This is a genomic window from Dorea sp. OM07-5 (assembly GCF_003481355.1).
Classification (GTDB): Bacteria; Bacillota; Clostridia; order Lachnospirales; family Lachnospiraceae; genus Dorea_D; species Dorea_D hominis.
The window spans coordinates 230,687-346,029 of the sequence record NZ_QUKZ01000001.1 but is presented as its reverse complement, the minus strand read 5'-3'; the positions used below and the strand labels follow the sequence as shown (position 1 = coordinate 346,029).

The 115,343-nt window shown below is 43.0% G+C and carries 107 protein-coding genes and 1 tRNA gene (1 of these 108 cut by a window edge); 14 read left to right on the top strand and 94 right to left on the bottom strand.

Features of this window, described 5'->3' with window-relative positions; all coding sequences use genetic code 11:
• From DXC04_RS01695 to DXC04_RS01670, 6 genes are all read right to left on the bottom strand, one after another.
• Positions 1-127, bottom strand: the 5' end (the start) of a protein-coding gene (locus DXC04_RS01695) for an Ig-like domain-containing protein (protein WP_118659655.1). It extends 1,793 nt beyond the left edge of the window; only the first 127 of its 1,920 coding nucleotides appear in the window; the start codon lies at positions 125-127; its stop codon lies beyond the left edge, outside the window.
• 313 nt (positions 128-440) lie between these two features.
• Complete coding sequence (locus DXC04_RS01690) at positions 441-1,373, bottom strand: AEC family transporter (RefSeq protein ID WP_118659653.1); 933 nt, start codon at positions 1,371-1,373, stop codon at positions 441-443.
• Positions 1,374-1,391: 18 nt separating this feature from the next.
• A complete protein-coding gene (locus DXC04_RS01685; RefSeq protein ID WP_118659651.1) occupies positions 1,392-3,044 on the bottom strand; it encodes a CvpA family protein in 1,653 nt (550 codons plus the stop codon).
• A gap of 14 nt (positions 3,045-3,058) precedes the next feature.
• Positions 3,059-4,504 carry a TrkH family potassium uptake protein gene (locus DXC04_RS01680; protein WP_021859540.1) on the bottom strand — a complete coding sequence of 482 codons (1,446 nt, stop codon included), beginning with the start codon at positions 4,502-4,504 and terminating at the stop codon, positions 3,059-3,061.
• A 14-nt stretch (positions 4,505-4,518) separates the two neighbouring features.
• Positions 4,519-5,877, bottom strand: coding sequence for a Trk system potassium transporter TrkA (gene trkA / locus DXC04_RS01675; protein ID WP_021859539.1), 1,359 nt, complete (start codon positions 5,875-5,877; stop codon positions 4,519-4,521).
• A 142-nt stretch (positions 5,878-6,019) separates the two neighbouring features.
• Positions 6,020-8,095, bottom strand: a complete 2,076-nt coding sequence (locus tag DXC04_RS01670) for an elongation factor G (RefSeq protein ID WP_021859538.1) — start codon at positions 8,093-8,095, stop codon at positions 6,020-6,022.
• 227 nt (positions 8,096-8,322) lie between these two features.
• Between DXC04_RS01670 and DXC04_RS01665 the strand changes: the two genes are divergently transcribed.
• From DXC04_RS01665 to DXC04_RS01645, 5 genes are all read left to right on the top strand, one after another.
• Positions 8,323-9,420 carry a prephenate dehydrogenase gene (locus DXC04_RS01665; protein ID WP_118659649.1) on the top strand — a complete coding sequence of 366 codons (1,098 nt, stop codon included), beginning with the start codon at positions 8,323-8,325 and terminating at the stop codon, positions 9,418-9,420.
• Positions 9,410-10,729, top strand: coding sequence for a 3-phosphoshikimate 1-carboxyvinyltransferase (gene aroA / locus DXC04_RS01660; RefSeq protein WP_118659647.1), 1,320 nt, complete (start codon positions 9,410-9,412; stop codon positions 10,727-10,729). Before DXC04_RS01665 ends, aroA begins: the two co-directional genes overlap by 11 nt.
• Before the next feature lie 246 nt (positions 10,730-10,975).
• Positions 10,976-12,799: an indolepyruvate ferredoxin oxidoreductase subunit alpha gene (gene iorA / locus DXC04_RS01655; RefSeq protein WP_118659645.1), complete on the top strand. Its 1,824-nt coding sequence runs from the start codon at positions 10,976-10,978 to the stop codon at positions 12,797-12,799.
• Positions 12,792-13,364: an indolepyruvate oxidoreductase subunit beta gene (locus tag DXC04_RS01650; protein ID WP_021860777.1), complete on the top strand. Its 573-nt coding sequence runs from the start codon at positions 12,792-12,794 to the stop codon at positions 13,362-13,364. Before iorA (DXC04_RS01655) ends, DXC04_RS01650 begins: the two co-directional genes overlap by 8 nt.
• A 44-nt stretch (positions 13,365-13,408) precedes the next feature.
• Complete coding sequence (locus DXC04_RS01645; RefSeq protein ID WP_118659643.1) at positions 13,409-14,644, top strand: phenylacetate--CoA ligase family protein; 1,236 nt, start codon at positions 13,409-13,411, stop codon at positions 14,642-14,644.
• 134 nt (positions 14,645-14,778) lie between these two features.
• Here DXC04_RS01645 and DXC04_RS01640 read toward each other — a convergent pair.
• From DXC04_RS01640 to DXC04_RS01545, 20 genes are all read right to left on the bottom strand, one after another.
• A tRNA-Gly gene (locus tag DXC04_RS01640) sits at positions 14,779-14,849 on the bottom strand.
• Positions 14,850-14,972: 123 nt separating this feature from the next.
• Positions 14,973-15,569: a histidine phosphatase family protein gene (locus tag DXC04_RS01635; protein WP_118520854.1), complete on the bottom strand. Its 597-nt coding sequence runs from the start codon at positions 15,567-15,569 to the stop codon at positions 14,973-14,975.
• Complete coding sequence (locus DXC04_RS01630; RefSeq protein WP_021860780.1) at positions 15,566-15,952, bottom strand: bifunctional adenosylcobinamide kinase/adenosylcobinamide-phosphate guanylyltransferase; 387 nt, start codon at positions 15,950-15,952, stop codon at positions 15,566-15,568. The genes DXC04_RS01635 and DXC04_RS01630 overlap by 4 nt, the downstream gene beginning before the upstream one ends.
• A gap of 101 nt (positions 15,953-16,053) precedes the next feature.
• Positions 16,054-16,830 (bottom strand): adenosylcobinamide-GDP ribazoletransferase, encoded by a 777-nt coding sequence (locus DXC04_RS01625; protein WP_118520856.1) that lies wholly within the window; start codon positions 16,828-16,830, stop codon positions 16,054-16,056.
• Positions 16,831-17,391 carry a bifunctional adenosylcobinamide kinase/adenosylcobinamide-phosphate guanylyltransferase gene (locus DXC04_RS01620; protein WP_118520858.1) on the bottom strand — a complete coding sequence of 187 codons (561 nt, stop codon included), beginning with the start codon at positions 17,389-17,391 and terminating at the stop codon, positions 16,831-16,833. It abuts the gene before it with no gap.
• Entirely contained in the window at positions 17,379-18,542 is a 1,164-nt protein-coding gene (gene cobT, locus DXC04_RS01615) for a nicotinate-nucleotide--dimethylbenzimidazole phosphoribosyltransferase (protein WP_199671995.1), read from the bottom strand. The genes DXC04_RS01620 and cobT overlap by 13 nt, the downstream gene beginning before the upstream one ends.
• A gap of 71 nt (positions 18,543-18,613) precedes the next feature.
• Positions 18,614-18,850 carry a putative signal transducing protein gene (locus DXC04_RS01610; protein ID WP_021860784.1) on the bottom strand — a complete coding sequence of 79 codons (237 nt, stop codon included), beginning with the start codon at positions 18,848-18,850 and terminating at the stop codon, positions 18,614-18,616.
• Positions 18,851-18,863: 13 nt separating this feature from the next.
• On the bottom strand, positions 18,864-19,310 hold the full coding sequence (locus DXC04_RS01605; protein ID WP_021860785.1) for a hypothetical protein: 447 nt from the start codon (positions 19,308-19,310) through the stop codon (positions 18,864-18,866).
• 14 nt (positions 19,311-19,324) lie between these two features.
• Entirely contained in the window at positions 19,325-20,656 is a 1,332-nt protein-coding gene (locus DXC04_RS01600) for a phenylacetate--CoA ligase family protein (protein WP_117536738.1), read from the bottom strand.
• Between the two features lie 44 nt (positions 20,657-20,700).
• Positions 20,701-21,120 carry an ACT domain-containing protein gene (locus DXC04_RS01595; protein ID WP_021860787.1) on the bottom strand — a complete coding sequence of 140 codons (420 nt, stop codon included), beginning with the start codon at positions 21,118-21,120 and terminating at the stop codon, positions 20,701-20,703.
• A gap of 10 nt (positions 21,121-21,130) precedes the next feature.
• A complete protein-coding gene (locus DXC04_RS01590; protein ID WP_117536739.1) occupies positions 21,131-21,700 on the bottom strand; it encodes an indolepyruvate oxidoreductase subunit beta in 570 nt (189 codons plus the stop codon).
• Positions 21,700-23,454 (bottom strand): indolepyruvate ferredoxin oxidoreductase subunit alpha, encoded by a 1,755-nt coding sequence (gene iorA / locus DXC04_RS01585; RefSeq protein WP_118659641.1) that lies wholly within the window; start codon positions 23,452-23,454, stop codon positions 21,700-21,702. The genes DXC04_RS01590 and iorA (DXC04_RS01585) overlap by 1 nt, the downstream gene beginning before the upstream one ends.
• 1 nt (position 23,455) lies before the next feature.
• Positions 23,456-24,766, bottom strand: a complete 1,311-nt coding sequence (locus DXC04_RS01580; RefSeq protein ID WP_021860790.1) for a phenylacetate--CoA ligase family protein — start codon at positions 24,764-24,766, stop codon at positions 23,456-23,458.
• Positions 24,767-24,917: 151 nt separating this feature from the next.
• Positions 24,918-25,394, bottom strand: a complete 477-nt coding sequence (locus DXC04_RS01575; protein WP_117536740.1) for a pyridoxamine 5'-phosphate oxidase family protein — start codon at positions 25,392-25,394, stop codon at positions 24,918-24,920.
• Positions 25,395-25,476: 82 nt separating this feature from the next.
• Positions 25,477-26,040: a tRNA (mnm(5)s(2)U34)-methyltransferase gene (locus tag DXC04_RS01570; RefSeq protein ID WP_021860792.1), complete on the bottom strand. Its 564-nt coding sequence runs from the start codon at positions 26,038-26,040 to the stop codon at positions 25,477-25,479.
• Positions 26,041-26,045: 5 nt separating this feature from the next.
• Positions 26,046-26,912 carry a DMT family transporter gene (locus tag DXC04_RS01565; protein WP_117536741.1) on the bottom strand — a complete coding sequence of 289 codons (867 nt, stop codon included), beginning with the start codon at positions 26,910-26,912 and terminating at the stop codon, positions 26,046-26,048.
• 72 nt (positions 26,913-26,984) lie between these two features.
• On the bottom strand, positions 26,985-31,532 hold the full coding sequence (locus DXC04_RS01560; protein ID WP_118659639.1) for a PolC-type DNA polymerase III: 4,548 nt from the start codon (positions 31,530-31,532) through the stop codon (positions 26,985-26,987).
• Positions 31,525-32,580, bottom strand: coding sequence for a flavodoxin-dependent (E)-4-hydroxy-3-methylbut-2-enyl-diphosphate synthase (gene ispG, locus DXC04_RS01555; protein ID WP_021860795.1), 1,056 nt, complete (start codon positions 32,578-32,580; stop codon positions 31,525-31,527). The genes DXC04_RS01560 and ispG overlap by 8 nt, the downstream gene beginning before the upstream one ends.
• Before the next feature lie 104 nt (positions 32,581-32,684).
• Positions 32,685-33,146 carry a hypothetical protein gene (locus DXC04_RS01550; RefSeq protein ID WP_117536743.1) on the bottom strand — a complete coding sequence of 154 codons (462 nt, stop codon included), beginning with the start codon at positions 33,144-33,146 and terminating at the stop codon, positions 32,685-32,687.
• A 200-nt stretch (positions 33,147-33,346) separates the two neighbouring features.
• Positions 33,347-33,580: a hypothetical protein gene (locus tag DXC04_RS01545; RefSeq protein WP_021860797.1), complete on the bottom strand. Its 234-nt coding sequence runs from the start codon at positions 33,578-33,580 to the stop codon at positions 33,347-33,349.
• Positions 33,581-33,937: 357 nt separating this feature from the next.
• Between DXC04_RS01545 and DXC04_RS01540 the strand changes: the two genes are divergently transcribed.
• On the top strand, positions 33,938-34,297 hold the full coding sequence (locus DXC04_RS01540) for a helix-turn-helix domain-containing protein (RefSeq protein WP_021860798.1): 360 nt from the start codon (positions 33,938-33,940) through the stop codon (positions 34,295-34,297).
• 49 nt (positions 34,298-34,346) lie between these two features.
• Here the strand turns inward: DXC04_RS01540 and DXC04_RS01535 are convergent, their stop codons facing one another.
• The 11 genes from DXC04_RS01535 to rho all read right to left on the bottom strand — a co-directional run bounded on the left by DXC04_RS01535 (position 34,347) and on the right by rho (position 44,764).
• Positions 34,347-35,378, bottom strand: coding sequence for a 3-deoxy-7-phosphoheptulonate synthase (locus DXC04_RS01535; protein WP_021860799.1), 1,032 nt, complete (start codon positions 35,376-35,378; stop codon positions 34,347-34,349).
• Positions 35,362-36,333 carry a carbohydrate kinase family protein gene (locus DXC04_RS01530; RefSeq protein ID WP_117536747.1) on the bottom strand — a complete coding sequence of 324 codons (972 nt, stop codon included), beginning with the start codon at positions 36,331-36,333 and terminating at the stop codon, positions 35,362-35,364. Before DXC04_RS01530 ends, DXC04_RS01535 begins: the two co-directional genes overlap by 17 nt.
• Before the next feature lie 29 nt (positions 36,334-36,362).
• On the bottom strand, positions 36,363-36,875 hold the full coding sequence (locus DXC04_RS01525) for a COG2426 family protein (RefSeq protein WP_118659637.1): 513 nt from the start codon (positions 36,873-36,875) through the stop codon (positions 36,363-36,365).
• 9 nt (positions 36,876-36,884) lie between these two features.
• Entirely contained in the window at positions 36,885-37,940 is a 1,056-nt protein-coding gene (gene hisC / locus DXC04_RS01520) for a histidinol-phosphate transaminase (protein ID WP_021860802.1), read from the bottom strand.
• A 35-nt stretch (positions 37,941-37,975) separates the two neighbouring features.
• The gene (locus DXC04_RS01515; RefSeq protein ID WP_118659635.1) at positions 37,976-39,169 is read right to left on the bottom strand and encodes a pyridoxal phosphate-dependent aminotransferase; all 1,194 of its coding nucleotides are present in this window, start codon (positions 39,167-39,169) and stop codon (positions 37,976-37,978) included.
• Between the two features lie 22 nt (positions 39,170-39,191).
• Positions 39,192-40,094 (bottom strand): DUF2156 domain-containing protein, encoded by a 903-nt coding sequence (locus DXC04_RS01510; RefSeq protein ID WP_021860804.1) that lies wholly within the window; start codon positions 40,092-40,094, stop codon positions 39,192-39,194.
• Between the two features lie 55 nt (positions 40,095-40,149).
• The gene (gene prfA / locus DXC04_RS01505; RefSeq protein WP_021860805.1) at positions 40,150-41,223 is read right to left on the bottom strand and encodes a peptide chain release factor 1; all 1,074 of its coding nucleotides are present in this window, start codon (positions 41,221-41,223) and stop codon (positions 40,150-40,152) included.
• A 41-nt stretch (positions 41,224-41,264) separates the two neighbouring features.
• Entirely contained in the window at positions 41,265-42,140 is an 876-nt protein-coding gene (gene prmC, locus DXC04_RS01500; protein ID WP_118659633.1) for a peptide chain release factor N(5)-glutamine methyltransferase, read from the bottom strand.
• Positions 42,121-43,047 carry a DUF1385 domain-containing protein gene (locus DXC04_RS01495; protein WP_117536751.1) on the bottom strand — a complete coding sequence of 309 codons (927 nt, stop codon included), beginning with the start codon at positions 43,045-43,047 and terminating at the stop codon, positions 42,121-42,123. Before DXC04_RS01495 ends, prmC begins: the two co-directional genes overlap by 20 nt.
• Before the next feature lie 72 nt (positions 43,048-43,119).
• A complete protein-coding gene (gene rpmE, locus DXC04_RS01490; RefSeq protein WP_021860808.1) occupies positions 43,120-43,323 on the bottom strand; it encodes a 50S ribosomal protein L31 in 204 nt (67 codons plus the stop codon).
• Between the two features lie 103 nt (positions 43,324-43,426).
• Positions 43,427-44,764: a transcription termination factor Rho gene (gene rho, locus DXC04_RS01485; protein WP_199537814.1), complete on the bottom strand. Its 1,338-nt coding sequence runs from the start codon at positions 44,762-44,764 to the stop codon at positions 43,427-43,429.
• 194 nt (positions 44,765-44,958) lie between these two features.
• Here rho and DXC04_RS01480 point away from each other — a divergent pair, with 194 nt between their 5' ends.
• Positions 44,959-45,885, top strand: a complete 927-nt coding sequence (locus DXC04_RS01480; RefSeq protein ID WP_118659631.1) for a TIGR01212 family radical SAM protein — start codon at positions 44,959-44,961, stop codon at positions 45,883-45,885.
• The gene (locus tag DXC04_RS01475; protein WP_021860811.1) at positions 45,885-46,397 is read left to right on the top strand and encodes a DUF4364 family protein; all 513 of its coding nucleotides are present in this window, start codon (positions 45,885-45,887) and stop codon (positions 46,395-46,397) included. The genes DXC04_RS01480 and DXC04_RS01475 overlap by 1 nt, the downstream gene beginning before the upstream one ends.
• Here the strand turns inward: DXC04_RS01475 and hemW are convergent.
• The 15 genes from hemW to argC form a co-directional block, all read right to left on the bottom strand.
• A complete protein-coding gene (gene hemW, locus DXC04_RS01470) occupies positions 46,389-47,534 on the bottom strand; it encodes a radical SAM family heme chaperone HemW (protein WP_118659629.1) in 1,146 nt (381 codons plus the stop codon). The two genes, DXC04_RS01475 and hemW, sit on opposite strands and share 9 nt — an antisense overlap.
• On the bottom strand, positions 47,535-49,340 hold the full coding sequence (gene lepA / locus DXC04_RS01465; RefSeq protein WP_021860813.1) for a translation elongation factor 4: 1,806 nt from the start codon (positions 49,338-49,340) through the stop codon (positions 47,535-47,537).
• Between the two features lie 59 nt (positions 49,341-49,399).
• The gene (gene holA, locus DXC04_RS01460) at positions 49,400-50,380 is read right to left on the bottom strand and encodes a DNA polymerase III subunit delta (RefSeq protein ID WP_117536753.1); all 981 of its coding nucleotides are present in this window, start codon (positions 50,378-50,380) and stop codon (positions 49,400-49,402) included.
• Complete coding sequence (locus DXC04_RS01455; protein ID WP_118659627.1) at positions 50,377-51,393, bottom strand: alpha-hydroxy-acid oxidizing protein; 1,017 nt, start codon at positions 51,391-51,393, stop codon at positions 50,377-50,379. The genes holA and DXC04_RS01455 overlap by 4 nt, the downstream gene beginning before the upstream one ends.
• 67 nt (positions 51,394-51,460) lie before the next feature.
• The gene (locus DXC04_RS01450) at positions 51,461-53,839 is read right to left on the bottom strand and encodes a ComEC/Rec2 family competence protein (protein ID WP_118659625.1); all 2,379 of its coding nucleotides are present in this window, start codon (positions 53,837-53,839) and stop codon (positions 51,461-51,463) included.
• Positions 53,836-54,771: a GerMN domain-containing protein gene (locus DXC04_RS01445; protein WP_117536756.1), complete on the bottom strand. Its 936-nt coding sequence runs from the start codon at positions 54,769-54,771 to the stop codon at positions 53,836-53,838. The genes DXC04_RS01450 and DXC04_RS01445 overlap by 4 nt, the downstream gene beginning before the upstream one ends.
• A 27-nt stretch (positions 54,772-54,798) precedes the next feature.
• Positions 54,799-56,283, bottom strand: a complete 1,485-nt coding sequence (locus DXC04_RS01440) for a sensor histidine kinase (RefSeq protein WP_118288219.1) — start codon at positions 56,281-56,283, stop codon at positions 54,799-54,801.
• Positions 56,240-56,932, bottom strand: coding sequence for a response regulator transcription factor (locus tag DXC04_RS01435; RefSeq protein ID WP_118659623.1), 693 nt, complete (start codon positions 56,930-56,932; stop codon positions 56,240-56,242). Before DXC04_RS01435 ends, DXC04_RS01440 begins: the two co-directional genes overlap by 44 nt.
• Positions 56,933-56,986: 54 nt before the next feature.
• Positions 56,987-57,673: a helix-hairpin-helix domain-containing protein gene (locus DXC04_RS01430; protein WP_118659621.1), complete on the bottom strand. Its 687-nt coding sequence runs from the start codon at positions 57,671-57,673 to the stop codon at positions 56,987-56,989.
• A 62-nt stretch (positions 57,674-57,735) separates the two neighbouring features.
• A complete protein-coding gene (locus DXC04_RS01425; RefSeq protein ID WP_021860821.1) occupies positions 57,736-58,167 on the bottom strand; it encodes a DMT family transporter in 432 nt (143 codons plus the stop codon).
• A gap of 93 nt (positions 58,168-58,260) precedes the next feature.
• Positions 58,261-59,436 (bottom strand): aspartate aminotransferase family protein, encoded by a 1,176-nt coding sequence (locus DXC04_RS01420; protein ID WP_118659619.1) that lies wholly within the window; start codon positions 59,434-59,436, stop codon positions 58,261-58,263.
• A gap of 3 nt (positions 59,437-59,439) precedes the next feature.
• Positions 59,440-60,339 carry an acetylglutamate kinase gene (gene argB, locus DXC04_RS01415; protein WP_118659617.1) on the bottom strand — a complete coding sequence of 300 codons (900 nt, stop codon included), beginning with the start codon at positions 60,337-60,339 and terminating at the stop codon, positions 59,440-59,442.
• Positions 60,340-60,419: 80 nt separating this feature from the next.
• A complete protein-coding gene (gene argJ / locus DXC04_RS01410) occupies positions 60,420-61,643 on the bottom strand; it encodes a bifunctional glutamate N-acetyltransferase/amino-acid acetyltransferase ArgJ (protein WP_118659615.1) in 1,224 nt (407 codons plus the stop codon).
• A gap of 92 nt (positions 61,644-61,735) precedes the next feature.
• Positions 61,736-62,182: a GNAT family N-acetyltransferase gene (locus tag DXC04_RS01405; RefSeq protein WP_117536761.1), complete on the bottom strand. Its 447-nt coding sequence runs from the start codon at positions 62,180-62,182 to the stop codon at positions 61,736-61,738.
• 73 nt (positions 62,183-62,255) lie between these two features.
• Positions 62,256-63,296 carry an N-acetyl-gamma-glutamyl-phosphate reductase gene (argC, locus tag DXC04_RS01400; protein WP_117536762.1) on the bottom strand — a complete coding sequence of 347 codons (1,041 nt, stop codon included), beginning with the start codon at positions 63,294-63,296 and terminating at the stop codon, positions 62,256-62,258.
• Between the two features lie 301 nt (positions 63,297-63,597).
• On the opposite strand from argC, the gene DXC04_RS01395 reads away from it, so the two are divergent.
• Complete coding sequence (locus tag DXC04_RS01395; RefSeq protein WP_021860827.1) at positions 63,598-64,824, top strand: argininosuccinate synthase; 1,227 nt, start codon at positions 63,598-63,600, stop codon at positions 64,822-64,824.
• Between the two features lie 266 nt (positions 64,825-65,090).
• On the opposite strand, the gene DXC04_RS01390 is transcribed toward DXC04_RS01395, so the two are convergent.
• From DXC04_RS01390 to DXC04_RS01355, 8 genes are all read right to left on the bottom strand, one after another.
• Positions 65,091-65,552, bottom strand: a complete 462-nt coding sequence (locus tag DXC04_RS01390) for a signal peptidase II (RefSeq protein WP_117536763.1) — start codon at positions 65,550-65,552, stop codon at positions 65,091-65,093.
• Positions 65,552-65,842 (bottom strand): hypothetical protein, encoded by a 291-nt coding sequence (locus DXC04_RS01385; protein WP_118288214.1) that lies wholly within the window; start codon positions 65,840-65,842, stop codon positions 65,552-65,554. Before DXC04_RS01385 ends, DXC04_RS01390 begins: the two co-directional genes overlap by 1 nt.
• Before the next feature lie 20 nt (positions 65,843-65,862).
• A complete protein-coding gene (locus tag DXC04_RS01380; protein ID WP_118659613.1) occupies positions 65,863-67,584 on the bottom strand; it encodes a S8 family peptidase in 1,722 nt (573 codons plus the stop codon).
• A gap of 92 nt (positions 67,585-67,676) precedes the next feature.
• Positions 67,677-68,711 (bottom strand): cytidylate kinase-like family protein, encoded by a 1,035-nt coding sequence (locus DXC04_RS01375; protein WP_117536766.1) that lies wholly within the window; start codon positions 68,709-68,711, stop codon positions 67,677-67,679.
• Positions 68,712-68,723: 12 nt separating this feature from the next.
• Positions 68,724-70,076: a sodium:proton antiporter gene (locus DXC04_RS01370; protein ID WP_021860840.1), complete on the bottom strand. Its 1,353-nt coding sequence runs from the start codon at positions 70,074-70,076 to the stop codon at positions 68,724-68,726.
• Positions 70,077-70,141: 65 nt separating this feature from the next.
• Positions 70,142-71,581 (bottom strand): ATP-dependent Clp protease ATP-binding subunit ClpX, encoded by a 1,440-nt coding sequence (gene clpX, locus DXC04_RS01365; RefSeq protein ID WP_021860841.1) that lies wholly within the window; start codon positions 71,579-71,581, stop codon positions 70,142-70,144.
• 44 nt (positions 71,582-71,625) lie between these two features.
• Positions 71,626-73,590 (bottom strand): NAD-dependent DNA ligase LigA, encoded by a 1,965-nt coding sequence (gene ligA, locus DXC04_RS01360; RefSeq protein WP_199692512.1) that lies wholly within the window; start codon positions 73,588-73,590, stop codon positions 71,626-71,628.
• Complete coding sequence (locus DXC04_RS01355; protein ID WP_117536769.1) at positions 73,553-74,308, bottom strand: pseudouridine synthase; 756 nt, start codon at positions 74,306-74,308, stop codon at positions 73,553-73,555. The genes ligA and DXC04_RS01355 overlap by 38 nt, the downstream gene beginning before the upstream one ends.
• Before the next feature lie 155 nt (positions 74,309-74,463).
• On the opposite strand from DXC04_RS01355, the gene DXC04_RS01350 reads away from it, so the two are divergent.
• Positions 74,464-74,949, top strand: a complete 486-nt coding sequence (locus DXC04_RS01350; protein ID WP_118659609.1) for a DUF5721 family protein — start codon at positions 74,464-74,466, stop codon at positions 74,947-74,949.
• 177 nt (positions 74,950-75,126) lie between these two features.
• Here DXC04_RS01350 and htpG read toward each other — a convergent pair whose 3' ends face one another.
• The 18 genes from htpG to DXC04_RS01260 all read right to left on the bottom strand — a co-directional run bounded on the left by htpG (position 75,127) and on the right by DXC04_RS01260 (position 98,759).
• The gene (htpG, locus tag DXC04_RS01345) at positions 75,127-77,181 is read right to left on the bottom strand and encodes a molecular chaperone HtpG (protein ID WP_118659607.1); all 2,055 of its coding nucleotides are present in this window, start codon (positions 77,179-77,181) and stop codon (positions 75,127-75,129) included.
• A 174-nt stretch (positions 77,182-77,355) separates the two neighbouring features.
• The gene (locus tag DXC04_RS01340) at positions 77,356-80,442 is read right to left on the bottom strand and encodes an ABC transporter permease (protein WP_243112077.1); all 3,087 of its coding nucleotides are present in this window, start codon (positions 80,440-80,442) and stop codon (positions 77,356-77,358) included.
• A 33-nt stretch (positions 80,443-80,475) separates the two neighbouring features.
• Positions 80,476-81,180, bottom strand: coding sequence for an ABC transporter ATP-binding protein (locus DXC04_RS01335; protein ID WP_118659603.1), 705 nt, complete (start codon positions 81,178-81,180; stop codon positions 80,476-80,478).
• A gap of 135 nt (positions 81,181-81,315) precedes the next feature.
• Positions 81,316-82,728: an amidophosphoribosyltransferase gene (locus tag DXC04_RS01330; protein ID WP_021860848.1), complete on the bottom strand. Its 1,413-nt coding sequence runs from the start codon at positions 82,726-82,728 to the stop codon at positions 81,316-81,318.
• A 118-nt stretch (positions 82,729-82,846) separates the two neighbouring features.
• Positions 82,847-84,277 carry an Asp-tRNA(Asn)/Glu-tRNA(Gln) amidotransferase subunit GatB gene (gene gatB / locus DXC04_RS01325; RefSeq protein ID WP_118659601.1) on the bottom strand — a complete coding sequence of 477 codons (1,431 nt, stop codon included), beginning with the start codon at positions 84,275-84,277 and terminating at the stop codon, positions 82,847-82,849.
• Positions 84,278-84,279: 2 nt separating this feature from the next.
• Entirely contained in the window at positions 84,280-85,749 is a 1,470-nt protein-coding gene (gene gatA / locus DXC04_RS01320; protein WP_118659599.1) for an Asp-tRNA(Asn)/Glu-tRNA(Gln) amidotransferase subunit GatA, read from the bottom strand.
• Between the two features lie 35 nt (positions 85,750-85,784).
• Positions 85,785-86,078: an Asp-tRNA(Asn)/Glu-tRNA(Gln) amidotransferase subunit GatC gene (gene gatC, locus DXC04_RS01315; protein ID WP_117536774.1), complete on the bottom strand. Its 294-nt coding sequence runs from the start codon at positions 86,076-86,078 to the stop codon at positions 85,785-85,787.
• A gap of 38 nt (positions 86,079-86,116) precedes the next feature.
• Complete coding sequence (gene aspS / locus DXC04_RS01310) at positions 86,117-87,451, bottom strand: aspartate--tRNA(Asn) ligase (protein ID WP_118288207.1); 1,335 nt, start codon at positions 87,449-87,451, stop codon at positions 86,117-86,119.
• A 466-nt stretch (positions 87,452-87,917) separates the two neighbouring features.
• A complete protein-coding gene (locus DXC04_RS01305; RefSeq protein WP_117536776.1) occupies positions 87,918-89,480 on the bottom strand; it encodes a ClC family H(+)/Cl(-) exchange transporter in 1,563 nt (520 codons plus the stop codon).
• Positions 89,481-89,649: 169 nt separating this feature from the next.
• Positions 89,650-90,558: a DUF4340 domain-containing protein gene (locus DXC04_RS01300; RefSeq protein ID WP_118659689.1), complete on the bottom strand. Its 909-nt coding sequence runs from the start codon at positions 90,556-90,558 to the stop codon at positions 89,650-89,652.
• Between the two features lie 28 nt (positions 90,559-90,586).
• Positions 90,587-92,023 (bottom strand): GldG family protein, encoded by a 1,437-nt coding sequence (locus DXC04_RS01295; protein ID WP_118659597.1) that lies wholly within the window; start codon positions 92,021-92,023, stop codon positions 90,587-90,589.
• A 9-nt stretch (positions 92,024-92,032) separates the two neighbouring features.
• A complete protein-coding gene (locus DXC04_RS01290) occupies positions 92,033-92,899 on the bottom strand; it encodes an ABC transporter permease (protein ID WP_021860856.1) in 867 nt (288 codons plus the stop codon).
• On the bottom strand, positions 92,899-93,882 hold the full coding sequence (locus DXC04_RS01285) for an ABC transporter ATP-binding protein (protein ID WP_117536780.1): 984 nt from the start codon (positions 93,880-93,882) through the stop codon (positions 92,899-92,901). Before DXC04_RS01285 ends, DXC04_RS01290 begins: the two co-directional genes overlap by 1 nt.
• Positions 93,883-94,044: 162 nt before the next feature.
• A complete protein-coding gene (locus DXC04_RS01280) occupies positions 94,045-94,725 on the bottom strand; it encodes a TIGR00266 family protein (RefSeq protein ID WP_021860858.1) in 681 nt (226 codons plus the stop codon).
• A gap of 50 nt (positions 94,726-94,775) precedes the next feature.
• Positions 94,776-96,245, bottom strand: a complete 1,470-nt coding sequence (locus tag DXC04_RS01275) for a sodium-dependent transporter (protein ID WP_118659595.1) — start codon at positions 96,243-96,245, stop codon at positions 94,776-94,778.
• A 119-nt stretch (positions 96,246-96,364) separates the two neighbouring features.
• Positions 96,365-96,868 carry a transcription elongation factor GreA gene (gene greA / locus DXC04_RS01270; RefSeq protein WP_021860860.1) on the bottom strand — a complete coding sequence of 168 codons (504 nt, stop codon included), beginning with the start codon at positions 96,866-96,868 and terminating at the stop codon, positions 96,365-96,367.
• 105 nt (positions 96,869-96,973) lie between these two features.
• A complete protein-coding gene (locus DXC04_RS01265) occupies positions 96,974-97,768 on the bottom strand; it encodes an HAD family hydrolase (protein WP_118288201.1) in 795 nt (264 codons plus the stop codon).
• Positions 97,769-97,880: 112 nt separating this feature from the next.
• Positions 97,881-98,759 (bottom strand): N-acetylmuramoyl-L-alanine amidase family protein, encoded by an 879-nt coding sequence (locus DXC04_RS01260; protein WP_330426406.1) that lies wholly within the window; start codon positions 98,757-98,759, stop codon positions 97,881-97,883.
• Between the two features lie 292 nt (positions 98,760-99,051).
• Between DXC04_RS01260 and DXC04_RS01255 the strand changes: the two genes are divergently transcribed.
• Positions 99,052-100,392, top strand: a complete 1,341-nt coding sequence (locus tag DXC04_RS01255; RefSeq protein WP_118659594.1) for an MATE family efflux transporter — start codon at positions 99,052-99,054, stop codon at positions 100,390-100,392.
• Here the strand turns inward: DXC04_RS01255 and crcB are convergent.
• From crcB to glnA, 6 genes are all read right to left on the bottom strand, one after another.
• The gene (gene crcB, locus DXC04_RS01250; RefSeq protein WP_118659592.1) at positions 100,348-100,713 is read right to left on the bottom strand and encodes a fluoride efflux transporter CrcB; all 366 of its coding nucleotides are present in this window, start codon (positions 100,711-100,713) and stop codon (positions 100,348-100,350) included. The two genes, DXC04_RS01255 and crcB, sit on opposite strands and share 45 nt — an antisense overlap.
• Positions 100,714-100,743: 30 nt before the next feature.
• Entirely contained in the window at positions 100,744-101,907 is a 1,164-nt protein-coding gene (gene fliB, locus DXC04_RS01245) for a flagellin lysine-N-methylase (protein ID WP_118659590.1), read from the bottom strand.
• Positions 101,908-101,913: 6 nt separating this feature from the next.
• On the bottom strand, positions 101,914-103,131 hold the full coding sequence (locus DXC04_RS01240) for an LL-diaminopimelate aminotransferase (RefSeq protein ID WP_118659588.1): 1,218 nt from the start codon (positions 103,129-103,131) through the stop codon (positions 101,914-101,916).
• Positions 103,132-103,197: 66 nt separating this feature from the next.
• Positions 103,198-104,055 (bottom strand): diaminopimelate epimerase, encoded by an 858-nt coding sequence (gene dapF, locus DXC04_RS01235; protein WP_118659586.1) that lies wholly within the window; start codon positions 104,053-104,055, stop codon positions 103,198-103,200.
• Between the two features lie 14 nt (positions 104,056-104,069).
• Positions 104,070-104,618: an ANTAR domain-containing response regulator gene (locus tag DXC04_RS01230; RefSeq protein ID WP_021860868.1), complete on the bottom strand. Its 549-nt coding sequence runs from the start codon at positions 104,616-104,618 to the stop codon at positions 104,070-104,072.
• 47 nt (positions 104,619-104,665) lie between these two features.
• Positions 104,666-105,997 (bottom strand): type I glutamate--ammonia ligase, encoded by a 1,332-nt coding sequence (gene glnA, locus DXC04_RS01225; protein ID WP_117536789.1) that lies wholly within the window; start codon positions 105,995-105,997, stop codon positions 104,666-104,668.
• Between the two features lie 247 nt (positions 105,998-106,244).
• On the opposite strand from glnA, the gene DXC04_RS01220 reads away from it, so the two are divergent.
• Positions 106,245-106,889, top strand: a complete 645-nt coding sequence (locus DXC04_RS01220; protein WP_118659584.1) for a PduL/EutD family phosphate acyltransferase — start codon at positions 106,245-106,247, stop codon at positions 106,887-106,889.
• 70 nt (positions 106,890-106,959) lie between these two features.
• Here the strand turns inward: DXC04_RS01220 and DXC04_RS01215 are convergent, their stop codons facing one another.
• From DXC04_RS01215 to arcC, 7 genes are all read right to left on the bottom strand, one after another.
• Positions 106,960-107,205 (bottom strand): TM1266 family iron-only hydrogenase system putative regulator, encoded by a 246-nt coding sequence (locus DXC04_RS01215; RefSeq protein ID WP_021860871.1) that lies wholly within the window; start codon positions 107,203-107,205, stop codon positions 106,960-106,962.
• Between the two features lie 19 nt (positions 107,206-107,224).
• Entirely contained in the window at positions 107,225-107,980 is a 756-nt protein-coding gene (locus DXC04_RS01210) for an exodeoxyribonuclease III (RefSeq protein ID WP_117536790.1), read from the bottom strand.
• Between the two features lie 15 nt (positions 107,981-107,995).
• Positions 107,996-108,730, bottom strand: a complete 735-nt coding sequence (truA, locus tag DXC04_RS01205; RefSeq protein ID WP_021860873.1) for a tRNA pseudouridine(38-40) synthase TruA — start codon at positions 108,728-108,730, stop codon at positions 107,996-107,998.
• Positions 108,731-108,798: 68 nt separating this feature from the next.
• Positions 108,799-109,260 carry a transcriptional regulator NrdR gene (nrdR, locus tag DXC04_RS01200; protein ID WP_021860874.1) on the bottom strand — a complete coding sequence of 154 codons (462 nt, stop codon included), beginning with the start codon at positions 109,258-109,260 and terminating at the stop codon, positions 108,799-108,801.
• Positions 109,261-109,339: 79 nt separating this feature from the next.
• Positions 109,340-109,651 (bottom strand): PRC-barrel domain-containing protein, encoded by a 312-nt coding sequence (locus DXC04_RS01195; protein ID WP_330426405.1) that lies wholly within the window; start codon positions 109,649-109,651, stop codon positions 109,340-109,342.
• A 97-nt stretch (positions 109,652-109,748) separates the two neighbouring features.
• Positions 109,749-109,934, bottom strand: coding sequence for a ferredoxin (locus DXC04_RS01190; RefSeq protein WP_021860876.1), 186 nt, complete (start codon positions 109,932-109,934; stop codon positions 109,749-109,751).
• A gap of 61 nt (positions 109,935-109,995) precedes the next feature.
• Positions 109,996-110,925, bottom strand: a complete 930-nt coding sequence (arcC, locus tag DXC04_RS01185) for a carbamate kinase (RefSeq protein ID WP_021860877.1) — start codon at positions 110,923-110,925, stop codon at positions 109,996-109,998.
• Positions 110,926-111,092: 167 nt separating this feature from the next.
• Here arcC and dapB point away from each other — a divergent pair, with 167 nt between their 5' ends.
• Together dapB and DXC04_RS01175 are read left to right on the top strand one after the other, a co-directional pair.
• Positions 111,093-111,893, top strand: coding sequence for a 4-hydroxy-tetrahydrodipicolinate reductase (gene dapB, locus DXC04_RS01180; protein WP_118659582.1), 801 nt, complete (start codon positions 111,093-111,095; stop codon positions 111,891-111,893).
• Between the two features lie 137 nt (positions 111,894-112,030).
• Complete coding sequence (locus DXC04_RS01175; RefSeq protein WP_021860879.1) at positions 112,031-112,348, top strand: YbjQ family protein; 318 nt, start codon at positions 112,031-112,033, stop codon at positions 112,346-112,348.
• 165 nt (positions 112,349-112,513) lie between these two features.
• Here the strand turns inward: DXC04_RS01175 and DXC04_RS01170 are convergent, their stop codons facing one another.
• The 3 genes from DXC04_RS01170 to DXC04_RS01160 form a co-directional block, all read right to left on the bottom strand.
• Positions 112,514-113,122: a nicotinate-nucleotide adenylyltransferase gene (locus DXC04_RS01170; RefSeq protein WP_243112076.1), complete on the bottom strand. Its 609-nt coding sequence runs from the start codon at positions 113,120-113,122 to the stop codon at positions 112,514-112,516.
• Between the two features lie 123 nt (positions 113,123-113,245).
• On the bottom strand, positions 113,246-114,808 hold the full coding sequence (locus tag DXC04_RS01165; RefSeq protein ID WP_158580408.1) for a PH domain-containing protein: 1,563 nt from the start codon (positions 114,806-114,808) through the stop codon (positions 113,246-113,248).
• Entirely contained in the window at positions 114,783-115,292 is a 510-nt protein-coding gene (locus DXC04_RS01160) for a PH domain-containing protein (protein ID WP_243112075.1), read from the bottom strand. Before DXC04_RS01160 ends, DXC04_RS01165 begins: the two co-directional genes overlap by 26 nt.
• Positions 115,293-115,343 lie beyond the last annotated feature (51 nt).

The following is a 115,343-nucleotide window of genomic DNA, read 5'->3' as shown; positions in this document are numbered from 1 at the left end:
ATGTTACGGTCAGTTTTTTCGGTTTCACAGTTGCTGCCTGTGCATCCACAGATGCAACTCCTGTGGATGTTACCGTTACTGCCACAGCAGCCATAACGGCAAGTGCTTTCTGGATTCTTCCTCTCATAATCCTTCCTCCTTTTTTCGTACAAGTGGTATTCTTTCATTATAGTGGTTTGTTGATTTTTTAACCAATCGGTATTATTGATAATCAGCTCTATATATTCGTGTTTTCTATAATTGTTTTTCCATATAATTCTTCAATCCAAATCCATTCTCTGATTTTACTTCGAAATCGTCTTGTAAAAATACCCCCCTTACTGGTTCATCCAGCAAAGAGGGTACATATCATTTTCAACAGCTCTTCCTTCTTTGTTATTTTATTAAACTATTTTTACTGCAAAATCTGCCACTGGCAGCCTCCACTAAATGTTATAGATTTAAAAGAAACTCTCGTACAGCATCACCATACATGGCATTGTGATAATACAGAATATCACTGACATCACATTGATGACACTTGCGTATTTGGCATCCTGGTCGTAAATCTGTGCAAGCTGCGTTACCATTGCTGCAACTGGTGCGGCTGTTGCGAGAAATACGATCATAAGAATATATTCTGCATCCGGGTGTATTTCCATACTGCCAAGAACTCCAAATGCGACCGCACCGATCACCGGATAAAAGATTAACCGGATAAAACAGATCAGATACGGTCGCTTCTGGCGGAACACCCACTTTAAATCAACATTTCCAATCACCATTCCGATTACCAGCATACTTGCCGAACTGATCATATCTCCGAAACTGCTTACACATGTTCCGATCACTTGTGGAAGCCGAATCCTGGATATGAACATAAGCATTCCAAGAAACATAGCAATCATATTCGGATTCAGGAATATCTCTTTATAATTCTTTTCGTCTTTTTTGCTGATGATTCCGACTGCATGCGTCCAGAGTAGTACAGTCTGTACCAGATTATAAGCGGTTGTATAAAATACCCACTCTTTTCCAAGAACATTCCCTACCAACGGGATGAGCAGATAACCTGAATTTGAATAAATGACAGATGCCTTCTCAATCCGGTTAAAATGCAGTGGTTTTTCCATTAGCTTCGTCCCACCAATCATAACAATATGAACACAAATTGCTGCCACAACAGCAATCAATAATCCTTGTAATTTATCATCGGTTAACTCAATCTGAAACGCATCAATAATTACGCAGGGAGAACAGATGTAAACTACCATATTGGAAATGATCTTGCTGTCTGTCTCCTTGAATAATCCGATCTTGACAATGATATATCCAACAATCATTGTCAGAAACATGGATAAAATTTGTTCTGCCAGTAAGATGCTTAGTTCCATTCTGTTCTCCCTTTTTATCTATTTGTTTATATTCTCTGTATCCTTATCCTGTGTATTGCTTTCTTTGTCAGTCTCCGTTTTAAGAGACATTACTGTATTCGCCTTATCTCCTTCTTTGTACTCCAGTGAAATCGTCTGTCCGACTTCGCATTTTACGATATCGATAAAATCTACAACCGATGTATCAAAAATGTCATCGGATCCTTCCAACATAACATAGTAATGTGATGTTCCATCTATGACTGCCTGTGCAATCTTCGTGATCTTACCGGTAATCTTCTTCACATCCCGTGTGTCTTTTTCTGCTTTTTTGATACCATTCTCACCAAGCAGATTCCGGTAATTCTCTTCACACTGACTGACACTATCACCAATCGCTACAATCTGGTATTTATGGACATTTACCATAGCATACTTTTTCACCAGGCCGGCATCATCCTTTAATGCAATAAAGTAAGTCGGTTCCTTGGAAATGTTAAGCAGCAGCGGAAAGGTTGCCTCGTACTTTAAGTTCTGCACCTGACCTTCCGCTGAAGACATCGCTGACGCTTCGGTTGCGCCTTCTACCGTATAGTACTTCGTCTCCATCGTCCGCTGGTTGGCTAATACAAAGCCGACATTAGACTGGTCGCCATTGACAGATGTCACACCTGTATACATCCAGACATCATCATCCAGTGCAAGATAATTATATCCATCCGTTGTCTCCAGACAGTCCTTCTGACTCAGCACACTGTTCAAAAATCCATGTTTCAATGTGCCATAATAGTCAAAGAGCTGTACAAGAATATCTGCCGAATACGCACGGTCTACCCATGACGGTACATCCTTGATGTCATATGTCCTCGTTTCACCGGTTACTGCGTTACAGAGTACGACTTTTCCGACTGTTTCACCACCGAACAGACCGATGTTATATTTCTTCACCGGTGCAATCCAGTATGGTACTCCGGATTCATCAATCTCAAAACTTAACTCTCCGTATATATAAGTCGGATGTGCAAATCTTAAGTGACGGTAAATATTACGGTTCAGATGTTCACTGGTCGTATACTTGATTCCTTCTTTTAATTTCACAAGTTCTGTTGTCTGTGTAGCCATATTGATCCGAATATATGCCGGAATTCCTTCTCTGCGGTTTGTAAACCACTTGATCAGATTCGCATATTTCAGTGGCGTTACACGGACCGGATTATTCTTGTAATTGATCTGGCTGTAAATGTCATCTGCCTCAAACTGAGATACCATATCTACCATACTTCCCATCTTACGATCTCCGAGAAGTGCTGCAGTATCTTTATCCAGAAGCGGAATTCTGTCATAAGACAATTCTTTTACATCTTTACTGAACTCTCCAGTCTTCACTTTCATCAATTTCTGATATTTTTTCGCATTGATGATCGGAGATGACAGTACAGAACCTGCCAGATACACAATTCCAAACACAACCAACAGTCCGATCATGGAACGTAAAATCTTATTCGTCCCAAGTTCCACACGTGTTACACGCTTTCTGACCGCATAGTAAATGATCAGGACAACAAACAGTGTCATCACAAAAAACCATGTCTGCGCCGAATGAATATTGACTGCCGGAATTGACACATAATAATAAATCGCCGCAATCGCCAGCAAAATAACAACAATCGCAAATTTACTTCTCTTTTTCATAACACCCTCCCATTCTAAAATTTCTTTCTCCAAGATATTGATGTAAAGAGCATCAGGAATGGAAAGATTTCCAGACGTCCAATCAACATATCCATACAAAATACCAGTTTTGAAAATGGAGAAAACTGTGCAAAGTTTCCTGCCGGACCAGATACACCAAGTCCCGGGCCGATATTATTCAAAGTTCCCATTACAGATCCGAGGTTTGTGGCAAAATCAAAATCATCTATAGAAACCAATAATACGGATAACCCGGCAATTCCCGCATATGCAACCAGATATACGAATACATTCTGTACAATGTCCGGATTCATCTTCTTGCCATTTATACGGATCAGGTTGACAGATTTCGGATGGACCATCTGTTTCAGTTCTTTCTTAATACTCTTAACAACAATCAAGAATCTTGAAACTTTGATACCACCGCCTGTGGATGAAGCACACGCACCAATGATCATTAGTATGATGATGATCGTCTGTGACATCGTCGGCCATTTCATATAATCGGCCGTCGAGAATCCGGTTGTCGTAATAATGGATGCGACCTGAAATGCCGCATACCGGAATGCCTTTAACGGATTGCCATATATCGATGTAATATTCCATGTGATCAAGGCAATCGCTGTTGCTATGATCGCCAGATACGTCCGCAGTTCTTCATTTTTCCATACTGGTTTGAACTGTCTTAACAACAACAGATAAAACAGGTTAAAATTGATACCGAACAGGATCATAAATACCGTGATCACACCGTCAATATATGCACTGTCAAGCTGTCCGATACTATTAGCATAGTTCGAAAATCCTCCGGTTCCTGCAGTACTGAATGCATGGATAATACTGTCAAATGGGGACATACCACCAAAAAGCAGCAATACAATTTCTACTGCTGTCAGTGCAAAATACATTCCATATAAAATTCTCGCTGTTGCCATCGCTTTCGGCACAAGCTTATCTTTCTCTGGTCCCGGTACTTCCGCACGCATCAGATACATCGTATTCTTCTTATCAAGAGAAGTCAGAACCAGTACAAATACAAGCACGCCCATACCACCGATCCAGTGTGTGAAGCATCTCCAGAAATGCATACAGTGTGACAGCGATTCAATATCATTTAAAATTGTAGAACCTGTTGTCGTAAATCCGGATACTGTCTCAAAAAACGCATCCAGATAGTTCGGGATATATCCTCCCAGCGTAAACGGAATTGCTCCAAACATCGACCATAAAATCCATGCACTGGCAACGATGATCATACCTTCTTTTGCATAAATCTTCGTTTTATTCGGCTTTCTGATTCCGAATATAATATAAATCAATGCCAATATTGTTGCCGGAAATAAAAAGCAGGCTCCGCTTTTTTCTCCATATAAAAGTCCGACAAAAGCAGGAAGGAGCAAAAGCACACCTTCTACTCCCATCATTTTTGCCAGAATATATAAAATCATTCTTCTATTCATATTTCCACCGGCTCCTATAAAAGTATCTCATTCAGATTGCGGATCACATGATTCTTCGTAACGACAATAACGCTGTCACCAACTTTCATCGTTGTATCACCATTCGGGATGATAACCTGGCGATGTCTGCCGATACATGCAATCAGTGTATTTTTCTTTGTTCTTAGCTCTTTCAGTGGAACGGATGTATATTCACATTCCTTTCGAATGATAAATTCCTGCGCTTCTACTTTTCCGTTCACAAGACGATACATCGTCTCTACATTGGCATTACTGTAAGAATTCTTACGGGCACGAACATATCGCATGATCGCATCCGCCGTTGCACTCTTCGCCGAAATAATACTGTCAATGCCGAGTCCTTCCACCATCTGTGCCCTGGAATCTTCATTTACTTTTGCAATAATCTTATTCACGCCCTGCGTCTTTGCGAATAGAGATAAAATAATATTCTCTTCATCAAGACCAGTCAGTGAAACCATCGCATCTGCTTCGGCAATTCCTTCTTCCAGCAGCAGATCATGATCTGTTGCATCACCATGAATGATCGTTGCCTTTGGAAGTAATTCACAGAGATTCTCACATTTTTTTTCTTTGATCTCAATGATCTTCACCTGCATTCCTGCCTGCAGAAGCTGATTTGCAAGATAGAAGCATAAATGCCCTCCTCCGCAGATCAGAACATTCTTCACACGAGTACGCTTTCTTCCTAATGATTTGAAAAATGATTTCAGATCCTGATGTGCAGCCGCGATATGTAACTTGTCTCCTTCTCTTAAGACAAAATCACCATCCGGAATGTAAACTTCTCCTTTGCGCTTTACTGCACATACCAGTACTTTGATCTGGAATTTCCGGTACAGCTCTGAAAGTGCGATATCCACCAGTGGACTGTTCTCACGTACCGGATATTCAACAAGTTCTACTTTTCCCTTCATAAAAGTCTCAACTTTACTCGTCTCCGGGAATAAAAGCACACGGGCAATCTCATTCGCCGCAGTCAGCTCCGGATTAACCGCCATACTCAGATGCAGGTCTTCCTTCAGAAGATCCATCTGTCTGTAGTAAATTGGGTTGCGTACTCTGGCTATCGTGTGTTTTGCTCCCAGCCTTTTTGCCAGAAGACAACTCAGCATATTCATCTCGTCCGTTGATGCGCATGCAATTACCAGATCTGCATGTGGTACGTCCGCCTGCTTCTGAACCTCTGCATCTGCACCGTTACCGGTAATGCAGAAAATATCAAGCTGGTTCAACGCGGCTTTTAACTTGCCTTCGTTCTGGTCAATCAGCACAATATCGTAATCTTCTTCCGATAATTGGACTGCCAGCTTATGGCCAACCTTGCCATCACCAATGATTACTATTTTCATTTTCTTTCCTCACATATATTCCTTTGACAAAATTTCTTTCCTAATATAAATAGCAACCACGATTATAGCACTTTTAATATAAGAAAAAAAGCCCTTCCCAGAGCTTTTTTTCTTATTTCATAATCTAATTTTTATCAAAGATTTATTCTTCTGCTGTTCTCTTTGCAATCTCTGCTTCCTGAATGTCTGAAGGAGCCTGCTCATAACGTGCAAATTCATAAGAATAATTGCCACGTCCACCGGTCATGGAACGAAGTGTTGTGCAGTATCCGAACATACCTGTCATCGGAACATCAGCGATAATCTCCTGATATCCGCCACTTAATGGATTCATACCAAGCACACGACCTCTTCTCTTATTCAGATCACCCATAATATCTCCGGTATAATCATCCGGAACTGTAACTTTCACAGAAGCGATTGGCTCTAAAAGAACCGGTCCGGCTTCCATGAAGCCTTTCTTAAATGCCTGGATCGTTGCTGTCTTGAATGCCATCTCAGAAGAATCTACCGGATGGTAAGATCCATCATACAGAACTGCTTTCACACCTACAACCGGATATCCTGCCAGAGGCCCTTTAAGTACAGATTCCTGAAGACCTTTTTCAACTGCCGGGAAGTAGTTCTTCGGAACAGCTCCGCCCACAACTTCTTCTTCGAATACATAAGGTGTCTCCTGATCTCCGGATGGTTCGAATCTCATCTTGACATGTCCATACTGTCCATGTCCGCCGGACTGTTTTTTATACTTCGTATCTACGTCTGATTTCTTCTTAATTGTCTCACGGAATGCCACTTTCGGTGTCTCCAGTGTGATCTCACATTTGTATCTTGCAGCAAGTTTGCTTGCCGTCACTTCCAGATGCTGGTCACCCATACCATAGATCAGTGTCTGACGGTTCTCACTGTCGTTAACACTCTTAAGTGTCACATCTTCTGCCATCATCTTCTGTAGCGCCTGAGATACTTTATCCTCATCGCCTTTGTTCTTAACAACATATTTCATATATGTATATGGTTTGGAATATTCTGTTTTTCCAAACATCAGCGGCGTTGTCTTTGCTGAAAGTGTATCACCGGTCTTTGTATTGGCAAGTTTGGCGATCGCACCGATATCACCTGCAAATAATTCGCTGACTTCTACCGGTTTGTTGCCTGACATTGTATAAATCTTGCCAAGTTTGGCTTCTGCTTCGGACTCTGCATTGTAGAGCACATCATCCCCCTTTAATACACCGGAGCATACTTTTACGAAAGAATATTTTCCGATAAACGGATCTACCATAGTTTTGAAGACATATGCGGATTTTGCTTTTGCGAAATCATAATCTGCTTCATAGATCTCGTTCGTCTTACGGTTAATGCCGGCGCATTTTCTGCTGTCCGGGCTTGGGAAGAATCTTACAATATCTGAAAGGAGGTTTGCAACTCCCTGTGCCTGGATATTCGATCCCATAGCAACCGGAACGATATCTCCGTCCATAACTTCTGTTCTCATTGCAGAACGAATCTCCTCTACAGAAAACTCTTCTCCTGCAAAATAACGCTCCATAAACTCATCACTTGTCTCCGCAACTGCTTCTAACAGTTTCTCACGGTAGATCTCCAGGTTTGGTTTACAGTAATCCGGGATCTCGCACTCTTCTCTCTCTCCGATACCAGTATAACGTCTTCCTGCATTCTTAATAATATTAACGTAACCAACTAACTTCTCATTCTCACGGATTGGCTGGAAATGCGGTGCAATCACTTTACCATACTTATCTGTCAGATCCTGTACTACCTGACGGAAACTTGCATCATCCACGTCCATCTCTGTAACATATACCATACGAGGCAGATTATATTTGTCACATAATTCCCATGCTTTCTCTGTTCCAACCTCAACACCTGCTTTTCCAGAAACAACGATAACTGCTGCATCTGCTGCACTGACTGCTTCTTCTACTTCTCCGACAAAGTCAAAATATCCCGGTGTATCGAGAACATTGATCTTCGCTTTCTCCCATTCGATCGGTACCAGTGATGTGCTGATTGAGAACTGTCTCTTCTGTTCCTCTTTATCAAAATCACTGATCATATTACCGTCTGCAACTTTTCCCATACGAGTAGTTGCCCCTGATACATAGGCCATGGCTTCCACAAGACTTGTCTTACCGCTTCCTCCATGTCCTAATAGAACAACATTTCTAATCTCATCCGTCCTGTATACTTTCATATTAAGCTGCCTCCTTACTATAGTAAATTATCATGGGTATATTGTACTAAATTTTCTGACTAATTACAACTCTTTTATACATTTTTTACAATTTTCTTTCTTTACTTTTTCGCTTTAAAGCATCATAGCATTGACAAACACCAAAAAAGAAAATATAATAAATTTCAGAAGTTTCAAAGCCTGTTTTTTCAATCCAATAACAGGCTTTATCTATGGAAGGAGTTACTATGGACAAACAGAAAATCGGATTCATCGGTCTTGGTCTGATCGGTGGTTCTATTGCGAAAGCGATACGCCAGTATTTCCCGGATTACGAGATCGTTGCATTCGACAAAAATAAAGAAGCGCTGGCACTCGCTACACAGGAATCTGTGATCGACGTTGCAGCGACTACGATTGATGATAATTTCTATCACTGTTCTTACATATTTTTATGTGCACCGGTTTCTTTTAACAGTGCATATCTGAAGCAGCTTACCTGCTATATGCATGAGGACTGTATTCTTACAGATGTTGGAAGTGTGAAAACAAACATCCACGAAGAGGCAGAAACTCTGGGGCTTGGTAAATATTTTATCGGAGGACATCCTATGGCAGGTTCCGAGAAGAGCGGTTACAGCAATTCCAAAGCAATGCTCATTGAAAATGCTTACTATGTGCTGACACCATCTGTAGAAGTTTCCGATGAAAAGGTAGCGCGCTATGAATCATTTGTCACTGCACTGAAGGCACTGCCGGTAATTCTGGACTATAAAAAACACGATTACGTAACCGGTACGATCAGTCATCTGCCGCACATTATTGCAGCAAGTCTTGTCAACTTTGTAAAAGATACCGATACGAAAGACGAACTGATGAAGCATCTTGCCGCCGGAGGATTCAAAGATATCACAAGAATCGCCTCTTCCTCTCCGACAATGTGGCAGAATATCTGCACACAGAACAAGGAGAATATCAGCCAGATCCTTGACTCCTATATTGAAACACTTACAAAAGCAAAAGAACTGGTAGACGCCGGAGACGAACAAGGTGTTTACAATCTTTTTGATTCTTCCCGTACTTACCGGAACTCGATCAGTGAAACATCGGCAGGTCCGATCAAGAAAAATTTTGCCGTTTACTGTGACATCATTGATGAAGCAGGTGGAATCGCAGCAATTGCAACTATCCTTGCTTCCAATAATCTCAGTATTAAAAATATCGGCATTGTACACAACAGAGAATTTGAAGAGGGGGTTCTGCGTATAGAGTTCTACGATGCGGCTTCACAGGAAAAAGCCGGCGCACTCTTGCAGAAATTCAGGTATATTGTTTATGAGCGTTAAAGAAATCTATCCAGTAAAAGGTTTAAGAGGCGAAGTTACGATTCCGGGCGACAAATCGATCTCCCATCGTTCCATCATGTTAGGAGCAATCTCTCTTGGCACAACAGAGATCACACATTTTCTGAAGGGAGCCGACTGTCTGTCAACCATCGACTGTTTCCGGAAGATGGGCATTGAAATAGAAGAAACACCACAGAGTATCCTTGTCCACGGCAAAGGACTTCACGGTCTGTCTGCACCTGCCGACATTCTGAACGTCGGAAACAGCGGTACAACAACCCGGTTGATGTCCGGTATTCTTGCCGGACAAAATTTTGCTTCTGTTATGTCCGGTGATGATTCTTTAAATTCCAGACCAATGGGAAGAATTATGACTCCGTTAAATCTGATGGGGGCAAATGTTACGAGTATAGGCGGAAATAATTGTGCTCCGCTTCGCATCACACCGGGGAAGATTCACGCAATCTCCTATACATCACCGGTTGCCTCTGCGCAGGTAAAATCCGCAGTTCTTCTTGCCGGGCTTTACGGTGACGGTACTACTTCGGTGACAGAACCGGCGCTTTCCCGAAACCATACAGAACTGATGTTACAAAGTTTCGGCGCTGAAGTCGCTTCTACTATGCACCCGGACGGAAATGCAACTGCCAGCGTAGAACCATGTGAACAGCTTTACGGACAGAAGATCTGTGTGCCGGGTGACATTTCTTCCGCTGCATATTTTATCGCTGCAGGGCTTCTCATTCCAGACAGTGAACTGCTTGTAAAGAATGTCGGCACGAATCTTACCCGCGCCGGATTTTTAGAAGTCTGCAAAGGCATGGGCGCTGATATCACACTGTTAAACCAGACTTACGAGGGCGGCGAAGGCCGTGCTGATGTGCTTGTCCGCACCAGCCATTTAAAAGGCACTACTATTGAAGGAAATCTGATTCCGACGCTGATCGATGAGATTCCGATTCTTGCAGTTATGGCATCACAGGCGGAAGGCCCAACCATCATCAAAGATGCTGCTGAATTGAAAGTAAAAGAAACGAACCGTATCGATACTGTTACAGAAGGTCTCCGTGCGATGGGCGCCACTATTACTCCGACGGAAGACGGCATGATCATTCAGGGTTCCAGCCCGCAAAGCGGTGGACAGCCATTAAAAGGCGCTAAGATTAACAGTTATCTTGATCACCGGATTGCCATGTCATTTGCAGTTGCCGGGTTAACCGCAGACGGTACAACACAGATCCTGGACAGCCAGTGCGTGGATGTGTCTTATCCTGACTTCTTCCAGTCGCTGGAAAACTGTATGGAATAAAAAGAATATGCCACCGGCAGCTTCTTATCTATTATATCTTGCAGCAAAATGCTATAACAACACTATAAGCACAGCCATCATGACTGTGCTTTTTCTGATGCACATACATTGTTACAAAAGCGTCCGATCTCGCTTATGATTTGAATATTTATACAACCCTTTGTATGAATTTCATTGAATTTCACTTCAAAACAGACTATACTTATTTTTAATTATTACTATTTTTAACGAACTTGAGGTGAGATCATGCATAAAGAATTTTTAATGGGAAATGCAGCGATTGCACTTGGTGCTGTTGCTTCCGGTGTCAATGTTGTTGCCGGATATCCCGGAACTCCATCCACGGAAGTTCTTGAAACAATTGCCAAACACCGTCCGGATGATGTCTATGTCGAATGGTCGGTTAATGAAAAAGCAGCAATGGAGCTAGCCGCAGGCGCCTCCTACAGTGGCGCAAGAACACTCGTCACAATGAAACAGGTTGGTTTAAATGTTGCTTCCGATCCTCTGATGAGTCTGGAATACATCGGAGTTAAGGGCGGTATGGTAATTCTTGTCGCCGACGATCCAGGACCGATTTCCTCGCAGACAGAGCAGGATACCAGACATTTCGCAGCGTTTTCCAAACTACCTTGTTTTGATCCGTCTTCTGCACAGGAAGCATATGAGATGATTCAGGAAGCGTATGAATACTCTGAAAAATATAACACTCCTGTATTTTTGCGCCCGACTACCCGCGTCTGTCACGGCTATGCTTCTGTATCTGTCAAAGATCCGGAAGAATATACTGTACATACGCCGGAAGGCTTTGTCAAAGACTCAAAGCGTTGGGTTATTTTCCCACGGCTTTCTTACCAGAATCATCAGCAGATAGAAGCCAGAAATGTTGAATTAGCAGATATATTTTCTTCCTATGAGAAAAATAAAATCTATCCTGCCTGTGACACTTTTGCAGACAGCAGGAAAGGAATCGTATCCGGCGGTATCAGTTTTACTTATGCGATGGAAACACTGATTGAAACCGGTATGGTCCGCCATTTGAAGATTTCGACTCCGCATCCTTTTCCGGAAAAGCTGGCAGCCCAGTTCTTAGACGGACTCGACGAAGTACTCTGTCTGGAAGAATTAGATCCTGTCATTGAGCGGGAGCTTACTTATATTTGTGGAAAATATCACCTTCCGGTAAAAATTCTCGGAAAACTGACACACAATACTGCCAACGCCGGAGAAAATACAAGAGACAGCGTAGATACCTATATCCGCACATTTCTTGATCTTCCGGTAAAGGAACAGCAAAAACTTACAGATGTCCCTCCACTTCCGGTACGTCCGCCGGTTCTGTGTGCAGGATGTCCGCACCGTGCTTCTTTCTACGCAGTAAAAAAAGCAATGCAGGGTCGCAAGACTATTTTCTGTGGTGATATTGGCTGTTATACACTCGGCAATGCCAGGCCACTTGATATGGTAGATACCTGTCTCTGCATGGGTGCAGGTCTGAATATCGCACAGGGTGTGGAAAAAATTGAACCGGATACTGCCTGCTTTGCATTTGTCGGAGATTCTACGTTTTTCGCTTCTGCGATCACCGGAGTTGTCAATGCGGTCTATAATCAGGCGAATATGACACTTGTTGTTCTGGATAATTCAACCACTGCCATGACCGGACACCAGCCGCATCCCGGTACCGGCCGCACTGTTATGGGCGAAATCGTCCAGAAAATCAATATCGAACAGGTTCTTCGCGGTATCGGCGTGCAGGATGTAGAAACAGTAAATCCACTGGATCACGAGGCGGCTGTCTCCTGCGTAAAAGAGCTCGCAGATAAGCCGGGTGTAAAAGCGATCATTTTCAAATCGCCATGCATTGCTGTCACAAAACCGGGCACCCCGATGCATGTAGATATTTCCTCCTGCATCCATTGCAAGAAATGCATCCGGGAATTGGGATGTCCTGCAATCATTACAAAAGACGGAAATGTTTCCATTGATTCATCTATGTGCACCGGCTGTGGACTTTGCAGTCAGATCTGTCCGGTTCATGCGATCAAAGGAGGTAAACAGCATGATTAAAAATATTGTACTCTGCGGTGTTGGCGGACAGGGTACCGTCCTTGCATCCAAACTTCTTGCTGCCGCAGCTATGGAACAGAATATTCCGGTTATGAGTGCCGAAACGATCGGTATGGCGCAGCGTGGCGGAAGTGTATTCAGCCATGTGCGTATCGGTGAAGGGCTCTATTCCCCGATGATCGCCGCCGGAACTGCCGATCTGATCATTGGATTTGAACCGGGCGAAACGGTCCGTATGCTTCCATACTTAAAAGAAGGTGGTCATGTTGTTGTAAGCACTCGCGCGATCAAGCCGGTAACTGCAACACTTTCAGAAAGCAATTATGATTCCGAACCAATGCTTGAATATTTAAAACAAAACGTTCCGAATCTTACACTGATCGATGCTGACAAAGCCTGTGCGGAAATCGGTTCATCCAAAGTCCTGAACATGATTCTCCTTGGAACTGCACTTCGTACCGGTGTACTTGACTTCAACTTAGAAGACATCGAACATGTAATGCTCCGGACACTTCCGGAAAAATTCCACGCCATGAACCTTCAGGCATTAAATTATACAAAATAACCGGATATGAAACATTTCATTTACATAACAGAAAGGACAGACCTATGAAAATTACAGAAACACAAATTGCACAGGTAAACGGACAGATTCAGGCTCTTATCAAAGCCGAGAGTTTCTATGGAAAGAAACTGAACGAAGCCGGTGTTTCAAGCATTTCCAGTGCGGAAGATTTCCAGAAGCTTCCATTTTCCGAGAAAAGTGACTTAAGAAATGCCTATCCACTCGGACTTATGACTGCACCGGAGGAGAAGATCGTCCGCATCCACTCTTCTTCCGGAACAACCGGACTTCCGGTCATCATCCCGTATACAGCCAAAGACGTAGACGACTGGGCGATTATGTTCAAACGTTGCTACAAAATGACTGGTATGACAAATATGGATCGTATCCAGATTACCCCGGGATACGGACTGTGGACTGCCGGAATCGGTTTTCAGGCAGGCGCTGAGAAATTAGGTTCTATGGTCATTCCTATGGGACCTGGTAATACCGACAAACAATTACAGATGATGATGGACATGAAAACGACAGTCCTTGGTTCTACTTCTTCTTATGCATTGCTTCTCGCAGAAGAGATTAAACGTCGCGGTATCAAAGATAAGATTCATCTGAAGAAAGGTATCATCGGTTCTGAAAGATGGGGCGAAAAGATGCGGAAACGTATCTCCGAAGAACTCGGCATCGAGCTGTATGATATTTACGGACTAACAGAAATCTACGGTCCGGGAATCGGTATCAGCTGCTCACATGACTGCGGTATGCATTACTGGGATGATTATATTTACATTGAAATCATTGATCCTGTAACAGGTGAAGTTCTTCCGGACGGCGAACTCGGTGAGATCGTAATCACTACTCTTGTAAAAGAGGGCGCACCACTGATCCGTTATCGTACACATGATCTTTCCCGCATTATTCCGGGTGAATGCCCTTGTGGAAGCAAATTTCCGCGTCTGGATACGATCATGGGACGTACTGACGACATGATGAAGATCAAAGGTGTAAATGTATTCCCAAGCCAGATTGAAGAGATTCTGAAAGAGTTCAAGGAAGTATCCAGCGAATATCAGATCCGCATCTCTCATCTGGACGGCAAAGACACAATGCGTATCTACGTCGAGACAAACGGAACCGTTGATTTCCTTGATCTTGCAGACCGCATTGCTACACGTGTAAAGAGCAAGATCGGATTTACTCCGCTTGTAAAAGTTGTGGAAATCGGTCTTCTTCCGAGAAGTGAGAAGAAAACGAAACGTGTAATTGACGAACGTTATGAATAAATAATATTTTATAGCACGAAAAGCCTGCTCTTTAACAGGCTATGAAAACTCAAAAAAAGAGCAGAATTATTACAAAGTGAGGATTCACATAAGTAATGATTCTGCTCTTTTGCTTGGTTCATCATATATAAAAAAGCGGGTGATGGGAATCGAACCCACGTATCCAGCTTGGAAGGCTGGTGTTCTACCATTGAACTACACCCGCATTTATTTTTGTTGCTCTCTGCAACGAAAATTATGATATCATAGATTCTTATAAATTGCAACTATTTTTTCAATTTTTCAAATTATTTTTTCAATTGAGTTTTCAGCTTTCAACCAGATTTTTTCACTCTGTTTTTTTATCAAAGCTACACTTCCTGTAATTACACTGGTTATTTTCCGTCTTGCTTTTCAGATTCAGCACATAGCCTTCCCCATTTTTCACCTGGAAATCATAGTACTGCCCCTGCGGTCTTGCATATTTCTCCATCACGTTCATGATCGTTCCACCATGTACGACAAATGCAATCTGTGAAGCATGCTCCTTTTCCGCGATTTTCAATGCGGTCTCGATTCCACGGATACAGCGGCCGCGTACTTCTTTCCTGCTCTCTCCGCCCGGAAATGGCAATGTACCGCCGCTGTCAATCCAGGCCTGATATCTGACATCACCGGACAATTCTTTATATGTGTGGCCTTCAAATGCACCGAAATCGCTCTCTCTTAATTCTTCTATGCATTGATACTGCTGCCCCGGATAAATCGTTTCTGCGGTCTGCATACAGCGTTTCATGGGACTGGTAAACACCATCTCCACCTGCGGGTACTGGTATTTCTTCAAGTTTTCTCTTCCAGCCTCGCACAAAGGCTCATCTGTCCTTCCGATATAGCGCTCTTCCAGATTTCCTTTTGTCTTTCCATGTCGTATCAGATAGATTTTCATCCTTTGATCACCGTTCCTATCCCACAGATTACCCTGTGCACTTCTTTTGCTTCTGCCGCAATCTGCGTGCATACCCTACCATGCGTCTCTCTATATTCTCTGTAAAATGCATCTGTCGGAACGATTCCATATCCAATTTCATCTGTGATCAACACTATCTCTGAATTTTCACACTTTAACTTTTCCACTATTTTTAAAAGTTCCGGAAGCTTTTTCCCCTCACGCATCCGATTTTCAATATAACTGTGGAAATGATCCATTCCCTGACATGCAAAGATTGTCTCTTCTGCGCATGATATTCCATCTACAAAATCTATGCCAGGGTACATCTGTTTTGCATAATTTCGTTTTCCATGATAGGCTCCGCCTGTTATTAATATCATTTTTCTCTCCTGTTATTCTCCACCAAAACCTGCCACTAACAACCTTCTCCAAACGCTATTGCAACCCATAGGACTTCGCGTGCTTTTGCCGCTGGCATCATCTACACACTCGTCACAATTACCGCTGCCATTGCAATTCCAAGTTCACAGATCTGCAGAAAATACCCTGCCAGATCTCCGGTAACTCCGCCAAATTTTGCACATGCCATATGATAATAATACAAAAAAAGAAGTCCTGCAACAATCACGCAGCAAAGCCCTGCTCCTCTTCCTGCCCATAACAATGCTACAATTTCCAGCACCAGATAGATGATCAATACACGAAAGGTTCTTCTCTTATCTGCACGCTCGGCAAATACTGCAACCAGACCGTTTTTCCTTGCCTGAGGAAACCGAAGTACGGATATGCCGCTTAGTGTCCGGGATAGTATGAATCCCATCCCGATCAGCCGCATGCTCTCCTCTGTCACGCCGGAATATATGCCAAGACTCAAGATGAAATAAACGCAGCCGGACAGGATTGCAAATGCTCCTGCATGGGGATCTTTAAGGATTTCCAGACGCTTCTCTTCCGATTGCCAGGAGCTTAATGCATCCTGCGTATCCAGAAATCCATCCATGTGGATACCACCACTGATCAAAACCGGTAACACCGTCAGTACTGCCGGAAAGAACAGGCTGCCAAATGAGATTTCTCTTTCTTTTAACAGATCTGCAAACAACACGACCAGATAGGAGATGCCGCCTGTCACAGCTCCCACCCAAGGAAAAAAACACATAGCATAGGACATATTTTCTTCCGTCCACTCGCTTTGTGGCATTGGTATTTTACTGTACATTGCAAATGCAATTTTAAAACTGTTCCATAATTTCTTCATCTATTTTATCTCCACCGGAATCCCATATACGACTTCCGTTACTTTCTCTGCAAGTCCGGCAAGGCTCTGGTTTACTTCCCCCAGTACTCGCTGGTAAATCTTCGTCTCTCCGCTGTATTCCATCTGATCTCCCTGAACTTCATTTGTAACGATGACAAGTAAATCCGTCTTTTCTATCACATGCCGGATTCCTTCCAGTATCTGTCTTTTTACTTTTTCAGGTTTATTCATGTTTCCTGCTTCGTCATACAGCTCATTTGCCGTCAGATTCGACATGCACTCTAACAGAATCCCCGTATTTACCGGAATGTCTGCTTTCGCAAGATCCCGGTAACATTCAAATGTCCGGAATCCTTTTCCCGCGCGCAGTCTCCTGTGTCTTATAACTTTTGTTTCCCCTTCTTTTCCATATGGAATCATCGTCGCAATATAGAGTGGCGCAGACGGATTCGTATTTTCGCTATTTTCATCATACAGATTTTTCTCGCGTTGTTCAAGCAGCCAGTTTTCTGCATAGGCTGATTTTCCACTTCCGCTTCCTCCGGTAATTACATGCAACATGGCGTTCCTCCTATATTTGCTTCTGTTTTTTCCGGAGAATCCTTTGCCGGATTTTCTTTCGTATAATCCTTGTAGTCCTCAATCTGATTCTCTGCAAATGTGCTCATTTCCTGATACACGGATAATCCAAGTTCCAGAACCGGTAAATATGCGACTGCTCCGGTTCCTTCTCCTAAACACATACCGAGATTCATGCCGTGGACATCACTGGCTTTTTCCGTTGTCAGCTCTCGCAATACCATCCCGGCCCCCGGTTCTTTTGATACGTGTGAAATCAACAGATAGTCTTTTACAGCCAGACACAGGTGCACAGCAAGAAGCGCCGCCACATCCGAAATAAATCCATCCAGCATGACAGGAATATGCTCAATTGCACCACCAAGGCAGATGCCTGCCATTCCTGCAATGTCCAGCCCTCCCACTTTTGCAAGTACATCCACCGGGTCATCTGCCCGCGGATGATGTTTTTCAATTCCCGTACAGATTGCCTGTATCTTCTTTTGCAGACCGCTGTCGTCAAGCCCGGCGCCACGACCTGTCAGTTCTTCCGGTTCTTTTCCAAGAAGCACAGATGCCACAGCACTGCTTGTCGTTGTATTGCCAATCCCCATCTCACCGATACAGAGGATCTGATAGCCTTCCTTTTTCTTATCCCGGGCAATCTGTATTCCGGTCAGGATGGCACGCACTGCTTCTCCTCTCGTCATTGCCGGTTCTTTTACGAAATTTGCTGTTCCATAGCGGATCTTAACATCTGGGACTTTTGTATCTGTAACCATGCCAATGTCAACCGGAAAGAGATCCACACCAGCCTGTCTGCACATGATCGCAGCGCTTGTATTGCCGGTCAGAAAATTTTCAGCAACAATGGCGGTCACTTCCTGTCCCGTCTGTGTGACACCTTCTTCAACTACACCATTATCCGCACACATCACAAGTAATGCTTTTTTGTCCAGATGTACATTCGGATCACCGGTCATCCCTGCAATCTGGATGATGTCTTTTTCCAGTTTTCCAAGGCTGTGCAACGGCTTTGCGATTGAATTCCAGCGCTTCAGTGCGGTTTCTGCCACACATGGATCCGCCGGATGGATTGCTATGAGCATTTTCTGCAATTCTTTCTCAAGATTATTTCCCTTTTCTGCTTTCATTTTTCTTTCTCCAATGTCTCTGTCACACGCGAAAATGGAGGTCCTGCCGTAAGACATCCCTCCATTTTCTTTTATTCCTCTTCTAAAAATCCTATCGCAATCAGAACTTCTCTTGCTTTCTCTTTGCTCTCTTTCGGTACATAGATCTCTTCCCCGCTCATGGAGTTGGTTCCGTAAATATTCAGAAGACCGGCATTTCCAAGTTCTTTTCTGAGTGCCGGAATCTGCTGATTCTCCAGCGCACCAACTGCCATCTCTGCCTGGATATGATCATACGCTGTATAGATCTTTACTAAATCATTTTCCATAATCAACGACTCCTTAACTGTCAGTTGCGTGGTAAGCTTCATCTGCGCTGTATACGTCGAATCCACTGCCTTTCAGAATATCGATCACGCGTCCCGGATCGTCACTCTTTAATACTGCTGCCGCATCCACACCATTTGCGAACGCATACATATATTCGATGTTGACTTCTCCTTCCACGATCTGGTGCATCGCTTTTGCAAGTGATCCTGTCTCGTGCGGTACACGAAGCGCCACAACATCTGTAAGCATTGCTGTGATTCCTGCTTCTTTTAAAGCTGCACGTCCTTTGTGCGGATCCGATGTGATCATACGAAGCATACCATAATCGGATGTATCTGCAAGACTCAGTGCAACGATATTGACATCATTTTCTGCAAGGACACGTAGCACTTCGTCCATACGTCCTTCGCGGTTTTCCAGAAATACTGATAACTGCTGGATTGTATTACTGATTCCCATATTGTCCCCTCCTTTTACATCTCTCTGTTGTCAATGACACGTTTTGCTTTTCCTTCACTTCTCTGGATGGTCTTTGGCTCAACCAGTTTAACTCTGACTGCAACGCCCAGTGCCTGTTTTAAGACTGCACCGACTTTTGCTTTTAGTTCGTCCAATTTACGAATCTCATCAGAGAAGTATTTCTCATCTACTTCTACCATAACTGTAAGAACGTCCAGATTATTCTCGCGGTCTACGATCAGAATATAGTGTGGAGCTACACCGCCACCAATGGACAGAAGCGCGGTCTCAACCTGTGTCGGAAATACGTTAACACCACGGATAACTTTCATGTCATCGGTACGTCCTTTGAACTTCTGGATTCTAGGAAGTGTTCTTCCACATGCACAAGTGCTGTGATCAATGCTTGTAAGGTCTTTTGTACGGTAACGGAGTAATGGCATACCTTCTTTTGCAAGTGTTGTAAATACAAGTTCTCCTGTCTCTCCGTCTGCACATGCAGAATTATCTGCCGGATTCAGTACTTCCGGATAGAAGTAATCTTCATAAACATGCATACCATTATGATGGATACATTCTAACGCAACACCTGGTCCTGTGATTTCACATAATCCATAAATATCAAAACAGTTGACATTCAGCAGTTCTTCGATCTTGTGACGCATCTCTTCTGTCCAAGGCTCAGCTCCGTTGATTCCGACCTTTAATTGTAAACGATCCACAACTCCTGCTTCTCTTGCTGCTTCTGCAAGATATAATGCATAAGACGGTGTACATGCAAATGCAGTTGCTCCGAAATCCTCCATACACATGAGCTGTCTCTTTGTATTACCTGCTGACATCGGGATCGCCATAGCGCCTAATTTTCTTGCTCCGAAATCCAGTCCCATACCTCCGGTAAAAAGTCCGTATCCATAACAGATATGAAGTCTGTCTTCTGCGGTAAGTCCAGCCATCGTAAGACCTCTTGCCACACATTCACCCCAGACGTCTACGTCTTTCTGTGTATAAGATGCAAGTGTAAGCTTTCCGGTTGTTCCGGACGTTCCCTGCACTCTGACGATCTTATCCTGCGGAACTGCAAGCAGACCGAACGGATAATTATTTCTCAGATCTTCTTTTGTTGTAAATGGAAGCTTATTAATGTCCTCGATTCCTTTGATATCTCCCGGCAAAACTCCCATCTCATCCATCTTCTTACGATAAAATGAAACATGCTCATATACGTTTTCAACCTGTTTTATCAGTCTTTCACTCTGAAGTGCTGTCATCTCATCTCTGCTCATGCACTCGATTTTCGGATCTCTGATCTGTTCTTTCCAGTTTTCTAATGATACTGCTGCCATGTCGTGTTAACTCTCCTCCTTCGTACTTGTAAAATACCTTTGTATTATAAATCGGCTTCTTCTACAATCTTAACCTCTGCTTCTTTTAATACTTTCTCTGCTTTCGCAAAATCATCTGTATTAAACACCATAACCGGTTCTTTGCCATCCCGGATAATAAACGAATAAATATAATTGATGTTCAGCTCACCTTTTGCAAGAATTGCAAGCATCTGATTTAAGTTGCCTTTCTTGTCTTCCAGTGCGACTCCCATGACTTCATGGATACGCACAACATACCCAAGTTTTGTCAGATATTCTTTTGCTTCATCCGGCTTATCTACAACCATTCGCAAAATTCCAAATTCCGGTGTGTCAAATGTTGCCACTGCACGGATATTCACTCCTGCTTCTGTCAGTCTGGAAGTTACATCCATAAGACTTCCCGGTTTATTCTCTACAAATACTGATACCTGTCTGATCATAAGACACCTCCTATAACTGATAGCCTACGTCAAAGGCTTTTTTGTTAATCTCAATTGTTTTCGGCGGTACCGTCTTCTCTATCACATCATACCAGAGCTCTTTGGAAAAATCCATGTGCTGTGCTGCAATTCCGAGTACAATTAAGTTAAATACTCTTGGATTGCCAAGTTTCTTAGATTCCTCTGTAGCATCCACTGCATAGACACGGTAATCTTTTTTCAGATTCTCCAGAATATTCTCCGGATATTCAGCTGCTCCGATCACAACCGGCATCGGATCGATTCGCCAATCATTGACGATCAGTGCACCATCTTTTTTGAGGAAATGTGCATAGCGCAGTGCTTCCAGACGCTCAAATGCGATGATCACATCTGCCTGTCCTTCTTCCACGATCGGCTCTGCTACTTTATCTCCGTAACGGACAAATGTTACAACGCTTCCTCCACGCTGTGCCATTCCGTGTACCTCGGATAATTTAACATCATAACCTCCTGCAATTGCCAGTCCGCCAAGGATTCTGCTGGTGAGAAGGGTTCCCTGTCCGCCGACTCCGACGATCATAATATTCTTTACTGCCATTATTTCTCACCTTCCTTTACTAATTCTATTGCTCCGAATTTACATAAGCTATCACACAGTCCGCATCCGGTACACATTGTATCATCAATATGAACCGTTCCGTCCTCATTCTTTGTCATTGCAGGACATCCCGGTTTCATACACATTCCACACTTCTTACATTTGTCTGCGTGTGCCACGTATAATGGTTTTTTCTTCTTGCTGAGCAGTACGCAAGGTGTCTTTGTAATGATAACGGAAACTTCATCTTTCGCAACTTCTTCTTTGACAACCTGTTCCAATTTTTCAATGTCAAATGCATTGACTTCAATTACATTCTTCACACCGATTGCACGACAAAGTGCCGGAATATCGATTGCATAAGTCGGATCTCCCTGCAGTGTCTTACCGGTTGCAGCGTGATCTTGATGTCCGGTCATACCGGTTGTAGAGTTATCAAGAATCATAACCGTTCCTGTTGCTTTATTGTACATCATATTCATCAGGGAATTAACTCCTGTATGAAGGAATGTAGAATCACCAATAACAGCTACCCAGTTTTTGATATATTCTTTACCTTTTGCTTTCTCCATACCATGTAAGCTGGAAATACTTGCGCCCATACAGATTGTTGTATCTACTACACTTAACGGTGCAACGGCTCCTAATGTATAACATCCGATATCTCCTGCCGCATGCATTTTCAATTTATTCAGTACATAGTACACACTTCTGTGTGGACATCCCGGACATAAGATTGGCGGTCTTCCCGGTGCCTGCGCCGGCTGTTTCAGATCCAGCTTCTCTCCGAGAATTGCTTCACGGATCATATTGGCACTGTATTCGCCCTGAACAGTGAAGATCTCTTTACCTGTTGCTTTGATTCCCCAGGATTTTACCTGTTCTTCGATCACCGGATCAAGCTCTTCTACGATATATAACTTCTCTACTTTGGAAGCGAAATCTTCAATCAGTTTTCTCGGAAGCGGATTCACCATTCCCAGTTTCAGAACAGATGCATCCGGCATTGCTTCTCTTACATACTGATACGGGATACCACTTGTGATCACACCGATCTTCGTATCGTTCATTTCTACCTGGTTGATTGGAAGTGTATTTGCAACTTCAGCGAGTTCCATATTGCGTTTTTCAATCTCGACATGGCGAAGCTTCGCATTGCCCGGCATCATAACCGTCTTGCGGATATCTTTTACATACGGTTTGTCCGGCACTTCTACCGGATCACATAACTCTACCAGTCCCTGTGAATGTGCGAGTCTTGTTGTTGTACGGAATACAAATGGTCTGTCATATTTCTCACTTAAATCAAAAGCCATTTTCATAAATTCTTTTGCTTCTGAACTGTCAGAAGGCTCCAGTACCGGAAGCTGTGCTGCACGCGCTACCATTCTTGTATCCTGCTCATTCTGGGAACTGTAAAGTCCCGGATCGTCTGCGACAACAATAACCAGTCCGCCGTTAACTCCCATATAGGAAACAGTATAAGCCGGATCTGCCGCCACGTTAAATCCAACGTGCTTCATACAGGACATTGCACGGACACCTGCAACGGAGGCTCCGATTGCAACCTCCGTTGCAACTTTCTCATTCGGTGACCACTCACAGTACAGAGAATCCTTATATTTTACCAGATTCTCACTGATCTCTGTACTCGGTGTTCCCGGATATGCTGCGGAAACTTTCACTCCCGCTTCATATGCTCCCCTGGCAATCGCTTCATTGCCGAGCATAATTACTTTTTTATTTTCTGCCATTTTACAGTCCATCCTTTCGTAAATCTGTTACTCGTTTTGCTTTTCCTTCGAATCGTTTCAGAGAATGTGGCGCAACCAGTTTGATCTGTGTCGCAAGTCCAAGCTGTGCTTTTAATCCCTTTTTGATTCTCTGCTCCAGTTCGCTTAACTTGCTGTAGCTGTCAAGCAATCTGTCATCTACTAATTCTACAGTAATCGTCATAACATCCAGACGGTTCTTTCTCTCTACTACGATCTCATAATGTGGTCCGATCTCCGGAATCTGTAACATCACTTCTTCAATCTGTGTCGGGAATACATTGACACCACGGATAACAAGCATATCATCTGCGCGACCGGATAAATTCTCCATGCGCACTGTAGTTCTTCCACATTTACATGGTTCGTAAAATAATCTGGTCAGGTCACCGGTTCTGTAACGGACAAGCGGAAGCGCTTCTTTTCCGAGACAAGTTACAACCAGTTCTCCTTTTTCTCCCGGTGGGAGTACTTCTTCTGTCTTCGGATCAATGATCTCAGGGATAAACCAGTCTTCATTAATATGCATACCGCAGAGCTGTTCACACTCACCTGCAACACCTGGTCCACATAATTCACTCATACCATAATTCTGTGTGCAGAGGAAATTCTCCCCCCATACTTTGTGCATCTCATCACGCATAGGTTCTGTCATGCCCTCACCGCCGAACAGACCGATATGGACATGCAGATCCTTCTCCGGATCCAGTCCTCTTGCACGAATCTCTTCTCCAAGATGCAATGCATAAGATGGTGTTGCGATCAGAAGTGTTGTTCCAACATCCTGCATAAACATAATCTGCTTCTTTGTATTACCGGATGACATCGGGATGACTGCTGCTCCGATCTTCTCCAATCCACCCTGCAGTCCGAGCGCTCCGGTAAATGTTCCATATCCAAATGCATTCTGTGCGATATCGTCTGGTGTCGCACCGCCCATACAGGCGATTCGTGCCACGTTATTTAGCCATGTATCCAGATCCTTTCTTGTATATCCTACAACGGTCGGTTTACCGGTTGTTCCGGAACTTGCATGGAAACGTACCAGTTCTTTCTTATCTACTGCAAACAGTCCTGTTGGATAGTGATCTCTGAAATCTGCTTTATATGTAAATGGCAGCTTCTTCAGATCATCCAGCGTCTGAATGTCTTCCGGTTTCACACCTGCTGCATCCATCTTCTCACGGTATGGTTCTACTTTTTCATAAATATAATGTACGGTCTCTTTTAACCGCTCCAGCTGGATCTTCTCAATCTCAGCTCTTGGCAGGGTTTCTTCCTTTGCCCAAATCATGTTACATCCTCCTTCATGCTACCGGGATTCTTCTCCCCAATATTACGAAAACAGGCGCAAAACCTTTACGCCTGCCACTTGTTATAGTATAGCACATTACTTTCGTAGTTTAAAGCATTAATTGAACAAAAGGCACTTTACAGACACCTTTTTATGCATGCTGCTTGCATGTATATTCATCCACTTCGATTTTGAAAACTCCAACTGCATCTGCAAGCTTCGGATTCTCACTGAAGTCTTTGAACTCTTTACCGGTCTGATGTTTCATGATCGCCGCCAGAGCCTTGCATTTTTCTTCCTGATCTTCTACGACAGATGCCTTGCCACTGCCGATAATACTTGCATAATAGTAGCTGTACTGGCATGCAACTTTTCCTTCAACGAGTTCATCCTTGCAGTCCATCTCAAATCCAACATATGGATTTTCTTTTATTAAGTCCAGTTTCTTGCCTTCTTTTGCTCCATGCACATACATTGTCAATTTATCTGTTTCTATTACAAGCCCAAAGTTTACAGGCACTACATATACGCCCTTTCCATCCTGGATTCCAATTCTTGCTACTTTACATACATGCAGGATTTCCATCTGTTTTTCTCTGTCTGTGACTTCTCTGTCTGTTCTTCTCATCTTGTGAACTCCCTTCTTCCTGTATATTATTATGCCATACGAATTGCTCCATACTTCACACTTCCACAATTCTACTCGTATATCATGATTTAAAAATAAACACTGGCATCGGCGGATTATTTTTTCTATTATAATACTCATTTGCGATCACTGTATATTCTCTTGACGGCAGTGTACGCAGCAGATTCAGAATTGCATCTTTTTCTTCAAAACCGGTATCGCCGCCACTGTATATGCAGAGACTCATCATCCCTCCATGCTTCAAAAGTTTCAATCCTTGCAGGATTGCCTGCATACTGGTTTCAGCATGGGTTGCAACCTTATGATCTCCACCCGGCAGATATCCAAAATTAAAGCAGATCACATCCACAGTCTCTTCTCCTGCATATTCTGCCATATGCTCATGTCCGCACAGACAAAGCTCTGCCCGGTCTGCAAGTTCTTCTTTTGTAAGACGCTCTTTTGTAAGATGGAGCGCTTCTTCCTGCACATCAAATGCAAGAACATGTCCATTTTCACCTGCAAGTCTGCATAAGAAGGCGGTATCTCCACCTTTTCCCATTGTTGCATCGATATACAGGCCTTCTTTTACTGCCTGCGATTCTATGATCGCCTGACACCACTGTGTAATCTGTGACTGTCTCATATCTTTTACTCCGTTCTGCGATTGTTATATAAAAACATTGCTACTGCCATCAGACAGATGACTGCATAGCCGATCCAGCTTAACAGATCCGGAATCTGTTCGAAGAAGAAAAATCCAAGTCCTGCCGAGAAGATAATCTGTGAATAATCATAAACAGAGATCTCTCTCGCCGGAGCATAGCAATATGCTGCTGTAATAGAGAACTGGCCTCCTGCCGCCGACAATCCTGCAAACAGCAGAATCCCGATCTGTGCAAGACTCATCGGATGATAGTCAAAAAGCAGCCATGGCAACGTCACTACACAGGAAAAGGTAGAGAAGAAAAATACAATAAACGGTCCTTTTTCTCCCCGCTCTCCAAGTTTTCTTACCATCGTATATGCCGCTCCTGCACCGATTCCTCCACACAGTCCGATCAGGGAAGGGAGCAGATCCATATTGCTGAATGTCGGTTTGATCACAAATAAACTTCCCACAAACGCACCGATTACAAATAATCCCTGTGGCACCGTAATCTTTTCTTTTAACAGAAAGTAGCTGAAGATTACTGCAAAAAATGGAGACATCTTATTTAACATCGATGCATCTGCCAGCACTAGATGATCTACTGCATAGAAATTACAGAGGATTCCAATCGTTCCACAGATGGATCTTCCAAGCATATAGCCTAAATTTTCTTTTTTACAGTGAAATGGTACTCCATTCTTCATTAATATAATGCCGGCAAAAATGGCCGCCACAAAATTTCTAAAGAAACTTTTTTGTATCGGTGGTAGATCTCCTGCCATTCGTACAAAGAAACTCATCAATGCAAAACAAAAAGCTGACATGATAATACATATAATTCCTTTGTACCGTTTCTTACTTTCCATGTCTTACTGACTCCTTTATCTTTTTTACTTTCTTTTCATTATATTTCTGTAATGATGATTTAAAATATCCGTTTAAAAATCAAACAATGATAACTGGTTGGATTCCGGCAGTTCTCCAAACAATCCAAGATCATTCATCGTATCAATAACCGTCTTACTTGCTTTTGTACGCTGTCTGAAATCATCCCTGGACAGATATGGACCATCTTTTGCGGCAACTTCTACTGCCTCTGCAGCCTTATCTCCCATTCCATCAATCGTAGAGAACGGCGGCATCAGTTTTCCGTCAATGATCTGGAACTTTGTCGCTTTCGCTTTATAAATATCGATTGGCATAAATTCAAATCCTCTCGCATACATTTCCTGCACGATGTGCATATCCTTCATCTCATCCTGCTCTTTATTCGTAAGCGAGGAAGATCTTCTTGTATAGTCATTGATATAATATTGCAGCTTTTCCTTACCCTGACACATTTTTTCATAAGAAAATGCATTAGCACGGATTCCAAAATAAGCGCCATAATATGCCAGCGGATAATTAACTTTACAATAAGCAATTCTGTATGCCATCATGACATATGCAGCCGCATGGGCTTTCGGGAACATATATTTGATCTTCTCGCAGGAACCGATATACCAGTCCGGTACATCATGGTCGATCATATCTTTCTTAAAGTCCGGCCACTCCTTACATTTTCCCTTTGCTACTGTTCCCTTTCGCACACGTTCCATAATCGTAAAGGATTCCTCACTGTCCAGTCCTTTATTGATCAGATACGTCATAATATCATCTCGCGTACAGATTGCTGTGGAAATCGTTGCCTTGCCACTCTTGATAAGATCCTGCGCATTATTCAGCCATACATCCGTTCCGTGAGACAGACCGGAGATACGAATCAGATCCGATAACGTCTTTGGTTTCGTATCGACAACCATCTGGATAACGAAATCCGTTCCAAACTCCGGAATACCAAGGCAACCAACCGGACAGCCTCCGATATCATCCGGTGCGATTCCAAGCGCCGATGTATCGTGGAAGAGTGACATTACGTCCGGATCATCCAGCGGAATATCCGTCGCTACAAATTTGTGATCCGTTTCATTGTATTCATTGTCCATCGCCGGTGAGCTGATATATTCCTCCAGCGTCTTGATCATTGTCGGATCATCATGTCCGAGAATATCCAGCTTCAATAAGTTGTGATCGATGGAATGGTAATCAAAATGTGTTGTGATAATATCTGTTGTCATATCATTTGCCGGATGCTGCACCGGAGTGAACGAGTTAATATCCTCACCCAGTGGAAGTACGATAATACCACCCGGATGCTGTCCGGTACTTCTGCGGATACCGGTACATCCACCTACAATACGATTGATCTCACAGGTTCTCTTACCCTGTCCGCGCTCTTCATAATAATTCTTCACATAACCGAACGCTGTCTTATCTGCCAGCGTACCGATCGTTCCGGCACGGTAAGTCTGACCTGCTCCAAAAATAACTTCTGTATATTTATGCGCATTACTCTGGTAGTCACCGGAGAAGTTCAGGTCAATATCCGGCTCTTTATTTCCTTTGAATCCAAGGAAAGTCTCAAATGGAATGTCAAAACCATCTTTGATCAACGGTGTGCCACATTCCGGGCAGTTCTTATCCGGCATATCCCATCCACAGCCTCCGGCATACGCACGCACTTCATCCGAATCAAAATCACTGTAATGACAATTCGGGCAGTAATAATGCGGGCTCAGCGGATTAACTTCCGTGATTCCCGCCATCGTAGCAACGAAAGAAGATCCTACGGATCCACGGGAACCTACCAGATAGCCGTCCTCATTTGATTTCCATACCAGCTTCTGTGCGATAATATACATAACAGCGAATCCGTTGGAAATAATAGAGTTCAGCTCTCTCTCCAGACGTTCCGTAACAACCGGTGGAAGTTCCTCTCCATACATGGAGTGCGCTTTATTATAACAGATCTCACGCAACGTCTTATCCGAATCCGGGATAACCGGCGGACACTTATCCGGACGCACCGGGGAAATCCGTTCGATCATATCGGCAATCCGGTTCGGATTCTCTATTACGATTTCTCTTGCTTTCGCAGAACCGAGGTATTCAAATTCTTCTAACATCTCATCCGTTGTGTGCAGATACAGCGGCGGCTGGTTATCCGCATCCGGGAATCCCTTACCCGCCATAATGATCCGGCGGTACACTTCATCTTCCGGATTCAGAAAGTGCACATCACAGGTTGCCACAACCGGCTTATTGAACTTTTCACCTAACGCAATAATCTTCCGGTTGATCTCACGCAAATCTTCCTCACTGTTTACCTTCGTAATCTTCGGGCTGTCGATCATGAATTCGTTGTTTCCAAGCGGCTGTACTTCCAGATAATCATAGAAGTTGACAATTCTGGAAATCCGCTGTTCAGACTTATCATTTAAGATCGCCTGATACAGCTCTCCCGCTTCGCAGGCGCTTCCTACAATCAAGCCTTCTCTGTATTTTGACAACTCACTCTTCGGAATACGCGGGCGTCTCGCATAAAAGTCCAGATGTGACTCCGACACCAGTTTGTAAAGATTCACACGACCGGTCTGGTTCTTTGCAAGAATAATTACATGATAGGACGGTAATTTCCTGATCGCATCCTTATTCTGCGCTCCAAACTGGTTTAATTTCGTCAACGTCTTAATATTTCTGGCGCGCAGCATTTCCACAAATTTTACGAAAATCTCTGCCGTCGCTCCCGCATCATCAACAGCGCGGTGATGATTTTCCAGAGAAATGTGCAGTGCATTCGCCACAACATTCAACTTAAACTTCGATAAAGTCGGCAGTAAGATTCTCGCCATCGCTACCGTGTCTACCGATGTAAAATCCGGTGTGATGTCCTGATATCTGCAATTCTGTTCAATAAAGCTTACATCAAAGCTTGCATTGTGTGCCACCAGTACCGCATCTCCGACAAATTCGAGAAACTGAGGCAGGATCGTCTCGATATCCGGCGCTTCCATAACCATGTCATCGGTAATGCCCGTCAGGTTCGTAATTTCAAACGGAATCGGCACTTTCGGATTGACAAATGTACTGAATTTGTCAGTAATCACTCCATTTTCCACCTTTACAGCACCAATCTCGATAATCTTGTCCTTGATTGAGCTGAACCCGGTCGTCTCAAGGTCGAATACTACATATGTGTCATTCAGGCTCTGCCCTTTTTCATTCACTGCGACATCCTGCAGGTCATCAACCAGATAACCTTCCACTCCGTAAATCACCTTAAATGGATCGTCTTTATCCAATCCTTCAATAAAATGATTGGCAATTGGGAATGCCTGTACCACACCATGGTCTGTGATTGCGATCGCCTTGTGTCCCCATTCATGGGCACGCTTCAGAATATCAACTACTTCAGAGACACCGTCCATATCGCTCATCTTTGTATGGCAGTGAAGCTCCACACGTTTCTCCGGCGCAGTATCCATTCTGGATTCTGTGAAATCACTGATCTTGCGGATTCCGGTTACCGAACCGATTGTCAGTTCTCCGTCAAATTTATCGATCGTTGTTACACCCTTGATTTTCAGAAAAGCGCCTTTCTTGATATCACCTAATACATCTGGGAGCTGCTCATTTCTTACAAACATCTTAACCATGATCGTATCGGTAAAATCTGTCACTGCGAACATGACAATTGTCTTCTCATTACGGATCTCACGGGTATCAAATTCAATGACTTTGCCACGGAAGGTAATCTCACCCATTTCACCTACAACTGTGGATAACTCGATCGGATCATCATCAAAATCACGTCCATAGAGCAGATTCGGATCGTCCGGATTCCGCTTAAATGGAGAAAACCGCTCTTTTTTACCAAAGTTTCCGGAAAATTTCTTACCCTTTCCACCAGTCATTGGTTTTGATGCAGACTTTTGCACCGCTGCTGCTTTCTTTTCCTCTTTTTTCGTTTCTTTTTTCTTATCTTCGTCTGAAGCTTCCGCTTCCTGACCGGCATTTTCTTCTCTCACTGCCGCTGTGTGTTCCAGAATTGCTTCTACTTCCTGCTGAATCTTCTGGTCATTATATTTTAATTTGCTGTCTTTTGCTTTCTTATATGTAACGTGTACTTCAATCGGACAGCAAAAACGCTCTGCAAATATCCGCTCCAGATAATGTACGAGATGCTCTTTCTTGCCCTTTGCAACAATTGTATCTGTAAGCTGGAGTCTCAGTACATTTTCCGTATCAAAAGACCACGTAGCGCTCTGCATCATGCTGCGCTCTACGACACTCTCCGTCCCCAGTTCTTCCAGAATACTGTCCAGATACTCGTTAAGCAGATTCTCCGGCGTATACTGTGCCGATAAATGATACTGCTCTTTTACCTCTATCTGGAGTCTGTTTTTTCCGAATAACTGCTCCTTTACCATAGATTCCACACGGTAGATCATCTTCTTCTGAAGCAAATGTGCACTTTCTATATGAATACGGACAAAGTCACGATTAGAATTCGTCGTGACTTTGCTAACTTCTACGTCCTGTAATAACAGACGCATATCATCTTTTACCTTTAATGTTGGAAATACTTCAAAAAATTTTTTATTCATTCCAGTGTAAAAGCTCCCATCTTAATGTTTCTAACAACTCATCTTCTTTTACTTTCTTCACAATCTCGCCCTTCTTGATCAGAAGTCCTTCTCCGATTCCTCCGGCGATTCCTATATCTGCTTCTTTTGCTTCTCCCGGTCCGTTTACGACACAGCCCATCACCGCAACTTTGATATCAAGCGGAATATCAGCTACCATCTGCTCTACCTGATTTGCAAGACCTATGAGATCGATCTTCGTTCTTCCGCAGGTCGGACAAGACACAACTTCGATTCCACCTTTACGAAGTCCGAGTGTCTTTAAAATTAATTTTGCAGACTTGATCTCTTCTGTCGGATCTCCGGTCAGTGATACACGGATCGTATCTCCGATTCCCTGATGCAGGATCAGACCGAGCCCAATGGATGACTTAATATTTCCGGCAAGTAAAGTACCGGACTCTGTAATACCTACATGTAATGGATATTTACACTGGTCAGCGATCAGCTCATGCGCTTTCACACACATCAGTACATCGGAAGATTTGATGCTGACAACCAGATTGTCATAGCCCATCTCTTCAATCATATGTACTTTATCCATGGCACTCTCAACCAGGCCTTCAGCTGTAACGCCACCGTATTTCTCTACCAGATTCTTCTCCAGAGAACCGCTGTTTACCCCGACACGGATTGGGATGCCATGTTCTTTTGCCTTATCTACCACTGCCTGCACGCGGGATGCATCCCCGATATTTCCCGGATTGATACGGATCTTATCTGCGCCATTCTCAATCGCAGCAATCGCCAACCGGTAATCAAAATGAATGTCCGCCACCAATGGAATATGAATCTGCTTCTTGATTTTTCCAAGTGCTTCCGCCGCTTCTATCGTCGGCACAGCGCAACGAATAATCTCACATCCTGCTTTCTCCAGCGCATGGATCTGTGCAACCGTTGCATCTACATCTTCTGTCTTCGTATTCGTCATAGACTGAATTGCAATCGGATTTCCTCCACCAATCTTCACATTTCCAATCTGTACTACTTTCGTACGTTCTCTTGTCATAATTTCTCTCCTTAACCGCAATTATTCTGTTTCTTTTCTCTCTAAATGTCGGAAAAACCCTCTATCACCCGTTTCTTTGAACAGGAAAAATAGAGGGATCTTAATTATTCCTTATCTAATACCATCTGATCGCCATATTCGCTCTCCGTAAGTGTCAGACATTCCCGGTCAACACTGTACGTGTAAGTCGATGCCAGCGATTCAAGAGCTGTCTCCAGATCATTTTCGCTATATGCACCCTTAGACTTATCAGCTACGCTTTTTAACTTCGCGTCATCATAGGAAAATGTAATCGTCTTCGCATCCTTATCAATCGAATAAGCTAAAGGCACTTCTACTTTGTCCTGCTCCTGGAAATCTAACAGCGTCACATCTGCCGAACCGCTGCCATGGATACTCAGATCCATTCTTCCATTCTCATCCTTCCAGTTTCCTTCTACCGGATTGGAAGTGAACATCTTCGTCAGCAGGAAGATTGCAATCAGGATGATCAGCGCGGTTGAAACCAGTACGACTGCCCTCCAGATTCTGCTTCTTTGTTCTTCATCATTCTTTGCTATAAACATCTATCTTCGTCCTTCCGTATAATACTAATATGTTTTATACAAATTATAAGTTTTTTCCAATCGGGTGTCAATGGCAAGCGCCTTGTGTCTTTTCCAAAATAATGTTCCCTCTATTGAATTTTCTTAGTCATAATGGAGATTTTTTATTTTGGGGAATTATCATCCGGTGAAATTTCTTGTCTGTCCCTGTGTAAATAACTTTATTCCTCCATCTCCACTACAAGATAAAAGCCTCTCTCTGTCTTCTCGATTTCTTTGATAATCCCTTTTCGGGACATGATACGCTCTCTTGTACGGTAAATGCCGGACATTGCAACTGACGGCTCTACCAGATAAGTATACTGACCGGTCACGGCGCTTCTTTCGCTGATCACAACCTCCTGACCTTCTTCAACCAGTCCTTCTCTTTCCATCTTAAATCTTTCCTGACGCATAATATCGCTTCCTTTCCATATAATAAATTTATGATGCCAGCTGATTTTTTCCTTTCATGTCTCATTTGTGTCGCGTTTCGGAACTTTTGTTCTGCTTATTGTTGAGTATCGGCACATTCTATGTTCTTTATCGAAACAATTGTTACAATGTATATAAATGCCAGGGTCAATAGCCTAAAGCCACGACGTGCTTGCACGTGAGTGGTTTTATGGCTTAGTGACCCGCCCCGATATGAGCATAAAAGCGGAGCGTAAGCTTCACGATATGCGAATATTGGGTAGAATTGTGAAAGTACGAAGTACGGAACAATTCGTCTGGCATCACCCTAACATCATCCAGAAAGGCGGTAACGTATTATGGCATCATTCGCTGAAAAATTAAAAGCTTTACGCGGACAAAATCACATGACACAGGCTCAGCTTGCCGCCGCTTTAAATGTTGCACGTTCTACTGTTGCCGGATATGAAACAAAAAGCCGAGAACCTTCCCATGACAAACTGAATGTTATGGCAGATTTGTTCCATGTCAGTGTAGATTATCTGCTTGATGATTCCCCTGTTGAAATTACCACTTTTGATGAGCCGCACACTTCGCAGACCGAAGCGCTCCTGCTTACAAGATACCGTAAGCTGTCACTCCAATCGAAAAAGGAGTTGTTACATTACTTGGAACTCTTAGAGTCCTGGGAAGCAACTTCCCACTTAAAAATACAATAATACGTATACCAAAACCGAGATTTTAGTATACGTATTTTTTATTTTCCTATTAACATTCTTCTGCTATCTTCAGAATCAGATCTCTTGTATCGTCCCATCCAAGACACGGATCTGTAATTGATTTTCCGTAAGTCATATGATCACAGATATCCTGTCTTCCTTCTTCCAGATAGCTCTCAATCATAACACCCTTTATCATATCTTTGAGAGCCGGATTGTATCTTCTGCTGTGCAGAATTTCGCTTGTAATACGGATCTGCTCTTTGAATTTCTTATTCGAATTTGAATGGTTGGCATCTACAATAATTGCCGGATTCTCCAGATCTTTTTTCTGGTACAAGTCATATAAGCGGATGCAGTCTTCGTAATGATAGTTCGGAATACAGGTTCCGTATTTATCTACACCACCACGCAGAATCGCATGTGCATAAGGATTACCGCTTGTAGACACATCCATTCCGCGATAAATATAACGATGTCCTTTCTGTGCTGCAACAATGGAATTTAGCATAACCTCGAGATTTCCGCTGGTCGGATTCTTCATTCCTACCGGGATGTCCATTCCACTTGCTGTTAATCTATGCTGCTGATTTTCCACAGATCTTGCACCGATCGCCTCATAAGATAAAATATCATCCAGATAACTTCTGTTCTCCGGGTAGAGCATCTCATCTGCCGCTGTAAGCCCTGTCTCTTCCATTGCTCTTAAATGCATCTTACGGATGGAAAGGATTCCGGCGTACAGATCCGGTGCTTTCTCCGGATCTGGCTGATGCAGCATTCCTTTGTATCCTTCCCCGGTTGTCCTCGGTTTATTTGTATAAATACGCGGGATCAGGATCAAACGATCTTCGACCTCTTCATTAACTCTCGCAAGACGGTTTACATATTCGCATACCGCATCTTCATTATCCGCGGAGCACGGTCCGACAATTACAAGGAATTTATCGGATTTACCGGCAAATACATCCTTGATCATCTCATCTCTTTTTTCTTTAATGCTTTTTAATTTATCCGACAATGGATATTCTTTTTTTAATTCCGCCGGTGACGGAAGTTCTTTATTAATTCTGACTGCCATTTTTTATCATCTCTTCTATCTGTTCCGGTTCCGGCATGGAACGGATAGCTCCTTTTTTTAATGTAATAAGCGCTGCGCCGGCATTCGCGTACTGAAGGATTTCCTCCAGATTTTCTTCTGTGAGATTATCGATTCCATATTTTAACACACCATTGATCGCACATCCGCAGAATGTATCTCCCGCTCCGGTTGTCTCTATCGCTTTCACCGGATAACCCGCTTTTTCTACACGCATATCTTTGTAATATGCACGGCTTCCGTCTTTTCCCATTGTCAGGAAAATGAGTGGAATGTGATATTTATCCTGTAAATACTGAATTCCCTCATCATAGTCTTCTTTTCCGGATACAAACTGGATCTCATTATCAGATATTTTTAACACATCACACTGTGTAAATCCATATTCCATCATCTCTTTTGCCTCATCCAGAGATTTCCATAACGGTGGTCGTAAATTCGGATCAAATGTGATCAGACATCCTGCTTCTTTTGCAGTCTCGAGCGCTTTCTTTGTCGCTGTGCGAACCGGCTCATCTGTCATGGACAATGTACCGAAATGAAATACTTTTGATCCGCGAATCAATTCTTCATCAACTTCTTTTTCTTCCAGCATCATATCTGCACCTGGTTTACGATAAAAAGAGAATTCCCTGTCTCCGTCCGGAAATGTATGAACAAAGGCAAGTGTTGTCTTAATCTCTTCATCCAGGATCAGACCTTTTGTCTCAATCCCGATCGCATCGATCGTATCTTTTAAAAGTCTTCCAAACTGGTCATTTCCAACTTTTCCAATAAAAGCAGTCTTTCTGCCAAGCTTGTTCAGCATTGCAAGAACATTGCATGGCGCTCCGCCCGGACATGCTTCAAACAGACCGTTTCCCTGTTCACTCTCTCCGTTTTTCGTAAAATCGATCAGCATCTCGCCCATCGCTGTTACGTCATAAATCTTATCCATAATAGTCTCTCCCGTTTTTCTTCTTTTCTCTATCCAAGCAAATGCACGCCGCCAAGCAGGACATAAGAAACAAACCACATAATGACAGTTGCTATACAGATTCCAAGCATGATTGCCGGAAACGCTTTTTTAAATTTTATTCCCAGAAGCGCTGCGATCAGAGATCCTGTCCACGCTCCGGTTCCCGGAAGTGGAATACCAACAAACAGTACAAGTCCCCAGAACTCATATTTCTCGATCTGGTCTTTTTTGCTCATTGCTCTTGTTTCCAGCTTTTCCACCAGTGGTTTCAGCTTCTTCGTTCCTTTCATCCATGCAAAGATCGGTGTGATCAGAAGCAGAATAAAAGGCACCGGCACGATATTTCCAATAATTGAAAGCGGAATTGCTTCTGCTACCGGCACACCGAGAATTGGTCCTGCAACAAGTAATGCACCACGAAGTTCTACGATCGGAATCATGGAAATGATAAAGACGATTGCTTCTTTTCCCATGCTTCCTCTAAGGGCATGTATCAGGCCCTGCACTAAAGTTTCTGTCATATTCTTCTCCTATTTATTCATATATCTCTTAAGAAATGAAAACATTGTTTCCATCTCTTCTTTTGTTCCTATTGTAATCCGCATGTACTGCTCGATCCGTCTGCTTCCCCAGAAACGCACATAGATATTCTCTTTTTTCATTGCTTCAAAAAGTTCTTTTGCATCGTATTCGGGATGTTTTGCAAAGATAAAGTTCGCCTTGGAATCAAGGAACTCAAATCCAAGTTTTGCCAGCTCTTCTTTTGCCCATTCTCTTGTCTCGATAATTTTATGCACCGTTTCTTCAAAATGTGCACGGTCTTTTACAGCTTCGACACCGCAGACCAGTGATGTCTGGTTCATCGTATAAGAGTTAAATGAATACTTTACATCATTCAGGCATTTGATCAGATGCGGATTACTGATCGCATATCCGATCCGCATGCCTGCCATGGATCTTGCTTTCGAAAAGGTCTGCACAACGATCAGATTATCGTACTTGTCAATCAATGAAAGTGCTGACTCTCCTGCAAAATCAACATATGCCTCATCTACAATTACAATCACATCCGGATTGTGTCGGATAATATCTTCCACTTTATCAAGTTCCTGATAAAGCCCGGTCGGCGCATTCGGATTCGGAAAGATCACGCCTCCATTTTCTCCGTAATAATCTTCCGGAACAATCTCAAAATTCTTATCCAGCTCCTTGCACGTATATGGGATGCGGTACAGGTTCGCCCATACTTCATAAAATGAATACGTGATATCCGGGAAAAAGATTGGCTTATCCGAATTAAAAAATGTCAGGAAACACATGGATAACACATCATCCGATCCCACTCCTACAAATACCTGTTCCTCTCCGACATTATAAAAATCTGCCAGTTCTTTCACAAGAATATCTGCTGTCGGATCCGGGTATTTGCGGAGAAGATCCGTATTCATAGACTCCAGCGCTTCTGTCACACCTTTTGCCGGCGGATACGGATTCTCGTTTGTATTTAATTTAATTACTTTTCCGGTCGGCTGTTCTCCCGGAACATACGGTTCTACTTTCCTTATATTCTCTTCAAATGAATACATAGACTCTCCTTTATCTGTACATCATTAACAACTGCCTAGATACATTTCATCTCTTTTGCAAGCTCTTTGAACTTCGGAAGAGAATTTACAATTGTTTCATAAGATACACAGTATGCAAGTCTTACATATCCAGGGCATGCGAAAGAGCTTCCCGGAACGAGGAGCAGATTGTATTTCTTCGCAATGCTGCAAAATTCCTTCTCATCTGCAATTGGGGATTTTACAAACAGATAAAATGCTCCCTGTGGTTTGATACACTCAAATCCGCACTCCAGAAGTCCATTGTATAAAGTCTCTCTGTTTCTGTCATAGAAAGACAGATCTGTCTTCTCGTTAATGCATTTTACAACGACTTTCTGCTGCAATGTCGGTGCATTTACAAATCCGAGAATACGGTTTGCTACATTAGCTGCTGACAATACCGTTTCACTATCTGTTACTTCGTCTGGAATCACAAGATATCCAATGCGTTCTCCAGGAAGTGATAACGACTTACTATAAGAATATCCTACGATCGTATTGTCATAATACTTCGTCAGATATGGCACTTCCACTCCATCGTATGCAAGTTCACGATATGGTTCGTCAGAAATCAGATAAATCTCTGTTCCGAATTCTTTCTGTTTTGCTTCCATGATCGCTGCCATTTTTTTAATTGTATCTTCTGAATATACAACACCTGTCGGGTTGTTCGGTGTGTTCACAATGACTGCTTTTGTTTTTGCTGTGATCTTCTGCTCGAACTCATCAAGCTTCGGCTGGAACGTCTCTTTATCTGGTGAAATTTCAACCAGTACTCCGTCAAAGTTGTTCGTATAAGAACGGTATTCTCCGAAATATGGTGCAAATGCAATTACTTCATCTCTCGGATTTAACAGTGTCTTCAAAATAACATTTAAGCCACCTGCTGCCCCTACTGTCATGATGATATTCTTTCCTTCAAAAGAAGTTCCGAATCTCTCATTCAGCGAATTTGCAATTGTCTCTCTTACATCTGCATAACCGCTGTTGCTGTTTGTGTAGCCATGCAGTACGATCGGATCACTCTCACTTACAAGCTCGATAATCGCTTTTTTTACTGCTTCCGGAGCCGGCACATTCGGATTGCCAAGGCTGAAATCAAAAACGTTCTCTGCCCCGTATATCTCTGCCAGTCTGTTACCTTCTTCGAACATCGCACGAATGGCAGAACTGTTTGCTACCATTCCTTTCATCTTCTCTGCAATCATGTTACACACTCCTTTTTATTATTTATTTTCTTGTCACAGTGCCTTTTTCCACCATGAACACCGGACGGTAGGACATCTTTGCCTTTCTTAAGCCTTCTGCCCCGGTATCTTCTTCTCTGTTTACATATTTGTAATCCATGCACTCATGTGATACAAACTGCTGGTTGATCATAGGATATGCCCCTTGTACTTCTGCATATGCTTTCTCAATATGCACACCAAAAGTATCTGAACAGATTGGTTCTCCTACCGTAAAGGCTGCTACTTCTCCATCAATACGGAGTACACCGCCTTTCAGACCCAGTTCTTCAAACAATCTGAGTGAATTCAATGTCACACAGATCTCTGCATTCTTCTCCAGATCTTCCTCACAACCGTTTTCATTTCTCCATTTTAATGCCATCTGGAAACAGTCTTCCACATTATCCTTTGTCATCGGTTCGTAGCTCCAGCGGTCTTCATACATAATTTTAAATTTATTAATATGGTTTCGCTTGCCATGTAATTTTTTACCGGATAAGGTTGCCAGCTTCTCAGTCTCATAAACATAATCCGCCTGGTCTCGGTCATACTCGATCTGGTATCTGTCCGGGAACCATTCCTGCAAACGTTCAAAATTATCCGGTGTCACATTATACATGGAAAATGTACGTCCCCGGTCTTCGCAGTATCTTTCCAGAACCGGGATCACATTCTTCACATCCTCATCTTTTCCTGCCGGAAAAGCAAAGGCAATGTGATTCTCGTCCTCACTTTTGAATACAAGTGTATTCTCTATGACTGCCCATTTTACCGGATACTGTCTTGACCAGAGATACAGATTTACAAAAGTTCTCTCGCAGCTCCGGCTGGTATGATGCCTGAAATAGTGATCAATGATCTCTTTGTCTTCCAGTGCTGCCTTTTTAAACTGATATTCTTCCATAATCTTCCTTCTATATTTTGTTCATTTATCTCGTTATAAACAATTCGTATAATTTTTACTCTTCGTTCATATTCGCAAGCTTTGCTGCCTGGTCTGCTGCTGTAAGGCTGTCGATGATCTCGTCCAGATCTCCATTCAGAATAGAGTCCAGTTTATGAAGTGTCAGCTTGATACGGTGATCTGTTACTCGTCCCTGCGGGAAGTTGTAAGTACGGATCTTTTCAGAACGGTCTCCTGTACCGATCTGGCTTCTTCTTGCTTCTGCTTCAGATGCCTGTTTCTTCTCCATCTCCAAATCGTATAATTTGGAACGTAACAAACGGAAAGCTTTTTCCTTATTCTGTAACTGGGATTTCTCTGTCTGGCTGTAAATCACGATTCCTGTCGGGTAGTGAGTCAGACGTACCGCAGAGTCTGTTGTATTGACACACTGTCCACCGTTACCGGATGCACGCATAACGTCAATACGGATATCTTTGTCATCAATCACTACGTCTACATCTTCTGCCTCCGGCATGATCGCTACCGTGATCGTGGACGTATGGATACGCCCGCCGCTCTCTGTCTCCGGCACACGCTGTACACGATGTACACCGCTTTCGTATTTCAAACGGGAATATGCACCCTGTCCTGTGATCATAAATACACACTCTTTGAATCCACCGATTCCATTCTCATTTAATGAAATCATCTCAACTTTCCAACGGCGTCCTTCTGCATAATGCAGATACATACGGTAAATCTCAGCAGCAAATAAAGCAGCTTCATCTCCCCCTGCTCCTGCACGGATCTCGACTATAACGTTCTTGTCATCGTTCGGATCCTTAGGCAGAAGAAGGATCTTCAGCTCATGCTCTAATTCTTCCACTCTCTTCTTGGACTCACTTAGTTCCTCTTTTGCAAGTTCTTTCAGTTCTTCATCAGACTCTTCATCTAACATCTCAAGACTATCTGCAATTGCCTGCTTGCAGGCTTTATATTCCTTATAAGCCTCAACGATCGGAGTCAAATCATTCTGCTCTTTCATCAGTTTACGGAAACGGTTCTGATCATTTGCAACATCTGGCTCCTGAAGCTCGCTTAATATTTCTTCAAATCGAATGAGCAAATCTTCTAATTTGTCAAACATATTTTCTCCTCCTGTTTCTTCTCTTCACACCTGTTTCAAGGCTACCCTTTATTGTACATTGCACTGACAACACGGTCAAGTCCTGCCAGATCCTTTTTCACATCAATTTTGTCGTATCCCGCCTGCGCAAGAAGCGCAGATACCTCTTCTGCCTGATCGTTCCCGATCTCGAATAAGATCCATCCGCCCGGTTTCAGGTATTTTCCTGCCTGAGCAATAATCTTCCGGTAAAAATACAGTCCGTCTTCTTTCCCATCAAGCGCAATATACGGATCATGTAATTTTACTTCATCGGCAAGCTCTTCGATTACGGCACTCCGGATATACGGTGGATTGGAAACGATGATATCGTATGCTCCTTCCACATTTTCAAACAAATCACTCTTCCTGAATACAGCATCCGCCTTAAGTCTCTCTCCATTCTGTCGCGCTACTTCCAGTGCGCCTTCGGATATATCCACACCGGTTCCTTCGATCTGTCCGCACAGCTTCATAAGACTTAGTAAAATGCAGCCAGAGCCGGTACACACATCCAAAACCTGTACTTTCTTATTCGGCTCTTTTTTTAATTTTTCTTTTATATGACGATATGCTTCTTCTACCAAATTCTCGGTATCCTGTCGAGGAACAAGTACCTGATCATTTACAAGGAATTCATATCCCATAAAGTATTGTCTCCCGGTAATATGCTGCAACGGAATGTGCTCTGCGCGCTTTGCAAGTGCGACTTCGTATTCTTCTGCCTGTTCTTCCGGCACATCTGCTTTGGGGTTACCATAATATGCCGTCTTCGTAACTCCGGTAATATATTCCAACAGATACCACGCATCCAGATCTGCTTCTTCAATCTGTGCTTCGCGCAGTCTCTCTTTTCCACTTCGAAAAAGCTCTTCCAGATTAAAAATTTTTCCGTTCATAATCTCTCCAATCAAACACTGCTTCTACTGCCTGGATCGCGACTTCGATCATACTGTCATCCGGTTCTTTCGTTGTCAGCTTCTGGATTGCAAGTCCCGGTTTGCTCACAAGATTGATAAGTGCACCGTCACTGTCTCCCGCCAGATGCAGGATCTCATAAGAAATTCCGGCAATTACAGGCAGAAGCAGGAGTCTTACAACAACACGCATCCCCATGGAATCCACATGGATCAGAAGCAGTAAAATAATACTGATTGCAAGAACCAGGAACAGGAAGCTGGTTCCGCAACGTTTGTGCTGTCTGGAACTCTTGCGGACATTTTCAACATTCAGTTCCATTCCATGTTCAATACAGTTGATACATTTATGCTCTGCACCATGATACATGAACGTGCGCTGTATATCTTCCATTCTGGAAATCAGTGCCAGATATAAAATAAATATCAGAATCCGTACCACTCCCTCCAGCAGTGTCCGGATTTCGTATGACGGAATAACATTTTTGAACAATGAAGACAGAAAATACGGAACCATCATAAAGATCACAACAGCAAATACAAGAGAAAACGCAAGCATACCGCGCATTGCCCATGCATCCTGTTTTTCTTTTTTCTCCTGTTCTTTTGCTGTCAGCTCCTTTTTCTGTTCTTCTTCATCTTCCTCAAAAAATTCTGCCGAATACATTAATGTCCGGATTCCAAGAACCATAGAATCTGCAAATTTAAAAATCCCCCGGATAAATGGAATCTTAGAAAGTATCCCACATTTACCGGAAATCCCTTCATAATGTTCCGTCTTCACATGGATTTCTCCGTCCGGCTTTCTCACTGCCACGGCATATTCATCTCCGTTGCGCATCATAATACCTTCGATGACTGCCTGGCCTCCGATTTCTGATGACTTCATAAAGCCTCCTTTAAAACTTTTATAACGAAAAAAGGGTTGAGATTACAAAACCTCAACCCAAAACCTGCGAACTTATTTGTTCATTCCGTATTTCTTATTGAACTTATCAACACGGCCACGAGCCTGAGTTGCTTTCTGCTGTCCTGTATAGAACGGATGACACTTAGAACAGATCTCTACGTGGATGTCCTCGCTAGTTGATCCTGTTACGAATGTGTTACCACAGTTGCAAGTTACGGTTGCCTGATAATATGCTGGATGTATTCCTTCTTTCATGATTTTCACCTCTTCTTTTTATTTTTTACTTTCACGCGATTTTCGCGATTATGATTCGTTTTCTAAACAGCTTTGTTATTGTATCACAAAAAACACAGCTTGTCTAGACTAATTTTGTCTTTTTCATCAACTGGATAAATTCTCCATTATCCTTTGTTCTGGAGAACATGTTGAGGATATTATCCACAGCGTCTTCGGCTCGCATACCATTGAGTGCACGGCGCATCGTATCGACTGCTTCCTGCTCTGCCGGTGTAAGTAAGAGATCTTCTCTTCGTGTACCAGATTTTGGAATATCTACAGCCGGGAACATTCTCTTTTCAGACAGCTTGCGGTCAAGAACAAGTTCCATGTTACCGGTTCCTTTAAATTCCTCATAAATGACGTCATCCATCTTGCTTCCGGTATCTACAAGCGCGGTTGCCAGGATTGTAAGGCTTCCTCCGCCACGCATATTTCTCGCTGCTCCGAAGAAGCGCTTCGGCATATGCAGTGCAGCCGGATCGATACCACCGGAAAGTGTTCTTCCTGACGGCGGTACAGTTAAGTTATATGCTCTTGTCAGTCTTGTGATACTGTCAAGCAGAATCATAACGTCCTTTTTATGTTCTACCAGTCTCTTGGCACGCTCGATCACCATCTCTGACACACGCTTATGGTGCTCCGGTAACTCATCGAAAGTAGAGTAAATAACTTCTACATTGTCGCCTTCAATCGTTTCTTTGATATCTGTAACTTCCTCCGGACGCTCATCTATCAAAAGGATCAGAAGATGTACTTCCGGATTGTTCTTTCTGACAGAAAGTGCAATCTGCTTAAGCAGAGTTGTCTTACCTGCTTTCGGAGGTGATACGATCATACCGCGCTGTCCTTTACCGATTGGGGAAAGCAGATCCACAATACGCATCGCTGTGCTTGTCTGTCCGCTCTCCAGACGCATTCTCTCATCCGGGAAAATCGGTGTCATATCTTCAAAGTTCTTCCGGTGGATCGCTTTCATCGGATCCATATCATTGATCTTTGACAGGTAAAGAAGTGCACTGAACTTCTCCTGCTGTGTCTTGATTCTTGTATGCCCCTCCAGAATATCTCCTGTCTTCAGATTAAACTTACGGATCTGTGACGGAGATACATATACATCATGATCACCCGGCAGATAATTATCACTTCGGATAAATCCATATCCATCCGGCATAACTTCCAGAATTCCATTTGCGACAACACCGCTGTCCAGTTTGTCAATATCATGCAGTTCTCTGTCGCCAGTGTTTGCTGACATCTCTTTTACATTCTCCTGGGATGCCTTTTTTTCTTTTTCATCTTCCTTCAGCATTAATTCAATCAACTCTGCTTTTTTCATTGTTGAAATGCCTTTCAGGCCACGCGCTTTCGCAAGCTCTTTAAGCGTAGCTAATGGAAGAGATTCATATTTTTCTCTCATCATATGCTTTATTCATCCTTTCACATCTGTTGTGGGAATCTTTGTCTGAGTTGACTTTCCTGAAATATTCATTCATTATACTACACTTTTTTTAATTTTTAAAGGGGTTACCAAATTATTTTTCACTGCTATTTTCTTGATTTGCCCCATTAAGGATGATATGATAATGAATAGTGAATAAGGCAGGTAACGAGATGACAATACACTGGAACGAAAAAAGATATTATTCTCTGGATTATTATCTGAAAGAGAACTACGGGGAAAAATTATATAAGCTCTCTTTAAATGGCGGTATGACCTGTCCGAACCGGGACGGCACACTGGACACGAGAGGCTGTATTTTCTGCAGCCGGGGCGGTTCCGGTGATTTTGCTGCTGACTCCGCAGTTTCTGTTACAGAGCAGATTGAGCAGGCAAAAGCACTTATAGCATCCAAACAGACAGGTTCTTCATATATTGCTTATTTTCAGGCATTTACGAACACTTATGCACCTGTATCCAGACTACGTGAACTCTTCACGGAAGCGATCCATCATCCAGATATCCGGATTCTTTCCATTGCAACAAGACCTGACTGTTTAAGCGAAGAAATTCTGGATCTTCTCGGTGAACTGAACCAGATCAAACCAGTCTGGATTGAACTCGGACTTCAGACGATCCACCCGAAGACCGCAGCTTTTATCCGCAGAGGCTATGATCTTCCGGTTTTCGAACATGCCGTTCAGCATTTGCGCGCCCGCAATATTTCTGTAATCGTACATACGATCCTTGCTCTTCCGGGCGAGACGCCGGAGATGATGCTGGATACGATCCACTATCTGAACCGTTTTGATATCCAAGGTATCAAATTACAGCTTCTTCACATTCTGAAAGGAACGGATCTTGCCGATATCTATGACGCTCATCCTTTTTATGTTCCTTCCATGGAAGAATATTTTGCACTTCTCGGCATGTGTATCTGCCACTTAAGACCTGATATTGTGATCCACCGGCTTACCGGTGACGGTCCGAAACCTTTGCTCGTCGCACCTTGCTGGAGCGCGAGCAAAAGATATGTCCTGAACCAGATGCAATCTTATTTCAAGGCACACGACATCTGGCAGGGAAAGGAGTATTCATAATGGCTGAATCATTTAAACTGTATAAACTGATCATTTTATATATGTTAAATAAAGTGGATTTTCCGCTTACAAATTCACAGATTTCCGAATTTATCCTAGATCAGGGATACACAACTTACTTCAAGTTACAGCAGGCTCTCTCTGAACTTCTCTCTTCCGGTTTTATCCGCGAAGAAGCAACACACAGCCGTACTTTCTATCATCTGACCGAAGACGGCGAATCTACAATCCGGTATTTTGAAAATGATATATCGCCTGCAATCCAGAGCGACATCGATACATTTTTACAGAAAAAACACTACGAATTGAAGAACGAAGTAGCTGTAAAAGCCGACTATTACCAGCTCAGCACGGGGGAGTATTCTGTCCGCTGCCAGGTTTTTGAAAAAGGTCTTCCTCTGATCGACTTAACCATAACTGCCCCTACAGAAGCAGAAGCAGAGACAATCTCCAACAACTGGGCAAAGAAAAACCAGGAAGTGTATGCTATGGTTATGGCGCATCTACTTTAAGAATTCACTCATCACATAGTTGCTGATATCGATTCCACGCCGGGTTAAATATACCCGGCTGTTTTTTTCTTCCAGAAGCCCTTCTTCCTTTAGTGTACGGATCGTATCTCCGTACACTTCATCCAGTTCTTTTCCATAACATTCTGAAAATTCTTTTCTTCCTACGCCCTTCATCATCCGGAGCCCTAAAAACATCGTCTCTTCCATCTGTTCCTGCACAGACAGTATTTCTTTTTCGTCCGCTTTCATATGCATACGGTCTGGTTCATAAGTAAAGCGACAGTTATTAATAAGTGACGCTGCTCCCGTACCAATCCCCAGATACTCTGTCCGATACCAGTAACCAATGTTATGTCTGCATGCTTTTCCCGGCTTCGCATAGTTGGAAATCTCATAATGTTCATATCCATATTCTTTCAGAATTTCCTCTGTCCGCCAATACATCCGACGTTCGGTATCTTCATCCGGAAGCCGCTCTTCTGCCGGTATCCGTCTGCCTCTTTCCAGTTCCTCTTCCTGATTTCCATATCTCTCATAAAACGGTGTTCCCTCTTCAATGATCAGACTGTATGCCGAAATATGTTCCGGTGAAAGTTCTGCGACCGTACGAAGCGTCCGCTCCCAATCTGAAAGATTCTGTCCCGGAATTGCTGACATCAGATCAATGTTAATATTTGTAAATCCAACCTCTTTTGCCAGCCTGTAAGTATGCAAAAATTCCTCATATGTATGGATCCTGCCAAGCATCCGGAGTTCTCTGTCATCTGCCGACTGCAAACCAATACTCAGGCGGTTGATCCCGCATTTCTGATATGCACGGAGTTTCTTTTCATCTACTGTTCCGGGATTCAGTTCAGTTGTAATCTCTGCGTCTTCTGCGATTGTAAATGTTCTGTTAATTGCTGCAAATATGCTCTCCGTCTGTTCTGCTTCCAGCGTGGACGGTGTCCCACCGCCAAGGAAAATGCTGACAACACGATAAGCCTTCGCCAGATCTGTATAGGAACAGATTTCCCGGCAAAGGCTTTCTACATATATTTCCTGTTCGGCTCTGGTAGCAGGACCTGACAAGAAATCACAATATTTACATTTTCTTACACAAAAAGGAATATGAATATATAATTCTAATGCTTTCATTTATTTATCATCCAGCTTCAGTACGCTCATAAATGCCTTCTGTGGAATCTCGACATTGCCCACCTGGCGCATACGCTTCTTTCCTTCTTTTTGTTTCTCCAACAACTTTCTCTTACGGCTGATATCACCACCGTAACATTTTGCAAGAACGTCTTTACGCATTGCTCTTACAGTCTCTCTTGCAATAACCTTGCTTCCGATCGCTGCCTGGATCGGAATCTCAAAAAGCTGTCTTGGAATCTCTTCTTTTAATTTTTCACACATCTTACGTCCACGTTCATACGCAGTATCTGCATGCACAATAAAGGACAGCGCATCCACTTCTTCCTTGTTGATCAGAATATCCAGCTTCACAAGATCCGATCTTACATAGCCGTCCAGCTCATAATCAAAGGACGCATATCCTCTGGAGCGGGATTTGAGTGCATCGAAGAAATCATAAATGATCTCATTGAGTGGCAGATGATAGCGTAGCACGGCACGCGTCTCTTCAATGTATTCCATGCCTTCATATACGCCTCGTCTCTCCTGGCAAAGATCCATGATCGCTCCGATAAATTCAGATGTCACCATGATCTCTGCTTTTACCATCGGCTCTTCCATATATTCGATTTCAGACGGATCCGGCAGATTGGACGGATTGGTAAGTTCGATCACATCGCCGTTCGTCTTGTATACTTTGTAAATAACACCCGGTGCTGTTGTTACAAGATCTAAATTGTATTCTCTCTCCAGACGTTCCTGAATGATCTCCAGATGCAAAAGTCCGAGGAAACCACAGCGGAAACCAAATCCCAGTGCAATAGATGTCTCCGGCTCAAACTGCAGAGACGCATCATTTAACTGTAATTTCTCCAGCGCATCCCGAAGATCCGGATACTTTGCTCCATCTGCAGGATACAATCCGCAGTACACCATCGGGTTGACTTTTTTATAACCCGGAAGCGGCTCGGCACAAGGATTCTGTGCATTCGTCACTGTATCTCCGACACGGGTATCTCTTACATTCTTAAGGCTTGCTGTAATATAACCAACCATTCCGGCACTTAATTCTTCACACGGAATAAACTGTCCTGCACCAAAATATCCGACTTCCACAACTTCTGCTTTTGCTCCGGTTGCCATCATCAGGATCGGTGTGCCCTTTTTTACAGTTCCTTCTTTGATTCTGCAAAATACGATGACTCCCTTATAGGAATCATACAGCGAATCAAAGATCAATGCCTGAAGCGGTGCTTTCGGATCTCCAACCGGCGCCGGTATCTTCTCAACAATCTGCTCCAACACCTGTTCTACATTAAGTCCTGTCTTTGCAGAAATCTGCGGTGCATCTTCCGCTTCAATTCCGATCACATCTTCAATTTCTTCAATCACACGCTGTGGATCTGCACTTGGAAGGTCGATCTTATTAATAACCGGCATAACATCCAGATCGTGATCCAGTGCCAGATATACGTTGGCAAGCGTCTGTGCCTCCACACCCTGTGCTGCATCCACGACAAGAATCGCTCCGTCGCATGCTGCAAGGCTCCGGGATACTTCATAGTTAAAATCGACATGTCCCGGTGTGTCGATCAGGTTAAAGATATATTCTTCTCCGTCTTTCGCTTTATATACAATGCGGACAGTCTGCGCTTTAATCGTAATTCCACGCTCCCGTTCCAGCTCCATATTGTCCAGCACCTGTGACTGCATCTCACGGCTGGTCAAAAGACCTGTCATCTCAATGATACGGTCTGCCAGTGTTGATTTACCGTGATCGATATGGGCTATAATACAAAAATTTCTGATTTTACTCTGATCCATTGACAATTCTATCGTTCCCCTTAGTTTGAATTTTCTCTGTTATTACCTATCTGAATATATCATACAGAACTGTATTTTACAATGAAAAGTTCCACACTCATCACATCGCTTAAGCGTCCTGTTTTCACCAGTTGTTCCGTATCTGCGGCATCTTCCATAATGCTGCGCAGCTCTTCTAAGCCGAAGCTCCTGCACCTGCTCATATATTTTCCTGCTACAAATGGATGAATACCCACCGTCTTTGCAATCTGTGACTTATCCATTCCTTTTATGCATAATGCTTTTACTTCCATCAGCTGCTTAAACTGTCTGGAAAGCAGGTATAAAATCCGCATCGGAGGCTCTTTTAATGCAAGCAGGTCGTAATACAGATCCATCGCTTTTTTCTGATGTTTTGCAGCAACTGCTTCTACCATTTCAAAAATCTTATTGGAAATCTGCGCGGTGCAGATTTCATCAATGGCAGCCGGTGTAATCTCCTTTTCATCCAATGTATACGCAAACAACTTTTCCAGTTCTTTTTCCAGATTCTCCATATCTGTTCCGGTCTTTTCTACAAGATACTGCGCTGTGGAAGTCTTGATAAGCTTTCCTTCCCGCTTTACCTGTGCTCCGATCCAGTACAGAAGTGTCTTCTCGTCCTGTCTTCCAAGTTCCACGACACGGCCTTTATCCTTGACAGCCTTATAAAGCCTGTTCCGCTTATCCACTTCATTTTCCACGAAAATAAAGCATGCGGTATCCGGCATCGTTTTGATGTAATCGGCAAGCTCCGGCGCCGCATTTTTGAAAAAACCTGAATTTTCCACAACGATCAGACGCCGTTCTGCAAAAAATGGCATTGTCTCTGCAAGATCAATAAGCTCTCCCGGATTGATTCCTTTTCCTTCGTAATAAGCGTAATTGACGGTATCTCCATCCGGCAGGATTGCCTTTGTCATCCGGTCTTTGTACTGCTTTTTTAAATAGGCTTCCTCTCCATAGAGCAAGTATACCGGTTTCCACTGTCCGTTCTTAATGTCTTCGTTTAAACTTTTCATACACGTACCATTTCCCGGCTGATCTCACTTAAGTTGTGTGCTCCGCACATGGTCATCGTATCAGCAAGCTCTGTGGTCAGTTTCTCTGTATAAGTTGCAACGCCTTCGGCGCCGCCGCCATAGACAGCTGTCACATATGGGCGTCCGATCAACACGGCATCTGCTCCAAGCGCCAGTGCTTTAAAAATATCCACGCCACTTCTTAAGCCCCCGTCAACAAAGATCTTCATATCTTTTCCAACTGCCTGCACAATCTCTTCCAGTACTTCCGCTGTCGCCGGACACTGATCCAACACACGTCCGCCATGATTCGATACAACAATCGCAGAAGCTCCGGCTTCTTTTGCCTTCAAAGCTCCTTTTACCGTCATGATCCCTTTAAGGATAAATGGTACACCTGCAACTTTTACAATCTCTGCCAGTTCTTCTGTCGTCTTGCTTCCTGCAGGCGGAGTCAGATTTTTCAGGAACGGAAGTCCTGCCGCATCTATATCCATCGCCACTGCAAAAGAACCGGATGCTTTGATCAGTTCCAGTTTTTCCTGTAATGTATTGACATCCCATGGTTTAACCGTTGGAATCCCTTTTCCGTCTTTTGCACGGATTGCTTCCGTAGCACCCTGCATAACCGCAGCATTCACACCGTCTCCGGTAAATGCCGCGATTCCTGCATCCGCACATGCCGGTACAAGAATGTTATTGTATTCCAGATCATCGTATTTATCGCCGTAATGCAATTTCATTGCCCCGATCGGTGCTGCAAAGATTGGTGCTTTATAGATCCGTCCGAATATTTCAAAAGAAGTATCTGCTTTTCCATTTTCACAAATCGTATCCATATTCACACAGATATCCTGCCACTTCTCATAATTGCGGATTGCAACCGTTCCGGTCCCTTTGGCTCCCGGTCCCGGCATCTGGCTTGTGCATGCCTTCCCATTACAGACCGGACATGCTTTGCAGTATGGTCCCATGCAGGTTCTCGCATTTTCCAATATTTCCTGATAATTCATTGTATCTTCCTTCTTTCTGTCTTTTATGTCAGTTTTCCTCTAATCTTTTGATTATACATCGTTATGTTTAATAATAACAAGCTCCAAGTGTCTGCGTCAACCACGCTTTTCTTCCATTCACACGGATTGTCACTGCTCCGCTGCTGGCTGTGCCGTACAGCCGGCTCCCATATTTTTCAAGTCTCTTAAGCGTCTCTTTGTGCGGATGTCCATAGCGGTTATTTCTTCCGGAAGAAACAAGCGTATATTTCGGATATACCGATTCAAGAAACGTCTCTTTCGTTGAATTTTTCGAGCCGTGATGCGCCGCTTTCAGAAAATCCCACTGTACATTCTGATAGTGTTTCTTTAATTCTTGTGTCAGCGTTTCTTCTCCGGCGCCTTCCACATCTCCCGTAAAGAGAAAACGTCTCTTCTGATATTCCATCGCCAGTACCATGGACGCTTCATTGCCAGGCTCCATTTTCTGACCGGTGTCCGGTCCAAGACAAACGATCCGGAAGATCTCTTTTCCACTTTTCTCCAGTAGTTGTTTTTCTTTCTCTATAATACAGATCTTTGCACCGCATCCCTGCCCGGTTTCTGCCAGGCGGAAAAGCTTCTCATCCCACACAGACTGCGGTGGGAAAATAAGTCTCACAATCCTGACACCCATTTTTCTGCGTTTTAACATTTCTTCAATCGCTCCAATATGATCTTCATCTCCATGTGTCACAAAAACAGCATCCAGCTTATGGATTCCCTGTGATTTTAAATAAGGTTCAATTCTGTATTTTCCAGCATTTTTCACATCACTACTGCCACCATCAATCAGATATGCTCTCCTGTCCGGTGTCCGTATAAAAATGCAATCTCCCTGCCCTACATCCAGCATGGTCACCTGTACTCCGGAAAATAAATTCTGGGGAATTGTAAGAACTGCTGTCGCGGTTACGATACCGGTTCCCAATACTGCTGCCCACCTGCTTTTCCTGTCACTTTTTCTCTCTGCCCTGCCTGCCTTTTTTCTGCCGACTCTTATTACATTTCCCCTCAATTTTTTCTGTCTGTCAGGATTTTTCCTACAACCTTTTACCACAGTTTTCCCTATTTTATCTTCTTTCATATCATCTGTTTTCTTTCTTTTTTTTATCCACAGTAACACACCCCCTACAATCAGATAATACAACATACACTGCCACAGCTCAGGCTTCCCGGTTGTTACTCTTGCCCCTGGAAACATAAGCGCAAGATCACAGCTTTTTTCGTAGATTGCCAGAATCCATCCGCAGCCTTTTAGCAACAGCACTGATTCCTGCCAGAAAACAAGCCACAGAAAACTAGCCAATACTGCCATCATCAACAAAATCGTCAAAAGCGGAATAACAAGCAGATTTAACGCAAGACTTAACAGAGATATTTCAAAATAAGCCTTCAGAAGAATCGGGAGCAGAAGTATCTGCGTACTAAGTCCCGCCCACACATTCTGAAATGGCAATTCCACAAAAACAGGAAGGATAAGAAGCATTGCCAGCACCGCTCCAAAAGACATCCAGAAACCTGCATCCTTAAGATAAAGCGGCTGTCCGATAAGAACACATGCTGCTGCCACCGCAAGTGCTGTCGGGCTGTCGTATTTTCTCCCCGCCGCATCGGCTCCCACGCGGAATAAAAACATGATAAATGCACGCATGACCGACACGCTTTTGCCTACGAGAAGCACGTACAGTGAAAGTGCCAGAATCCCGCCTGCGCAACCAAATGGATAGGAACCGCTCTTTTTTCGCAGAAACTGATAGAATCCTGTTCCGAGAAATGACAGATGCAATCCTGAGATTGCAAGGATATGGGCGATCCCATTGACCTGATACAGCTCTTTGATTTCCGGATCCATGGCACTTCTGTCGCCGAGAAGCATTGCCGTCAGCACACCACCTTTTTCTTTGCCAAGCTGGCGGATCAGCATTCCTTTCCAGTGTTCCCGCAAGCGCCAGATCCGTTCCCGCCACTGTTCCTGCTTGCCCCGGTTCTTCAGAACTTTGTCTATCCATACGGATGCATGGATCTTCTGTCTCCTGTAATAGGCTCTCTGATCGAAATTTCCCGGATTTCTCGCCCTGTCAAAATAGCGCAGTTTTCCTGTCACCTTCACTTTATTTCCACAGAAGATCTCATTTTCTGTTTGTTTTTTACTGTTTGTTTTTCTGTATAAAATAATTTTGGATTCTCTGAGCGAACGCCCATGAATATGTATCGATACATTTGTAAGATAATAAGTCTGCCGGTTTTCTGTAAATTCTTTTTTCCAGACGGTTCCGGATACCAAAACTTCTTCTCTGTCCTCTACACAGGTTTCCAGATCCGAAGGAGAGAAAAAGTCTTCTGCCTTCTCTCCTCCAAACCATACGATTCCCGCGATCAGAACTATCCACAGCAGACACACGGAACATAATGGTCTGTTTCTCACTGTTCTTCCTCCACGATCGCCGGATCTGCCGAAAATGGTTTATTTAAGTTTATGCTTCCCTGATATTGTACATTTGCCTTTCCTCCGATCAGGATCTGTACTTTTCCTGCCGCTCCATTTGCTGTAATGGAATTGACAATTGCATAAATGCTGAGCCTTGGATCGATCTTATATTTTGTATTCTGACATTCTTCATCAAGATTTACATAACAGATACCATCCTTCGTGGACACACTTAAGATTTCCGTATCCTGTGAGATTACCGGATACTCCGAAGCATCCTCCGGACCTTTCACCAATTGTTCCACGATCACTTTCTCCAAAGCTGTGTTGCTGTCATACCGTACTTTCACAGACTCTTCTTTCAGTTTGTCTCCTTTGGCATTGGCATAGTATAAAAGCAGATCCGCACTTTGATAAGAGTGAAGAGACGAACCGGTATTCTGTACAAAATCTGCCGCACATAAATATCCTTCCGGCTTGCCATGTTCGTCCTTTACCGGTTTGTTTTCCTGATAAAAACGCACATATCCCACACCGTCAATCTGTGTCAGTGTCTGTACAACCGCTGCCTCCAGCAGTAATCTGGAAGTTGTATTCATTTTCCCAAATGCATCATTCAGATGCAGATCCAGCTTCCCAGCTGTCACACTCCAGCTTTTTACCGCTGTATGGTTCTGGAAAGCGCTCTTATACTCAATCGTATCCGGTTCTTTTTTTAATGATTTCAGAGCATACCGTATCCGGGAGTTTCTGGAATCACCCGTAATCTTATATGCTTCTTTTACCAGATCTGTTCCTTCCGCATTGATATAATATAGTGCCGTCTCGCCCTCTTTTGGTTCTCTGTGACGTCCGCATCCGGTAACTCCGTTAATCAACATTAAAAGTGCAAGACACACAGATAAAATCCGGCGTATTTTTATTTTCATAATTTCATCCCTTCTTTTTACACACAGTTATCCCCGCTCCGGTGCAACATATACAAGTGGAATACGAATCGTAAAGGTGGTTCCTTCGCCCGGCTGGCTGAAGACTTTAATCGCTCCACGATGCATAACAACCGCATTCCTTGCAATAGAAAGCCCAAGTCCGGTTCCTCCGATCTCTCTGGAATGGGATTTGTCCACTCGGTAAAATCTTTCAAAAATATGTTCTGTCTCTTCCTGTGCGATACCGATGCCGGAGTCCGCCACTTCGATGTTGCAGAACTTGTGATCCGCATTCAGTGTCACGTGAACCCATCCGCCTTCCCTGTTATATTTGATCGCATTTTCCACCAGATTCGTAATCGCAAGCGACAATTTAACTTCATCAATTTCTGCCGTAACCGGGCGGAAGCTCTGGTACACAACCTCCACATTCTGTTTTGTAGCAATCGGGCGCAGACGTTTCAATATCTTCTCCACAAGTTCATTCATGCTGACAGACTGGATATTCATATTGCTTGCTGTCTTGTCCATCTTCACAAGCGACAGCAGGTCATTGATGATCTTGTTCTCTCTCTCAATCTCTTCTGACAGATCACCCATGAATTCCCGGTACAATTCTGTCGGTACATTCTCCTGAATCAGCAGAGAATCTGCCAGCACTTTCATAGATGTCAGCGGGGTCTTTAATTCATGTGACACATTTGATACAAATTCCTGCCTGGAATCATCCTGCGCTTTCAGACGTCCCAGCATCTTGTTAAATGCTTCTGATAAAATCTTCGTTTCTGTATATGCATTTTCATGCAGATAATCAGCATGGTATCCTTCCGTAACCGCCTCAATCCGCCTTGTGATCCTCTGGAACGGACGCACCATTAAGAATCCAAGACCGATTGCAAGCACAAGCGCAATGATCACTGCAACAACTGCAACAACATTTGCTTTGCCGCCAAGCACACCCTTACTTTCCGCAATGGAATCCGTGGACACACTTACAAGCATTACACCAATGACTTTCTCTTTCGCTGCATCCATGATCGGCGAAGTTACCTCTATATAACGATTTTTTGAATCGTAAAAAGTCGTTCCTTTTCCGCTCATACATCCGGTAACATCACCGGATACGATCCTTTTGCCCTCGTCCATATCATACGTGTCTTTCAGAATATGATATGCCTGATCGATAAGCAGCACTCTTCCATTGTAAATATTGGATAATTGTGTAATCTCTGCGTTCATAGCTTCCGTTGTGACTACTTTTGGATAACCACCCTGACTGAGCTGGTTACAAAGAATGGTGCATTGATTCTGTATCTCGGCAGTCCGCACCTCGACCGCTCTCTTCTCATAACTGGTCAGAACCACCGCCTCCATGATCACTGCCGGTATGATTGCAAATAATACCAGCAGACTGATAATCAGGAAGCGGAGACTCTTCCATGTTTCTGTTTTTACGTATCTTCCAAATCTAACCTTTAAAATAATATCCCACTCCCCATTTTGTATATACATATTTCGGATCACTCGGATTCGTCTCGATCTTCTCACGCAGTCTCCGGATATGTACATCTACCGTTCTTGCATCTCCCGGATATTCATATCCCCATACAATATTTAACAGATTCTCTCTGCTGTATACTTTGTTCGGATTCATAGCAAGAAGCTCCAGTAGGTCAAATTCCTTTGCTGTCAGATTCGTCTCCTGCTCTCCGATCACAACTCTCCTGCTCTCACAGTCGATCTTCATCTCACCTTTTACAATGATCTTATCATCTTCGCGCTCCGGCTTCTTCCTTCCTGTACGTCTTAAAATAGCTTTGATCCTTGCTTTCACTTCCAGAATATTAAATGGCTTGGTTATGTAATCATCGGCACCGTATTCCAGTCCGAGGATCTTATCCATATCGTCTCCCTTTGCCGTCAGCATAATGATCGGAACATCCGAATATTCACGAATCTGTCTGCATACTTCAAATCCGTCATACTTCGGAAGCATCACATCCAGAAGCAGGATATCATATACATTCTCTTTTGCAAGTTTCAGTGCTTCCTCACCATCGTAAGCACAGTCTACTTTCATACCCTCCTGTTCCAGACTGAAACGAATCCCTTTTACTATTAATTTTTCATCATCTACAACCAGAACTCTCTTATCTTCCATTCCTGCTCTCTCCTGTTACTGTTAGCTTCCGCTTATTTCTGTCTCTTTTTATTGTTATATCTCGATCTGGTCTTCCAACTTTCCATAAATTCCGTCTTTGATCCCTTCGACTTCCTTCAACTGTTCTTTTGATCCAAATCTTCCTTTTATCTCCCGGTACTTTATGATTGCCTGCGCTCTCGCCTCGCCGATCCCGGTCAAAGTCATCAGCTCTTCTTTTCCCGCCGTGTTAATATTGACTTTACCGGAAGTTCCCTGTGTGTTTGTACTGCCGGAACTGCTGCCACCCTCTGCTACTCCTTCCGTTTTTTCTGAAGCACCGTTATTATTAGTTGCTTCCTTCTTTGACGGAATATAAATCTGCTGTCCATCCTGCATCTTCTCTGCCTGGTTCACAGAAACGGATGCCGCCTTTCCTGTCAGACCTCCTGCAAGCCGGATCGCATCGCAGATCCTGCTGCCTGCATCCAGCCGGTACACGCCGGGATGCTTTACCTGACCGCATACATATACGCAGATCTCACCCGAAGATACTTTCTCATCCTCGTCATCTGCCCCTGACTGCTCCCTCTGTCCGGCAGTTTCACTCTTAGCATCTTCTGACAATTCTATTTCTTCCAGCGCACTTTCATTTCCTGTGTCCTGCTGTCTGCCAATACCGGAACAGCCAGTCAGGCAGGTAAATATTATGAAGCACACAAGTAAAAATCTTCTGTTATTTTTAAAAATCTTCCTATGCATATTTTGCCTCCACAATGGTCGGAACTGTGAATCCCCTCATATGCCTAGATACACTTATATTACTATTTCCACTGAAAAATTGCAACTCCTATAAGTGCAATTCCCATGCCGATGGCTTTGCGCCACACAAATGGTTCTTTCTCCACTCCGAACAGTCCCATAAGCTCGATCACATAAGCTACGATCAGCTGTGCGATTACAATAAGAAGCGCTGCCTTCGCCGGACCGAGCTGTGCCATACTCTTAATCACCGTCCACGTGATCCCGGCACCGATCACGCCTCCGAGGAGCAAATATTTCGGCTCGACTTTCATAAGTGCGCCTACCGGATTTCTTCCCGTTACCAGCCATGCAATGAGACAGATGATAAATGCACTGAACTGCACCCATCCGTTACTCACCCACATTCCCGCGGTTTTCGTCACCTGTGTATTAAAAACGCCTTGCACACTCATCAATGTTCCCGATAAAACAGCAATCAAAAAACCAGTCATTATCCATACCTCCTGCTTATGCAGATACTATGTCCAACAACTGGCCTTTTATACCTTTTTGTATATTTCTGGCTTGATTTTTCCAGATCTGATTTACAGAATCTTCTCAAGAACTGCAATCATCTCATCCACATGCTCTTTTTCAATGATAAGCGGTGGAACGAAACGCAGGACATCTGCTCCTGCACCGATCACAAGCAGTCCTTCTTTCAATGCTGCATTTGTCACTTCTCCAAGCGGTTTTGTAATCTGGATTCCCTGCATAAGTCCGGTTCCTTTCACCGCTTTTATGCAGTCACATTTCTCCTTTAACGCTTCTAACTTTTCTGTCAGATATGTGCCCATTTCTTTTACATGTGCGATCAGATTTTCTTTTTCAAAAATTTCAACCGTCTTGCTCACTACTGTGCATGCCAGTGGATTACCTCCATAAGTGGTTCCGTGATCTCCCGGCTCCAGTGAACACTCTGCAACTTCCTCTGTCATGGCAAATGCACCAACTGGGATACCACTTCCGATCGCTTTTGCCATTGTCATAATATCCGGTTTGATGCCGTATCCCTGCCAGCAGAACATTTCTCCGGTTCTGCCCATACCACACTGTACTTCGTCACAGATCATAAGGATTCCTTCTTTATCGCAAAGCTCGCGGATTCCTTTCATAAATTCCTCTGTTGCAAGATTGATACCGCCCTCGCCCTGCAGCGGTTCTAAGATAATCGCGCAAGTCTTGTCTGTCACCAGTGCTTTCACACTGTCCAGATTGTTGTATTCTGCGAAAGACACCCCCGGTACAAGCGGACCAAACGGTTTTCTGTATGCGTCATGTCCGGTTACGGATACTGCTCCGAAACTTCTTCCATGGAAAGACTCTTTCATGGCAATAAATTCATAACGTCCGGTTCCTTTTTTATATGCATATTTTCTCGCTGCTTTCAGTGCACCTTCCACAGATTCCCCACCGCTGTTCGTAAAGAAAATACGATCCATCTTCGTAATCCGTTTCAATGCCTCTGCCGCTTTTCCACACACGGTATTATAATACAAGTTGGACGTATGGCACAGCTTGTCGATCTGGACTTTCAATGCCGTATTCAGCTCTTTATTTGCATATCCAAGAGAAGAAACCGCATAGCCGGCTGCAAAATCCAGATATTTCTTTCCTTCTGTGTCATACAGATACACGCCTTCGCCGTGTTCTAAAACAACAGGAAACTGATTGTAAGTGTGCAGTAACGCCTCGTTTGTTTCTTTCATATATTCATTCATAACTTATTCTCCGTGATAATATCTCTCTTCAATATCATTCTTGATCGCAGTTCCGATACCTTTATTTGTAAAGATCTCCAGAAGCAGACAGTGCGGAATCCTTCCGTCCAGAATATGCACTCTGGATACACCATTTTCAATGGCGTCAATACAATTATGAAGCTTCGGTAACATTCCGCCTCCGATAAATCCATCCTCCATCAGTTTCTTTCCTTCTGATACATTCAGTTCAGAAATCAGAGTCGATGGATCTTTTGGATCTTTGTAAACACCCTCGATATCTGTCAGGAACGCAAGTTTCTCTGCATTGATTGCTTTTGCGATCGCGCATGCCGCGTCATCCGCATTAATATTGTAAGTATTAAAATCATCATCCAGACCAATTGGTGCAATGATCGGAAGAAAATCTTTCTCCAACAGATCGAAAATAATATCTGCATTGACTTCTTTTACATCACCGACAAATCCGATATCTTCTCCGTCTGCGTATTTCTTGTCTACTTTCAGCAGCCCGCCGTCTTTTCCACTGATACCGATTGCTCTGACGCCAAGACTTTCTACAAGCTGGACGAGACTTTTATTTACCTTTCCAAGCACCATCTCAGCCAGTTCCATTGTATCGGCATCTGTCACACGAAGTCCGTTGATAAAATGAGGTTCCATGCCAACTTTTCCAACCCATTTGCTGATCTCTTTTCCACCGCCGTGTACGATGATCGGTTTGAAACCAACCAATTTCAAAAGTGTAACATCCTGAATGACTCTTGCCTTCAGTTCCTCATCTACCATGGCGCTTCCGCCATATTTTACAACAATTATCTTACGGTTAAAGCGCTGGATATATGGAAGTGCCTCTATCAGTACCTCTGCTTTATCCAGATATTTCTGCATTGATTTTTCCATCTGTGTCTCCTTCCCTGGCTGTAATTTTTGCTTTTTATCGAATCATCTGTCTCGCTTTAAATTTCATAATTATCGCCGTATTAGCTACGGTAATCTGCATTGATCTCAATGTATCCGTGTGTTAGGTCACATCCCCATGCGGTTGCTGTTTTCTCACCCATCTTCACATCAGCGATTGCTGTTACTTCTTTCTCAGACAGGATCTTAGTAGCTTCTGCTTCGCTGTAATCTACGGCAGTACCATTTTCAATGATCTGGATCTTTCCTGCTGCACTTTCGAAGAATAAATCTACTTTCTCCGGATCAAACTGTGCTCCGGAATATCCCATTGCGCAGAGGATTCTTCCCCAGTTCGCATCATGTCCTGCGATTGCAGTCTTTGTAAGATTGGAGCAAACGATGGATTTGGCAAGTGTCTTTGCCTGCTCTACGCTCTCGCAGCCAACTGCTTTTACTTCAAATAATGCTGTTGCGCCTTCGCCGTCTCCTGCAATCTTTTTAGCCAGATATTCGTTGATCGTATGTAAGGCTTCTGCGAAATTTTTATAATTTTCTGTTCCATATGTGATCTCCGGATTTTCAGCCAGTCCATTTGCGAGAAGGACAACGGAATCATTGGTAGATGTATCTCCGTCTACAGAAATCATGTTATACGTATCTCCGACATCTTCGCTTAACGCTTTCTGCAACGCGTCTTTTGTAATGACTGCATCTGTAGTAATAAATGCAAGCATTGTGCACATATTCGGGTGGATCATTCCGGAACCTTTTGCCATACCACCGATTGTAACTGTCTTGCCACCAACTTCAATCTCGACTGCAAGTTCTTTCTCATAAGTATCGGTTGTCATAATCGCTTTGGCTGCTTCTGTACCATTTTCCTGAGAGTCATTTTTCTTCTCAGCCAGTACTTTGATTCCTGCTGTCAGCTTATCGATCGGGATCTGTTTTCCAATTACACCTGTAGATCCGATCATGACACCGTCTGCTGCCACACCAAGTGCTGCTGCGGCTGCATCTGCAGTGTCTTTGCAGTATCCAAATCCTTCTGCACCGGTACATGCATTGGCAATTCCTGAGTTTACGATAACTGCCTGTGCTTTTGCACCGCTCTTTACAACCTGCTGATCCCATTTTACCGGAGCTGCCTTTACAACATTGGTTGTAAAAGTTCCTGCTGCCACGCATGGCACCTGGCTGTATACCAATGCCATATCTGTTCTGTCTTTATATTTAATTCCTGCTGCTGTACTTGCTGCTTCAAATCCTTTTGCTGCGGTTACGCCGCCTTTTACCTGTTTCATCTTTCTTCCACCTTTCTTTTTTGTTCTCGTCTGCCGGTTCTTCCATCTATAATTCCCACAGATTATTATTCGCCATATCTGTATGAAACTGCTTACTGTATGAAGGCTGTAATATTTGCCTCATTCAGTGTAAAATCATAATAATTCAAATCTTCTCTTTTTGTCCAGCCGATTTCTTTCCAGAATGCATTACCGATATCATTCTGTGTAAATGCGATCAGGGATACTTTGTTGATTCCTTCTTTTTTCAGTGCCTCCATCGTAAATACAACCATGGCTTTTCCGATGCCCTTCATTCTGTGGTTCACATCTACACATACATGGTACAGACAGCCTCGTCTCCCATCGTGCCCACAGAGAATTGCTCCAACGATTTTCCCATCCTCTTCTGCAACTACACTTGTGGTTGGATTTCTCTTCAAAAACCGTTCCACACCTTCTCTGGAATCATCCACACTGCGGATACCAAAGCCCTTAATGCTCATCCAGAGTGCGTGCACCTGGTCAAAATCTTCTATTTTCATTACTCTTATATTCATCTATATTCTCTACTCCTCTGTCTGTATTTTCCGTTGGGGACAAATCGGCAAAACAATTCGTTTGAACCTGTCCTTATGGGAACATTGGAACCAGTTCTAATCCCTCCGTCTCCGGAAGTCCGAACATCAGATTCATATTCTGTACTGCCTGTCCGGCTGCACCTTTTACCAGATTATCGATCGCGCCCATCATAATGATACGGTTTGTTCTCGAATCGATCTTAAAGTTGATATCAACGTAATTGCTTCCTTCTACCCATTTTGTCTCCGGGCACACATCTTTTGGAAGCACACGGACAAATTTCTCATCTTTATAATATTTATCATAAATTGCTTTAACCTCTTCATATGTCACTTCTTTTTTCAGTGTTGCATACTCTGTGGCAAGGATTCCGCGGTTCATCGGCACAAGATGCGGTGTGAAATTGATCAGCACTTCTTCTCCGGATGCATAGCCTAACTGCTCTTCAATCTCCGGTGTATGTCTGTGGCTTGCCACACCGTATGCTTTCATGTTCTCATTGACTTCACAGAAGAGATTCGGAACCTTCGCTCCTCTTCCTGCTCCGGACGTACCGGATTTGGCGTCTACGATCAAAGTATTCATATCAATGATTCCTTCTTTTGCCAGCGGATACGCTGTCAGGATCGAACATGTTGTATAACATCCCGGATTCGCTACCAGTCTTGCGCCCTTTACATCTTCACGGTTGATCTCACACAGTCCGTATACTGCTTCCTTAATAAACTGTGGACTCTTATGTGCGATTCCATACCATTTTTCATAAGTAGCTACATCCTTGATCCGGTAATCTGCACTCAGGTCAATGATCTTTGTCTGGGCCAAGATCTCCTCTGACATCATCGAAGCACAGAAACCCTGCGGCGTTGCCGTAAAGATTACATCTGCCTGCTTTGCAAGTTCTTCCATATTGTCATCCAGACATTTTGCGTCTACGATCTCAAACATGTTGCGATACACATCTGCATATTTCTGATCTATATAACTTCTGGAGCCATACCATACAATCTGCGCATCCTTATGTGCAGATAAAATTCTCACAAGTTCGCCTCCGGCATATCCGGTTGCTCCGATAATTCCCACCTTAATCATATACGTCATCCTCCTGATGTATTTTTATACTTACTAGTTGAACATTCGTGTTTTTTATAGTAAACCCATTTTCGGGAGTTGTCCAGTTTGGGACGGGGCTTTTTTAGAAAATCCCCGTCCCAAACTGAAATCCCACCTGTCCCTTTTTCATTAGTATGTGAATAATTATACAGCTAACGTGTATAATATGCAAGTATTTTCTATTTTTTCCTTGCATATTTATAACATATAGTGTATAGTTAACTTTGCAATCACAAATAATTAAGCATTTTATAAAAATACATTTCAGGAGGATATACATATGAAAGAAAAAGTAGTACTTGCCTATTCAGGTGGACTTGACACAACAGCAGTTATTCCGTGGTTAAAAGAGACTTTCGGTTATGAAGTTATCTGTTGCTGCGTAGACTGTGGACAGGGAGAAGAGCTGGACGGACTGGAAGAGAGAGCTAAAATGTCAGGCGCTTCCAAATTATATATTGAAGATATCGTAGATGATTTTGCTGACAACTATATCGTTCCTTGTGTTCAGGCAAATGCTGTTTACGAAGACAAATATCTGATTGGTACTGCTATGGCTCGTCCGGCAATTTCTAAAAAGCTGGTTGAGATTGCACGTAAAGAAGGTGCTGTTGCTATCTGCCACGGTGCTACCGGTAAAGGAAATGACCAGATCCGTTTTGAGTTAAGTATCCGTGCTCTGGCTCCGGACATCAAGATCATCGCTCCATGGAGAATGACAGACATCTGGACAATGCAGTCCCGTGAAGATGAGCTTGCTTATTGTAAAGCACACGGAATCGACCTTCCATTCGACGCCAGCCACAGCTACAGTCGTGACCGTAACTTATGGCACATCAGCCACGAAGGACTGGAACTGGAAGATCCTGCATGCGAGCCAAACTATGACGACATGCTTGTATTAGGTGTTACACCTGAGAAAGCTCCAGACAAAGGCGAATATGTTACAATGACATTTGAAAAAGGTGTTCCGAAGACAATCAACGGAGAGGCTATGAAAGTTTCTGACATCATCCGCAAACTGAATGAACTCGGTGGAAAACATGGTATCGGAATCATTGATATCGTTGAAAACCGTGTCGTTGGTATGAAATCCCGTGGTGTATATGAGACTCCTGGCGGAACAATCCTTTACGAAGCACACCAGCAGTTAGAAGAGCTGATCTTAGACCGTGCTACATACGAAGTAAAAGAGCAGATGGCTAAGAAATTATCCCAGGTTGTATACGAAGGAAAATGGTTTACACCACTGCGTGAAGCAATCCAGGCATTTATTGAGAGCACACAGGAATATGTAACTGGTGAAGTGAAGTTCAAACTTTACAAAGGAAATATCATCAAAGCCGGAACAACTTCTCCGTACTCTCTGTATAATGAATCTCTTGCAAGCTTCACTACCGGAGATCTGTATGATCACCATGACGCTGACGGATTCATCAACCTGTTCGGACTGCCGTTAAAAGTTCGTGCTATGAAAATGCAGGAAGTAAACGAAAACCAGAAATAAACGTATAATATGAAGATTTAAACTGCTCCGGCAGTTATGGTATGCACCCTGTCAAGTAGACAGCTCAAATATCTAAAATAAGTGTTCAGTGAAAGACCATACTTCATATGAAGTATGGTCTTTTTATACACCAAGCAGGATACGCTCTGCTAATCCCATTCTGATTGCGTGACATTAAAACATAAAGTACCGTTTTCACTGTTCTACTATAAATAACAATCAAAAACGGTACTTTATAACATTCTTTTAAAATCTATGAAATTGTCCTATCGCTTTCCACGTCCAAGCTGTGCCAGCATAATCCCGATCACTACGTAGAAATCGGCAAGATTCGCAGTCAGGCTTCTAAGCAACTTATGCTTTCCGTCGTAGCCAATATAATCCACAACTGCACCTTTCATGATCCGGTCATATGTATTGCTGATGGCACCTGCTGTTACAAGCGTAAGTCCTGCTTTGCAAAGCTTTCTCCCCTTACAGAAAAATACCTTCACATCTGCCAGAAATATAACTCCTGTTCCGATCAAAGACACTTTCAAAGGCAGTCCCGAATGTTTTTCAAAACTACTGAAGATCAGCCCTTTGTTGTAAAACTTCCTAAGAAGCACTCCGGGAATCTTCGTCTTCTCTTCCCGTTCTTCATCATAATTTTCTTCTATATACTGCTTCACCGCCTGATCGATTCCAAGAAGTCCGGCAAATATACCACCGGCTGCAAACTTTCCCATTATAAAACTCCTTTGATGTGCTGAATCTCCTCTGCAATCTTCTTCATCTCTTCGTCACGTTTTTCAATGGATTCACATACTGCAACATAATCAAGGTCGGAAATCTCCCCCTGTACAAATTTGTCATAAACCATACGTCCCATATCCATAAGATCTCTGTCGTTTGCACGACGCAGAGTGCGCATATCACTTTTCAGTTTCTGTATTTCAATCGTGTCCTCTGTCTTCTTTCCAATATCATTTGCAACATCGGATATCTTTCTTCCTAAATCTTCAAAAAAATCTGCCATAAATCATTCTCCTTCGTTTTCTATAGTCTTCGTAAAGTATCCAATGAATGATAGACATCCATCTTTCCATATCCCCACTGCCGGTTCGGTCGCTCCATCTCCGAAAGATTCTCCGCTCCCAGAATGATAATGTTGCGGATCTGGCTGGAATTCACGCCTTTCGCTCCCGGCTGTTCCAGTATCCATTCGGTAAGCAGCGCCGCCGCACCTGCTGCCACTGCAGTTCCGGCACTGGAGCCACTTCTTGTAACCCACCGGTCTTCCCCTGATGCACCTGTAATACGCACCCCCGGAGCTGTAAAATCCGGCTTTATGAGATTACTTCTAGTATAACCTCTTCCCGAATTAATATCAACCGCATTATCCACACTGTTATAATACGCCACTGTCATTGCATTTTCTGTGCTTCCCGGCTCTGTCAGCGTGACATCCGGATTCGCTTCCAGAAAATACACTTCTCCTTCTAAAAACTCCTGCACCGGAAGCCACAAATGCACTTCACCTCCTGCATCTGTCGCGGATTCAATCTCTATTTTCCAGATTCCTGCAACCGGATTTTTAAATTGCATAAATAGAAGCTGAGAATCGTTATTTTCCAGCAACAGCCTGTATTCCACCATAACTTCTGTCCGTTCAAAGGTAAATACAAAATTATAGCGGTAGCCCTGCCGGAACGCCACCTGCCTCGTCCGCTCACCGGACGGGGAAATGAGCACAATCGTAACAACCATCGGAAGCTTCGTCCAGAGTTCTGCGACAAATCCATTGATCCCACTCCCAACCCGAATCTCTGCTGTGACTGGCTGTGACATTTTTTCTGAAATTGTATAAGAAAAATGATGGCGCATGGCAGCTTCATTTCCACCACCAATCACAACACTCCTGTTTAATTGAAGTGCATACTGATCCAGAATCCGCGATAATAGTGTCGTTCCATTATGACCGCCAAAATTCGTTCCAAGCGCAATGCACAGCACGAGCGGAAGGCCTTCATTTTCAGCAAGGTCATTCAGATATTTAAGCCCCGCCATAATATCATTTTCCTGATAACAGACGGCATCCTCCCGGATCAAGTAAAAATCCCGGAGATAATTCTTCGCTTCTTTTAATTTTACAATTCCTAAGATTGCTTCCGGCGCCGCCCCAAGAAACTGTGTATTTACATCGGCATTTCCGGCAGCAATGCTTGCAAGATAAGTTCCATGTCCATTCGTATCAGTGGTTGGAACAATCGACAGTGGATCTTCCGAACGCAATGCTTCATTTAACATTTCTTCTCTATATTCACTTCCGTAATCAAATGCCTTCGGCGCATTGCCTGTCTGAATGGTCTGATCCCAGAGTCCGGCAATTCTGGTGCTTCCATCAATATTTTGAAACACCGGATTCCGGTAGTCGATTCCAGTATCCAGAAATCCGATCATAACTCCCTCTCCCATCAGCCGGAGTGTTGGATAATTCTGCACCTGCAGGATTCCTGCACTGTTTAATGCATCATTATTTGTTCCCGTACTGTCCAGAAGTGTATAACAGTTCGGAATGGAATTATACCAGTATTCTTCTATGTTAAGTGGGGACAGCAAGCTTTTATCTACCGAAACACTCTCATAGCCAAAATCCATCTGCTGCCTGCAGTATGAATTCTCCGGTATATTATCTGCCATTTTCCCCCGGTCTCCCGGAAGTATAAAATCCCAGTAATCCTGGGATAGGATCTTCTCTCGGCATGTCATTTTATTCATAAAAAACTGCCTCATATACTTTTTTCTAAGTATATGAGACAGTCTTCTTTTTCTATGCCTGTCATTTTTATGACATCATATAGTCTGAAACGTTATGCCTCTTTCTTATTCCATGATACACCCGGAATCTTATTCAACATACGCTCAATGATCTCTACCGAATCCTCAATTCCATAACTTGCACTGTTAAAGCAGATATCGTAATTCTCTGCGTCTCCCCATTTTACACCACTGTAAAACTGGAAATATTTCCTGTGCTTTTTGTCCATCTTCTTAAGTTCATGAACAGCCTGTTTCAGACTTAAATTGTTGATCTCCATGTATCTCTTTACGCGCTGTTCAAATGGCGCCGTAATAAAAATACTGATATGTGGGATATGGTTATTTGCAAGAATTACATCCGCACAGCGTCCCATAACAACAAAGTCTTCTTCTTTTGCCATCTTGCAGAGAAGATCGCTCTGGTTAAAGAAAATTGCATCGTCCTTATTCAGTCCATGATAGCGGTTAAAATCATGTAATTTCTGTTTCAATCCTTTGGCTTCACCGAAATTTTTCTGATATTTGTCTTCAATCAGTCCGTCCTGATCCTTATCGCCACTGACTTTCGCATCATTTGTCACATCCAGACGTTTTAATACTTCCTGCAGGATCTCTACATCATAATAATTAATGTGTAGTGCATCTGCCAATGCGAAACCAATATCATTTCCGGCGCTTCCCTGTGTTCTTCCGATACAGATCACAAGATGATCGCCTTTCTTAAACTTTTTCTTCGTGCGCGCTGTATTCAGTTTTGCACGTTTTTTATTCAGGATATCTACTTTTCCAAAGCCGTCCGGAAGTTCTGCGACTGCTTTTAAGATCGCATCATACTCCGTCATAACTTCTGCTTTTACTTCTTCGTCTTTGATCGTCCTTGCCATGTTGCTGATCAGTGCCAGCTCACTTCGAAGCAGATGTCCCTGTGGACGCAGCGTCATCAATCTGGTCAGATTCTCCACACAGGTCTGTCGGTCATCCGTAAAGGTTCGTCCAAGTGCAGATCCCACACTTTCATATACTTTTACGTCCAGATCATAGATACGTTCTGCAATCTCATAGCATTTCTTCTGATTCTCTTCCATAATCTGCACCTCCTATATAAAGAATACCAGCATGTCGATAATGAATACCGGAACTAAGAACAACAGTGACCATATAATATATCCAAAGAACGATGGCATACGCACACCGTTTTCATCAGAAATGGACTTCACCATGAAGTTCGGTGCATTTCCAATGTAAGTATTTGCTCCCATAAATACTGCACCGCAGGAAATTGCAGTCAGCATTTTCACAGAAATCGTACCTACGGATGTTACCATACCTTTTGTAAATCCAAGCGTACCCGCTGTTGTCAGGAATACCAGATAAGTCGGTGTATTATCCAGAAAGCTTGACAGTGCTCCGGTTGCCCAGAACATCTGGAACGGTTTGGTAATTCCAAGGTTCGGTCCGTAAGATTTCAGAAGCATCAGTGCAGGCTGCATAGTAATGAAGATTCCTACAAACAGAACTGCAACTTCCTGGATTGCTCCCCATGTAAAATGGTTCTTCGTACGGATCGACTCGTCTGTCGTCTTAAAGGACAGATAAGCTGCCAGTAAGATAATGACAATCTCTATGATTGCCGGATAAGTTAATGTTACTTCACGGAAAATGTGAAGTCCGCGTACATTTCCGGATGCATCCTGGAACATCGGCATATTCGGAAGTGTTCCGCTTAAGATGACGGCTGCAACGATCATCACAAGGAAAATAACATTGTGCAGTCCGGAAATCCGAAAATCTGTTCCCGGTTTACTGATATCCGGTTTCAGACCTCTTGCAATATCTTTCCGGTATGCACGTCTGTCCATAAAATAAAATATACTCAATATAATTACCATATTAAATAACAGTATCGGTAATAAATGTAAGCTCCAGAAAAATGGTACGCCTCGCATAAAGCCCATCAGAAGCGGTGGATCACCGATTGGTGTTAAGCACCCTCCCATATTCGATACCATAAAGATAAAGAATACCATAAGCTGGCGTTTGTTTCTTCTCCATGCGTTCATTTTCAGTACCGGTCTTACAAGCAGCATACTGGCTCCTGTCGTACCGATACAGCTAGAAAGAAGTGTTCCGAATGCAAGTACCGCGACATTAAGTCTCGGTGATCCTGCGAAATCTCCCTCCAGTGTAATATTTCCTGCTACACAGAATAATCCAAACAGCAGAATAATAAATGTAAGGTAATCATTGAGTACACATTCTAATACGGTCTCTACAGAATCCCCCACTCCATACTTCACTGCATATGGAATCACAAATAACAGTGACCACATAGCTACAACCAATGGCTGGTTCTTCTCCCACCAGGTAGCTTTCACAAGCGGCATAACCGCAATGCACAGAAGCAGTCCTGCAAATGGGATGCAAAGCCATGCTGGGATGATTGTTTCCATTTTTCATTTCCTCCTTTTGTCTCATCCTTTTGTTGTTTTTTTCGTCGAAAATACTTCGGCTTTCTTTATGATAACCGGGGTACATCCTGTCCTCTTAATGTAATGACAGGTCCTCCGTTACCTTCAATATATGCTTTGGTGATGACAACGCGCCCGATACTGTCATCTTTTGGAATCTCATACATGATATCCAGCATAAATTCTTCGATGATCGCACGGAGTGCTCTGGCACCGGTATCCTTTTTCATTGCTTTTTCCGCAATTGCCTCCAGTGCACCTTCATCAAATTCCAGATCCACCTCATCGAGAGCAAGAAGCTTCTGATATTGTTTCAATATCGCATTCTTTGGCTCTTTTAAGATCTTGATATACATATCTTTATCTAATCCTTTTAAGGTAAATACGATTGGCAGACGTCCTAAAAACTCCGGAATCATACCAAAGCTTCTTAAATCTTCTGTTGTTACTTTCGACAGAAGATCTTTATCCCCATTAAAACGGTCTTTCAGATCTGCTCCGAAACCGATGGAAGACTGTTTTGTCAGACGTTCTTTGATAATATTCTCCAGATCCGGGAAAGCTCCTCCACAGATAAAGAGAATGTTCTTTGTATTGATCGTAGTCAGTGGCACCATAGCATTCTTGCTGTTTGCACCAACCGGAACTTCCACGTCACTGCCCTCTAACAGTTTTAACATTCCCTGCTGCACAGACTCACCGCTGACATCTCTCTGGCTGGAATTTTTCTTCTTGGCGATCTTATCGATCTCATCAATGAAAATAATTCCCTGCTCTGCCTTTTCCACATCATTATCCGCTGCTGCAAGCAGTTTTGAAACGACACTCTCAATATCATCACCTATGTATCCTGCTTCCGTCAGGGAAGTTGCATCTGTAATTGCAAGCGGCACATCCAGAATCCGTGCCAGTGTCTTTACAAGATATGTCTTACCGGAACCTGTAGGTCCGATCATCAACATGTTGGATTTCTCGATCTCGATATCATCCATCGTATCGGTTGCCACACGTTTGTAATGATTGTAAACTGCTACAGACATTGCTTTTTTGGCGTACTCCTGTCCGACTACATACTCGTCCAGCTTGGCTTTGATCTTATGTGGTGCTGGAAGATTATTGATATCTACAAGCGGAGTACGCTCTTCGCCTTCTTTTTTCTTCTTCACTTTCTGCTGTTTCGGAATCATATTTTCCAGATCTGCCATGTTCATAACCTGAACACCCGGCATGTTCATAAGCTGACTGTAGTCGATCTGTCCGCTGTTCATTGCATCAAAACTCTTCTGCATGCAGTCGTTGCACACACAGATATGATTCGGCAGTTCGATCATCTTTCCTGCTACACTTTCCGGACGTCTGCAGATAAAGCAGATTTTCTCATAATCATCGTCGGAATCTTCCTTTGTAGATTCCACACCGGAAGTTTCCACTTTTTCTACTTCTTCTTTCTGTTCTTCAAATTCATTATTATTATTCTGATCTGGCATTGTCTCTTCCTTTCTATATCTATATTTGTATCTGTTCTTTCAACCTATCGTGTATGGTTATTCCCTGCCTGCCGGCCGTCCAGCATTTCAAGAAACATCTCTTCTGAGATGATCGGAATTCCCAGTTCATTTGCCTTTTTATTCTTCGACGATGTAGATGTAATATCATTATTAATAAGATAATTCGTCTTGGAAGTCACCGATCCGGTTACTTTTCCTCCGAGACTTTCGATTAATTCTTTCACTTCTTTACGATTTGCAAAATGTGTAACACTGCCTGTAATGACAAAATTAACGCCTCCAAAGATCTGCTCTTTTGCTTCTCCTTCTTCTGCGTGAATTTTCAGTTCTCCAAGCAGATTCTTAAGCTGTCCTACATGTGCCGGATTCTGGAAATATGCCGTAAATGTTCCTGCGATCACAGCTCCGATACCTGAAATCTCACTTAACTGTTCCGCATCTGCATGCAGCATGGCATCCAAATCATTTTTAAATTCTTTGCAGATAACTTTCGCATTGGACAGTCCTACATTGGCAATTCCAAGACCATATAACACCTGCGGAAGTGTTGTCTCTCTCGCTTTTTCCACACTTGCCTTAAGATTATTAAAAGATTTCTCGCCGAAACCTTCCATTTCTTTGATTTCTTCTTCGTAACGATTCAGATGAAACAAATCCGCAAATTCCTTTACATATCCTCTGTCTATGAATTTCTCCAGCGTGGATTCTGATAATCCCTCAATATTCAACGCATCCCTGCTTACAAATAAAGAGAACGATTTAATATGCTTTGCCTGACACTCCGGATTCGTACAATAAAGTGCTTTTGCATTGCTCACCTGGCGGATCTCTGTCTTACCGCCACAGACCGGACAGACTTCCGGAATATCACGCACGCCACTTCTCGTCAAATTCTCTGCGATCTGTGGAATGATCATATTCGCTTTGTAAACTTCAATCTCATCGCCAATCCCCAGTTCCAGCTCTTCCATAATACTGATATTGTGCACACTGGCACGGCTGACTGTTGTGCCCTCCAGTTCTACCGGTTCAAAGATTGCCACCGGATTGATAAGTCCTGTTCTCGACGGACTCCACTCAATCTCCAGAAGCTTCGTGCGCACCTGCTCATCTGCCCATTTAAATGCATAGGAATCGCGTGGGAACTTCGCTGTTCTTCCCAGCGATCTTCCGTATGCAATATCGTCATAAACAAGTACCAGTCCATCCGATGGAAAATCATTGTCCACGATTTTCCGGGAAAATTCTGCCACAGCATCTTCTACTTGATCTCTTGTCACCATGACGTGTTCCACAACTTCAAAGCCCTGTTCTCTCAGCCAATCCATCTGTTTCTCTCTGGAATTATGGAAATCCACACCATCTGCCTGTACTAATGTAAATGCATAAAACCGGACGTTTCTCTTCGCTGTAATCTCGTTATTCAACTGTCTTACAGAACCACTGCACAAATTACGTGGATTTTTGTAACGTGCATCGATATCTGCGATCTCTTCATTTATTTTTTCAAAATCCTTATATCCTATAATTGCTTCTCCACGGAGGATCAGTTCGCCCTGATAGCTGATCTTAAGCGGAATATTTTTGAATACGCGGGCATTGTTCGTGATAACTTCTCCGACTTCCCCATTGCCTCTTGTTACGGCTTTAAAAAGCGTACCGTCTCTGTATGTCAGAACGATCGTCAGCCCGTCCATCTTCCAGGACATCATTGCTTTCTGGTCACCGACAAAACGTTTCAGATCTTCAACTTCTTTTGTCTTATCAAGCGAAAGCATCGGACTTTCATGCCGCTCTTTTGGCAGTTCACTCAATACTTCATAACCTACATTCACGGTCGGGCTGTCGGATAAAGTAATCCCCAATTCCGCTTCCAGCTTTGTCAGCTCATCATACAACCTGTCGTATTCCAGATTGCTCATAATCTCCTGCGCATCCTGATAATAAGCTTTAGCTGCGCGGTTCAGAAGCGTTACCAGCTCCTGCATTCGTTCCTGTTTCTGTCTGCTCATATAGTTCTTTTAACTCCTGATCTGTTAATTTTCGAGTAGCTCCTGTCTTTAGATCTTTCAGTTCTATATTCATGATTCTGGTACGTACCAGCTTCTTCACTTCATATCCAAGTGCACTGCACATCCTGCGGATCTGTCTGTTCAGCCCCTGTGTGAGAACAATGGAAAATGTATATTTCCCAATCTTTGTTACTTTACAAGGTCTTGTTACTGCATCCAGCTTCTTCTCTTTGTCTGTAATGTGCACGCCTTCCGACATTTCCCGGATAAAAGCATCTGTAAGCGGTCTGTCCACTGTTACTTTGTATTCTTTCTCATGTGCATATCTGGCACGCATCATACGGTTGATGAGGTCTCCGTCATTCGTCATAATAAGAAGACCTTCCGAATCTTTGTCCAGTCTTCCTGCGTAAGTAATCCGTTGTGGATAATCCAGAAAACGGATAATATTATTCTTCGTCCGTCTGTCCTCTGTGCAGATAATTCCAACCGGTTTGTTCACTGCAAGTACGATTCTTTCATTGCCCGTATGAACCGTCTTCTTACCGACTTTTACAATCTGATTTTCGGACACATGCATGCCTGGTACTGCACGTTTTCCGTCTACAGTAACGCGCCCGCTTTCAATGAGCCGGTCTGCCTCTCTTCTTGAGCAGATTCCCGCTGCACTGAGGTATTTATTCAGTCTGATCATATTCCCATACCCCGTTCATTTTTTTGCATACCACTTCTAATCTAAACACCTATTATACCACATTTGTATTCAAAAAAAAAGAGAGCATTTCTTATGCTTTTTGATGAATTATTTCCATTTTCTTGTTATAATAAAAGTTCAGAAAGGAGATTTCTATGATTACTTTATCTCTCAAGGCGAAAGTCTCTATGTCACACCTGCTTCTCAAAGAAACATTCGACAAATTTTCCTTTATCGAAGCGGATATTACAACATTTAACAGATTTACAATAGATGGATTTTTACAGAAAGACTTTTTTGATGAACAACCGGCTGAGGCACATGCCCGTTGGAAAGATATACGCGAACACTGCTTCCGTATCATCCGCGGTCAGCGTACCCCTTTGAATTTCAAGATTGTCCTTTCTCTTGCTCCATCCCATTTTGATGCCTTTTTAAAGAAAGAGCAACTTACCGGATTCACTGCCGGGGATATCCAGGGGCTGTATCTGAATTTCCATTATGACGGTACAGATCTTCACTGCATTACAGGGACTTCACTTCGCACTTTCACTCTGGACAAGTCTCTGGAACACGCGTGGGATCAGTATGTCCGCTCTTTTTTGCTGGAAAGTGATCTCGATACGTCAGTTTCTGTGTAAACTTCACAATATGCGAATATAGGACAGAATTGTGCAGACTATTATAATAAAAAATTTTCACAGCATCAAAGTACCGGGAAAACAGAACATCATCTTACATTCCTGCTTCCCCGGCACTTTAATCTTATTTTCTTTTATTTATCTTTATTGGCTTTTCTTCCAAAATCTGACCATTCATTATTTTGTCAGCAACATCATAATCTCATTGCTTCTCTTGACAAATGCTGTCATTTCTTCTGGATTCAGCGGTTTGTGTGCAAGCATTGCCAAGTCATAAAGCTGTTTGCAGATCACACTTGTATTCTCGCTGTCTGCATGGTCTACAACATACTGTACAAGTGGATGATTTGCATTCAGGATTAAAGTGCTCTCTCCGCCAAGATCCATGCCCATGTCATTCATACCGTACATCTTCATCATTTCCTGCATACGACGGCTCTGCTCGGATAAAGTGATCATGGAAGCTACATTCTCGTCTTTTAATTTGGCAATCTTCACATCCAGTTTATCGTTTCCAAGTTTCTTGCGGAAGATCTCGATCAGGCTGTCAGAAGTTTTCTTAAATGTTTCCTGATCTTCTTCGGCAACTTCTTCTTTTGCAGTATCTGTTACATCTGCATCAATTCTCTGGAAGCGGATCGTAGGATTTCTCTGCTCCAACTGTGTGATGAACGGAGAATCAATGTTATGTCCGAGAATTACGGCATCCTGTCCCTGATTCTTAAACATGTTGATGTACTGACTCTGCTGGATCTCATCCGTTACATAGTAGATGGTTGTCTTGATCTCTTCGACTTTGTTATCGTCACCATTTTCTTCTTTCTTATCGTTCGGCTCTACGACTTCTCCGCCATTCTCTTCGATACAGTCTTTCAGCGTCAGATATTTGTGATCCAGGTTCTTGAACAGGATTGCATCTTTCATCTTGTCACAGAACTTCTCATCTTTTAAGCAGCCGAATTTGATAAATGGGCTGATGCTGTCCCAGTATTTCTCATACTCGTCTCTCTTTGTCTTACACATTCCGGCAAGTTTATCTGCAACTTTCTTGGAAATGTACTCAGAAATCTTATTTACAAATCCATCATTCTGCAGGGCGCTTCTGGATACGTTAAGCGGCAGATCCGGACAGTCGATAACTCCTTTTAATACCATCAGGAATTCTGGAATTACTTCTTTAATATTATCAGCGATAAATACTTGATTGTTATACAACTTGATCGTTCCTTCTACGGATTCATACTCTGTATTGATTCTCGGGAAATACAGAATACCTTTCAAGTTAAATGGATAATCCATATTCAAATGGATCCAGAACAGTGGCTCTTTGTAATCCAGAAATACTTTGCGGTAAAATTCCTGATAATCTTCATCGGAACACTCATTTGGATGTTTTGTCCACAGTGGATGTATATCGCTTAAAGAAACCGGGCGCTTCTCAATCTTGACTTTCTCTTTTGCCGGCTCTGTCTCTACCATTTCTTTCTCGCCGTTCTCATTTTCTTTTTCTTCCATCTTGGCTTCTTCGTGAATGTGCTCTACGACAACATCATCCTCTTTAAGATCTGCCTCATCGATAGTCTCATATTCCGGTTCTGCTCCTTCTTTTGAAAGGAAAATCTCTACCGGCATGAATGAACAATATTTCTCGAGTACTTCTCTGACACGATATTCATTTGCAAACTCCAGGCTGTCCTCGTTCAGATACAGTGTCATTGTGGAACCGATTTCTGTCTTCGTTCCCTCTTCCATCTCATACTCTGTGCCGCCTTCGCTTACCCAATGTACCGGTTTTGCGCCTTCTTTATAAGATAAAGTATCAATATGCACTGCGTCTGCTACCATAAATGCAGAATAGAATCCAAGACCGAAATGTCCGATCATATCGTCTTCTGTTGTCTTGTCCTTATACTTCTCAAGAAACTGTGTTGCTCCGGAAAATGCAATCTGTGTAATATACTCTTCCACTTCGTCAGCTGTCATTCCAACACCGTTATCTGTAAATTTCAAAGTCTTCTCTTCCGGGTTTACTTCTACAGTAATCTTTGGTTTATATCCATCCGGAAGCTGATACTCTCCCATCATATCCAGTTTTTTTAATTTTGTGATCGCATCGCACCCATTGGATACCATCTCACGAACGAAAATATCATGATCGGAATATACCCATTTTTTAATAATCGGGAAAATATTTTCACTGCTGATCGATAAACTACCTTTTTTTGCTGCCATTTTAATCACTCCTATTTCTATTTTTTATCATGCGGATTCCCCGCCATTCTTCTCTAAAGGATATAATAAGCCTCTCATTTTCAAAAGTCAACAGAAAATTAGCACTCTTTTAAACAGAGTGCTAATAATTCTTTGAACTTTATAAAGTTTTTATAAATTATGCTGCTTTTATCTTTATTCCACACTTTTCAGTGATTCTACCATATCAATCTTGCGGAGTTTAAAATACATCACACCATTTATAATGATTGAAAACAGTACCGTAAACAGGAAACTGTACAGATAACTCGGCGGATTGATATTGCGTCCGAACATTGCAGCATCCACTTCTACTGTCTGGATGATAAACAGATGCAGAATCCTTCCGATCCCAATTCCTACACCCGCTCCTATAAGCGTCAGGATCAGATTCTCACGATACACATAAGCTCCTACTTCCTGATCATAAAATCCAAGTACTTTCAGTGTTGCAAGCTCTCTCTGCCTCTCAGCAATATTAATGTTATTCAGATTATAAAGTACGACAAATGCAAGCATACCTGCTGAAATGATCAGTACTACAATAACAAGATTCAGGCTTTTCAGCATATCATCAAGCTGTTCTCTGATCTCATGCATATAACTGACATTTAACACTTCTTTCCTTGCCAGTATCTTCTTTCCTGCATCTTCCTTCTGTTTCTGGGAATATCCATCACGGATTGTAAATAAGAAACAGTTATACTCCGGCTTCTCGCCATAGATCTTCTCATAGCAGGCAGGTGTCAGATAGAGATAATGCCCCATGTAATTCTCACAGATTTTTAGGATCTTTACTTTTTTATCTCCATTTTCCTCGTCCTTAATCCGGATCGTATCGCCGGCTTTCGCATTTAAAAGCTTCGCCGTCTTCTCACTGATAATTGCACCATCGTCTGTCAGCTTATAAGGCGTATGGCTTCTTCTGTCTCTGAAATGCACGTAGTCTCTGACATCTTCCGGCTCACCAAACACGCACTCATATGTCGCCCGCTTTTTCTTTCCTTTTGCAAGTGTTACGGACTGCATCTTCGCTTTCATATGACGAATCACATCCGAGTCTTTTGTAAGGAAATCATCCAGATTATCGATTTCTTTTTCCGTCAGATTCTCTTTTAAATAGACACTTCCATCGTAATACTGAATCTCGCTATACTGTAAGTCGGCAATCTCGAAGATGGAATCCCGGAGTCCAAATCCGACGAGCATCAATGCCATACAGCCGCCAATTCCAAATATTGTCATGAAAAAACGTTTCTTATACCGCATCAGATTACGGATGGTAGACTTCCAAGTAAAACTTAAATGTTTCCATAGAAATCCAATTCGTTCCAGGAAGACTCTTCTTCCAATCTTCGGTGCCGGCGGGCGCATCAGCACAGCCGGTGTTCCTCCCAGCTCCCGGTAGCAGGCTTCTATCGTTGCAAGCAATGTGCATGCTACTGCCACACCGGAAGCAAACGCTGCATAACCCCAGTGATACGGAATCAGGATCTCCGGTATATGTAAATACATAATTCCGTATGCATATATGATAATAAACGGGAAGATCTTTTCACCGATCAAAAATCCCATAACGCTTCCAATCGCCGAAGCAAGCAATGCATAGCCGATATATTTTGACGCAATTGCTGCTTTTCCATATCCAAGCGCTTTCATCGTTCCGATCTGTGTTCTCTGTTCTTCTACCATTCGCGTCATACTGGTCAGACTAATAAGCGCTGCTACGAGGAAAAAAATCACCGGGAAGACTTTTCCGATTGCTCGCATCCGATCCGCATTCTCACCATAGCTTGTATACTCCGGCAAGTCATTCCGATCTGCGATATACCATTTTGCTTTTGGGATATCCGCAACCTTCTTTTTCGCATCGGATACTTTTTTCTCTGCTTTTTTGATCTTCTCCTGTGCTTCTTTTTTACCTTTTTTGTAGCTGGCTTTCGCTTTTTCTAATTTCTTTTCACTCTCAGTAAACTCCTGCTCTCCTTTTGTAAGCTTCTTTTCCTGTTCCGAAATTTCCCTGTAAGCATTCTTTATCTGCTTTCGTCCGGACTTAAGCTTTGATTTTGCTTTTGCAAGTTTTCTCTCACTTGCAGTAAGTTTTGCTTCGGACGCCTCAAGTTCCTTTTTTCCGGCTTCCAGCTTGGCTTTTGCCTCGGCAAGCTGTGATGTCGCCGCTTCTATCCCCGCCATCTGGGCTGACATCTGCTCATACTGCGCTTCATTTGTGCGATATTCACTCCAGCCTTTTTTTAATTTCTGTCTGCCGGCTCTTAACTGTGCTTTCCCTGCGCGGTATTCTTTTTCTCCCTGATCCAGTTCTTTTTCTTTTGCTTTCAGTGTTTTCCTGGCATTGACAAGTTTCTGTCTGCCATTCGCTAATTCTTTCTTTCCAGCCGAAAGTTTCTTTTCTCCGTCTTTGATCTTCTTTTCCGCTTTTTTTAATTTTTCACCGGACGTCTTTTTGCCTTTTTCTAACTTCTTCTCTGCTTTTGCAATCTTATCATTTGCTTCATTAACTAATTCCTGCCTTCGGATTCTGCCGCGTTTTTTTCCCAATGTTTCGATTTGATCCGTTGCTTTTTCCACTTTTTTCTCATATGCATCCGTATAAGCAGTCAGTGTTTTTGTACCCTTTACCTGCATACACGCCTCTGTATAAGTATCCAGCGCAAAGGTATCCTCACTTACTACGAGAAATCCATCTATCGTTCCTTTGCCGATCGTTGTACTGCCACGGTTAAAAGAAATATAGCACGGGCTGTTACCAATTCCAACTACCGTATACGTATCTGTCGTTAATGTATCCGAAAGCGGATCATCCGTCCCGGACTTTACAACAATACGGTCGCCGATCTTGTAATCCATCTCTTCATCCGCCAGACATTCTCCTGCCTTCTCTGGCATACGCCCCTTAGATACAGTCACTTTGTTCATATTCTTTGGAAGCGTCATCATATGCAGTACAAACTGGTCATCTTTTGTATCGCTCAGTACATCTGCACTGTATGCGCCTTCTGCCTTTTCTATCGTATCTGCCTCGTTAAATGCCTGTATGTCTTCCCTGGTAATTCCAAGTGTACTGACTGCTTTCACATCCATCAGATCTGCGCCGTCAAAATAAGCATCCCCGGTCACACGCATGGATGGTTCCGATGCACGGATACCGGAGAAAAAAGCAACTCCCAATGCTACGATAAACAGCATAGAAAGGAATCTTCCCGGGCTTTTCTTTAATTCCATTAGAAAATCTTTGTGCGTTACTTTCATACTCTTCTACCACTCTATCGTATCTACTGATACCGGATTCTTATTTTCCACAATCTCTGCAACTTTTCCGTTCTTGATCTTGATCACACGGTCTGCCATCGGTGCAATCGCCTGATTGTGCGTGATCAGGATCACTGTCATGCCTTTTTCCCGGCAGGTATCCTGTAATAATTTTAAAATAGATTTACCTGTATTGTAGTCCAGCGCTCCCGTCGGTTCATCACAAAGCAGCAGTTTCGGATTCTTTGCAAGTGCTCTTGCAATGGATACACGCTGCTGTTCTCCACCGGATAACTGCGCCGGGAAATTGTCTGTCCGTTCTCCTAGTCCGACTTCTTCCAGCACTTCTCTGGCATCCATCGGATTTTTACAGATCTGAAGCGCCAGCTCTACATTCTCCAGTGCTGTCAGATTCGGAATCAGATTATAAAACTGAAATACAAAACCGATATCATCTCTCCGGTATGCTGTCAGTTTCTTTGCCTTATAAGTGGCAATATTCTCACCATCCACCCAGACATTGCCGGAAGTCGCTGTATCCATGCCTCCAAGGATATTAAGCACGGTTGTTTTGCCCGCTCCACTGGGACCTACAACTACTGCAAATTCTCCTTTTTCAATTGTAAAATCCATCCCTGCTGCCGCAAGGATTTCCACTTCTCCCATATGGTAACTTTTCTTTACATCTTCTAATGTAACAAATGCAGACATCATACACCTCCGCGGTAATTTATACATTAATTATAACTGATTCAAGACAGAGCGTCCAGAATTAGCAATCAATATACAATAATAAAATCCCCGGATAACAGATTTTGCTATCTGGGGATTTTATTGTATCTTCCTTTATTCTTTTCCGTTAAAACAATATGTACAAATCTTGCACGGATCTATTCCAATTGAATCAAGAAGATCGTCCAGTCTGTGATAGCGCAGGGATGTAAAATTCTGCAGCTTGCGGATATCTTCGATCATCTGTACATAACGCTCTGTTGTCGGATCTGCATATTCATCCAGGATCTCCTGTGGACAGTCATCTCCTTCTCTTTCACGGATCACACGTCTTGTGATCAGTTCCATCTCTGATTTTGATCTGGAGAAGTTCAGATATTTACATCCATATAACAATGGTGGACATGCCGGACGGACATGCACTTCCTTCGCTCCGCTTCTATAAAGAAACTCTGTTGTTTCTCGAAGCTGTGTTCCTCTTACAATGGAATCATCGATCAGAAGCAACTTCTTTCCTTCAATTAACGCATGGACCGGAATCAGTTTCATTCTCGCGATCAGATTTCTCTGACTCTGATTCGTCGGCATGAAAGAACGCGGCCATGTCGGTGTATACTTGATAAATGGTCTTGCATATGGGATACCGGATTCATTGGCATATCCGATCGCATGTGCAATTCCGGAATCCGGAACTCCTGCAACAATATCCGGATGTACCGAATCCCCATCACGTTTTGCAAGCATACTTCCACATTTATAACGCATCTCTTCTACATTCACACCTTCGTATGCAGATGTCGGATATCCATAATATACCCAGAGGAAAGAACAGATCTTCATATCTTTTCCCGGCGCTTTCAATGTCTCCACGCCACTTGCGGTAACAAAAACAATTTCTCCCGGACCTAATTCTTTATAATCCTTATATCCAAGGTTAATATAGGCATGACTTTCGAACGAAACACAATACGCATCGTCTTTTGCTCCAACTACCAGAGGTGTTCTTCCATAGCGGTCTCTCGCTGCATAAATTCCTTTCTCTGTCATCAGAAGCAGCGTCATCGAACCATCTACACGTTCCTGCACATACTGGATACCTTCCAGAATTGTCTCTTTCTCACAGATTAGCGCCGCAACCAGTTCCGTCGCATTCACCTGTCCATTTGTCATCTCATGGAAATGGGAATGTGCACTCTCATACAACTCATTTAAAAGCTCTTCATAATTGTTAATCTTTCCAACTGTTGTAATCGCAAAGCTTCCTAATTTTGACTGGATCAGTAATGGCTGCGGTTCAAAATCCGAAATACAGCCAATTCCAAGTGTTCCTTTCATCTCTCCGACATCTCTGTCAAATTTTGTACGGAACGGTGAATTTTCAATATTATGAATAGAACGGTAAAATCCGTCTTCTCCAAAAGTAGCCATTCCACCTCTTCTTGTTCCCAGATGAGAATGATAGTCTACTCCATAAAATAACTCCAGCACACAATCCTGCTTTGATGCAACTCCAAAAAATCCTCCCATAGCCTTCTCCTTTTGCCTGTAATGATCTCTTTTTTGTTAATTTTTTGTCTTTTTACCACGAATTACTCCGTTATCATACAATTCTAGCACAAAAGGAAATATGCTGTAAAGATTTTGTCTATAACATTTCCTGCAGTTTCTTATTAATTGCTACCGGATCCGCTTTTCCTTTCATCGTTTTCATCGTCTGTCCGACCAGTGCTCCAAGCGCTTTTTTCTTGCCTCCCTGATAATCAGCTACTGCCTGCGGATTGTCTGCAATCACTTTCTTTAACACTTCTTCCAATGCTCCATCATCATTTACAGTTTTCAGCCCGTGCTCCTCTACATAAGCTTTCGGATCTATATCCTCTGCAAAAATTTTCTCAAATACTTCTTTTGCAACTGAACTGTTGATCGTTCCTGCTTCTGTCAGTTCTACTAAAGCCGCAAGATTCTCTGGTGCAAAATCAATGTCTTCCGGTTCCATTCCATTTTCTTTCAGAAGACGCATCGTCTCTACCATCAGCCAGTTGGAAACTTTCTTCGGTTTTCCACAGATAGCTGCTGCCTCTTCAAAGATATCTGCCATATGTTTGGAGTTTGTCAGAATCTCCGCATCATACTGTGGAATATCATATTCTTTTTTATATCGCTCCAGCTTTTCAGAACGAAGTTCCGGCTGCCGGTCTTTTACTTTCTGAATCCATTCATCACTGATAATGATCGGCACAAGATCCGGTTCCGGGAAATAGCGATAATCCTGTGCATCCTCTTTTGAACGCATAGCATGCGATGATTCTTTGTTGTCATCCCATCTTCTTGTTTCCTGCACAACCTGTTTCCCTTCTTCGATCAGTTCGATCTGGCGCTCTCTTTCTCCTTCAATAGCTCTTGCGATAGCTTTAAAAGAGTTCAGGTTCTTCATCTCTGTTCTTGTGCCAAATTCTGCTGCACCAACTTCCCGCACCGATAAGTTGACGTCCGCTCTCATGGATCCTTCCTGTAATTTACAGTCAGATGCGCCAAGATACTGTACGATGGTACGCAGTTTTTCCAGATAAGCAATCACTTCATCCGCTGAACGCATATCCGGTTCCGATACGATTTCCACAAGTGGTACGCCACTTCGGTTGTAATCAACCAGTGACGTGTCATCCCATTCATCATGGATCAGTTTTCCGGCATCTTCCTCCATATGCATTTCATGGATACGAACTTTTTTCTTCTGTCCTGCCACTTCGATCTCTACATATCCATTTCTTGCAATTGGAAGATACAGCTGGGAAATCTGATAGTTCTGTGGGTTGTCCGGGTAAAAATAATTTTTGCGGTCAAATTTGCATACCTGGGTAATATCACAGTTTGTTGCAAGTCCGATTGCCATTGCATATTCAACAACCTGCTTATTCAGAACCGGAAGAGATCCCGGCATACCGGTGCAGACCGGACAGGTATGTGTATTTGGTGCTCCTCCGAACTGTGTACTGCAGGAGCAGAAGATTTTTGTTTTCGTTGCAAGTTCTACGTGAACCTCCAGTCCAATGACTGTTTCATATTGTTTTGCCATCTCTATCTGTCTCCTTTCGCAAGTTCCGGTGCCTCATATGATTTTGTCTGTTCAAATGTATAGGCTGCACGGATGATTTTCTTCTCCTGGAAGCAGTCTCCGATGATCTGCATACCAACCGGAAGACCTTTTGAATCTTTTCCGACCGGAATCGTAATTCCCGGAAGTCCTGCCAGATTGACTGCGATCGTGTAAATATCTCCCAGATACATTTTCAAAGGATCACTTAGGCTCTCTCCAAGTTTCGGTGCTGTTGTCGGTGCTGCCGGTGCAATGATCGCATCATAAGATGCAAATGCTTTGTCAAATGCTTTTTTGATCAGCGCCTTTGTCCGGAGTGCTTTCAAATAATAAGCATCATAATATCCGGAACTTAATACAAATGATCCAAGCATAATTCTGCGTTTTACTTCCGGTCCGAAGCCCTCGGATCTTGTCTTTTTATACATATTGTGAAGGCCTTCATATTCCGAAGTACGGTATCCGTATTTCACACCATCAAACCGGGATAAGTTCGAGCTTGCTTCTGCAGATGCAATGACGTAATAAGCCGGAATCGCATACTGTACAAGGCTTAAGTCAAATTCTTCCACAACCGCACCTTTTTCTTCCAGCACTTTGACCGCTTTTAAAATCTGTTCTTTGACTTCCGGATCCAGACCTTCTGTGAAATAATCTCTCGGCACGCCAATCTTCATTCCTTTTACCTCAGCAACCAGACCTTCTGTGAAATCATACGATTCTCTTGCAATAGAAGTACTATCTTTGCTGTCATGAGAGGCAATGGTCTCCAGAATTGTCGCACAGTCTGTGACATCTTTTGCGATCGGTCCGATCTGATCCAGCGAAGAGCCATATGCGATCAGTCCATAACGGGATACCGTTCCATAGGTTGGCTTGATTCCAACAACTCCACAGAAAGAACTTGGCTGACGGATGGAACCTCCTGTATCAGATCCAAGTGCATATGCACATTCTCCTGCCGCAACTGCCGCACAGGAACCTCCTGATGAACCGCCCGGAACATGTTCCAGATTCCATGGATTCTTTGTTTCTCCATAATAAGAAGTCTCTGTCGTACTTCCCATGGCAAATTCATCCATATTTGTCTTTCCAAGGATTACAGCTCCTGCTTTTTCCAGATTTACAACTGCTTCCGCTGTAAAGGTTGGTTTGAAACCTTCCAGAATCTTAGAGCTGCAGGTCGTCTCCACACCCTTCGTACATAAATTATCTTTGATCGCCACCGGAACACCGGCTAATGGTCCGGTAAGTGTACCGTCATTAATCATTTTCTGTACTTCTTCTGCACGTTTTTTTGCACCTTCCTTATCAATCCGCACAAAACTATGTACATTCTCTTCTACGCGTTCTATCTGTGCAATGGCTGCTTCTACTGCATCTGCCACTGTTATTTCTTTTGCTTTTATTTTCTTTCCGATCTCAACGGCTGTCATACTTGTGATATCCATGCCTTCGTTCTCCTCTCTTTTTTCTTTTCAGAAAACTATCCGATTGTCTTTGGTACTTTAAAGCTCTGGTCTTTTGCAAGTGGTGCATTGGCAAGCGTATCTGCACTTCCGTCACCATTTGTCACAACATCCTCACGGAATACGTTATGCACCGGAAATACATGGGACATCGGTTCTACTCCGTCTGTATCCAGCTCATTTAATGTATCAATGTAATCCAGCATTTTTTCCATATCTTTTTTTGCTTCTTCCTTCTCTGCATCGCTTAATTCCAGCTTTGCCAGTATTCCGACATATTCGATTGTCTCATCTGTGATCTGATTTGCCATAATTTTGTCCCCTTTTCATCTTTCTATTTTCTATTTCTTTATGGTTCCAATCTGCTTAAATCTCTTGGAAATAGCGTTGTCTCGCGGACATTGTCTTCCCCGATGAGCTGCATCGTCAGTCGTTCCAGTCCGATTCCAATTCCACCATGTGGCGGCATTCCATGTCTGAAGGTTGCAAGATACTGATCCATTCCATCTGTCTCCATACCTCTTGCTTCTATCTTTTCTATCAGTTTCTGATAATCATGGATTCTCTGACCGCCTGTTGTAATCTCAAGTCCTTTAAACAACAGGTCAAAACTTAATGTATATTTCGAATCTTCCGGATCATCCATTGCATAGAATGGACGCTTTTTGGATGGATAATGAGTTACAAATACAAAATCACTGCCCCACTCTTCTTTTGCATATTTTCCGATCAGCTGCTCCTCCTCCGGCTCTAAATCGAACGGATTACGCATCTTATGTCCATATTTTTCCGATACGATTTCTTTAATATCGTGGAAACGGACTGCCGGGATTCTGGATACATCCGGAAGTTCTACTCCAAGGATTTTCAGTTCTTTCGCATATTCTTTCTGCAAAAGTTTCATTGCATACTGTAAATACCCGGTTTCCATTGCCATGATATCTTCGAATCCATCAATATATCCCATCTCAAAATCAAGACTGGTATATTCATTTAAATGTCTTTTTGTGTTGTGTTTTTCTGCACGAAATACCGGTGCTGTCTCGAATACACGGTCAAATACACCTACCATCATCTGTTTGTAAAACTGCGGGCTCTGTGCCAGCACTGCAGGTCTGTGGAAATATTCCAGCTTGAAAATATTCGCTCCTCCTTCAGCTCCTTTTGCTCCGATCTTCGGTGTATGGATCTCTGTAAATTCCTGGCTGTAAAGAAAATCACGGAATGCTCTTGTAAGTCCTTCCTGAATTCGGAATTTTGCACGCTCTCTGATATTTCTAAGGGCAATGGAGCGGTAGTTTAATTTTGCTTCCAGTGAAGTATTCAATTTCCATTTGGAAATTGCAAGCGGCATCATCTCTGCCTCCGGCTCACTTAAAATTTCCACTTTCTGCATTGTAATCTCGATTCCGTTTGGTGCTTTCTCATTCTGCTTTAAAACACCTGTCACTTCCAGTGTTGCTGCCTCTTTGATCGTTTTTATATCAAATTCTGCAGTTTCTTTCTCATATACACACTGCAGAAGTCCTTCTCTTTTACGAAGGATCACAAAGGCTACGGTTCCCATATCACGAATGACATGAACAGCTCCATTGATTTTTACAACCTCTCCTTCTGCGCATCCGGTAAGTAACTCTGTAATTTCTTTTGTCTCTTTTTTCTTTACTCCTGTCATAAATTCCATCATTCAGACCTCCCTTGGTATCCTTTTTGGTAAAATAGTGTGCGTCCTCGCAGAGCCATTTTATTTATCACTAAAAATCTTTTTGATAAATAAAAAAAGAGATTCTTTCGAACCTCCGGTACTAAAAAACGTCCCAGAATACATACTTGTATTCCGGGACGGATATAAACTTGTTATCCGCGGTACCACCCGCATTAAGCTCGCCTTTGAACTTATCTCTTGCACGTAACGTGTGCCTTACGTATCTGCCTAATAATCTACATCCGGTAATCTCCTGCCGACGTTCAACAGATCTGCTCCAGAGTGTTCCCTATTGTTCTGCTTCCTTCAGATGCACTCTCAGTCGGCGGTGCTTCCTTCCTGTTAATTCCACAAGAACAGAGTCTCCTTCATCGCTTTGTTGTTTAAAAACTATGTTTATGGTAGCACAGGATTTTTTAAATTGCAAGTACCAAATCAAAAAATTTCAAAATCGTTCCTGACAAAGCGCCTCCATCTTCTCATGTATGACTCCCATATCACGTTCGTCTGTCATCGTTACAATCAAATCTCCTGCCTGAAGTTTTGTCTTTCCTTTCGGAATAATCTCATCTGTACCTCGCTGTATTGCTACAAGCAAACAGTTATCCGGCCATTTCACATCCCTGATCAGTTCTTCTTCAATCGAAGATCCCTGTTTCACAACAAAGTTCGCAAGTACCTTTTCGCCGGTCTCATCCGTCACAGACTCTCCACGCTTTTGCAGGAGACGCTCCAGCAGACTTTCATAAATCGGTTTTGACTTCATCAGTATTGCTACAACATAAGCCACAATGGATACAACCGATAACGACAGCATCTGACTTAAGGAACCGGTCATTTCAAAAATAAGAATAATCCCTGTCAGAGGCGCCCGCACAATTGCGGCAAAATATCCTGCCATTGCCAGAAGTACAAAATTATTGATATACATTGGATTCAGTCCGAAATACTGCACACTGATCGTTGCAAAAGCGCCTCCGATATAGCCTCCGATGACAAGTAACGGGAAGAAAATGCCTCCCGGTGCTCCTGATCCAAAACTTACTGCTGAGAAGATGAATCTTCCGATCAGGAGAAACAAAACGCTCTTAAGCATCACATCACTGTTTGTAAGATATTCAATCAGAGCGTGTCCGCTTCCCAGAAGATCCGGAGCGGTAAATCCAAGAATACCGGCACATACGAACGGAATCATGACTTTCACTTCCGGTCGTAAAAGCGTTGCTTTATTATAGATTTCCTGTGATTTCAAAGTAAACCAGTTATAAAATGCACCCAGCACGCCAAGTATCACTCCAAGTGCCACGATCATTCCATAGGAATGAATTGGCAGTGCATGCAAGATATCAAACTGGAACACGGAACTTACTCCCAGCACATTTGAACATAAGAAATCTGCCGTCAGCGACGCAGACATTACGGATACGAGTACCGATACGGAAAAGTTCTTATGGACTTCTTCCAGTGAAAACATGACTCCTGCAAGAGGTGCATGAAACGCTGCTGAAAGTCCTGCACTGGCTCCACAGGTCAATAAAAACTTCTCTTCGGTCTTTCCTCTGTCAAGCCCTCTGGATACCCCTTTTCCTACCATGGCGCCAAGCTGGATCGATGGGCCTTCTCTTCCAAGTGCCAGTCCTCCAAGCAGGCATAAGAAGCCGCCGAGGAACTTTGCCGGCATCACACGCCACCAGGTCTGATCTAATTTTCCTACCATCTCGCCCTCAAGCTGAGGGATTCCGCTTCCGGATATCATCGGCTCAAACTGTACCAGTTTTGCCACGATCCAGGCAAGCAAAAGGAGCACCGCAAACCATCCTGCCATCCGCACCGGATTGCCTGACGCATATGCGAGGATCTGCTTTAACCATTTTCCCGCATATTCCAGACAGATCCGGTACAAAAGTACAATCAGTCCTGCGATTGCTCCAACTAATATTCCTTCACCTATTAAAATAATCTGAAACCGCTCTGCACGCTTAATCGTGTCCGGTGTATTGTGTCTCACAAGACATACCTCCCATAATTTTCTCATAGCTATATGATACCCGTAGATTATTCCGTGCTGCGCACTCTCACAATCTTCCCAATTATGAGCAAGCTCATGTGGCTTAAGGCCTTAGGACTCCGGTATCATATACATTATAAATAGAAGGTCGTCTTTTTTCCAGTAAAATTTAATTATCTGAATCTGAGACTGTAATCATATTTGTAATAACGTCTTTGCTGACTTTGTATACAATTTTTGAATTTTCCGGCATCACATACCGGTTTTCTCCGTCTTTGTCTGTTTTTCCAATGTAAACACTGTACGTTTTCTTCTTTCCGGATGAAGAATCTTTGTATGTAGCGGTTGCTGTTGTCCGTTTGTCAATCTCCAGACCATATTTGCCAAGTGTCTTATCTGTCACATGGTAATCTGCACAGTCAGTCAGCGTAATCGTTCCGAATCCTCCGGCAAGCTGTGCCAGATCATCTTCATCATCGTATGTCTTTGTCGTTCCATTTTTCGTAACTGCAACTTTTTTCAGATTGCCGCTACTGATGGACGGCACAGTATCCAGACTCACAAAGGAAGATAGCTGAAACTGTAAGTTTTCTACCAGTGTACTTCCAATCGTATACACTGTATCTTCTTCTTCGATTTTCGCATAGTAATCTTCTCCAACATTATTACCGATATCGAGCGTTCCTTTTTCTCCGGAAGCTGTCTCATAAGATACTTTATATGCCGGATCCGCAAGTCCATAATCCTCCAACGCATCCGGAGCATCCAGTTTCTGCTCTGCTGTCAGACTTTCCACAGTACCCGTAATCTGCTCAACCGCACTCTGTGTTAATTTGATGGTCTTATCTTTTTCATACACCCAGGTATCATTTTTCTTGACAAAAGTCATATTTTTATTTCCCTTTTTATAACTGATCTTTGTCAAGTCATCTGCATCTATAATCTGCACGGTCTGTGCTTTTTTCTTTGCCGCCTTCTGCGTCTTCATCTGATGGTTCCATGCCTTGATTCCGCCATATGCGCCGCACAGGACAACCAGAATTCCTACAAGCAGTAACATTCTCTTTTTCTGTTTCATACATGTCCTCTTTTCTTTGAAATCCTTTTTACGCTTTTCTTCTCTTCCACCACTGTATGAATCCATATACGAGGATCAGCACAGGAATTCCAAATATGATGAACAGGCTGATAATTCCGGCATGGTGTACCGTATTATATGTAACCTGCAGACTCTTTCCCTTGATTGAAACATTCTCTACATCGTCATAGTTTGCTGTGACTGTATTCATAAACAGATCCAGATTTTCCAGTGTGGACATATTATCTGTAACATCCGGATTGATCAGGCTGTCGGAAGACACTACAGTCAGTCTTCCGGTATCTGCTATATCTGAACTGTCTATTTCTCCGTCTGAATCATCGGAACCATTTTTTGATTTTTCTGCTACAACTCCGAGTGTATATGTTCCCTGCTTCTGATCATTGTCACTTATTGCATAACCCGAAGATGATGTTTTCATAAATTCTGTTGTTGTCACAGTATCATCTTCCGGATCAGAGACTTTCAGGCCATGTGCATTGACGAGCAGAACCATGTCTGAACTTAAACCTTTTGCCAGATTTCCTGTCGCTGTTAGTTCCGGGAAAATATAATAATAATTTCCCTGATAGCTTCTCTGTGTATCTGCAATATAGCCGCTCACTTCCTGAATACCATATTTCTTCAGGAAACTCTTAAGATTCGGCTGTGCTTTATCCGCATCACCGAGAACAACGTAGATTTTCCCACCATTGTCCATGTAATTGTTCAGAAGTTTTACTTCATCTTTTGTCAGATCTTTCGTCGGCGCATAGATAAATAACAAATCGCAGTCATCCGGTATTTTATTCTTTATAACAAGATTCAGTTCTTCCTGCTTAATGTTACTCTTTCCAAGAAGGTCTGTAACCGATGTAGAAAATGTTCCTTCTCCATGTCCGGTCGTGTAGTAAATCTTTTTCTGCGTATCGCTTGTCACATAATTGACTGCACTGGTAAGCTGTCCTTCTCCGTCAAACTCAGACTCCGTACTGCTGCCGGTTGTATAATAGGAATACTCATCCGTCACAATGATGTCACTGAACGAAACCGTCGTTGTCTTTTTCGTTTTCTTATCCGATACAAGAATCATATTCTCTTCCACATTATTTTTTGTCAGTTCTCCCGGATGCAGTACCGGATCTACCCATTTCACAGTAATCTTATCTGAAAGCGCTGCATATTTTTTCAGAAACGCTTTGATTCTGTCATCGGTAGATTTTTTCTGTGCATAGACTGTAAATGTAATGTCTGAATCCAGTTTGTTCAGGATCTTTTTACTCGTTTTTGAAATCTGATAGATTTTCTTATCACTGACATCAATGCTTTTTACATTTTCAGGCAGTTGTCCCGCAATCAGATTTACGACGACAACAATTGCTACAACCAGTGCAATCATTCCGACACTGTAACTTCCGTTTCTGGAAGATACATTTTTAAATGTATTTTTTATTTTCTCTAACATATTGCCCTCCTAACTCCAACGTCTTTTCTGTATCATCTGCATCGTAAGGAAAATGAAAACAGCTGTAAGCGAAAAATACATAATGATTCCACTTACATCTACCAGATGATTGGAAACAATGTCATCAAGAGTTCCTGCCAGATAAAATTTACTAAAAAATGTATTTAATGCGCTTTCAAAAATGCTTGACTTTACTGCGTAAGTAATCCCACATCCAGCAAGTACGATCACTTCCAGACCTCCGGCGATCACAATATTTTTTGTCATATGCCAGATAGCAAGAACAATCAGTGTTAAAAGAACGCCGATTCCAATCACATTTGTGACTGCAGAAGTCGGAAGAAGATCCATAATTCCGTTCCACAGATATTGAAGAAGCAGGATTCCAACCGAACCAATCGCTGCAATAATCTGGCTCTCTGTCAGTGCCGAAACAAACATTCCGACAGATATGTACGTGCAGCCCAGCAGGAAAAATACGAGAATCGCCATATCATCTGCCAGTATATATGCCGTTCCCTGTGTCTTAATGATCAGTGGGAAAATCAGATATACTGCACATGGAATTGCCAGGATTGTTACCATTGCAAGATATTTTCCTATAACGACCTGAAACAGGCTGACCGGAGCTGTTAATAGCATCTGGTCTGTACGGCTTTTGCGTTCTTCGGCAAAACTTCTCATCGTGAGCACCGGAATTGCAATAACAAATACGATCAGAACTCCGGACAGCACATAAGAGAAATATGGATATCCATAATTCAGGTTATATGCCATAAAATAAACTCCTGTAAATGCGATCAGAAATGCAATAAATACATAGCCGATCATCGAATGAAAGTATGATTTCAACTCTCTTTTATAAATTGCACTCATTACTTCTGTTCCTCCTTACCGGCTAATTTTTTCTCTGCCTCTTTCTGTTTTTTACCACCCTGCGTCAGCTCAAGGAAGATATCCTCCAGAGATGATTTGTTCAGCCTTAGTGTAAGGAGCGGAATCCTTGCATCTGCAAATGTATAGAAAAGTTTCTCCCGCAGATCTGTACCGTCTTTGCTCTCTATATAAGCCAGTGTTGTATGCTCATCCGTTTCTTCATATTTTACAGAGCTGATCTCCGGAACAGATTTTAAAACCACTTCCATCTGCTCCTTGGAAGCTTTTGTCTCCAGCGCAACATGTCCGGTGCCGCTCATCAGATTTTCCAGATTCTCCGGTGTATCACTTGCCACCAGGTGTCCGCCTGCAATGATCATAATATGATCGCACACTTCACGGATTTCCGCCAGAATGTGGGAACTTAAAATTACCGTATGTTTCTTTGCCAACGTACGGATCAGTTCACGGATCTCAATAATCTGTTTCGGATCAAGACCAACGGTAGGCTCATCCAGAATGATGATCTCCGGAAATCCTAAAATTGCCTGTGCCAGACCAACTCTCTGTTTATATCCTTTGGATAAATTGTGAATGAGCCGTTCTTTTACCGGATCTAATTTCGTAAGTCTCATTACGCGCAGAATCTGTGATTCTCTTTCCGCCTTTGGAATTTTCTTAAGCTCCGCTGCAAACGTCAGATATTCAAGAACTGTCATTTCCATATAAAGCGGTGGCTGCTCCGGCAGATATCCGATACAGCTTTTTGCTTCTTCCGGCTCTTTTAAAATGTCATGCCCGTTGATCAGCACCTCTCCTTTTGTAGCGCCAAGATATCCCGTCATAATATTCATAGTCGTAGATTTTCCGGCTCCGTTCGGTCCCAGAAAGCCATAGATCTGCCCTTCCTGTACCGTGAAGCTTAAGTTATCTACAGCCAGATGCTTTCCATAGCATTTGGTCAGATTTTTCACTTCGATCAAAATACATATCCTCCTTATACTGTTCAATACTTGTAACAGTATAAGAAGAAAGCTTGAAGAAAATGTGGAAAAGATATGTTTATTTCGTGAAAACGTTAAAGGGGGACGGGGCTTTTCTAGAAAAGCCCCGTCCCCCGTAACAGAAAAGTTTCTTCATTCACTTTAATCTCCGCTCGGCATATACGGTCTCAATACACCTGCCACATTACTAATCGGCATAGTCTGTAACCATACACGTCCCGGTCCGGTAATAATTGTATTAAATATGCCCTCGCCTCCAAACAGCATATTCTTAACGCCCGGCACACTTCGAATGTCCATCTGGCAGCTTGCTGTCATTGCAGCCAGATGGCCGGTATCTACAACAATCTGCTGTCCCGGTGCAAGTTCATACTCCACGACATGTCCGTCAAATTCTGCAAATACGGTTCCCTGTCCGCTGATCCTCTGCATGATAAAGCCTTCACCACCGAAAAAGCCGGTTCCCAGTTTTTTGTTGAAGAATACCGACATTTCAATACCGACTTCGCCTGCCAAAAATGCACTTTTCTGTAAAATCATTTCCTGTCCCGGTGCGATCTCAAATGCACGAATCGATCCCGGGAAGCAGGATGCAAATGCGATCATTCCTTCTCCTCCCTGTGCGGTATAAACATTCTGAAATGCCTTCTCGCCGGAAAACATTCTTCCTATCATACTCCCAATACCGCCATTCGACGTTGTCTCCATAAGCATATTCGGAGACATCCATGACATTCCGCCACCTTCCGTGATCATCTTCTCGCCAGGTTCTAACTGACAGATAACCGCCGGCAAGGTATCGCCTACAATCTGGTATTTCATATGTTGCCCTCCTTTTATGTAAAATTATTTCATTAGAAACCTTTTAATTTCTATTTATTCTTTTCTTTCTTTTTCCCACCTGCACAGTAAAGCACGAATCCAAGAAGCAGAACAGCTACTGCCATCCAGATTACAAGTGTTGTTGTACCAAGCGGGCTGAATTTATCATAATATCCTTTCAGATAAATAATGATGATAAGAAGTGGAATCACGTAGCCTACATAGCCTTTTAATCCCTTCGGGAAGCCGATTCCTTCTCCGGTATTCGCTTCTTCCAGGAATTTCTTCCAGCCCCATCCATTCTCTCTCGTACAGAAGAGAAGATAGCCAAGACTTCCAAGTGGCAGGAAGTTATTGGAAACAATAAAATCTTCCAGATCCATAATTGTACTTCCTTCGCCTAACGGCTGGATACCAGAAAGAATATTGAAGCCAAGAACACATGGCATACTCAGTACAATAATCAAAATTGCACTGACAATTACGCTTTTCTTTCTGGACCAGTGGAACAGATCCATATCAAAAGAAATAATATTTTCAAATACTGCTACCAGCGTTGTAAATGCTGCAAACGTCAAAAACAGGAAGAATAACGCTCCCCATACCTGTCCGCCCGGCATCTGAGAAAAAATATTCGGAATGGTAATAAATATCAGACTCGGACCTGCACCCGGTTCAATGCCAAATGCAAAACATGCAGGGATAATAATGAATCCTGCCATCAGTGCAACGAATGTATCCAGCCCTGTAATGCTGAGTGCTTCTCCTGCAAGGCTCCGGTTACGTTCCAGATAACTTCCGAAAATCATCATAGCACCAATACCAATTGATAATGTAAAAAACGCCTGACTCATCGCCCCGAAAATAACATTTCCAATTCCAATTTCTGCCATTTTCCGGAAATCCGGAATCAGATAAAAACGGATTCCGGCTCCGGCTCCTTTTAAGAAAACAGAATGTACTGCAAGAATGATCATCAGTACCATCAATACCGACATCATAACTTTTGATACTTTTTCAATTCCATTCTGAATACCAAACCAGCAGATTGCAAATCCGATCACACAGATCAGTATCGTCCAGAATGCCATATTGGGCGCATCAGCAAGCATCTTTGTGAATTTTGCACCGACTTCCTCTGCACTGTTTCCGACAAAATCACCACGTATGCTGCGGAAGCAGTAATACATCATCCATCCGCCTACACTCGTATAAAACATCATCAACAGATAGCTTCCCAGAATGCCGATCCATTTGGAAATATGCCATCTTGTTCCTTCCGGCTCCAGTTTTTCAAATGCTGCGGCGACACTGAAATGACTGCCGCGGCCGATGGCGAACTCGCAGATCATAACCGGCACTCCCATAATCAACAGGAATACCAGATAAATCAGAATAAATGCTGCTCCTCCCATCTGTCCACACAAGTATGGAAACTTCCATACATTGCCAATACCGATCGCACATCCTGCAGATACAAGAATGAATCCCAGACGCGATCCGAATTTTTCTCGTTTCATATTTTGCCCTCTCTTTTCCTTTATATGTTAAGGTGCCAGGATCAAAAGCCTAAAACTACGAAGTACGGAACAATTCGTATGGCATCTTTTAACCCCAACATCATGTTAAATGGCTTATATTAATATTTTCTCAGCGAATCCTGCGAATCATCTGTTGTATTCTCAATCTTCTGGATCTTGACATAATAACCGGCATTACCGTTCGTATTTACAAACACACGGTCACCAACTTTATGTCCCTGAATCGCTTTTCCAAGTGGTGATTCAATACTGATCAGTCCCTGCAGCGAATTGCCACGCACACTTGTCACAAGCCGGTAAGTCTCTGTCTCATCATCCTCTTCAAAATATACTTCTACTGTATTATTAATGCCGACTTCATCCGCTTTCGACTCATCAGAAACAATCTGCGCATGTTTGAGCATACGTTCCAGATAACGGATACGGCTTTCATTCCGGTTCTTGTCCTGCTTTGCTGCCTTGTATTCAAAATTCTCACTCAGATCGCCCTGTGCTCTTGCCTCTTTTACCGCTTCCAGTTCTTTCTTACGCACAACCAGTTTGCGGTATTCAATCTCTTCTTTGATTTTGGCTACATCACTTTCTGTCAAACGCTCACCCACGTTTTCAACCTTCTTTCTACTATCTGCTTTTTTATTTCTTTAGATCAGACCATAATTTTCCATTCGCCAGTATGCTTCATACATCCTTTACAAGTATCTGCTTCTTTAGATCAGACCATAATGCTGCATTGCTTTGTATACACCATCATTTTCAACGGTATCTGTCACATACTCTGTATATGGATCTAACACCGGATCGTGCTTCTTCATTGCAATGGAATGTTTTGCATATTCAAACATAGACTGATCGTTGCTGCTGTCGCCGAACACATACACCTCGTCCTTCGTAAGTCCCAGATGCTGTCTCATAAATTCAATCGCTGTTGCTTTGGAATATCCTTTCTGCACCAGTTCATACATCCCATTTAATCGATCAATGATATCTATGCCATCTTCAATCGATGCAAAAAATTCCTGATATCTGCAGTTCGGATCTTTCTTATTAATATGGATCAATAATTTATCGTATTCAAAATTCTTCTTCTCCATGCTTGTCTCTCTGCCAAGCCCCATGGACGCCATATATCTCCGTGTACTTTCCACGGGTTCACACTGACTTACCCGTTCTGAGAAGTACATGTCATCCGTTCCTTCCAGAAATCCTTCAATGTGATACTTTTTCATCAGATCTATATAACGATTTCCTTCTTCAATAGATATATGGCTCTCAAAAAGCACCTCATTCTTATAAATCAGATAGGTTCCGCATCCACATAAAAATCCATCTACATCAAGCTTTTTAATAATCGGCGGAACGCTGCATATCGTCCGCCCTGTATTAATCAGTACTTTATGCCCATTCTCTTTAACTTTCCGGATTCCCTCCAGTGCACTCTCCGGAACTTTCTTCGTAACACCACTTAAGAGTGTATCATCTATATCGAAAAATAATGCTCCCATTTTTCCGCTTCCTCCTGGCTGTTCTTCCCTTATTTTTACTCAGTAATGACTGTATTCACAATCTTTCCCATTATACCCATCTTACAGAGATTTTGCAAATTTATCTCTGCAGTTATTTTCCGAAATAATGATCCACCCCATCTGCAATCCCGGATGCAATCTTCTTCTGATAGTCTGCCTGAGACATCTTCTGATCTTCCGCCGGATTCGTCATATATCCAATCTCAACAATCGTCACAGGCACTTTTGCCCAGTTCACACCGCTCATGGAATCTGTCTCCCATACTCGTTCTCTCTTTGCTCCGGTTGCTTTCACTGCACCGTCCAGAACTGCCTCCGACAATGCCTTGCTCTGCTTATACAGGCTGCCATTATATTGATTAGATGCCGTCTGACAGATCGTCATCATTCCATTCGCACTGCTGTTCTCTGCTCCGTTTGCATGGACACGGATAAATGCATCTGCATTCGCATTGTTCGCCACCTCTGCACGCTCCGCATTGGAAATATTTACATCATTCGTTGTGCGCACCATCTTCACATTATACCCACGCACTTCCAGTATATTTTTTAGTTTCTTTGAAACTTCTAAAGTTAACTGATACTCTGGTTTTCCTGTGGAAACACCACTTGTTCCCGATGCAACTTTAGCTTTTGTCTGAGATGCTCCCGGTCCCACCGGCTCCTGTTCATTGTTGCCACGCGCCTGATGTCCTGCATCGATCACTACAAGTTTATCATTCCTCTGGCGCTTTTTTTCCTGCTTTTTCTTTGCACGTTCCTTCTTCGCCTGTTCCTCTTTTGCTTTCTTTGCAGCTTCTGCGGTTTTTGCTTCTTTGTCACTGTAATCTTTTTTCTTATCTTTTGTATTGATCACCAGTGGTTCTGGCGCTTTTTTTGGTTTCGCTTTTTCTTCTTTTGTCGCGCATCCTGCCAGCGCAATTACGAGAAGCACTGCCAGTACAGATATTATCCATTTTCTCATTTTCATAAGCTGACTCCTCACTTTCCGGGAGATCCTGTCCCGCTTATATATAAGCTCACATGGGTTCAGATCTTTTAACTCTGATATCATTATAATTTACTGCTGTTTCATTTACAAGTTCTTCTCCGGGTAATCTTCTGGACAACAGATTTTTGTTCTGTTATACTCTTGTGGATTGTAAACGTATAGAATACGAGCAATCCGCAGGAACATATACACATATAATATAAGCATTATAAACATTCACAAAAATGAACGATATACATACTTCCGTAATTTAACCAGAAAGGACATTACTATGCAGGTAACTAAAACTTCACCTACTATCTTCGGACAGTTTATCCGCTATGCCAGTCTGAATGTGCTTGGCATGTTCGGAATTTCACTCTATATACTGGCTGACACTTTCTTTATCGCAAATGGTGTCGGCGCTGATGGTCTGACTGCTTTGAACCTTGCAGTTCCTGCCTATAATTTTCTTCACGGCTGTGCCCTCATGCTCGGTCTTGGCGGAGCAACACGCTATACGGTAAGCAAAAGTCAGGGAAAGACAGCCCATGCAAATAAATTTTTTACACATACGATTCTTCTTGCCACATTATTTTCCACATTTTTCTTCTGTGCGGGACTTGTTTTTGCTGCTCCCCTGACAAGAATCCTTGGAGCCAATGCAGAAGTCTTTGATATGACGTATACCTACCTGCGTATCATTCTTCTCTTTGCTCCGGCATTTATATTTAATGAAGTGTTTCTGGCATTCGTCCGCAATGACGGTGCTCCACATCTCGCCATGTATGCAATGGTCGGTGGCAGCCTTGCCAACATCCTGTTTGATTATATTTTTATTTTTCCGCTTCATATGGGAATCTTCGGAGCGGTACTTGCAACCGGATGTTCTCCACTCTTCGGTATGCTCATCCAGTCCATTTACCGTATCCGCAGGAAAAACCAATTTCATCTTGTCCGTACCGGACTGTCCGCTTCACTTACAGGTTCGACACTTGCACTTGGTTTTTCTTCCCTCGTAACCGAAGTTTCATCCGGTGTTGTTATGATCGTATTTAATATGTTAATGCTGCGCCTTGAAGGAAATACGGCTGTTGCAGCCTATGGTGTGATTGCGAATCTCATTCTCGTCGTCATCGCCATTTTCACTGGTATCGGACAGGGAATCCAGCCACTTATCAGTCATGCCTATGGACGCGGCGAACGGCAACATGCATTACAATACAGACGCTACGGACTTTTTCTGATGGCGGCACTTTCTGTTACTATTTATGCAGGGATTTTATTTGGCGCAGATGGTATCACCACTGCATTTAACAGTGAACAAAACCCGCTTCTGCAGCAGATCGCCGTAAAAGGACTTCGTATTTATTTTGCCGGCATCCTGTTTGCCGGATTCAATATCGTGCTTTCCTTTTACTTTACATCCATTGAAAAAGCAGTCCCGGCGCAGGTCATTTCCCTGGCTCGCGGACTGCTCATTATCGTTCCGTTATCTATATTACTTGCAAATATTCTCGGTATGACCGGTGTCTGGATGTCATTTCCGATCTCCGAACTGCTTGTATCTTTCCTCGGTCTCTTCTTCCTAGTGAAGCAGAAACTGGGAGGCAAACACAGCCAGAACACCTGATACTACACTCAGCACAGCATATACAAGCGCTGTCACTGTATGTCCGCTCTGAAACAGATCCGTCGTTTCAAATGCAAACGTAGAAAATGTCGTAAATCCTCCGCAGATTCCAACTTTCAGAAATAACATAAGCTGAGGATTCACTGACGGATGCTTTCCTGCATAAGTTGCAATGCAGCCGATCAGGAAAGCTCCTGCCACATTAATCAAAAACGTCTTATATGGAAATCCGCTCTCACTTTGAACCGGAAGCAGACCGATCAGATAACGGCAGACTGCTCCGATAAATCCACCTAAACCTACAAATAAACAATTTATCAATTTACTTATCTTCCTAACTTTATTTATACTCTATTCTTCTGCAGCTTTCTTTGCAAACCACGGCACCGGTCTTTCACTCATCAAACGCTCCATCAGGTTGAGATTCGGATCGGAATGTTCCAGTTCTCTTGAAAAGCGGTATACTGTATCAACAAGATCTTCAAAATACAACTCTTTTTCATTCTTTATCCACTGCGCCATCAGAATTTCCTGCATAAGCAGTACACTTACAACCGCCATCTGCGCCTTGGAATATGCATGTCCATCATAAACCGCACCACACAGATAAGTACTTAAGAAATACACAAGAAGCTGTTCTTTCTGTATCTCAAATTCCGGCATCTTCTCTGCCATCCATCCTTCAAACGCATTCCTAAGCTCATAGTAGTGAGCCTCACCTTTTCCATACAGCCACTGTTCTGTTTCCAGAAGATGTGGTTCCCAGTTATCCCGAAGTCTCTCTAACCGATACTGATCCCGGAAAGTTTCTGTCATAAATTCATAGAACCTATGCTTCTCTTCTTCTGTATAAAGCTTAGCGATCTGTCCTTTTATATAATCCATTGCTTTTTCTGTCCGGTATTTTTCCAGTACCATCTCTCCGTCAAATATTTCCTGCTTCTGAATCCGGATCTGCAGGTCATGGGCGATTGCAAGCACAAGTCCGGTGCGCAGATTTAATGACAGTTCACGGTTCTGCAGGATCTGTATCATCATTGTTCTTGCATCTGCCAGAAGGGAATATAAAAATGGATCAAATGCATCATCCCAGCACTCTTCTTTCTCATCTTCATGAATCAGAAACTGCACCGGTTCTTTTCTTTGTAGCAGGATTTTTGCCACTTCCGGGCATGACACAGAGAGCGTCATTTCCCTGACACCCTCAAATTCTTCAATATGCCTTGGATAACGCTTACACGTCTTACACAATGCCTTTTCACCAAGTGCTGTGTACATATTGCAGAGATTATCCTCATTCAGGAAATAACACCTTTTCTCCTCATCCTGCCGGAAAGCGCCTTCTTTCCAGTCCACACCGGTACGAATCTCCTTTCGGTATTCTCCTGTTACTTTTTTATATTGCCTGAGTGCCGACTTATCCGCTACGATCTGCCATCCTGTGCAGCATGTATCTTCACAGGCTCCGGCAACGCAGTGAAACTGCCGGTAATAATCCGGTATTGTATATAACATAATAAATTAACCCATCTTCTTAATTCTTTCAATGGCTGCCACTGTATTTTCATAAGAGCCAAATGCTGTCAGACGGAAATATCCTTCTCCGCTTGGTCCGAATCCTGATCCCGGAGTTCCTACAACACCGGCATCCTTTAACAGATGATCAAAGAAATCCCAGGATGTCATTCCCTGTGGAACTTCCAGCCAGATATACGGTGCATTTACACCACCGGATACGTTATATCCGGCATCTCTTAGGCCTTCTTTAATCGTTTTTGCATTCTTCATGTAGTAGGCAATCTGCTCTTTTAACTGTGCTTTACCATTCTCAGAATATACAGCTTCTCCGGCCCTCTGTACGATATACGGTGCTCCGTTGTACTTCGTTCCATGTCTTCTTGCCCAGAGAGAATGCAACATTACATCTCCGGATTTCAGATCTTTTGGAATCACCGTTGCGCCAAGTCTGACACCTGTAAATCCTGCATTCTTTGAGAAACTTCTAAGCTCGATCGCGCAGGTTCTTGCACCTTCGCACTCATAAATGCTGTGCGGTACATCATCCTCAGAAATATATGCTTCATAAGCAGCATCATAGATAATGACGGCTCCGACTTTATTGGCATAATCTACCCATTCCTGTAACTGTGCTTTTGTAATGGTAGATCCTGTCGGATTATTCGGGAAACACAGATAAATAATATCCGGAGTTTCTTTCGGCAGTTCCGGTGCAAAATTCGTCTCTTTTGTACATGGCATGTAAATGACATCGCTCCATGTCTCTGTCTTCGCATCGTAAGTTCCTGTACGTCCTGCCATAACATTTGTATCTACATAAACCGGATATACCGGATCACATACGGCGATCTTATTGTCTTTGGCAAAGATTTCCTGAATGTTACCGGAGTCACATTTTGCTCCGTCGGAAATGAAGATCTCGTCTGCTTTGATATCACATCCTTTATCCTGATAATCGTTCTTTGCCATTGCACTTCTCAAAAATTCATATCCCAGATCCGGTGCATACCCGTGAAATGTCTCCGCATGTGCCATCTCGTCTACTGCACTGTGCAGGCTGTCAATGATTGCCGGTGCCAATGGCTGTGTAACATCACCGATTCCAAGACGGATAATGCTCTTGTCCGGATTCTCTTCCTGATAAGCACGTACTTTCTTTCCAATTGTGGAAAATAAATAGCTTCCCGGCAGTTTTAAATAATCTTCATTTACTTTAAACATCTTTCTTCCTCCTGTTTATGACTTTACTGATTGTTTTGTTGTTTCTGGAATTCAATGTGTGACGCATTATACATCAATATCTGTAAGATCGATCTCTCCGTCAAATACAACCTTTGCAGGTCCGGTCATATAGACTTTATCTGCTTCTTTATCCCATTCAATGAGCAGATCGCCTCCCAGTAGTTTTACGGTTACCCGATCCTCTGTCAACCCGTTTAAAATGCTGGCTACTGCAACAGCGCAAGCACCTGTTCCACAGGCAAGTGTTTCACCGGAACCACGCTCCCACACACGCATCTCTACCGTTTTACGGTCCAGTACATGTGCAAATTCTGTATTGATACGCTCCGGGAACCGTTTATGATTTTCAAAAGACGGACCTATTTTCAAAAGATCCAATCCTTTTACATCGTCTACATAAACCACTGTATGCGGATTGCCCATGGAAACTCCTGTCATATAATATATCTTCCCCTCTACTTCAAGCGGGGCATCAATGATTCTTGTATCTTCCGGATTCTCCGGCACGATCGGAATCTGGGATGGCGCAAGGCGCGGACTTCCCATATCAACTTTCACAAGGCTTACTTTGCCATCTTCCACAGTCAGATCCAGATATTTGATCCCGCCAAGTGTCTCCACGGAAATGCTCGTCTTATCGGTAAGACCGTAATCATATACATATTTAGCAACACAGCGGATACCATTTCCGCACATTTCACCTCTGGAACCATCTGCATTATACATCTGCATTTCAAAATCTGCCACCTTGGATGGACAGATCATAATCAACCCGTCCGAACCGATTCCAAAATGTCTGTCACTGACAAACTTCGATACTTCCGCCGGATTCTTAATTGTTTCTCTCAAGCAGTTTACATAGACATAATCATTGCCCAACCCCTGCATTTTTGTAAATTCCATCTTCTATATCTCCTCTACTCTGACATAATGCTCAATACCATCTCTGCTGTCTCTACCATGTTTGTTCCACTGTCCATACTGCTTTTCTGCAAATATCTGTGTGCCTCTTCTTCCGTCATATTGTTACGTGCCATCAGCAGTTCTTTTGCCTTTCTGACTGTCTCTTGCTGCTTCGGATCACGGTTTTTTAACTGCTTCTTGCGTTTCCGTCTGCGCCTGTCGATATCGGTCAGCATCATCTCGATCGTATTCATCAGATCATACACTTTAATCGGCATCGACAATCCCATCACGCCCCGCACCAGTCCGTCACTCCATTTATCCTGCGACGCGACAAGCAGCATATCAAAATTTTCCGGAAGATATTCTCTGAGATCCGTATACATCATATCTTTTAATTTGTAACCACACACGACAATTCCTTCATCCACAGTATCCGCATAATGCATTGCCTGTGCCCCCGTTGTCGCCACTCCGGTAACATTTACTCCATTTCGCACCAGCAGATTCCGGATATTAATTGCATTTTCCTTCTTTGGAAATACTACAATAATACCTATCATGCTGACACCTCCTTTAGTCGTCTCATTTTTATTCTTACTAAGGGTGCCTAAATGACATGCAGGTACTTTGCGATTTCCCAGTCTGTCACCTGATTACGATAATTCATGTACTCTTCCGTCTTCACTTTGATATATTTTTCCGTCAGATCATCGCCAAGCACATTTTTAATGTAAGTGTCCTCTTCAAATGCCTGTGCTGCTTCCAGAAGCGTTCTCGGCAGAAGTTCTGCACCAGCTGCCGCCCGCTCTTCTTCCGTCATCTCAAAAATATTGCAGTCAATGCTTTTTGGCGGCATGATCTTGTTGCGGATTCCGTCCAGTCCAGCGGCAAGGCATACTGCAAATGCCAGATATGGATTGGCTGACGGATCAGGACTACGAAGCTCGATTCTCTCCTCACCCTCCGGCGCCGTCGGGATCCGGATCAATGGCGTTCTGTTCTTGGCTGACCATGCAATATATACCGGTGCTTCAAATCCCGGCACAAGACGCTTATATGAATTCACGATCGGATTCGTAATAAAGGTCAGCGCTTTGATATGTTTCATAATTCCACCGATGAAATAATAAGCTTCTTTACTCAGCCCTTTCTCATCTGAACTGTCTGAAAATACATTCACACCATCCCGGCTTAATGACATGTTCGTATGCATGCCGGAACCATTCTCTCCGTACTTCGGTTTTGGCATAAAGGATGCATGCAGACCGTGTCTCTTGGCAATCGTCTTGACAACCAGTTTGAATGTCATGATATTGTCTGCCGCAGACAACGCCTCGTCATATTGGAAATCAATCTCATGCTGTGCCGGCGACATCTCGTGGTGAGATGCCTCGATGACAAATCCCATATCCTCCATTGTCAATACCATGTCACGTCTCGCATTTTCGCCGAAATCTAATGGTCCAAGGTCAAAATATGTGGCTCGCTCATGGGAAATCGTTGTCGGTACACTGTCATCATCCATATGGAATAAGAAAAATTCACATTCCGGCCCGACGTTAAACTGATATCCCATCTCTTTTGCCTCTTCGATCACTTTCTTCAGTACATATCTCGGATCGCTCTCAAATGGTGTTCCGTCTGCTTTATGCACCTCGCAGATCAGTCTTGCAACTTTACCCTGCTGCGGCCTCCACGGAAAAATCTCAAATGTATTCAGATCCGGATAAAGATACATATCCGAATCTTCCACCCTTGCAAAGCCTTCAATGGAAGAGCCGTCAAACATGCACTGGTTATTCAGCGCTTTCTCCAACTGGCTGGTAGTGATCGCTACATTTTTCAATGTTCCGAAAATATCGGTAAACTGTAGCCGGATGAATCCCACATCCTCTTCTTCTACCATCTGTAAAATATCTTCACGCGTATAATTATTCATTATATGCACCTCCTGCATTTACTGCTGTATGTAAAAATGGGCGTTCTCATGCCTTAGATGAAAACGCCATTGCTTTACCTCGTTAAAAATTATAGAAAAAAAAGCCCTCTTTGTCAACGAAAAATGTCGTTGTTGATACTTTTGATTGAAAAACCGAACGCACTCTGTTACAATGTTTCCAATAAGGTTTTCAGAAAATGGCTATGAATAAAAATTAATGCAGATAATAGAAGGAGGCTCAGATACTATGGGACTTGCAATACCAATCGAAACAAGCGCAAGACACATCCATATGTGCCAGGAAGATTTTGAACACTTATTTGGGAAAGGGAAAACGATCACCCACCGGGTAGATCTGAGCCAGCCCGGTCAGTATGCCTGTGAAGAACGCGTTACGATCAAAGGTCCGAAAGGAACATTTGAAAATGTTGCTCTGCTTGGACCTTTCCGTAATGAGACACAGGTGGAGATTTCCATGACTGATTCACGAAAGCTCGGCATTCCGGGCATCATCCGTCAATCCGGCGATACGAAGGGCACACCCGGCTGCACGCTGCTCGGTCCTGCCGGTGAGATTGAACTCGATCACGGTGTGATTGTTGCAAAGCGCCATATCCACATGACTCCAGTGCAGGCAGTCCAGTTAAATGTCAAAGACAAAGATGAAGTGTTCGTCATTATGGAGAGTTTTGAACGCTCTCTGATCTTTGCTGATGTTGTTGTCCGTGTACACCCGGACTTTGCACTCGCCATGCACGTCGATACAGACGAAGCAAATGCATTTGCCGGACATGAACACCCAACCGGTGTCATCTTAAAATTATTTGGCGGACGTACATACAATCTTCGGAAATGGGCAGACGAATTACAAAGCGGAATCAACCGGCTGTAGCCGGTGATTCCGCTCTTTTTATTATTCCATCACTGCATTCTAAATATTTCTAATTTTCAAATCGTCGTGTTTACAACTTTGCAGTCAGTGTCTTTGCACTGACTCCTTTTAACATTCCAAGTTTTCCGGAAAGAGAGCTTGTCACATCTCCCGGCGCGTCCAGCACCACACTGATGATCGACACTTCTCTCTGCCGGTACGGAATGCCCATTCTTCCGACAATATAATTTCTAAATTCGTGAAGCAGTTCATTCACCGTTACTGCTGCCTCTTCATCTTTTATAATAATGCTGATTACAGATACACGACTATCCATCCGTCTCTTCCTCTCTTCACTATAATGCAATGTCCAGTTCGATCGGGCAATGATCCGATCCCATAACGTCGGTCAGGATCTTCGCATCTTCAATCTTATCCTTCAGGCAGTCCGATACACAAAAATAGTCAATTCTCCATCCTGCATTCTTTGCCCTTGCGCTGAAACGGTAAGACCACCAAGAATAAATTCCTTCCACATCCGGATACAGATAACGGAATGTATCTGTAAATCCTGCTGCAAGAAGGTCTGTGAATTTTCCACGTTCTTCATCTGTAAATCCGGCATTCTTACGGTTCGTCTTCGGATTCTTCAAGTCGATCTCTTTGTGTGCAACATTCAAATCCCCACAGAAAACCACTGGTTTCTTCTCTTCCAGCCCTTTCAGATAAGCGAGAAAATCATCTTCCCATGTCATTCTGTAATCCAGTCTTGCCAGTTCGCTCTGTGAATTCGGCGTATACACTGTCACAAAATAAAAATCCTCATACTCCAGTGTGATTACACGGCCTTCCTGATCGTGTTCTTCAATTGCCATGCCATAAGTAACAGCAAGGGGCCTTTCTTTTGTAAATACCGCCGTTCCGGAATAACCTTTCTTCACGGCATAATTCCAGTACTGTTCGTATCCATCCAGCTCCAGATCTAATTGTCCTTCCTGCATCTTCGTTTCCTGAATACAGAAAATATCTGCATCCGCTTCTTTGAAGAAATCAAGAAATCCTTTCTTTACGCAGGCACGAATTCCATTTACATTCCATGATATACATTTCATCTGTTCGTTTTCCTTCTAATAATACACTTTTCTTAAAAACAGACCTCTGGCTGGCGCGAGGAATCCGGCAAGGCTTCTGTCTTCTGCCGCAATCACAACCGGAAGCATCGATGCCTCACGCTTGCCGGTACCGATTTCCAGCAAAGTACCTGTCAAGATACGTGCCATATGATATAAGAATCCAGTTCCATAGAAAGTGATACGCACCTTCTCACCGGAACTTACAATCTTGATATTGGTGATCTTGCGGATCGGATCTTTGCAATCCTTATCATCCGTAAAACTTGTAAAGTTCTTCGGTCCCAGCAGATATGGCACGGCCTCACGCATCGCTTCTATATCTAATTTTTCCGGATAATGATAGCAGTATCTTCTGGAAAATACATCCGGTTTTTCTCTGCAGTCAATATAATATTCATATTTCTTGCCTTTGGCACTTTTTCTGGCATGAAATCCATTTCGCACCAGTTCCACCTTCACGATACGGATATCCTCCGGGAGATAACGGTTCAACGAATCCTTCATCTCCTGTGGATCATACAATTTGGAAAGCTTCACACTTGCCACCTGACCTCTTGCATGTACTCCGGCGTCTGTTCTCCCCGAACCGTCTACACGCACGCGGTATCCGACTAATTTGCCAATGCTCCATTCCAGTACAAACTGGATCGTATTGTCTGTCGTCGCCTGCCGCTGCCATCCCTGATACCTGCTTCCATCATAGGAAATCGTTAATTTATATGTTCTCATAGTCTAATCACCCTGTCTATTTGTACTCATCTCACTATATAATATCCTGTACAGAATATTATAAAACTTTATTGTTCCTGTCCGTCCAGAATCTTTTTCAATTCATCCATAAATGTATTCACATCCTTAAACTCCCTATATACAGATGCGAATCTTACATATGCAACTTCGTCCAGATCTTTCAGCGCATCCATAACGATCTCCCCGATCGTACTGCTTGCAATCTCTTTCTCTTCCAGACTGAACACCTGTGTCTCCACAGCTTCCACTGTCTTCTGGATCCTTGCCGCCGATACCGGACGTTTATAACAAGCTCTTAAAATTCCTCTTTCAATCTTGCCTCGGTCATACTGTTCTCTGTTATCATCCTTTTTAATAATGATCAGCGGAATCGTCTCTATCTTTTCATAAGTCGTGAAACGTTTCCCGCATGCATCACAGGATCTGCGTCTGCGGATAGAATTGCCTTCTTCCGCCGGTCTTGAATCTATAACTCTTGTATCTGAATTACCACAATATGGACATTTCATCACACTAAATTCCTTTCATACATTCTATCTTTTAGTATATCGGTTGCTCTTAGAGAAGTCAAACATCAAAAGAAACATTTTACTTTTCTTCATGCATTTCAACCAGAATAATATCCGGTCCAATCCGTTTGATACAGGCAAATGGAATGATGTATTCTCCATCCTCACAGAAAAGATTACAGATCCCCCGCCCTTTTGGTATAATGATTGCTTCAATTTTTCCTTTTTTCTCATCTATGACCAGATCTTCTACATATCCAAGTTTGCAACAGTCACACGCATTGATCACTTCTTTTTCCTGAAATTCACTGAAACGCACACTGACACTTCCGCTCTTATTATTCTTATATTTATTATATGCAGCACGCTGACTATTCGTACGGGTGCACATCTGGTGGAGCGTTTTTATATATCAGGAAAGTTCTTTCCCGATAAATAAAAACAGGGGTACAGTTCTTCACCATACCCCAGTTTATCTTCGCATTTTATTACTCCACAATATCAATCACAGATACCGGACAGTCATCTCTTGCTTCTTTTGCTGCTTCTTCATATTCCGATGCAACTTCTCCACATGCTTCCGCAAGTCCATCTTCATCAAACGAGAATACTTCCGGGCACGTTGTCACACATGCACCGCAGGAAATGCAGCCATCCATCACTCTTGCCTTCATCGGTTACCTCCTTCATTTTTCCGGTAGTATAACCAGATTGCAGACATTTTAAACGAATTTCTTAAGAAATCTTAGTTCCTGTCTTTCCTTTTAAAGCTTCGCCAAGCTTATCAAAAGAAGTAATGAGTGCGCTTCTTCCTTCTCCTTTTTCAATGAAAGAAACAGAAGCACTTAACTTCGGAAGCATATTATACTCTCCGAAATGTCCCTCTTCCATATATTTCTTCGCATTTTCTACGGAAATCTCGCCCAGTGCTTCTTCATTGTCACGTCCGAGATTAATCTTCACCTGATCTACACTCGTCAGAATGATCAGCTCGTCTGCCTGTGTATCCTCTGCCATCTTTCCGGCAGTCAGATCCTTCTCAATGACAGCGCTTGCACCTTTCAAATGGTTATCCTGTTCCAGAACCGGAATACCACCACCACCGCATGCAATAACAATCTGATCTGCATCCAGAAGAGCCTTGATCGCATCAATCTCTACAATGCGTACCGGATTCGGTGCAGACACGATGCGGCGGAACCCTTTGCCTGGTTCCTCTACTACATAATTACCCTTCTTACGCTCCTCATTTGCCTCTTCCACATTCATATAACGTCCAAGGATCTTGGTCGGTGTATAGAATGCTTCATCATATGGATCCACAACTACCTGTGTCAGGATCGTGCTGACTGTTCTGTAAATGCCTCTGTTTAAAAGTTCCTCGCGAATCGCATTCTGAAGGTCATATCCGATATAGCCCTGGCTCATGGCAGAACATACAGACATTGGCGCCGCTGTATAGTTCTCGTGTACTTTTCCAAATTCGTTCATCGCTGTATGGATCATACCTACCTGCGGTGCGTTGCTGTGTGTAATGGCAACCTGATATCCGTCCTCGATCAGATCCGCGATTACTTTTGATGTTTTCTTAACTGCTTCCTGCTGCTCCGGCAAGGTCGTACCAAGGGCACGATGTCCCAGCGCAACGACTACTCTTTTCTTCATGCTCTATACCTCTTATTTTCTGTAAATTTCCTCTCAAGATTATAAAAAGAATTATAGCCTCTTTCTGAAAAAAATGCAACTCCTGCTCGTCTTTTGTGGTAAACTGAAATTATTAAAAGGGATTTCCCGGTACGTGTTGAAAACGTATACGAAAGGAGTTTACATTTATGAAAGTTATCGTAACAGCCCCAAGAGGGAAAATGGGCAAATTGATCACACAGGTTGCAGCCTCCCGTGATGACATGGAACTGGTTGCCGGTATCGGTCCAAAAGGGCGCGATTACATCGGAACAGATCTCGGAACTGTCGCAATGGTCGGAAAAGAACTGCATGTTCCGGTTGTAGATGATCTCGAATCCGTTATTGACAAATGCGATGTGATCATCGATTTTTCTACTAAAGAGATGGCTATGGGAGTTCTGGATCTTGCCATCAGACATAAAAAAGGTCTGGTCTGCGGTTCTACCGGTTTCTCCGACGAAGAGATGAAACGTTTTGAAGATGCTGCTTCTTCTATTCCAATGCTCTATGCAGCCAACACTTCCAAACTCGTCAATGTCATGAATAAAGTTCTGGAATTTATCACAAAGACAGTTGGGGAAGAACTGGACATTGAGATTCTTGAGATGCATGATCAGTGGAAGAAAGATGCACCGAGCGGTACTTCCAAAGAAATGGGTGAGACCATGGCACATGCACTTGGCAAAGAATTATCCGATATCGCTGTATACGGCAGAGAAGGAGTTTCTCCGCGAGAACCTGGAACAATCGGTTATCATTCTCTGCGCGCCGGCAATATTCCAAGTAGCCACACTGTATTCTTTGGTGGCATGGGAGAACGTCTGGAAATCACTCACCACTGCTACAACTGGGAATGTTTCGCAAGAGGCGCCTGCGACTGCGCAGCATATCTTGCTAATAAAGGTCCTGGATATTATACCATTAAGGATGTCCTGCATCTGAGCTAGTCCGGCTCGGGTCAGTCTGGCGGTTTATCTGTAATAACGACTGCCATAGGTCATCCGTAACTACTTTGACAATTTAATTAACAAGATGTCAGGATTTTCCCCTAACATCTTAACATTAATCAGAAAGGATTTTATTTATGATATTAGTAAACACAGATTATATAACCGGAAAGAAATTTGAAATGATCGGACTTGTAAAAGGAAATATGATCCAGTCTGTACATTTTGGAAAAGACCTTGTAAACAGCTTTAAGACACTTGTAGGCGGTGAACTTACTTCTTATACAGAAATGATGAATGAAGCCCGTGCCATCGCCACAAAGCGCATGAGCGAAGAAGCCGAAAAATGCGGTGCCGACGCCGTCATTAATATCCGCTATGCATCCAGTACTGTCGTACAGGGTGCTGCTGAAATCATGGCTTACGGAACTGCAGTAAAATTCGTAGAAGAGTAGTTTCAAAAAGCGCCTGCCATCCTGTTATATTGATATATCCACAAATGGTCTGAATGTTCGGTGCCAGTGAAATATATTGCAAATGGCAGGCGTTTTTTAACTATTAATGCTTTTTCACTATCTACCAATATTGTTTCTATTTTTTAATACTTTTTTCTGCTATTTTTACAGCACCATTTTCTCTTCGATCCGGATTTTCTCCAGATGCTTGATCCTGTCCACGAGATGTGTTTCCGTCAGATACTTATACACGCTCTTCGGGACAAGATGCGCCCATTCTTCATCCATGGCAATACAGCTTCGCACCCATGAAGCACTGACTCCGCGGTCTTTTTCTTCTCTTCGCCAGAGAACTTCTACATCCAGCTTCAAGCTTCGCAGGATCTTATATTTTTCTTCATCCCACGCATCACTGAGTCCCATAAAATACGTCGCATCTTCCGGCATATAATTTGCAATATATTCCGGAAAATTAATCGGAAACGGCAGAATATCATATTCCTGCTCAGGGACTTTAAATTCCTGCATGGCACCTTTTATCATCTCATAACGTTCAAAATACGTCAGCGGATTTGCCGCTTTTGTGGATCGGTTCTGATCATTTACCGAATCGCCGGTCATTCTCCCGTCCGGATTCGTAAGCCCGATATACAGTTTCCGGCACCGCATCTTTGCCGCCAGAATATATTCCATATGCTTTAAATGCAATACCTGAAATCTTCCATTTACAACACCAGTCTCTATCATACTCTCTCCTTTGTTCTTCTCGACCACTCATTTTACAATATCTTTTTCAAAATGCCCTCCACATTTCTACTACGAACTATGCATTCCAAAACGCATGCTATATTATTTTTCTGCACATCTTTGATATTCTTAGTATAATGCGCTCTTCTCTTACCTTGCAAGCAAATATTCTTTCAATTCTTCCACAGCCTCTTCCGGCATATACGGAAGATCATGTCTGGAATCCGATGCCGACGCAAGAAGATATGCATTTCCCTTCACAACACGCAATTTCTTTGCCACTATATTCTGATTAACTGAAAAATACTGGATCTGCGGATAATGCATGTATGTGGTTTCTCGACCAAATACACCGCTTGATACGGCCAGACTCTTCTTATCACAAGCAAATGCATCCGTAACATATCCACCGGCAAGTATCACCAGTACAACCAGCCATCCACCGGCACACACCAGATTGATCCACAGAAAATGCGCTCCTATGATCTCTTTCGCAAGCTGATCTGCTGCCAATAATATAACTGCCCAGATCACTGCCGGGATTGCCTTAAGAAGGATAACCGACTTCTTCTGTCTCTGCATCGGAAGTTCTATTGCTTCTGCAAATTCCGGCAAAAGTTTCTGCATTTTTTCAATCACGTCTGCCCGGCTCTGATACAAAAGGAAAAATGCATCCTTTTCCTCGTCGTCATCTCCCATTCCGACATTGATAAGTTCCACCCGGTATCTCTTAAAAATCCTTGCAATCCATGTCTGTCTCACCGTTACGCCATGAATCCGCTTTACCGGAATTACATAGCTTACTTTCTTTAAAAGTCCGTAAGAAATATAGATCTTATCACTTTTTCGTGTAACCTGATACTGATAATACTTAATAAAATCCTTCACCGTATCCCAGACTGCTGTTGCGCCGATAAAAAATGCTACCGCCCAACCTGATATTATTTCCAGAATATTTTGTCCTGAAATTCCTTCCTGTATGCCAGAAAGCAACTTTGATACGGAGCCTCCGATTCCTCCAACTGCAAGCAAAACAGCAAATAAATTAATCGCAAACACTCCATGCCAGATCATATCATTTACATTTGCTGTCACCGTTGTCTCTGTGATGTTTTTACCGTTTTCCTCATCTGTTATCCCGGCAGTTTCTTTATACGCGCCACTTTCTATCTGATGATTCGTATCCTGCGCATAAACTTCTGCCCCGGAACGGTTACCTTCCGACTCCATAATCGCAAAAACCGTCTGACGGAACCACTCTGCTTTTTCTTTTTTCAGCACCAGTTTTACGTCTGTATCATCTGCCGTTGAGAAACTGTCTGTATCCAGTTTCACAGTGCATGTGCCAAGCATCATTTCCAGAATATTCTGTGAGAGATTGACATTGGAAATATGCTTGATGCCGATCGTCTGCACCTTGCGGTTCCATGTATTTTTCTCAATCACGATTGCCTGCCCCTGAATAGAAATATAAGTTTTCGCCCAACGGCGGAGCTGCCAGAATAAAGCAATCAGGAACAATACAAGAAACAGACTGGCTCCCGCAAACTCATCTGCCAGATGTTCTTTCAGATTATCCATATGCTTTACAATTTCTTTCAGGTCATCCAGTGCCGACCCTGCAAGTACAATCACGATTCCAATAAATATAGTTCCAAATCGTTCAATCACAATGGAGATATGGTTTCTAAATTTCGTTTCTGTCGTTTCCATGTTTTTCCTCCGCTGCGATCTGATTGATCCGCTTCTGTAAATTCTCTGCGATCTGTTCCGCTTTTTCATCTTCCAGAAGATTGATCTCTACATCTCCACCTGCTGTTGTCACAACTACATTTGCCACACCAAATGCTCTGGCAACCGGACCTCTCTCCACCTGCAGTTTATGTAACCGTTCCATCGGAACAATATTGCGTTCTATGAAAAGATACCCTTCGACCGTATCTATACATTCTTCATCTATGTGATAACCATATCTCCGGTACCGGAAATACGGGCTGATCACACAGTTCAGAATGATCAGAACAACGAGCACCAAGGATATTATCTCGCCAATCCGGATATCTTTTGGACTGAGCCAGAATGCATTTACGCAGATGATCGCTGCCAGCAGAATAACACTTAAGATCACGGTCGACACATACATGCACCACATCGCACGTTTACTGAGTCGTTCGTATTTCATCTTCTCTTCTCTCATTGATTTTCTCCTTGTAACTAGTCGTTTCTATTCTAGCACAAATAAACCACC

Bases quoted from the DNA above. Each gene is read 5' to 3' on its own strand.
- arcC (WP_021860877.1), bottom strand. From the start codon at position 110,925: ATGAAGAAAAGAGTAGTCGTTGCGCTGGGACATCGTGCCCTTGGTACG.
- DXC04_RS01570 (WP_021860792.1), bottom strand. From the start codon at position 26,040: ATGAGACAGTCACAGATTACACAGTGGTGTCAGGCGATCATAGAATCG.
- DXC04_RS01610 (WP_021860784.1), bottom strand. From the start codon at position 18,850: ATGGAAAATGATTTAGTAAAGATCTATACAGCGTATGATCATATCCAG.
- DXC04_RS01445 (WP_117536756.1), bottom strand. From the start codon at position 54,771: ATGAAAATAAAAATACGCCGGATTTTATCTGTGTGTCTTGCACTTTTA.
- DXC04_RS01425 (WP_021860821.1), bottom strand. From the start codon at position 58,167: ATGACTGGTTTTTTGATTGCTGTTTTATCGGGAACATTGATGAGTGTG.
- DXC04_RS01405 (WP_117536761.1), bottom strand. From the start codon at position 62,182: ATGAATATAAGAGTAATGAAAATAGAAGATTTTGACCAGGTGCACGCA.
- DXC04_RS01260 (WP_330426406.1), bottom strand. From the start codon at position 98,759: ATGAAAATGAGAAAATGGATAATATCTGTACTGGCAGTGCTTCTCGTA.
- DXC04_RS01590 (WP_117536739.1), bottom strand. From the start codon at position 21,700: ATGGCAGTAAAGAATATTATGATCGTCGGAGTCGGCGGACAGGGAACC.
- DXC04_RS01330 (WP_021860848.1), bottom strand. From the start codon at position 82,728: ATGGGAGGATTTTTTGGAGTTGCATCAAAGCAGGATTGTGTGCTGGAG.
- glnA (WP_117536789.1), bottom strand. From the start codon at position 105,997: ATGAATAATTATACGCGTGAAGATATTTTACAGATGGTAGAAGAAGAG.
- DXC04_RS01375 (WP_117536766.1), bottom strand. From the start codon at position 68,711: ATGGAAGAGAATCAGAAGAAATGCTATGAGATTGCAGAACGTATCTAT.
- DXC04_RS01595 (WP_021860787.1), bottom strand. From the start codon at position 21,120: ATGATCAGACAGGTATCAGTATTTGTAGAGAATAAACCGGGAAGTCTT.
- DXC04_RS01650 (WP_021860777.1), top strand. From the start codon at position 12,792: ATGATTAAAAATATTGTACTCTGCGGTGTTGGCGGACAGGGTACCGTC.
- DXC04_RS01390 (WP_117536763.1), bottom strand. From the start codon at position 65,552: ATGGGAAAGTTTGCAGCCGGTGGTATATTTGCCGGACTTCTTGGAATC.
- DXC04_RS01175 (WP_021860879.1), top strand. From the start codon at position 112,031: ATGATATTAGTAAACACAGATTATATAACCGGAAAGAAATTTGAAATG.
- DXC04_RS01665 (WP_118659649.1), top strand. From the start codon at position 8,323: ATGGACAAACAGAAAATCGGATTCATCGGTCTTGGTCTGATCGGTGGT.
- DXC04_RS01195 (WP_330426405.1), bottom strand. From the start codon at position 109,651: ATGTGCACCCGTACGAATAGTCAGCGTGCTGCATATAATAAATATAAG.
- DXC04_RS01510 (WP_021860804.1), bottom strand. From the start codon at position 40,094: ATGGAAGAATATCAGTTTAAAAAGGCAGCACTGGAAGACAAAGAGATC.
- DXC04_RS01220 (WP_118659584.1), top strand. From the start codon at position 106,245: ATGGGACTTGCAATACCAATCGAAACAAGCGCAAGACACATCCATATG.
- DXC04_RS01620 (WP_118520858.1), bottom strand. From the start codon at position 17,391: ATGTTGCATGTAATTACCGGAGGAAGCGGAAGTGGAAAATCAGCCTAT.
- DXC04_RS01540 (WP_021860798.1), top strand. From the start codon at position 33,938: ATGGCATCATTCGCTGAAAAATTAAAAGCTTTACGCGGACAAAATCAC.
- DXC04_RS01295 (WP_118659597.1), bottom strand. From the start codon at position 92,023: ATGTTAGAGAAAATAAAAAATACATTTAAAAATGTATCTTCCAGAAAC.
- DXC04_RS01385 (WP_118288214.1), bottom strand. From the start codon at position 65,842: ATGGCAGATTTTTTTGAAGATTTAGGAAGAAAGATATCCGATGTTGCA.
- DXC04_RS01335 (WP_118659603.1), bottom strand. From the start codon at position 81,180: ATGTCTGCATTTGTTACATTAGAAGATGTAAAGAAAAGTTACCATATG.
- aroA (WP_118659647.1), top strand. From the start codon at position 9,410: ATGAGCGTTAAAGAAATCTATCCAGTAAAAGGTTTAAGAGGCGAAGTT.
- ligA (WP_199692512.1), bottom strand. From the start codon at position 73,590: ATGCAGGAGCTGGTAACGCTTCTGAACCGCGCAGCTAAAGCTTATTAT.
- DXC04_RS01350 (WP_118659609.1), top strand. From the start codon at position 74,464: ATGATTACTTTATCTCTCAAGGCGAAAGTCTCTATGTCACACCTGCTT.
- DXC04_RS01265 (WP_118288201.1), bottom strand. From the start codon at position 97,768: ATGGGAGCATTATTTTTCGATATAGATGATACACTCTTAAGTGGTGTT.
- DXC04_RS01165 (WP_158580408.1), bottom strand. From the start codon at position 114,808: ATGGAAACGACAGAAACGAAATTTAGAAACCATATCTCCATTGTGATT.
- DXC04_RS01680 (WP_021859540.1), bottom strand. From the start codon at position 4,504: ATGAATAGAAGAATGATTTTATATATTCTGGCAAAAATGATGGGAGTA.
- DXC04_RS01630 (WP_021860780.1), bottom strand. From the start codon at position 15,952: ATGATATTAATAACAGGCGGAGCCTATCATGGAAAACGAAATTATGCA.
- DXC04_RS01495 (WP_117536751.1), bottom strand. From the start codon at position 43,047: ATGAAGTCATCAGAAATCGGAGGCCAGGCAGTCATCGAAGGTATTATG.
- DXC04_RS01535 (WP_021860799.1), bottom strand. From the start codon at position 35,378: ATGGCAGTCAGAATTAATAAAGAACTTCCGTCACCGGCGGAATTAAAA.
- DXC04_RS01575 (WP_117536740.1), bottom strand. From the start codon at position 25,394: ATGAGAAGAACAGACAGAGAAGTCACAGACAGAGAAAAACAGATGGAA.
- DXC04_RS01455 (WP_118659627.1), bottom strand. From the start codon at position 51,393: ATGAATTATCAGGAAATATTGGAAAATGCGAGAACCTGCATGGGACCA.
- DXC04_RS01420 (WP_118659619.1), bottom strand. From the start codon at position 59,436: ATGAATGAATATATGAAAGAAACAAACGAGGCGTTACTGCACACTTAC.
- DXC04_RS01690 (WP_118659653.1), bottom strand. From the start codon at position 1,373: ATGGAACTAAGCATCTTACTGGCAGAACAAATTTTATCCATGTTTCTG.
- fliB (WP_118659590.1), bottom strand. From the start codon at position 101,907: ATGTTATATACAATACCGGATTATTACCGGCAGTTTCACTGCGTTGCC.
- DXC04_RS01210 (WP_117536790.1), bottom strand. From the start codon at position 107,980: ATGAAATGTATATCATGGAATGTAAATGGAATTCGTGCCTGCGTAAAG.
- DXC04_RS01300 (WP_118659689.1), bottom strand. From the start codon at position 90,558: ATGAAACAGAAAAAGAGAATGTTACTGCTTGTAGGAATTCTGGTTGTC.
- DXC04_RS01605 (WP_021860785.1), bottom strand. From the start codon at position 19,310: ATGGGAATCAGTAATACAATCCAGCAGTTATCAGTATTTCTGGAAAAC.
- nrdR (WP_021860874.1), bottom strand. From the start codon at position 109,260: ATGAAATGTCCATATTGTGGTAATTCAGATACAAGAGTTATAGATTCA.
- DXC04_RS01530 (WP_117536747.1), bottom strand. From the start codon at position 36,333: ATGGATAAGATTTATGACGTAACAGCGATGGGCGAGATGCTGATCGAT.
- DXC04_RS01580 (WP_021860790.1), bottom strand. From the start codon at position 24,766: ATGATTTGGGCAAAGGAAGAAACCCTGCCAAGAGCTGAGATTGAGAAG.
- DXC04_RS01670 (WP_021859538.1), bottom strand. From the start codon at position 8,095: ATGAAAGTATACAGGACGGATGAGATTAGAAATGTTGTTCTATTAGGA.
- DXC04_RS01560 (WP_118659639.1), bottom strand. From the start codon at position 31,532: ATGAATAAAAAATTTTTTGAAGTATTTCCAACATTAAAGGTAAAAGAT.
- DXC04_RS01435 (WP_118659623.1), bottom strand. From the start codon at position 56,932: ATGGAAGATAAGAGAGTTCTGGTTGTAGATGATGAAAAATTAATAGTA.
- DXC04_RS01550 (WP_117536743.1), bottom strand. From the start codon at position 33,146: ATGTTTATAGCAAAGAATGATGAAGAACAAAGAAGCAGAATCTGGAGG.
- hemW (WP_118659629.1), bottom strand. From the start codon at position 47,534: ATGAAAGCATTAGAATTATATATTCATATTCCTTTTTGTGTAAGAAAA.
- cobT (WP_199671995.1), bottom strand. From the start codon at position 18,542: ATGAAAGCAGAAAAGGGAAATAATCTTGAGAAAGAATTGCAGAAAATG.
- lepA (WP_021860813.1), bottom strand. From the start codon at position 49,340: ATGGATCAGAGTAAAATCAGAAATTTTTGTATTATAGCCCATATCGAT.
- DXC04_RS01545 (WP_021860797.1), bottom strand. From the start codon at position 33,580: ATGCGTCAGGAAAGATTTAAGATGGAAAGAGAAGGACTGGTTGAAGAA.
- dapF (WP_118659586.1), bottom strand. From the start codon at position 104,055: ATGGAATTTACAAAAATGCAGGGGTTGGGCAATGATTATGTCTATGTA.
- DXC04_RS01355 (WP_117536769.1), bottom strand. From the start codon at position 74,308: ATGATCAGACTGAATAAATACCTCAGTGCAGCGGGAATCTGCTCAAGA.
- DXC04_RS01565 (WP_117536741.1), bottom strand. From the start codon at position 26,912: ATGGAAAGTAAGAAACGGTACAAAGGAATTATATGTATTATCATGTCA.
- dapB (WP_118659582.1), top strand. From the start codon at position 111,093: ATGAAAGTTATCGTAACAGCCCCAAGAGGGAAAATGGGCAAATTGATC.
- DXC04_RS01230 (WP_021860868.1), bottom strand. From the start codon at position 104,618: ATGATAGGTATTATTGTAGTATTTCCAAAGAAGGAAAATGCAATTAAT.
- argC (WP_117536762.1), bottom strand. From the start codon at position 63,296: ATGATTAAGGTGGGAATTATCGGAGCAACCGGATATGCCGGAGGCGAA.
- rho (WP_199537814.1), bottom strand. From the start codon at position 44,764: ATGAGAGAAAAATATGAATCTCTTCCATTAGCTACGCTTAAAGAGCTT.
- trkA (WP_021859539.1), bottom strand. From the start codon at position 5,877: ATGAAAATAGTAATCATTGGTGATGGCAAGGTTGGCCATAAGCTGGCA.
- DXC04_RS01480 (WP_118659631.1), top strand. From the start codon at position 44,959: ATGACAATACACTGGAACGAAAAAAGATATTATTCTCTGGATTATTAT.
- truA (WP_021860873.1), bottom strand. From the start codon at position 108,730: ATGAGAACATATAAATTAACGATTTCCTATGATGGAAGCAGGTATCAG.
- DXC04_RS01440 (WP_118288219.1), bottom strand. From the start codon at position 56,283: ATGTATATACAAAATGGGGAGTGGGATATTATTTTAAAGGTTAGATTT.
- DXC04_RS01395 (WP_021860827.1), top strand. From the start codon at position 63,598: ATGAAAGAAAAAGTAGTACTTGCCTATTCAGGTGGACTTGACACAACA.
- DXC04_RS01475 (WP_021860811.1), top strand. From the start codon at position 45,885: ATGGCTGAATCATTTAAACTGTATAAACTGATCATTTTATATATGTTA.
- gatB (WP_118659601.1), bottom strand. From the start codon at position 84,277: ATGGCAAAACAATATGAAACAGTCATTGGACTGGAGGTTCACGTAGAA.
- argB (WP_118659617.1), bottom strand. From the start codon at position 60,339: ATGGAAAAATCAATGCAGAAATATCTGGATAAAGCAGAGGTACTGATA.
- DXC04_RS01370 (WP_021860840.1), bottom strand. From the start codon at position 70,076: ATGGAAACAATCATCCCAGCATGGCTTTGCATCCCATTTGCAGGACTG.
- iorA (WP_118659645.1), top strand. From the start codon at position 10,976: ATGCATAAAGAATTTTTAATGGGAAATGCAGCGATTGCACTTGGTGCT.
- DXC04_RS01190 (WP_021860876.1), bottom strand. From the start codon at position 109,934: ATGAAGGCAAGAGTGATGGATGGCTGCATTTCCTGCGGTGCATGTGTG.
- rpmE (WP_021860808.1), bottom strand. From the start codon at position 43,323: ATGAAAGAAGGAATACATCCAGCATATTATCAGGCAACCGTAACTTGC.
- DXC04_RS01380 (WP_118659613.1), bottom strand. From the start codon at position 67,584: ATGAATAAAATGACATGCCGAGAGAAGATCCTATCCCAGGATTACTGG.
- htpG (WP_118659607.1), bottom strand. From the start codon at position 77,181: ATGGCAGCAAAAAAAGGTAGTTTATCGATCAGCAGTGAAAATATTTTC.
- DXC04_RS01635 (WP_118520854.1), bottom strand. From the start codon at position 15,569: ATGAAAATCTATCTGATACGACATGGAAAGACAAAAGGAAATCTGGAA.
- DXC04_RS01275 (WP_118659595.1), bottom strand. From the start codon at position 96,245: ATGAAACGAGAAAAATTCGGATCGCGTCTGGGATTCATTCTTGTATCT.
- argJ (WP_118659615.1), bottom strand. From the start codon at position 61,643: ATGAAACAGGTAAAAGGCGGCGTAACCGCAGCAAAAGGATTTGAAGCA.
- DXC04_RS01340 (WP_243112077.1), bottom strand. From the start codon at position 80,442: ATGGAATTAAAGAAAAGCCCGGGAAGATTCCTTTCTATGCTGTTTATC.
- holA (WP_117536753.1), bottom strand. From the start codon at position 50,380: ATGAAAAGTTTAAACGAAGACATTAAGAACGGACAGTGGAAACCGGTA.
- prfA (WP_021860805.1), bottom strand. From the start codon at position 41,223: ATGTTTGACAAATTAGAAGATTTGCTCATTCGATTTGAAGAAATATTA.
- ispG (WP_021860795.1), bottom strand. From the start codon at position 32,580: ATGACAAGAGAACGTACGAAAGTAGTACAGATTGGAAATGTGAAGATT.
- DXC04_RS01255 (WP_118659594.1), top strand. From the start codon at position 99,052: ATGCAGGTAACTAAAACTTCACCTACTATCTTCGGACAGTTTATCCGC.
- DXC04_RS01515 (WP_118659635.1), bottom strand. From the start codon at position 39,169: ATGATTGCAGAGAAGATGAAAGGAATGGTAGCAAACAGTTCTGCCATT.
- DXC04_RS01645 (WP_118659643.1), top strand. From the start codon at position 13,409: ATGAAAATTACAGAAACACAAATTGCACAGGTAAACGGACAGATTCAG.
- DXC04_RS01160 (WP_243112075.1), bottom strand. From the start codon at position 115,292: ATGAGAGAAGAGAAGATGAAATACGAACGACTCAGTAAACGTGCGATG.
- DXC04_RS01625 (WP_118520856.1), bottom strand. From the start codon at position 16,830: ATGAAGAAATTATGGAACAGTTTTAAAATTGCATTTGCAATGTACAGT.
- prmC (WP_118659633.1), bottom strand. From the start codon at position 42,140: ATGAACGGAAAAATTTTTAATCTGGAAGAGCTTTTTCGAAGTGGAAAA.
- iorA (WP_118659641.1), bottom strand. From the start codon at position 23,454: ATGGCAGAAAATAAAAAAGTAATTATGCTCGGCAATGAAGCGATTGCC.
- DXC04_RS01215 (WP_021860871.1), bottom strand. From the start codon at position 107,205: ATGGATAGTCGTGTATCTGTAATCAGCATTATTATAAAAGATGAAGAG.
- clpX (WP_021860841.1), bottom strand. From the start codon at position 71,581: ATGCCAGATCAGAATAATAATAATGAATTTGAAGAACAGAAAGAAGAA.
- gatC (WP_117536774.1), bottom strand. From the start codon at position 86,078: ATGGCAAATCAGATCACAGATGAGACAATCGAATATGTCGGAATACTG.
- DXC04_RS01685 (WP_118659651.1), bottom strand. From the start codon at position 3,044: ATGAAAAAGAGAAGTAAATTTGCGATTGTTGTTATTTTGCTGGCGATT.
- aspS (WP_118288207.1), bottom strand. From the start codon at position 87,451: ATGGAATTTATGACAGGAGTAAAGAAAAAAGAGACAAAAGAAATTACA.
- gatA (WP_118659599.1), bottom strand. From the start codon at position 85,749: ATGGATATCACAAGTATGACAGCCGTTGAGATCGGAAAGAAAATAAAA.
- DXC04_RS01290 (WP_021860856.1), bottom strand. From the start codon at position 92,899: ATGAGTGCAATTTATAAAAGAGAGTTGAAATCATACTTTCATTCGATG.
- DXC04_RS01280 (WP_021860858.1), bottom strand. From the start codon at position 94,725: ATGAAATACCAGATTGTAGGCGATACCTTGCCGGCGGTTATCTGTCAG.
- DXC04_RS01525 (WP_118659637.1), bottom strand. From the start codon at position 36,875: ATGACAGAAACTTTAGTGCAGGGCCTGATACATGCCCTTAGAGGAAGC.
- DXC04_RS01600 (WP_117536738.1), bottom strand. From the start codon at position 20,656: ATGGCAGCAGTATCATTAGAAAACTGGAAAGAACAGATCAGAGATCCG.
- hisC (WP_021860802.1), bottom strand. From the start codon at position 37,940: ATGTATTCATTTGAAGAGAATATAAGGAAAGTAGAACCGTATGTTCCG.
- DXC04_RS01240 (WP_118659588.1), bottom strand. From the start codon at position 103,131: ATGTTTAAAGTAAATGAAGATTATTTAAAACTGCCGGGAAGCTATTTA.
- DXC04_RS01430 (WP_118659621.1), bottom strand. From the start codon at position 57,673: ATGCATAGGAAGATTTTTAAAAATAACAGAAGATTTTTACTTGTGTGC.